Below are 115343 nucleotides of genomic sequence, written 5' to 3' on the forward strand. Positions count from 1 at the left end.
TAGCTCCCGCCACTTCACCCGCTCCGCCTCGAGCGCCTGCTGGTAGCGCGCGTCCGTCTCGCGCGCCCGGGCCTCCGCGGCCGAGGGCTCCGGGGGCGCCGCCAGCTTCGCGGCGAGGTTCAGCGCTGCCAGGTAGCGCCGCTCCTTCTCCGCGCGAGTCCCGGGCGTCGCGTCCAGGAAGGCGCGCTCCGTGCGCGCCACGAGCGCCGCCACATCGTCCACCGGCTCCTCGCGCAGCAGCGCCTCCTCGTCCGGCGTCAGCGGCACCAGCGCCCGGGCCGCGAACCGCGCCAGCCCGGAGTCCTCCGGCCGCGCGCGCGCCACCTCCACCGTCACGCCCCCGCTTCCCCGGGCGAGCTCCACCTGGAGCTTCGGGTCCGGAGCGTCCTTGCGCTCGCCGGAGACAGGCGCCGCCTCGCCCCTAGCAACTGAGGGAGCCACGGGAGGGTCCACGGCTTCCGGACCACTGCGCGTCGGCGTGTCCTCCAGCACCCAGCGGGGCACCAGCAGGGGGACTCCCGCCGCGAGCAGCAGGATGCCCAGCACCGCGCCGCCCACTCCCGACATGTCCACTCGTGCGCGCATGCGTCCCCCGCTCGCTGCACGCAGCTCTAGCGCTATTTCCCTGTCACATCAAACCTCCCGGGGGCAGGTGGGATGCGTCTCGCGTGACACCTCCGTGCCGCGAGTGTCCTCCGCAGCGCCGCGCCCCCTGGCCTCGGGGGTAGTCCCAAGCAACTCGGGTGCGCCGAGCGCCCCGGTGTGAACACTCGCGGTCCTCCGGCCGAGCGGCGACGCGGGCGAGGTGCGGCACTGAGGTGGCTTCGTCACGACCGTACGCTACGGGTGGGCCCTGCGGCGTGGACCCTTCCGTGTCAGGTGTCGCCCTTGAGGGCCTCGTTCGGTGCCACGCGCATGGCGGAGGCCGCAGGGAGCCAGCTCGCCGCCAGGGCCGTGAGTAGCAGCACGGCGGGCGCCCCGATGAAGATGAGCGGGTCATACGTGGAGACGCCGTAGAGCATCGCCGAGAGCGCCCGCGCCACCAGCACGGCGCCCACCAGCCCCACCGCGAGCCCAATGGCGGCGAGCCGCAACCCCTGCCCGACGACCATCCGCAGCAGCCGGGTGGGCGTCGCACCCAGCGCGCTCCGAATCCCCAGCTCGCGGGTGCGCTGGGCCACCCAGAAGGCGAGGATGCCGTAGAGGCCCACCGCCGCCAGCACCATCGCCAGCACCGCGAAGGCGCCGAGGAGCCCACCCACCACGCGCGCCTGGGCGTAGCTGTCCTCCACCACCGTCTCCAGCGGGCGGACCTTGAGCATCCGCAGGTTCGCATCCGTCGCGCGCAATTGCTGGTGCAGCAGGGGCATCAGCTGACCTGCCGGCAGCGTGGACTTCACCGCGAGGCTCAAGCCCTGGCGCAGGTCCTGGGCCAGCGGCACATAGACGTCCCCCGAGGGCACCACCGAGAGCCGCTCCATGGGCACATCCCCGACGACGCCGACGATTTCGTGGCCCTCCGGAGCACCCTCCCCCACGTCCAGTTGGAGGCGAACGCCCAGCGCGCTCCGCCCCGGCAGGTAGCGACGGACGAAGGCCTCGGTGACGACGACCACGCGAGGGCTGCTGGCCGTGTCCCTCGCCTCCGGATAGCGCCCCTCCTTCAAGGGGATGGCCAGCGCCTGGAAGTAGCCGTCCGTGGCGGGCATGTACCCGGCCTGGGCCGAGGCTCCGGTGGGCACCGGCTCCCCCACGACGTGGAAGCCCGTGGTCTGCCGCCAGACGCTCCCCGAGAAGGGAAGATTGGCCGTGAGGCCCGCCGCCGTCACGCCGGGAATCGCCTCGACACGGGCGAGGAAGTCCTGGACGACGGCGGCCGCGGCCGCCTCTCCCGGGTACTTGTCCAGCGGCAGAAAGAGCTCGGCGACGGTGACGTTCCGCGGCTCGAAGCCGAGCGGCACGCTCTGGAGCCGCCACACCGTGCGCAGCATGAGCCCCGCCCCCACCAGCGGCACCATCGCCAACGACAGCTGGACGATGACGAGCACGGACCGGGTGAGGCCCATCGACGTGGCCCGGGTGCCACGCGTCAGGGGCGCCAGCGCCCCCGTGCCCTCTCCGCGCGAGGCGTGGAGCGCGGGCAGCAGGCCCACCAGCACTGCCGTCGCCAGCGACGTCACCGAGGCAATCACCAGGACGAAGGGCTCGACGCCAGGGCCGGACACCAGCTGCGGCGGGACGAGCGTGGCCATCAAGTCCCGCCCCCACAGCGCGATGAGCACCCCGAGGACGCCACCGAGCAGCGCGCGCACTCCGCTCTCGACGAGCACCAGCCGGACCAGCTGCGCCCGGCTCGCGCCCAGCGCGAGGCGCACCGACATCTCGTGCATGCGCGCACTGCCCCGAGCCAACAACAGATTCGCCAGGTTGGCGCACCCGAGCAGCAACAGCAGCGCCGCCACCGCGCTCACCACCTGGAGCTGCGTGCGCGACTGCTCGACCCAGAGCTGGTGGAGGGGCTCCAGGCTCACGCCGGTGATTTCCACGCCGGGCACCCGCTCGGCGCCCAGCGCAAGCTGGACCAGCTCGGCCCGGGCCTGCTCGGGAGGGATGTCCGGATGGAGCCGCCCGAAGACGCGCAGCGCGCCCTGCTCGGTGTCCGGGTCCATCGCCAGCGGCTTCCAGACCTCCACCTCGGGCTCGAACTGGAAGTCCGCGGGCAGGACGCCGACCACGGTGTGGACCTGGTCATCCAGGACGAGGCTTCGCCCGAGGATGGCGGCGTCTCCCCCGTACCGCCGCTGCCACAGCGAATGCGAGAGCACCGCCTCCCGGTCCCTCCCCGCGACTTCGAGCTCCACGCCCCAGAGCCGGCCCAGCGTGGGCCGCACCCCGAGCATCGGCAGGAGTCCTGCGGAGGCCCGGCCCACCGTCAGCCGGTCATCGGCCTCCGTTCCACTGAGCAGCTGCCGTCCACCCTGGAAGCCCTCAATCACGGAGAAGCTTCGCGCGCCCTCACGCCACGCGTTCCACACGGGAAGCACCACGCGCGCCCTGTCCCGGTGGGGCCCCGCCCCGGCGCCCGGCGTGGTCGTCTGGAAGAGCCGGTGGAGCTGGGACGCCTCCGGGTACGGCAGGGGCCGCCAGAGCACCTGATACACGACGCTGAAGACGGACGTGGTCGCGCCGATGGAGAGCGCCAAGGTTGTCACCACGACGGCGGTGAACACCTTCTCGCGCAGCAACGAGCGGACCGCGATTCGGAGTTCCTGGAGGAGTGCGGCCATTCGGGGGCTAAAGCGAGCGGGCAGGCAGGCCTGGGGTGACCTGGAACAGGCACCCCGTGCGTGAGCAACAAGGATGCCATGGCCGCCCGCGCCCGGATGAAGCCGTCCGTCCCAGCGTCACTGGCGGCGAGCCGCCCTGCACTCCGGGGAGGCCTGCCCGGAAGTGGGAACGGCTGTCCCATTCCCGGGCACGCGCGTCGCGGGGACCTACGCCTGCGGCATCGTGTGTCCCGACGTCGGGGACAGCTCGAGTGGCAGCGGCAGGGTGGCGTCCTCGCCCGAGCGGAGTCCCTCGGCGCCGGGAGCCAGCGGCCGCTCACCGGTGAGCAGCTCGCGCGCCCGGGACACCAGCCACTTCACGCCCTGGAGCGCGTCCCGCACCAGCGCCACCGGCGCCCGGGCGGACAGCAGCGGCGGGCCCTTCAGCGTGCCCTGCGGCGCGTCCTCGGGCATCGCGTTGATGCCCACGCCCAGCTCGTAGACCATCTTCCCGCCGAGCGACGCCGTGTAGAGCGCCAGCCCGCACGCGGACAGGCCCAGCACCGCGGTGGTGAGGGTGGGCTCGCGCTTCAGGCGAAAGCCCGTCACGCCCAGGGCACCCAGCAGGACGAGGGTGTTGCCCACCCCGTGCAGGAAGGTCATGTCGCGGGCGCGCGGCGAGTCCACCCGCACCTCCTGGCTGGCCGCGAGTCCGGCGATTCCCGCGAACACTCCGCTCAGCGTGCCCGCCACCCACACCCGGCGGGCCACCTTCGCCCAGGCCCGGTCCCCCGTCGTCACCGCGATGAGGTCCGCCACCGCCGCCGTGGGCAGCAGCGCCAGCGGCGCGTGGACCACCGAGGGGTGCAGCTCATGCAGCAACATCTCTCTCTTCATCGCCCGCCCTCCTGGCTTCGACGTTGAAGGGTAGGCACCCCACTGAGCCACGGCAGGCACGGCTGCCTGCCTGCCCTCGGAGCTTATGGAACCTGAGGGCAGGCCCACGAACTCGACTGCTCCAGCCTCAGCCCCCGGGGAGCAGGCAGAGAGAAGGCCGTGGCGCTCCAGTGTCCTGAGCCCCTCCCGGCTTCAGGACAGGACTCCGAAGAGAGCGGGCCATGGAAGCTTGGGGTGCTCCAGTGTCCTGAGCCACTTCCGGCTTCAGGATGGGGCTCCGAGTCCAGGCACTGAGCTGGCAGGTAGCCCGATGCGCGATGCCCCCTGCAGCGGGCTCGCCTGAAGCCAGCCTCGGAAGAATGAGGCACGCGATGCGCTCAGCCTCCGTGAACTGCTCCCGCTTCCATGACGAGCCTCGGAGTCGGGAGCACGGCAACGGACAGCGGCAGCTCCCTCGCGGTGAGCACCTCGCAGCCCTGGCTGGTGACGAGAATCGTGTGCTCGAACTGGGCGGAGAGGCTCCCGTCCTCCGTCTCCACGGTCCACCCGTCGGGCATCAGACGGATGCCCGGACGCCCGAGGTTCACCATGGGCTCGATGGTGATGACCATGCCCGAGCGCAGCTTGATGCCCGTGCCGCGCTTGCCGGTGTGGGCGACAATGGGAGGCGCGTGCATCTGGTGACCGATGCCGTGGCCGCCGAACTCCTCCACCACGCTGCAGCCCTCCTTGTGCGCCAGCTCCTCGATGGCCGCGCCGATGTCGCCGAGCTTCGCACCGTGGCGCACCACCGCGATGCCCGCGTCGCGGCACCGGCGCGCCACGTCCACGATATGCCTCGCTTCAGCGGACACCTCGCCAATGAGGAACGTGGCCGAGGTGTCTCCGTGGAAGCCGTCCAGGAACGTCGTCACGTCCACGTTGATGATGTCACCCGGGGCAAGGTGCTCGTCCGGGCGGGGGATGCCGTGGCAGACCACCTGGTTGCGGCTGGTGCAGACCGTGGCGGGGAAGCCGTGGAAGCCCAGCTGGCTCGGCTTGCCGCCCCGGCGCGCCGTGTCCTCGCGCACCCACGCGTCGATGTCCGCCGTCGAGATGCCCGGCGCCAGCCGCGATGCGACATACGCCAGCGTACCCGCCGCTGCCTGGCTCGCTCGGCGCAGGCGCTCTACCTCGGAGCCCTTGAACAGGGGAATCGTCATGGCCGACAAGGTGACGTCCCCGCGTCCTTGGCGTCCAATGCTGTTTCGGCATGACAGGTGGCCCGAGCCGACGTGAAGCAGGCGGCCTGGCGTGTACAGGTGTCCTGAGGCTATCGGTGTCAGGTGGCACGGGTATCAGATGGTCCGGGTGTCAGGATGCACGGGTATCAGGTGGTCCGGGTGTCAGGTGGCACGGGGTGTCAGGTTGCCCGGGTGTCAGGTGGCCCCGCGTGCACCGGCCGCCCGGGTGTCAGGTGGCCCCGCGTGTACCGGCCGCCCGGAGCGAGGTAGCATCCAGACCGTGAGCCTCACGCACATCCAGTCCTTCGTCGCCGTGGCCGAGGAATGCCACGTGGGTCGAGCCGCGCGACGGCTGCACCTGACGCAGCCTCCGCTCAGCCGACACATCCTCGCGCTCGAGGACGAGCTCGGCGCTCCGCTCTTCGAGCGGACCGGGCGCGGCATGCGCCTGCTGCCCGCGGGCGAGGCGTTCCTGATTCACGCACGCCGCATTCTCGCCGAGGTCGACGCTGCGGTGCACACAGTGCGAGGCGTCGCGGGTAGCCGCACCGACGGCTGAGCCAGGACGCTCGCATCGGTGACCAATGCGAGGCGTCGCGGATGGCCGCACCGACGGCTGAGCCAGGACGTTCGCGTCGGTGACCGGGCTCCAGCCCGAGCAGGTCGCTGGAGTCCATGCTTCATGGCGCCCGGAACACGCCTGGGCGCGCGCCGCGTCTGACTCGGCTTTCGCCATTCCTGGCGTTCCAAACCGCCTGGCCCACTCCGCGAGGGGTTGCACGTCGAGGGCCACTGCGAACCGCACGCTCCCAGACGGGATGCGCATGCGCTGGGAACAACCCGGGACGTCGCCCCGTGAAGCGCCCCATGTCAGACCCGCCCGGTAGACAGGTTCGGGTGGAAGGAACGTTCGTTCCGCGGCGCCCCCTCTCCCGAAGGGTAGCGCGAAGCGGAAGGACATCTCGTTCGCGGCAGCCAGTCGTCCGAGGGGCGGGGAGGAGCAGGGGTATGGAGCTGCTGGAGATGTTTCACACGGTGGCCCTGCGCGGCGCAGCGAGGCTGCTGGCGCGGCGGGGGTACGACAACGCGCAGGCCTCGGAGCTGGCCCGGGCCATGCACATGTCGGTGGGGGCGATGTACCGGCGTTACGGCAGCAAGCTGGGGCTGGCCCTCGCGGTGCGCGAGTACACCGAGAAGACGCTCTGCTACCAGGCGGAGGTCTCCTTCATGTTGAGCCACGGCAAGCCGGGCGTGGACTTCGCCCAGGCCTTCCTCGACTTCTGGTGGGAGCTGGCCTGGTGGGCGCTGGCGCAGCCGGACTTCTTCGGCTTCACCTTCCTTCACTGGCACGCGCACGAGTATGGGCCGCACTCGCCGCCGGCTCCCGGGCCTCGGGTGGCCGGGGCGCTCATTCCGCAGCAGTCGTCCGGTGGGACGACGCGGGCGCTCGTGCGCGAGGTGCTGGAGAAAGGCGAGCGGGAGGGCGCGCTGCTACGCGGCTGCGTCCAGCTGGGCGAGGGGCTGGTGTGGGGCACGCTGGTGGAACTGGCTCGCAAGGCGCAGCAGGGCGCGCAGGTGGGTAGAGCCGAGGTGCTCGCGTCGGCACGAGCCCTCTGGCGCGCCCTGGGCCGCTCCGAAGACTCCGGGCCAAGAGGCAATGGCACTCCTCCTCCGAGCACAGACGAGCCTTCGCCCGGGATGCCCGGCAGCCTCGCGGCGGCCTCCGCGCCCACGCTGCTGAGCGCAGCTCTGGCCGACTCAGTTCCGGAGGGCGAAGTGCTCCAAGGATTGCTGCAAGCACCGGTGGCCGACTCAGCTCCGGAAGGAGAAGTGCTCCAGGGCTTGCCGCAAACACCGGTGGCCGACTCATGCCCAGAATCACGCCCGGAGGGCGAAGCACCCCAGGTGCTACATGAGGCGCCGGTGGTCGACCTACGTCCTGCGAGCGAAGCACCCCAGACTGTGTTGATGGTGCCGATAGCCGCCGACCCATTTCCCAGCTTCGAGGCAAGCACGGCACCTCGGCGCATCAGCTTGTCGGGGACGGGCAGGGGAGCTTCAGGCGCCGGGCGTCCACGGACGCGCTTCGCCGTGCGCCGTTCAACATGTGACGGTATCGACACCCGCCGCCCTCTTCTTCGAACGTCATCGAGTGCCCACCTCCCCACGCATCCGATAGAGCGGGCTGAATGCCCGGACCGCGCGCGTCGCAACCTCCGTCGGTCACTCCTCCGCGTCCCACGCCGTGCAGAAGGCTCGGCCCGTGGTCCACCCTGCTGGCGCTGTTGCTATCGACGGGCGCTGAAGCACGGTCCTTGGACGGTGGAGCCGGCGGCTTCGTGCCGGTGTCTCTCACGGAGACACCTTCGGAACGTCCCTCGCGGGACCTGCCACTCCAGGCCAGCACGGGGCCCGACGCGGGCATCCTCCAGGAACCGGGGACCTCCTCCGTAGGGGAACACCTCCGTCCTGCCGAGGACGACCCTCCTCTTGCAGAGGAAGACCGACGTCCCGCCGAGGATGTCCCTCCTCTTGCAGGGGAAGACCGACGTCCTGCCGAGAATGACCCTCCTGTTGCAGAGGAAGAGCGTCCTCCCGCCGGGGAAGACAGTCCTCCCGCCGGAACAGTTGTCACGGGGACCCGGCTGCCGAGACCCGTGCGTGACGTGCCCGCCACCACGATGGTGATACCTCGCGAGGAAATCGAGCGCAGTCCCACGCTCACGCAGGACGCCCTCGTGCGCACCCTGCCCTCCGCCGCCACGTTCCGCCGCACGCCCAGCCTCGTCTCCGACCCCACCGCGCAGGGAATCAACCTCCGCGGCCTGGCGCCCTCGGGTGTCGCGCGCAGCCTTGTCCTCCTGGACGGCATTCCCGTGAACGACCCGTTCGGCGGCTGGGTCTTCTGGCGCTCACTTCCCCGGCTCGGCCTCGGCCGCATCGAGGTCGTTCCCAGCGGCGGCTCGGCGCTCTACGGCAGCGCCGCGCTCGGCGGTGTCGTGCAGCTCATCTCCCGCCCCATCCCCGGCCCCAGCCTCGACGCGGACATCGCCTACGGCAATCTGGACACCGGCCTCTTCGCGGCGCGGGGCGCTGACACCTGGGGCCCCATCCGCGCCGCACTGGAGACGGAGCTGCTCACCAGCGACGGCTATCCCCTCGTCGTCGCCTCGCAACGAGGACCCATCGACACGACCACGCCCAGCAACCACGCCGTCATCAATGGCCGCGTGGAGGCGGATGTCTCGGATTCGCTCCTTCTCTCCGCTCGCGCCAGCCTGTTCCGGGAGAACCAGAACGGCGGTACCCGCTCCACCACCGCTCGCGTGGAGCAGGCTCACTTTGGCGCGGGTGTACGGCTGCGTACGGAAGCGCGCGGCACCTTCTCCCTGGACGTCTTCGGCCGCGTGCAGCGCTTCGAGCAGCAGCGCGCGCGCGTGGCGCCGGGCCGCGCAGGCGAGTCGCGCGCCGCCCTCCAGGACGTACCCGCGGATGACCAGGGCGTCTCAGGGGTCTGGACGGGCCCCACCTGGCCAGGCGGCGGCACCCATGTGCTCACCGCCGGCCTGGATGCGCGCCGCGTGGCGGGCACCTCCGAGGAGCGCCTCTTCCCACCCGAGCCCACGCCGGACTCCACCCTCCTGCGCACGGCCGGCGGCAACCAGCTCTCCGGTGGCCTCTTCCTCCAGGACCTCTACACCGTCTCCCCCGCGCTGGAGCTGTCCGCCGCGCTCCGCCTGGACCTGTGGCGCAACACCCAAGGCGAGCAGACAGTGGAGCGTGCCAGCGGCGACGTGGAGACCACCGCCTTCGACGACCGCACCGAGCAGCAGCTCAGCCCGCGACTGGGCCTGCGACTGCGCCCCCTGGAGTGGCTCACCCTGCGCGCCTCCGGCTACCGCGCCTTCCGCGCTCCCACGCTCAACGAGCTGTACCGCCCGTTCCAGGTGGGCACCATCCTCACCGCCGCCAACGCGGCCCTGCGCGCCGAGCGGCTGTGGGGCGCCGAGGCCGGCCTGGAGGCAGAGTCCTCCCAGGGCCTCACCGCGCGCGTCACCGGCTTCTGGAACGTGCTCGATGACCCCATCACCAACGTCACCCTCGCCGAGCCACTGCCAGACGGCGCAACCCGCCAGCGACAGAACCTGGGCCAGGCGCGCGTGCGCGGCGTCGAGACGAGTCTGGACTGGCGCCTGTCACGCCAGTGGACCGCGCTGCTCGCGTACACCTTCGTGGACCCCACCGTCACCCTCGCGCCGGGACAGCCGGAGCTGGTGGGCAAGCAGCTCGCGCAGGACCCCCGACACCGGGGCACGGCCATCGTCACCTTCGACGAGCCGTCCCTCTTCACCGCCACGGTGCAGCTGCGCGTCACCGGCCCGCAATACGAAGATGACCTCAACGAGCGCGGCATGGGTGGCTATGCCCTGGTGGACGTCGCCGCCAGCCGCCGCCTCTTCTGGAAGGTGGACGTCTTCGCCGCGGTGGAGAACCTCTTCGGCCGCGAGTACCTCGCCGGCCGCGCGGGCGTGGACACCCTGGGCCCGCCATTGACGGCACGCGTGGGGCTGCGGCTTCGCGGAGCCCCCTGACGGTCCCTTCAGCGAAGCGTACGCACCGGACTGCCGCCCGCACGAACCTGCTCCGCCACGCCCTTCAGAGAAGCGTACGCACCGGACTGCTGCCCGCACGAACCTGCTCCGCCGCGCCCTTCAGCGAATCGTACGCACCGGCCGCACCGGGCCGTTGAACCAGCGGCTCAGCTCCACCACGTCATCCACGCGGCGGGCGTCCGGCAGGCTGGACAGGAAGACGCGGCCGTACGCCTTGGTGACGATGCGTCTGTCCAGCATGGCGACGATGCCACGGTCCGACTGCGTGCGGATGAGCCGCCCGAAGCCCTGCCGCAGCGCCAGCGCCGCCTGCGGCAGCTGATACGCGTCGAAGGGCTCCTCTCCCCGCTGCTGGAGCTGGTTGATGCGCGCCGCCACCAGCGGGTCCCCCGGTGACGCGAAGGGCAGCCGGTCGATGATGACCAGGCTCAGCGCGTCGCCGGGCACGTCCACGCCCTCCCAGAAGCTGTGCGCCGCGAACAGCACGCTCGGCGTCTCGCGGAAGGACTCCAGCAGCTGCTGCTTGGGCCGCTCGCCCTGGAGTAGCGCCTGGTACGGCAGCCGCCCCGCCGTCAGCTCGTACGCGCGCACCATGTTGCGCAGCGACGTGAAGAGCACGAAGGCACGCCCTCCCGTCACCTCGCAGAGCTGGAGGATTTCCTCCGCCGCCGCCTCGATGAAGCCCGGAGCCGCCGGGTCCGGCAGGTGCGTGGGCGTGTACAACGCCGCCTGCCTCGGGAAGTCGAACGGGCTGGGCACCGCCAGCGTGCGCACCTGCGTCACCGGCTGCCCGTCCTCGCCGTACAGCCCCATGCGCTTCGCGAAGAAGTCGAAGCGGCTGTCCGCCGCCAGCGTCGCCGACGTGTACACCACCGTGTCCAGCGCGCCGTACATCCTGTCGCGCAGCTCCTTCGCCACGTCGATGGGGCTGGCGCGCAGGAAGAGGCCCTTGCCTCGCTGCTCCGCCCAGTACACGTGGTCCGCGGACTCCGCCTTCGCCAGGAAGCCGAGCTGCTCCTCCAGCTCGTCGGCCCGGCGGGTCAGCGCCGCCAGCTCCGGCTCGCGCTCGCCCACGGTGAAGGCGGACAGCGCGCCCAGCGACTCGCGCACGCCTTCCACCGAGGTGGACAGCTTGCCCATGGTCTCCGACTTGAGCGCCACCGAGGACTCCAGCCCCGTCAGCCCCAGCGCCCGGGGCGCCTGCGCGAAGAGGGCATCCGCGCTGCTGCGCAGCCGCGCCGACAGCGCGCGCAGCATGGCGTGGCGCGAGTCGTCCTCCTTCAGCGCCGCGACGGCGTCCCGCGACAGCTCCTCCAGCCGGTAGTTGGAGACGCTGACTCCGAAGTGGCCGCTGGCCGCGTCCTCCAGCGCGTGCGCCTCGTCGAAGATGACCGCGTCGTACCAGGGCAGCACGCCCTCGGTGCGCTTGCCGGAGCTGCGCAGCGACAGGTCCGCGAAGAAGAGGTGGTGGTTGACCACCAGCAGGTCCGCGCTCTCCGCGCGCTTGCGCATGCGCGTGACGTGGCAGCTTTCGTACAGCGGGCACTTCGTGCCCATGCACGTCTCGGACGTGGTGGACAGCCGGGACCAGGCGCTGAAGGACTCAGGCAGGTCCAGCTCGGCGCGGTCTCCCGTCTCCGTCGCCTCCGCCCACTTCTTCAGCTTCGGCCAGAGGCGCGACTCCTCGCGCGAGGTGAACTGCGGGTCCTTCGAGAAGGCGTCGTAGCGGTGCAGGCAGAGGTAGTTGCCGCGGCCCTTGAGGTACGCCGCCTCGAAGCGCAGCCCCATCTTCTCCCGCAGCAGCGGCAAATCCTTGAAGAAGATCTGGTCCTGCAGCGTCTTGGTCGCCGTGGACACGACGACGCGGCGCCCCGACAGCAGCGCGGGCACCAGGTAGGCGAGCGTCTTGCCCGTGCCCGTCCCCGCCTCGGCCAGCAGGTAGCTGCGCTCGTTGAAGGCCCGCTCCACGGCGCGCGCCATCTGGAGCTGCTCCGGGCGGTGCTCGTACGCGGGCAGCGCCTGCTCGAGCGCCCCACCAGGGCCGAGCAGGCTGTCGACGGAGTAGGACGTGGAGCTGGGGAGCGGCATCGGCACCGGGAGGAGTACGGGAGCGGCCGGACAAGATAGCAGCGAGCGCCGCTTCAGGCGCGTTTCCGTCCACCGCGCGCTCCAGCCCACCGCATGGCCGGCCGCTCCACGGGGAAGCACCCGCTCCCCCTGGCTTCAGAAGCCCTGGGACTCAGGGCCCGGCCAGCAGCGAGCGCAGGTTCTGGAAGAGGAACACCGCCAGCACCACACTCACCAGGAACAGCACCGCCACCCCCAACGTCTTCATCCGCTTCTGGGTGGTGGCGGAAGCGGAGACGGCATCGGACGAGGACGAGGACGAGGACGGCACCACCAGGGTGGCCCGCCGCACCACCTCGTCGCGCCCGCGCTGGGCCATGGCGTCTTCCGGCGCCCGCGCCAGCCACAGCCGGTACAGCCGCCCCAGCATGGCCAGCTCGCCGCGCCCCATGGCCAGCGTCATCAGCCGGTCATGCGCCTCCCAGTCGTCCCAGCGCGCGGCGAGCGCCCGCCAGGCCTCCGCCAGCACCGAGGAGGGGTAGTGCTCGTCCGGGACGAAGTTCACATAGACGAGGCCACACTGCGCGCAGGACTCCGCGCCTTCGCGCCGCACCGCCACGCACTTGGGGCAGTAGCCCGGGGGCGGCTCGAAGAGCGCCTCGCCGGACGGAGCCGTGCCGGGCGTCGCCCCCCGCACCACGCGCAGGGCCGGCGAGCTGGCGCGCTGCGGAAGCGGGAGCTGGGGGGCGGCACTCGCGACCTCTCTTGCGGTCTCCCTCGCGGCCTCCGGCAACGAAGCGCTGGAGGACGGCGCCGCGCCCTCGCGGGAGAGCGCGGCGGAGCCCACCGCGACGGACGCGGACGCGGAGGCGCGGGCGCGGCTCTCCGCGCCGCAGCGGTCGCACTTCACCACGAGCACGCCCGCCTCCACCCGGAACACCTCCAGGGGAACGAGCCGCTCACACGCCTCGCACTGGAACTTCATGTCACCACCTGACGCAAGGGGATGGGCATGGCGCAGCCGATGAGGGCCAGCAGGCACAGCGCGCAGATGACCTTGCGCGAGCGGCTGAGCGGCTCCTGGGGCTCCGTCACCTCGGGGTGCCCGAAGCCCACCAGCTTGCTCGTCACCAGCAGCCACAGGCCCCAGGACGCGGTGACGAAGACGGTGAGGAACAGCAGCACCAGCGCCACCACGCGCCCCACCCACCGCGCGTGGCTCCCCATCAGGGCATACGTCAGGTGCCCGCCGTCGAGCTGCCCCACCGGCATCAGGTTCAGCAGCGTGACGAGCAGCCCGAACCAGCCCGCGATGACCACCGGGTGCACCAGCACGTCCTTGCCCTCCGGAACCGGGCCCAGCGCCAGCCACGTGAGCCCCTGCATCAGCAGGCTGTCACCAAACACCGTCTGCACGCCATGGAAGACCTCCTCCGGCGCGGGCGGCGCATGCGTGATTTTCGCCATCACCCAGGTGAAAACATCCTTCCCATACGCCCACAGCGAGTCGTCCCCGGGGAACGCGGCGGCCAGGCGCGGCGCGTCCACCACCGTGGAGTGGGCCAGCCCCCAGAAGAGGATGGGCATCGCCACCACCAGCCCCGCCAGCGGCCCCGCCGCGCCAATGTCCACCAGGGCGTTGCGGTGCGGAATCCTGTCGCGGATGCGGATGACGGCGCCCAGCGTGCCCACGCCCAGCACCGGCAGGGGGATGAAGTAGGGCAGCGACGTGTCCACCCGGTGCAGCCGCGCCAGCAGGTAGTGCCCCATCTCGTGCGAGCCGAGGATGGCCAGCAACGACAGGCTGAAGGCCAGCGCGCGCAGGGCCGCCTCGGGGGACACCTCGGCCGGCGTGTAGGGCCGCTGGAAGTGGAAATAGAGGAGGTACGAGGTGAAGGTGGTCCCCACCGTCAGCAGCAGCAGCAGCAGATGGACCCAGTACCGGTGAGCGGGACGGGCGACGGGGGCGGTGTCCATGGGAGCGGGCCTCGGGGTTGGCTAGCAAGGGGAGGTGTGCATTGCAACGAGCCCCTGGCAGTCCCAGCAGGGTCCCTCTGTCCCCTACGGACCTTGACACGGAGTTGACATCTGGTACGACCCCGCCCGCTTGAGGTCCCTATCGAACGGCTGGGCGCTCTCCAAGGACGCTCTGCCACCGCACAAGCGTCCTTTAGAGAGGGGAAGACCATGAAGAAGTTCATCCTGTCCGCCGTCGCCGCCAGCAGCCTGGTTGCCTGCACCAGCGTTGAGAGCGCAGTCGTCTCCGGTACCGAGATCGCCTCCAACGGAGAGGCCGTGGCCGTTGTCCAGGCCAACGCCCTGGGCCTGACCGCCATCTTCCACATCATCGACATCGTCCAGAGCGACCTGGACACCGTCATCAACAAGCTCCTCATCGCCGAGGCCAAGGCCATGGGCGCCTCCAAGGTGGAGCTGCTCACCGCCGGCACCACCCCCCGCCACGGCATCTACGCCCTGGCCGGCACCATCATCGGCGTGACGTCCTCCAGCGCCACGGGCGTCGCCGTCAAGTAGTCCACAGTCCAGCCAAGGCTGGTGTGATGCGGAAGGCCCCCTGGCGACAGGCGGGCCTTCTTGCTTTTCAAGACACTTCCTCTCATCTCCTGGCACCTCCCATGCGCGCCCGCCTCCTGCTGCCCTGTGTCCTCCTGGCCCTCGCCGGCTGCCCCCGGAAGGGCGCGGACGCCAACGCCAACCTCGCCTCCGAGGTGAAGACGCGGCTGGCCGAGCGCGAAGCGAAGCTCACCAGCTACCGCATCGCCGGCACGGTGAAGGACGAGGGCCAGGAGGCGCTGTCCTTCACCTTCGACTACCGCGCGCCCCAGCGCATGCGCGGCTCGCTGGGCCCGCCCGCCTCGCGCACCTTCGCGTGGGACGGCACCCACCTCTTCCAGCAGGTGGACGGAGAGAAGTCCTTCAGCACCTTCAAGTCCGAGCTGCCCCCCGCGAAGCTGGTGGGTTTCCTCAACCAGACGTTCAGCCCCTTCACGCCGGAGGGCTTCCGCGCGCCGATGCTCCTGCGCAGCGCCACCGCCCGCCGCGCCACGCACCCGCGCGCCCCGGAGGCCGTGGAGCTGGTCCAGAAGCTGGAGGGCGAGGCCGAGGGTGTGGAGATGGTCTACGTGCTGCGCTGGCCCCGGCTGGACTTCCTGGGGAAGCGCACCCGCGCGCCGGACGGCACCGAGGCCGAGGAGCGCGTGGAGGAGGAGCACTGCCAGGAGTCGCTCGGGCTGTGCGTGCCCAAGCGCCTCACGCGGTGGCTGGGCGGCAGGCAGGTGGGAGAGACGGTGCTGGGCCGCGTGGAGCTGAACGCCACGCTGCCCAATGATGCCTTCACCCTGTCCGCGCCGGAGGGGTACTCGGTGCAGTCGAAGACACTGGTGGAGTCCACGCCCGCCGCGCCGCCCACGGGCGGTTGACCGGCTCCCCCGTCGTCCCCACCTTCGGGGCCGGGGGCAACGGCACTTATGGTGGAGAACGTCATCTTCGACGTGGATGGGACCCTGGTGGACTCGGTGGACGAGCACGCCGAGGCCTGGCGGCGCGCCTTCCTGCACTTCGGTCGGGACATCCCGTTCGCGCACGTGCGCAGTCAGATTGGCAAGGGCGCCGACCAGCTCATTCCCGTCTTCTTCAATGACGAGGAGCTGGAGCGCTTCGGCAAGGATTTGGAGGAGTACCGCGGCCAGCTCTTCGTGAAGGAGTTCCTGCCCAAGGTGCGCTCCTTCCCGCGCGTGCGAGAGCTGTTCCAGCGGCTGCGGGCGAGCGGCATCCGCGCCGCCCTGGCCTCCAGCGCCAAGGAAGACGAGCTGAAGCAGTACGTGAAGCTGTGCGGCATCGACGGCCTGTTCGAGGCGAAGACGAGCAAGGACGACGTGGACAAGAGCAAGCCCCACCCGGACATCTTCGAGGCCGCGCTGGCGCGGCTGGGCAAGCCCGACGTGAGCGCGACGGTGGTGGTGGGCGACACGCCCTATGACGCGCTCGCCGCCAACAAGCTGGGACTACCCACGGTGGGCGTGCTGGCCGGCGGCTTCCCTCCGGACGACCTGCGCGCCGCGGGCTGCCGCACGCTGGTGAAGGACCCGGCGGAGCTGCTCGCGCGCCTCGAGTCCTCGCCGCGCACCTGGCCCTGGAGCGAGGCCAGCGCCGCGCAGACGGCCAAGGACGAGTAGCCACACCCGCGCCCCATCTCCCCGGAGAGGGAGATGGGGAGGGGGATGCGACTCCCTACTTCCGCGTGCTGCTCCGGCTGCTCTTGCGGGCACCGCTCCGGCCGCGCCCGCTGGTGCTCTTGCGGCTGCCGCCGCGCGAGGTGGTGCGCTTGGTGGCGCTCTTGGCGCGGCTGCTGGTGGAGCCGCGCTTCGCGGTGGCCCGGCGCGCCGCGGTGCTCCGCGACGTGGCCTTGCTGCCCGAGCGAGTGGAGCGCTTGGCCTTCCGGGTGGCGTCGGCGCGCGCCTTCCCTCCCTTGGCGCCGGCCTTGCGCGCATTCTTTCGTGCGACGGGGCGGCGGCGCGCGGCCTTGGCCTTGCTGCCCGAGCCGCCCTTCATTCCGCCCCCGGTGAGCTTGTTGACGGTGGCCCAGGCTCGGGCCTCGGCCGTCTTCTCGGAGGTGCCCTTCTTCTCGTAGCCCTCCTCGATGTGCTCGGCCATGCGCTTCTGCTTCGACGTGTACTTCGCCTTGCTTCCACGTGCCATGCGTTGCCCTCCTGGCAATGTCGGCTCCGGCGAGGAGCCAGCGTCACCTGGAAGGTGGGCAGCCACCCGGGAGCGTCAAGCCCCACACGGGCCCTTGCGCGCACACGCCGGAGGCCCCAGGGCCGCGCGCGAAAATGAGTCCCGCAACTTCTCCGCGGAGGCCGGGTTCAGGAGCAGCGAGGCCGGAACACGCAGCACCGACCCACCCTGGAGGAATCCCATGAACCGCACTTCCACCCACCGCCGTCTCCTCGCCGCCGCGCTGTGCTTCACCCTGCCCCTGGGGCTCATCGCCTGTGGCAACGACACCCCGGGCGAAGAGGCGCTCTATGTCGGCGAGGCCGCCGCCTTCCTCGCCTCCTCCGAGGAGGGGGGCGACATCGGCGGGGACGCGGTGGCCGACGCGGATGGCACCACGCTGCAGTCCATGGCGACGGAGGAGGTGGACGCCATCACCCAGGAGCCCACGGACACGGGCGGCCTGTGCGACTTCAGCGCCCGCCGGCAGGCGGTGCTGGCGAAGTACGACGATGACGGGGACGGCACGCTGGGCAACGCCGAGCTGCGTGAGCTGAAGGCGGACCTGGGCGAGCGCCGCGAGGCCATCCGCCCGCGCCTGGCGCAGCTGGGCGAGCGCGCGCGCCACTGGGCCTTCTGGCGGGTGCGCTGGGCCTTCGACGAGGACGGCAGCGGCACGCTGTCCGCCGAGGAGCGCACCGCGCTGGTGGATGCCATGGAGGCTCGCTGCGAGCGGCTGCGCTCGGAGCGGCTGGAGAAGTTCGACGCCAATGACGACGGCAAGCTGGACGAGACCGAGCGCCAGGCGGCCCGCGAGGCGGTGCGCGCGAAGTGGCGGGCGAAGCGCCAGGAGGTGCTGGCCACGTACGACACCAACACCAACGGCGTGCTGGACGACGGGGAGCGCGTGGCGCTGCGCCAGGCCCGCGTGGCCGCCGCCCAGGAGCGCCGCGAGACGCTGATGGCCACGTACGACACCAACAGCGACGGCACGCTGAGCACCGAGGAGGCCCTGCCGCTCCGGAAGGAAATCCAGCGCCGCATCATCGAGGGCCGTGACGCGGAGGAGTGACGCACCGGAGGTCGCCTCACGCCTCCTGACGCTCCGGCCGACTCCACGCGGCCGGACGCGGGGACGGGTTGGCCCGTGTGGATTCCCCCTCGTGCCCTGTCCCCGCCCCCCAGGTCGCCCTCCCGGCGGCCTGGGGGTTTCCCTTTCGTACACTTCCGCTTCGCCCTCCACCCACCGGGCCCGCTGGCCTGCCTGCCCCGGCGTGCACACCTTGGAGGACGACACGGAAAGAGAGGTCACCCTGGAACCCGCTCTCATCGAGCCCCCCCGTCACCGGACCCTGGACGACGGACCGGCGGTGTTGGTGGTCAACACCGGCTCGCGCTCGGGGCGGGAGGCCTTCGACACGGCCCGCGCCGCACTCACCTCCCGGGGTGTCCCGGTGGTGGAGTGCCACGCCCTGTCCCGCACGGAGCGCCTCCAGCACGTGCTGGAGCGGATGACGCAGCTGGGCGCGCGCCGCATCCTCGTGGGCGGTGGCGACGGCACGCTGAGCTGTGTGGTGGGCCAGCTCCTGGGCCGGGACGTGACGCTGGGCGTGCTGCCGCTCGGCACGGGCAACGACTTCGCCCGCTCGCTGGGAATACCTCAGGACATCGAGGCCGCGTGCGACATCATCGCCCAGGGCTACACCGCGCGGGTGGACGTGGGGCTCGCCAACGGGCGGCCCTTCCTCAACGCGGCCAGCCTGGGCCTGGCCACCGGCATCGCGAAGCGGCTGACGAAGCGCCTCAAGCAGCGCGCGGGGAAGCTGGCCTACCCGGTGGCCGCCGCCGCGGAGATGAAGGACCTGAAGCCCTTCCACGTGCGCATCCAGGCGGATGACCAGGAGCTGGAGCTGGACGCGCTGCAGCTCGTCGTGGGCAATGGCCGCTACCACGGCGCGGGCAACGTGGTGTCTCCCGATGCGCAACTGGATGACAGACGCCTCCACGTGTACGCCATCGCCGCCCCCTCCGCGAGCAATGGCCGCGAGGGCACCGGCCTGGGCCAGCTCCAGGACCTGGCCACGCTGGCGCGCGTGGCGATGTCGCTGCGCTCCGGTGAGCACGAGGACCACCCGGCCGTCTCGTCGCTGCGCGCGGCCCGCCTCTACGTGGAGGCAGACCCGGTGCAGGAGGTGAACGCGGACGGAGAGCTCGTCGGCCGCACGCCCATGCGCTTCGAGGTGGCCCCGGCGGCCCTGCGCGTCTACGCGCCCGCGCCCTCCTGAATTTCGATTCAGCTCATGTCTGGCCTACGCTGGGGGAGTCCGCGGCGGCCTCCCCCTCCGCCGCGGGGAGGCCGAGCCCGTGCGACAGCGTTCCCGACTCCCCATCCTCATCGCGGCCTGTCTCGCCGTGGCGGCCGTGCTGCTCCTGTGGTTCCGCATGCCCGCGCCGGGAAGGCTGACGGCTCCGGGCCCGGAAGCCCCTGTCGCCCTCACGCCCGCCGCCGCCGAGCCCGCGCCCCGTGCCAGCGCGCCGCCCACGCCGTCGCTGGAGACGGCCGCCACGCCGGAGGATGGGGCCTTCGTCGTGCGCGTGGTGGATGGCGCGGGCCCTGTCGCGGGCGCGCGCGTGCGGGCGTACCTGCGCGTGGAAGGGGACGGCACCGGGGCCACGCCCTGGCGCCGCGCGGGCGAGGGCACCACGGCCGCGGACGGCACGCTGCGGCTACCAGCCGGCCCGGGGGACTACCTGCTGTCCGCGCACGCGGAGGGCCATGGCCCTGCCCGGCGTCAGGCCACGCGCCCCCTCGGTGAGGCGGAGACGGCGGTGGAGTTGTCGCTGCCCAGCGGTGTCTCGCTGGAGGGCCGCACCGTTGCGGAGGGCCGGGGTGGAGAGCCGGTGCCGCTGGCGGAGGTGACGCTGCGGCCGTACCCGGGACTGGCCCGGGCGGGCATGGAGCCCGTGGGCCTGCCGGAAGAGTCCCCGGCGGTGACGAGCGACGCGCGGGGCCGCTTCACCTTCTCCGGCCTCGCGCCGGGCCGCTACGAGCTGACGGCCGAGGCGCCGGGCTTCAGCCGCCGCACGCTGCGCCTGCTCCAGGTGCCTCACGCCGGTGAGCTGGTGGTGGGGCTGTGGGGCGCGGGCACGCTGGAGGGCTTCGTGGTGGACGCGAAGGGCCAGCCCGCCGCGGGCGCGGAGGTGACGGCGGCGGGCGGACTCGTCCCGGTGCGCGTCACCACCAGCGACAGCGGCGCCTTCGCGCTGGAGGTCGGCGCCGGTACCTGGGTGGTGTCGGCGCGGCTCGGAGAGGCCGTGGGCCGCGTGCCCGGCGTGCTCTCCGTGGCGGCGGGCGAGACGCTGCGCGGCCTCACCGTGACGCTGGGAGGCGCCAGCGGGCTGGAGGGCACCGTGTCGACGACGGACGGCGCCCCGGTGCGCGGCGCGGTGCTGGTGGCCCGGCCTTCCGGCGGCACGGGCGAGCTGGCGCGGACCGCCTCCGTGGGAGAGGGCGTGTGGCGGATGGACGTGCCGCCCGGTGAGTACGACGTGGCCGTGCGGGCGCCCGGAATGACGGGCCTGCTGCGCGAGGCCGTGGTGGTGAGCCCGGGCCAATACACTCCGCTGGACGTGCGGCTGGAGCCGGCGACGGCGGTGGTGGAGGGCCTCGTGGTGGACGGCGAGGGACGGCCCGTGGAGGGAGCCCAGGTGCGCGCGGGGCTCCGGTCCGGAGAAGGCGTGACACGCACCGCGCTCACCGATGCGCAGGGCGCGTACCGGCTGGAGGGGCTCGAGGCGGGGCTGACCTCCCTCCAGGCCCGGCGGGACGGGGCCGTCCGGTGGACGCTGCGGATGGAGACCCTGAAGCCCGCCAGCACCACGCAGGTGGACTTCACGCTGCCGGACTCCGGCGCTGTGTGGGGACAGGTGACGCGCGAGTCGGGCGCGCCCCTCACCGAGCCGGTGCTGGTGCACGCGCTGCCCCGGGGCGCGGGCTCGGGCGCGGGCTCGGCGGAGACGGATGCCCAGGGGCGCTTCCAGCTGGAGCTGCCCGCGGGCGTGTACCAGCTCGTCGCGCTGGCGCACGCGGCGGCCGTCTACGTCCACGTGGAGAATGACCCGGCGGTGACGGTGCCTCCGGGTGGCACCGTGCAGCAGGACCTCACGCTGAAGGAGGACGGAGCCCTGGCGGGTACCGTGCTGGAGCCCTCGGGAGCGCCCAGCCCGCTGGCCGCCGTGGCCGCCGTCCAGGGTGGCGACTTCCCCATGACGGTGCGGGTGCGCGCGGACGAGACAGGCCAGTTCACCCTGCCCCACCGCCCCCCGGGCGCCGCGCCCCTGGAGCTGGTTGCCTACAACGGCGGTCGCACGGGCCGGCTGCCGGGTGCGAGCGAGGGCCAGGGCCCCTTGAGCGTGCGCCTCCAGCCCGCGGCCACCCTGCGCGGCCGGGTGGTGGCGGGCAGCGGCACGGCGCCCACCGGCTTCACCCTGGAGCTGCGCGAGCCGGACGGCGAGGAGCTGCCCTGGGCCCAGGCGTGGCCCACCACGCGGCGCTTCCCGGGTGACACCTTCGCGATGCCGGACGCGCCCGGCCAGCCGGTGAAGGTGACGGTGCGCACCGACGACGGCCGCACGGGCGAGGCCCAGGTGACGCTCTCACCGGGCGGCTCCGCGGAGGTGGAGGTGCCCCTCACCGGCGGCGCGGCCTCCATCTCCGGGCGCGCGGTGTGGAGCCGGGGCGCCGGGCCCGCCGGGGGCGTGGCGGTGTTCCTGGACCGCGCGGTGTCGGCACAGCCCGACGCGCGCACCGGACCGGACGGCCGCTTCCGCCTGGACGACGTGCGCCCCGGCCCGCACACCGTGCGGCTGCTGCCACCGGAGGGCCGCGTGGAGACGCGCACGGTGAAGGTGGTGGAGGCCCAGGCCAGCGAGCTGGGCGACGTGACGGTGTCCCCGCGCCGCGCGGCGCCGGGCACCCTGGGCGCGGGCTTCAGCGAGGACCGGGGCCACGTCACCTTCGCCTGGCTGACGCCGGACGGGCCCGCGGCGCGCGCGGGCGTGATTCTCGGAGACCGGCTGCTCGCGGTGGACGGGCAGGTGGTGCGGGGCAGGACGGAGGCCGAGTCCCGCGCGCACGGGGCCCCCGGTACTCCGGTGCGGCTGCAAGTGCGGCGCGCGGGCGGCGAGCAGGAGGTGCTCGTCACCCGCGCCGAGTAGCCGCGCGCTACACCTTCTCCAGCACGCGCGACAGCACCTGCGCGGTGAAGTTCACCAGCGGAATCACGCGCCGGTAGTCCATGCGCGTGGGGCCGATGACGCCCACCGTGCCCAGCACCTGCTCCTGGTTTCCGTACGGGCTGGCGATGACGGAGACGTCTCCGGCGGCGGAGAAGTCGCTCTCCGCGCCGATGAAAATCTGCATCTCGTTGGCGCGCTGCACGCGGTCCAGCAGCGACAGCAGCTTGTTCTTCTCGTCCAGCGCCTTGAAGAGCGCGCGCATGCGCTCCACGTCCGCGAACTCGGGCGCCTCCAGGAACGAGCCCGTGCCCTGGATGAGCACCCGCTCCGTGGTGGGCAGGTCCGTGGCCGCCGCGCCCAGCTTCAGCGCCTTGGCCGTCAGCGCGTTGTAGAGCGCCTGCTCCTGGTCCATCTCCGCGCGGATGCGCTCACGCGCCTCCTCCAGCGGCACCTCGCACAGCAGCTCCGACAGGTAGTTGCTCGCCTTGAGCAGCTCGTCCGAGGTGATGGGGAACTCGACGGTAATCGCCTTGTTGTGCACCTGGCCGCTCTGCCCGACCAGGATGGCGAGCACCCGGTCCTCGCGCAGGCGGACGAACTCGATGCGCCGGAACACCGCCGAGTCCGGCCGCGGCGTCACCACCACGCCCGCATGCCGCGTCAGCGAGTGGAGGATGCGGCTGGCCTCGCCCAGCACCTCTTCCAGGTTGGCCTCCTGGATGAGGCCCGCGTGGATGAGCTCCCTGTCCCTTGGCGTGGGGTCCTTCAGCTTGACGAGCGTGTCCACGTAGAACCGGTACCCCTGGTCCGTGGGGACGCGCCCGGCCGAGGTGTGTGGCTTCTCCAGGAAGCCAAGCTCCTCCAGGTCGGCCAGCACGTTGCGCATGGTGGCCGAGGAGACCTCGAACCCGGGGCGGCGGGCGAGCTGTTGACTGCCTACCGGTCCGCCCGTGGTGATGTACTCCTGCACCACCGCGCGGAGGACTTCCTTCTCTCGCTCTCCCAGCTCTTCAGACGGCATCCCTGCTCACACTCCGGAGCCGGTGGCCCGGCACGACATCCACCGAGGCTCCACCGGAAGTTTAAGAAAGCGGGGCCGCTGCTTCAATCCGCGTTTCCCTTGTCCGTACGTCCAGCTGGCGCCGCCATTCCCGAGAGGGGACAGCGGAAAGGCAGGCAGGCGCCACCGTGCTCGGGAGCATGCCCAGCCCCACTGTACCGCATCGCGAGCGAGCCGACTGTAGGGTACGGGAATGCGCACATGGCCGGGCCCTGGCGTGGACGCTAGAAGCGGCGGCATCGTGTCCGCCTCTTCGCCCGCGCAGTCCCTGCCCCAGCTCCCTTCGACTCCCTCCGTCGCGCCCACCGGCGACCTCGGCGCGCCGGGCGCACAGCGGGGCTGGCTCATTGTCAGCCTGGTGTCGCTGTATCTCATTTGGGGCTCCACCTATCTGGCCACCCGCTGGGGGTTGCAGGGGGGCCTGCCGCCCTTCCTGATGTCGGGGACGCGCTTCACGCTGGCCGGCGCCGTGCTGTTCGCCGTGCTGTGGTTGCGCGGCGCGCCGGTGCCCTCCGTTCGCCAGTGGGCGTCCAGCGCGGTGGTGGGCCTGTTGCTGCTGGGCATCGGCAACGGCGGCCTCGTCTACGCGCAGCAGTGGGTGCCGTCCGGAGTGGCGGCGCTGGTGGTGGGCAGCCTGCCCATGTGGACGGCGCTCTTCGGCGGTCTCTTCGGCCAGTGGCCGGGGCGCATGGAGCGCTGGGGGCTGGCGGTGGGCTTTGGCGGCATCGTCCTGCTCAACCTGGGCGGCAACCTGGGCGGGCAGTGGCTGCCCACGCTGGCGATGCTGGTGGCGCCGATGAGCTGGGCGTTCGGCTCCATGTGGAGCAAGCGCCTGCCCATGCCGCAGGGGTTGATGTCCGCCGCGGCACAGATGCTGTGCGCCGGCGTGTTGATGACGGCCTTCGGCATGCTGATGCTGGGCGAGCACCTGCCGACGGTGATGCCGGGCCCGCGCGCCCTCTTCGCCTACTTCTACCTGGTCATCTTCGGCTCGGTGGTGGGCTACAGCGCCTATGGCTACCTGCTGCGCAATGCGCGCCCGGCGCTGGCCACCAGCTACGCGTATGTGAATCCGGTGGTGGCGGTGTTCCTCGGCGGCGTGCTCGCCGGTGAGACGATGGGGCCCACGGCCTGGATTGCCATGGGCGCCATCCTCGGCGCGGTGGCGCTGCTGACGCGCAAGCGGTGAAGACAGGACGGCGCGCGGATGGCGACATGCCATTGATGCAACTTCGGTGGGTGTTGCTCGCCAGCCTGTTGCTGGCCGCGTGCGGTCCCTCGCGCACCTCGCGGCAAGGCGAGCCGCGCCACTATGCGCAAGCGATGGACTCGGCGACGAGCGCATGCCTGCGCAACCCCGCCTGCTACACGGCCACGGGCGAGGACGCCATCCTCCCGTGGCTGTCACGCGCGGCGAGCGCGGTGCGCACCACCGCGGCGATGATGCGGTTGCTGGAGGCGGCGGATATCGAGCGTGTCGAAGGCATCCTCTCGGAGTGCGCCTCGGAAGCTAACGGACACGTCAACGAACAGCGCTACGGGAAGGGCGGGTGGCCCACCCCCGAGCAATGCAAGGAGGCGGTGACGTCTCCCTGGGGGCAGAAGGAGACGCGGGCGGAAGAACTGGGCCGGTTGAAACACGAGGTGGCGCTGGAGTGCGCGCGGCAGAAGCTGAAAGACGCGTTCGCGGGCAACTACAGCATCGAGCCGCGTTACTTCCGCGACCCCGGGAAGGGCCTGCGCCTGATATCGCCAACCCAGGTGGCCGAATGGCTACAGGACGGGCTCTTCCACCTGCTGGCAGGGACGTTGGTGCCGGACGTCGTCATTCATTCGACGAACGAGCCGCTCAAGGTGCAGGCCGTCTATGACTTCAAATTCCCGTGCCCGCTCGACAACGAGCCATCCTGGCGGCGCAACCCATCCGGACCGCCCTTCTACGCAAAGCACCAGGGCCTCATCTACCATGAGGCACTCGGAGGCATGAAGCCGGCAATGGTTGCGCCGGGCCACGGAATCAAACGGCAATGAGCGTTCCCACTCCGAAGGTCCGCATCTACGAGACCTACAGGCCATGTCCGCCAGAACGCCCGGAGGCCCGACGGTATCTGGTCGTGCGGGACAGCCTGAACATCACCTTCTACATGCGGCGGCCCCACAGCGAGGTGAGGCATGCCGTCGCGCACGCATTGGAGGTCTACCTCCAGGCCGTCGGGCAGCAGAAGCTGACCTGTTACGCAACGCGTTCCGGCGACTGGCAGGACCTCGATGACGCCGGCTGGGCGTTCATCCGGGAGTACCTGCTTCAGCCAGAGGGCGCGAACATCCTCCTGAGAGAACACGCAACGGTGGTACCCGGACATGCGTTTGTCCATCTGGGTGTGGGCGCGGACACGCCCAGCGACGGGTTGTTCCCTGACGAGGCCTCCGCCGTCTCCTTCTGGCTGCCGACCGAGTACCTGGAGGAACGCGGTCCCGGTTGGTTGAGGGAACTGGCCCTGGAGCTGGGCGCCAGGCTTCCCTTCAACTCCGGCCATGCCGGCTTGTTCCTCCAGTCATCCTTCGACCCCATGACGCACGCGGAGGTCCGCGCGGCCTGCCTCGCCTACCCGGGGCTGGACCTCCTGAATGTGGACGAGGTGGCCAGCAACATCGGCACCCGGGTCAAGGGAGCGCACTGGCTGACCTTCCTCGGCCAGCCGGTGCTGGGGGAGTTGGGCGGTGCGACGGGCCTTCGCTCCCGCCTGCACTCACCCGACACCACCCTGCAGGACCTGGGTGCGGACCGGGTCGTGGTGACCCTCGGACAGTGGCCAGAGGCCGGGGACCAGGAACCGGAGCGCACCCTGGCCCCGCACCGCGAGTTGGCGCGCGTGCTGGAGCCGTGGCTCTACCGCGAACGCACCCCTTGGACTGGCTTCACCGAGGACGACATGCGCCGCTGGGAACGGCGCCTCCTCGATTAGCCTTCCTGCCGCCCTGCGGAACAGGACGCTGCGCAGGTGCTGCTGACGCGCAAGCGGTGATGTGCCGCGGCGGCGGGGGCTTCAGGGGAAATAGGGCCGGAATGATTTTTTTAAACGCGCGCCGGCCCTCGGGGTTCTCCGTGCAGCACGACCCAAGGGCCGGCTGTCGGGTCCCCCGGAGAACCCCATGAAGACCGCCCACGCCGTGGCTGCCTCGCTGTTGGCCACGCTCACCCTGTCCACGCTCGCCCAGGCCGAGGAACGCGTGCCCGCGGGGCCGCCCGGCTCCGTGCTCAACACGCCGTCCCATGCCCACCGGCTCGATGTGGGCGGCAGCTTCGGCTTCAACAATGCCGGGGGAGTGGGCTTCTTCACCGGCTTCGGCGTGGCGGCCGACGTGCGACTGGTGGACTTCCTGTCCCTGGGCGCGGGCGTGGGCGGAGGACTGTGGGGCCCCCGTTTCACCGCACACTCCCGCGTGTACCCGCTGGGTGTCTCGCGCTCCTTCTTCCTGCAGGGCGCGCTGGCGTACAACCTCGGACACGATAGCTATTTCGATGAGGACTCCAGGGACGAGGTGCGCATCAGCCGCGCGGGTGCCACCACCGCGAATGCCTCGCTGGGCTACCGCATGGACCTCGGCTCGCGCGGCTGGCTCGCCTTCGAGGCGGGCTGGGCCTTCCGCTTGCGCCCCGCGGAGTACCGCGCCACCGGAAGGCGCGAGCTGACCGACGCCGAGGAGCAGGCGCTGCGCTTCTCCCGGCCGGGCGGCATCCTCCTGGGCATCTCCGGCGGCTTCTCCGTTCTCTAGGAGGCTCCGAGAGGAAGCTCCAGTAGACTGCCCCGAGCGCCGCACCATGACGGACTCCGCCAACGACGCGCCCAAGGTCCTTCCCTTTCCAGGGGACGCTCGGCGTGGGCTCGAGGTGCGCACCGACGAGGAGCTGATGCTCCTGTCCGGCGCGGGCTCCGCGGAGGCCTTCGAGCAGCTCGTGCGCCGGCACCACCCCCGTCTGGCGCGCTTCTGCGGCAAGTCCGTGGGCAGCGCGGCCGAGGGCGACGAACTGGCTCAGGAGACGCTGGTGCGGGTGTGGGAGACGCGCCGCGACTACCAGCCCCGCGCGCCCTTCGTCGTCTTCATGCTCACCGTCGCGCGCAACCTGTGCCGCAACCGCGCGCGAGACTCGGGCCGGCGCGGACGCTGGCAAGCGGAGGCACACGACGTGGCCCGGAGAGAAGCCGTGTCCTCGCCGGCCGCCGCGAGCGCGGTGGACCAACTGCTGGAACGAGAGCAGCAGCGGCGCGTGCGCGAGGCGATGCTGGAGCTGCCCGACAAGTTCCGCGAGGTGCTGTTGCTACGGTTCGACCAGGAGCTCGACTACGCGGAGATTTCCCGCATCGTCGGGCGCAACGAGGCCACGGTCCGCTCGCGCGTGTTCCATGGCCTGAAGAAGCTCCGCGCCAGGGTGCCAGGAGGTGTTTCGTGACGTCGCCATGCCCCGAGCCGTCGGTATGGCCGCGACTCGTCGACCGGCAGCTCTCCGAGGACGACGCGCGGACCCTGCGTGCCCATGCCCGGGACTGCGCGCGCTGCCAGGCCGAGCTGGGAGGGACGGAGGCGCTCGTCGCGCGCATCGCCGCGCCGCTGGAGCCCGCCGCGCCTCCTGACGAAGCCGTGGCGCGGGTGCTGCGCCGGGTGCGCGCGGGTCCTCCCGAGCGGCGGGTACGTCCCATCCGCTTCCGGCCCTGGATGGGCGGGGCCGCCGCGGCGCTCGCCGCCGGTCTCGCGCTGTTCGTCCTGCGGCCCACGCCCACGCCCCTTCCCGGCGAGACGACGTGGACGGCACGCGGCGCCGGGCCGGTGGAGGCGACGTTGGCTCGGAGCGTGGGCATCACCTTCCACACGCCGGGCTCGGGCGCCGCGCCGCTGGCCTCCGGCGCGGTGGTGCCGGCGGAGTCGGGCTTCGGGGTGCGCTATCGCAACCTGGACACACAAGCACCGGTGTACCTGCTGGCTTTCGCGCAGGACGCGAGGGGTGAGGTGCACTGGCTCTACCCGGCCCACCTGCGCGAGGATGCGAACGAGCCGTCGGTGAGGCTGGAGCCGTCGGCGGAGGCTCGGGCGATGGAGGAAGTCGTGGTGCTGGAGGAGCCGGCGTCCGGGCCGCTGCGGCTCGTGTCCGTCGTCACCCGCGCGCCGCTGGGAGTCCAGGACATCGAGTCACTCCCACCGGAGGCGCGCACTCCCGAAGCGCTGCGACGGCGATGGCCGGAGGCGACGGTGGAGACAGTCTCCATCGTCCTGGCAAGGACAGGGGCGGGGCCTTGAAGTCTCCGCTGCCACTCCTCATCGCACTCACGCTGTCGGCCACCGCCGCGGCAGAGGCTCCAGCCTCTCCGCCTGCTGTGTTCGCGCTGGTGGTGTCCAACAACCGCGGCTTCGCACCCGGCCGGTCGGTGCTCCAGTACGCGGACGACGATGGGGCGAAGTACCACGACGTCTTCTCCATGCTCGCGGAGCCCGGGGGTGTGGTGCTCCTCACGGAGCTGGACGCAGATACCCGGCGGCTCTTCCCGGCGCTCGTGCCGGTGGCGCGCCCGCCCACCTCGGGGAACGTGGCGGAGGCGGCCCGGTCGCTCGCCGAGCGCATCGCCGAGGCGAAGCGCTCCGGGCGCGAGGTGGACTTCTACTTCGTCTTCGCCGGCCACGGGGACGTGGACCAGGGGCGCGGCTTCCTGGAGCTGGCGGACCGGCCCTTCGACGCGGACGACCTTCAGGCGCTGCTGCGTCAGGTGGACGCCACGCGCGCGCACGTCATCCTGGACAGCTGCAACTCCTTCTTCGTGGTGAGCCCGCGCAAGGCGGGTGGGCGGCGCTACGCCACCCCCGCGGACATGACGCAGCACCTGGCGCGGCGGCTGCCCGCGGTGGGCGTGCTGCTGTCCACCAGCGCCGAGGCCGAGGTGTACGAGTGGTCCGAGCTGCAGTCCGGCGTGTTCAGCCACGTGGTGCGCGCGGGGTTGATGGGCGCCGCCGACGCGGACGCGGACGGGCGCGTCACCTACGCGGAGCTGGAGGCCTTCGCGAGCGTCGCCGCCCAGGAGATTCCCAACCCGCTGTTCCGGCCCCGCATCTTCGCGCTCGGCCCGGGGCGCAGCGCCCAGGCTCCGCTGGTGGACCTGCGGGCGGTGCGCTCGGCGGTGACGCTGACGGTGGACGCTCCGCCCGCGGTGCGCCTCACGCTGCGAGATTCACAGGGCCTGCGGTGGGTGGACCTCCACAAGGAGGCCGGGGTGCCGCTGGCGCTGCGGCTGCCGCCCGGGGTGGCGCGCGGCCTGGAGGTGGAGCGCCCCGACGGGGCCGACGGCGTGCGCTGGTCTCTGGGAGAGGTGCCGCCCGGTGCCGCGGTCGAGCTGGCGAGCTTCACTCCCGCGTCCGCGCCGCCGGCCTCGCGCGGCGTGCAGGACCAGCTCCGCCAGCTCTTCGCGACGCCCTTCGGTCCCCAGGCGCTGGCCGCCTTCGAGCAGGCCCGGAGCGCCAGTCCTCCGCCCATGTACGGAATCTCCCTGGCGGACCGTGAGCGCATGCGGCAGCTGGTGGAGACCTTCAGCGCGGTGGAGTTGGACAAGCGTCGCACACAGAGCATCCTCTTCGGCGCGTCGCTGGCGTCGACGGTGGGCTCCGGCGCCGTCCTCATCGGGCAGGGGGACTTGCAATCGCAGGCGGAGGGCATCGCCACGCTGGGCGTGGGGCTCATCTTCAGCGGCGTGGACTTCCTTCAGCAGGTGCGGCGCGAGGACCCGCAGGCCCTGCTGGAGGAGTTCCGCGCGTCGAACGCGGACCCCTCGGTGGACCCGGGCCACACCATTGCCCGCGTGGACTACCGGCTCAACCGCTTCCTCGCACAGGAGCGGAAGGTCCGCCGCCAGCTCGCGACGATAGGCTGGCTCTGCATGGGGTCGGCCGTGATGATCCTCGGCCTGGCGGAGGTGGACCGCTTCACGGGAGTCAACCGCAGGGAGGTGGTGGAGACCGAGATTGCCGCGCTCCTGATGGCGGTGAGCGGCACGTCCTACCTGCTGCGCGCCGAGTACACGGAGAGCGCCACCGAGCACCTGGTGCGGCAGTGGAACACGGACCCGGACATGCGGCGCCTGCCGCGCGTCGCCGTGGTGCCGTCCTCCGGGGGCGCGGTGCTCACCGTGGGCGGCGCCTTCTGAGGACGGGTGGGTGCAGGGCGAAGTCCACCAGCAGCCGGGGTTCGCCCAAGCCGGGAGGCCCCAAACATGAACATGTGCGCGCGCCGACGGCATCCTACCTGCTGCCAGCAGGCGCGCAGTTCAAGACGAAGCACCTACTCGGGCTCTTCCTTCCAGTCTTCATCCGTCTTCAACTCTTCAGGAAGAGGCGCGACCATGAACAGCAACCTCCCTTGCGCTTGAACGACCATGAAGCCTTTTCCAGCGATCCTCACACGCTCGGAATCCCGGGCCTTCCCGCTGACAAGCCACTGGTCCGCCTCCTCTCGCGTCGCGAAATCATGAGAGACCTCGACCGTGAAGGACGTATCGGAAAACTTCTTGTAATACTTGGCGAAGTCGTCCTCCTGCGCACTGTCTTGGATATAGAGCAATGCGGCCTGGGCAAGCTTGAGCGCCTCCCGTTCCTTCGAGCCCTCCGCTTGATTTTCGATGAAAGGGTTCAGAGCGAGGAGCATGCCTTCCAAATCGAGACCTGGCGTCTGTGCCATATCGTCACCTGATATCCGCCACTCGCTCACAGTGGGGCAAGAACCAGCGCACCACCCGCTGCGATGGCAACGACGTAGGGAGCGGCAATCACGCCCGCGACGATGACGATGGTACCAACCGCCACCTCGGTCTTGTGCTCCCTGAGCCATTCGAGCGCAGCATTCATGGTGGGAAAGTGAAGCTCCTTCTTCTGCGAATCCTGCCGCTCCAGTTCCTCCTGCTCCTGGATGCACCTCATGAACTCTTCGCGGCACGTCTTGGTACAGTGCTCATGGTGCATGCCGGAGCCCTTCTTGATGCTTGAAATGCTTGGTTTACGATTCCAGCATGCCTTGAAGCACTGCTTTTGCAGTTCGTTGCAGTAAGCTTCCGCCCCAGACCCACCAGTTCCGCTCCCGACGTCAGAGCCGACTCCGCTCGCGTCCTCGGAAATGACGTAGACTTTTCGCTCTGGCTGCTGCGTATGGGCGCATCCGGGGCTGGCCGTCGCCACGACCACCAGCAGCGCCGCCAAGCTTATTGGACGTACTGGGAGCATTGCCCACCTCGAAGGGCCACTATGACTGTTCTCGGTGTAAGCCGCCAAGACGGCGGCAGGAGCCTGTACAGCGGTGCTCCCCAGAATCCCTGGGGAGATCTTCGCGGGGCCTATGTTCCCTCCGCTCCGCTCACTGCCCCCGTAGCCCCCGAGCACACCGCACCGCGACGACACACCCCACCTGCCCCTGTTCTCTGAAGCGCCCGCGCGCCCGGAGGCAGGAGTATTTTGGGGTCTTGACGTCACCAACATGAAGATGGGCGCATGACCACTTGAGTCCCGCGCCAGCCTGAGCCCCAGGGTTCAGCCTCTCCGCGCCTTGTCAGATTCTTCTGGTATTCCTGGCTTCAGTCTCATGGGACCGAGCCCAGAACCGGAGGACGTGGATGAGAGCGCGCGGGGTCATCTGGCTGGTGCTGGCGCTTGCCGTCGCGGGCTGCTCGACCACGAGGGTCGTGCGACTGGACATAGGGAACGGACCTCCCATCGTCCACACGCCTTTCGAGGAGGAAGGTACCGGGCCCGTCGAGTTGGACGACGATGAGTTCGAGGAGGCCATGGTGGCGCTCGCCCGGGACGTGCGTCCCTTCGCCAACCCATTGCGAGAGGCCCGCCAGCTCTTCGGAGTCCCCGAAAGAGGCGGGGTGTACCTGTACCAGCACCGCAGCCCTCGGCTCGTCCCCCAGGAAGAAGAGAAGCACCCGGACGGCCCGCGCCTGCTGGAGGCGTACTCGGATGACGAACTGACGCGCGCCTATGGCCGCTGGTGCGAGCGTAAGAAGCAACCCGGCGACTGCCTGCGCCTGCTGGCCGAAGGCCCGCTGCTGGCCAGCGACGGCAAGTACTCGCTGGCCATGGCCATCGCCATGGACTCGGTCTGGGAGGAGACGGCCAAAGCGCTGGAGGACATGGCGGACCCGCAGGCACTTTTGGCGACGGTGACGGCCTCCGTCAGCATGTACCTGCTCCTCTGGTCGCTGCCCGAGCCGGTGAGCAAGGGCCTGGCTGCTCTGCTGACGGCCACCGCCATCGCCTACCTGGGCGTGGACACGGTGTGGCGCCTGCTGGATGGGTGGATATCCCTGGTTCGCAAGGTGGACCAGGCCATCACCTTCGAGCAGCTCAGCGAGGCGGGCGAGGCATACGGCGAAGTCCTCGGCGAGAACGCGGCGCGCGTTCTCATCATGCTGGCCACAGCTGCCATCGGGAACACAGCCGGCCTGGCTGCGAAAGCGTCGCGGCTGCCAGGCTCGGCGCAGGCAGCGCTCGCCGTGGAGACACAAGCGGGCTACCAGTACATGGCCGTCGGAAGCGTGCAGTCCGTGACGATGGCCGCCGAGGGCTTCACCATCGCGCTGGCCCCCAATGCGGTCGCCATGGCGAACCGGGGAATGCGCGGCGGCCGGACCCGGGACCATCACCTCGCAACGGACAAGAACAGTATCTCCACCGCTCGCGGCGGGCCCTGGACGCCGCGGTTCAGGAGGCTCTTCAAGAAGGCCGGGATGGAGCTGAAGGACCCCGAGAACATCGTGCCGGTCGAGGGCCACAACGGTCCCCATCCACAGCGGTACCACGAACTGGTCCACGAAAGATTGAACGGTGCGACGGAGACCTGTCGCAGGGTGGAGGAGTGCCGCGCGGCCCTGACAAGAGCGCTTCAACAACTGGCCAGGGAGGTCGTCACGAAAGGAACGGAGCTCAACAGGCTCGTGACGCGCGGCAAGTAACGGTTAGAACCGCATCATGCCGAGTCGCTTCTTCAGGATTGCCGAGAACGTCCAGGCCGGTAACTGGTACCTGGGGGACCCCGAGGACCCACGGGGCCAGGAAGTAGAAGACCCTTGGATGTTCAGGGCAGGGCGGCCCATCCAGGTCGAAGGCCCTCTGAGCGTCCCCATCGACGAACCGGGCAGGGCGCTGGACTTCTCCCTGGCAGGCGTGGGGCTTGCGCCCATCGTCCACGTCAAGGTGGCCACCCTCTTCGTGGAGCTGGCCCCAGACGACGTGCAGACCCTTCCTGTGGGCATCAAAGGCCACTCGGACCAGTACCTCATCCTGGTGGCCACGAAGCTCATCCGCTGCATCGACGAGAAGGCTTCCAAGGTGCAGTTCTGGAAGCCGGAAGACGGGCTGCCCGGGAAGGTAGGTCAGTACTACGCGGTGGATGACTTGCGCATCGACCCCAGCAAGGTGGGCGATGCCAAGGTGTTCCGCACGGAAGGCTGGACCATGGCCCTCATTGTCTCCGAAGACATCAAGCGGGCCCTGGAGCGTGTGAAGGCCACCGGCGTGAAGTTCACGCCGGTGTAGCTCCTTCCGAAACGGCCCCTGCACGCGGTGGTGCTCGGCCTGGCGGAGGTGGACCGCTTCACTGGGACGACTGAAGGAAGGTGGTGGAAATCGAGATCGCCGTGCTCCTGATGACGGTGAGCGGCACGTCCTCCCTACTGCGCGCCGGGTACACGGAGAGCGCCACCGAGCACCTGATGCAGCAGTGGAACACGGCCCCGGACATGCGGCGCCTGCCGCGCGTCAGACCTCTTCGAACCGTCCACCCTGAATGCCGGCTCGCTCCAGAGCGCCCTTGAGATTCCCGTCGACAATGATGGGAGGGGGCCAGCCCCAGAGCCGGAACACGCGGGCGTCGCCGACCTTTGACTTGTCGATACGCAGGCCAATCACGGAGCGGTACTCCCCGACCCGATCTGGCCGCCCGTCTTCCCGCGTGTAGAGCTGAACCTCCGCGCTCTTCTGGTCGTCAATGCACCGGACCGTCCGTGTCACGTTCACCAGGAAGTAGGTCTCAGCCTGTCCCTGGACCTCTACCGGGAACAGCTGCACATCGCTGAGGGCCAGCTCACGGAAGATGGATGCGACCCGTGCGTTGACGACGGGCGTTTGACCCACTCCCGCGGTGTCGAAGCCCAGGGGATTGCCAGGGCGGTCCAGCGGAACGAGCAACCGCTCGCGCAGCTCGACGGGCCGGCCGTAGCTGAACTCCCAGGCGTCCTCGAGTTCCTCTCCAGTGAGGCGGGTGGGCTCTCCCAGGTACCAGCGCCCCGGCACATCCACATCGATAGCGAGGCGAAAAAACCTTCGTTCCATGGAGTCACGCCCCGGGATCCTTCGTGCTCAGCCTGCTCCAATTAGCCCTGAGGGTCACCAGCCCCTGACCCCACCGGACAAGCCCGCTCGCGTCCGACGACCACGATGCCCAGGCCGGGCTCATCCCTGACGCCCCCTCCCAGCCCGCCAGCGTCAACCCCAGGCGGGCCAGCAGCACCAGGGCACCGGCCACCGACGCGCGGAAGCACTTCGAGATACCGCTTCCATTTTTTCGTGCATTACCTGACCCTCACGAACGTCAGAGTGAGCGCGTATTACTGGAACGCACCAGCCAGGGGCCCTCCGATTTCTGCTGCAAGGCCATTGCATGTAGGCAACTGGAGGCGCTCCGGACGCCCGCGCGGGGCACTTCCACGTGTGGCACGCGTCCCACCTGGACGCGGGCCGCGTCCCATGCGAACGCTGACTCTGATGCCCCCGTGCCCGGCCCGCTGGGATGCCCCTGGATACAACCCGGCACGCGGACTGCAACGCTCCTCCCCGTCGCGGCCTCCCGACCGACTTCCCTCCTCGAGGTACCTCCCCAATGCCGCTCCCCCGCTCCGGCCCCTGGCGCCTCCGAGGACGCCCCCAGCTCTACGAGGTGACGCTCGGCGGCCGGCCGGCCGATGACGCCGCCCCGCAGGTGCCCTCGGAGTTCCTGTGCTGGCACCTGGAGCACTGGCTGACGTGTGCGCGGGGCACCCTCCTGGAGATGTACACGGCGCTCGGCGGCGCTTCGCCCTGGGGGCTCACGTCCCTGGAGCGGGCCCGGCATGATCGGCTCCTCCGGGAGCGGCTGACGCGCGCCTTCGAGCTCGGGGAGCTGGTGGCCTTCCGTGTCTCGGAGACCGTGGGCGCGTGGACCTGGCAGGAGCCCGAGCCCCTGCGGCCGGAGCCTCCCGCGCCCCGCCCCGTGCTCGTGCCGGAGGAGGAGCTGTTCCCCAACCCCGCGCTTCAGGCCCAGGCGCTCAAGCGCGCGGCCCAGGAGGGCGTGCCGTTCTGCGAGGAGTGCGAGCGGCGCAAGCGCCAGCGTGAGGCGGCATGAGCAGCGCCCACCTCGCTGCCCTGCTGCGCGTGTTCGAGCGCGAGGCCGCGCGCGCGCCCGGCACCCAGCTCTACGCCATCCTGGACGGAGCGCGAGACTCGCGCGTCCACCGGCGGGTGCTGGACGGGCGCTTCGCGCACAGCTGCCTCTACGCGGGGAAGCTGCCGCTGGAGCTCCTCGAGGTGGCCCCCTACCTCGTCCGGCTGGAGCCCGAGCACCCGCTGGCCATGAGCCTGCTGAGCGAGGCGTGGGGAAACAGCTGGGGCATCTTCCTGCGCGCCCCCCCGGGCCTGGAGCCGCTGCGGCGCCACTTCCGCCGCTTCCTCAAGGTCCGTGACGAGCGGGGCAAGTCGCTGGTCTTCCGCTACTACGACCCGCGCGTGCTGCGCGCCTACCTGCCCACCTGCACCCCCGAGGAGCTGGACTTCCTCTTCGGCACCGTCCACCAGTTCTACGCCGAGTCGGAGGGCGCCGACGCGCTGCTCGCGTACTCCCGCGAGGGCGGGCCGCTCACACGCAGGACACTGGCGCTCGCGGACGCGGCCGCATGATGCGGATTCGCCGCGAGCAGCTGGACGTGCTCGCGCTGACGCGCCGGGAGGCATTCATCGACCGGCTGGTGGCGCAGCTGCGCAAGCACTGGAGCGAGGAGTGCGAGGCGCTGGAGGACGCCGCGCTCCGTGAGCGCGTCGGGGACGCCATCGACCGGGCCGCGAAGTACGAGCTCCGCGCCGAGGTGGACATGGCCCGCTACGTGAATGTCACCCTGGCGCTGGGGCCCGCGTTCGACGAGGACCCGCGCTACCCGTGGGCCCGGGCCATCCTCGAGGAGGAGGCCTTCACCCCGGGCAAGAAGGTGGAGCGCCTCTGCGCCCTGACGACGGAAGCGCTCGCGAAGCAGGAGGCCTAGGTGCCACCCCCCGAGAAAACGACAGGCTCGAGCACCGAGAAGTTCCAGGCGATGGACCAGGAGTCCCGCGAGGAGTTCACCGACGTGGACGCCGAGAGCCCCACGCTCCCCTGCGAGAAGGACGACGTCTGGGTCCGCATCGCCTTCAAGGACGACTTCGGCGAGCCCTATGCGGACGTGGCCTTCGTCCTGGAGGTGAAGGGCCAGCAGTGGAAGGGGCGGACGACCTCCGCCGGAGTCGTGGAGCACGTGGTCCCCGCCGACGCCACCGAGGGGGTGCTGAAGCTCTGGTTCGACGGTGAGGAGGAGGGGGACGAGCCCTTCACGTACACGCTGGCGCTGGGACAGATGGACCCGGTCGCCCTCGAGACGGGACAGCGGAGCCGGCTGGAGAACCTGGGCCTCTTCGGCCTGGATGCGGACGGGCCCGCGTCTGGCACCTTCGAGGATGCGCTCTACACCTTCCAGGAGTGGGCCGGGCTGGAGGAGACCGGGAAGCTGGACGGCGCGACCGAGCGGAAGCTCAAGCTGCTCTACAGCCCGCTCGGCAAGGAACCACTTCCCCCGCCCGCCGAAGAGGACGTCGGCGTGGGCGGGACGGAATAGGGAGGACTCCGCTTGGGAATCAGCAAGTCACATCGGATCCGGAAGAAGAGCCCCCGGCTCAACATGGAGCGGCTCCACCGGAAGTATGCCAACGGGTGGCAGCCCGCGGCCCGGCCCTTCGTCACCTCGCACAAGGGCGTCAGAATCAAGGTCTACGCGGTTCCGGCCAAGAAGAAGGCGCTGGGGGACGTCATCATCGTTCCCCGCATCCATCCCTACTTCGGCTTCATCGACCACATCGACGAGGATCGCCTGTCCAACGGAGAGCGGTGGTACACCCTCTACTTCGACTGCATGGCGGCCCCCTGGTTCATCCAGAACGCGGGGCAGATGGCGCAGCCGGGCTTCCCCTTCGACCAGATTGCCATCGCCGCGAAGTCCTGCATCATCGAGGTGTCCCTGGAGCGGGCGCAGATTGCGTCGCTCAACCAGCGCCTCGTCGCGGAGCAGGGCCCGAAGCCCCTCCAGCAGCTCCAGGTCGGCTCCTGGTGGCTGCTGGGGGAGACCTCGACGCCCGTGCCCAACAGCGTCGTGGCGACCAAGTACCTGCCCAATATCTTCAGCACGGACCCCACCACCATCCTCAACTCGGGCCACGAAGTCGCAACGCGGCTCACCCTGCTGCGGATTCCGACCCCCCAACAGCTTCAGGCCCTGGTCGCGGTCTCCCACCCCGGGGACCTGGCCCAACGCTACCCGGGGCGCTAGCCCCTCTCGTCTTCCTGGAGCCCGGCTCATGGCACATCAAGAGGTCAACACCGCCGCCTTCAACCTCCATGTCGCCACCTGGATTGCCGGAGGAGGAAACAACGCGGCGGGCTTCAGCATGACGCCCAGCTTCGTGGGCGTGATCGACATCGGCCAGGGCTCCGCGAATGCCGTCTTCAACGCCAGCGGACAGGTCATCCTGTATTACGACCTGGGCGGGGGCGCGGGCCCCAACCGGTTCACCTTCCCCGAGAATGGTCACCCCCAGCTCGGCCCCCAGTACTGCAACCATGCCCGGCCCCGGTTCCTGCTCTCCCACTGGGACTGGGACCACTGGCGCGGCGCCATTCCCTCCATCGGCACCAAAGCGCCTGCCCAGATTGCCCTCGCCGCCAATCCCCTCAGCACGGCCATCACCGCCAACACCACCTGGGCCGCCAAGTCGCAGGGCATGGGCCAGATCCACAAAGCCATCCGGAGAAAGATCTACAACCTCACCGACTTCTACGAGCGCACGACCCTGGGCGGCGGAGCGGCCGTCAACGTGGGGGACTTCACCATCATCCTGTGCGACAACAACCTGAACAACGGGGACGTCGACAACCAGACGGGCTTCGCCCTGCGCATCGAGGACCCCGTCAACGCGGGCCAGTACATCCTGATGTCCGGGGACGCGCACTACCCCAACATCCCGGCGCACGGCTGTGACCAGAATCTGGTGGGCCTCGTCGCCTCCCACCACGGCGCGGAGGAGGTCCAGAACCACATCCCGCGTCCGCTCGGAGGGGCCGGGCCCATCGTCCACTCCTTCGGCACGGGCAACAAGTATGGCCACCCCCGGGATGACGGCGTCACGCCGTATACGAACCGCGGGTACGTGGATGCCCAGGCCATGCAGACCTCCGGACGTGACGGCGCGAGCCCGAACTTCGGCCCGCGCGGCAACGTGGCGCTCAAGTTCGCGAGCACCCCGGCCGGCCCCGGGCTCGCCGCCGGAGGTGGAGGAAATCAGCTCAGCGACGCCGCCATCGCGGTGCTGGCCTCCGCCACCACGGCCGCCCATGTCGCCTCGCAGGGCGGCAACCTGACGAGCGTGCAGCTGGGCCACATCGCCGCCGCCGCCGCCTACGAAGCCGTGCGGCTGTCCGTCCAGCCCCAGGCGGCGAACATCGTCGCGCGCATCGCCGCGGCCCCCGCCGGCATGCCCGCCCAGACGCACCTCCAGGTGCGGGCGCCGAACCTGGGAGGCGCGCCCTGCAACGAGCTGGTGGACAGCCTGGCCCAGGCCCATGCCGCGAGCACGGCGGTGCAGACCGCGGCCTGCCAGGCCTGGCTGGACCCGGTGGGTGCCCTCATCGCCGAAGCCCACAGCCAGGTGGCCATCAACGTCACCACCGTGGTCAATGGCGTGGCCACGTGGCCCATCATCGGCACCCGCTCCGCTCGGGCCACGAAGCGGGCCTATGACATCACCCAGCATCCGGGCACCACCGCCGCGCTCACCGCCACCCTGGGGGGTTCCGCGAACGCCGCCAATGTGGTGGCCGCCTTCCCCGCGGCGCCTCCCACCCAGGCGGCCGTTGGCAGGGCCGCGTCCGAGGCCGCCTTCGAGGCCGCGGGCACGACCATGGGCTACTCCGCAACCAACGGAGAGGCGCCTCCCGAGTTGGCCCGGTCGGTCTACACCTACGTGAATTGGCTGGGCCTGGCCAACGTGACGCCGCTGGTGTCGGCCATGCTCGCCGCCGCCGCCGCGATGATGCCGCACGTCCCCGTCCAGCCCGAGGCGCCCATCGCCGCGGCGCTCACCGCCGGGCAGCAGAACGCCCTGCGGGACTCCGCCAGGGCCGCGGTGGCCGCTACGTACGCGGGGGTGACGCTGGTGGGGAATCACCACGGTCAGGTGGCCCGGGCCGCGGTGGCCGCCGCACGGGCCGCCATCGGCGCCGCGAAGGGGCTGCCCCAGCCCGGCTGCCACCGGCATCCCCGGCAGTGCGGCGCCAACATGTGCAGCCTGACGCTGCACTATGGCGTGTAGCGCCCTCGCGCACTGACCGGGGCCGTCCGAAAGAGGTGATTGGGTTGCATCTGCGAATCGCTGTATTGAGCGCGTTGTGGGTCCTCACCTTCGCCGCCGGCTGCGCACGCAGCCAGGCGGGCCGGGGCAACAGCGGCGAGGCCATGGCCTCCGCCACCGGCTGTGCGGCCCCGGGGGCCCTGTGCTGGGACTTCGAGGAGGGCACGCTGCCGGCCGGCTGGACGCCGTATCGCGACGAGTTCAGCGGCGAGCTGCGCGTGGACGACTCGCGGGCGCGCCGGGGCCGGTATGCGCTGCATGCCCGGCAGCTGGTTGGCGGCAAGGAGGGCTCGCAGGGCGGGCCCAAGAAGACAGTGCGCTTCGAGCTGCCCGCCGACTTCGGGCCCGTGCTGTGGGGCCGCGTCTGGGTCTACACGACGCCCGCGCGGCCCATGTCCCACGCGGGCCTCTTCAACGCGCGCTATCCGCGGCCCGGGAGCAGTGAGCGCGCGTTCGACACGCTCGACTGGTACGAGGTCGCCACGTATCAGCAGAAGTACATGGCCATCTGGCACCCGCCCGAGCCGCCCGGCTTCCCGGAGTGGGTGCAGGTGTCCGGCACACCGCTGGTGCTCGATGCATGGACGTGCCTGGAGTGGCTCTTCGATGGAGCCAATGGCGACTCGCCGCAGGCGGCCGACCCGCGCGTGTGGCTCGATGGCGTCGAGCTCGAATGGCCCGAGCGCTTCGTCTTCTCCGACCCGCCCACCGCGACACGGCCGGTGCAGGAGAAGGCCACCCACTTCACGGTGGTGGAGGCCGGCGTCTTCCTCTACCAGGGCCTCTCGGTGCCCACCGACTGGTGGATGGATGACCTGGCCATCGGCAGGCAGCGCATCGGCTGCGAGCCGAACTGAGCAGCGCGCGCTCCGGACGCGGAGCCCGGCGTGACTACGCGTCCTGCCGCCCCGCCCGCCGGGGCAGGCGCAAGGAGAACCGCGTCCCTTCCTCCACCGTGGACCGCACGGCAATCGTGCCCTCGTGGGCGTGGACGATGCGGTCCACGATGTAGAGCCCGAGTCCCAGGCCTCGGCTCGTCACCTGGCCGACTCCCGCTCCCCGCTTCATCGGCTGGAAGAGGATGGGCAGCACCTCCGGGCGGATGGGCTCGCCCGCGTTGTGCACGTCCAGCACCACGAAGCCGTCCTCCGCCCGCAGCTCCACCCGCACCGGGTGCGTCTCCGAGCCATAGCGCAGCGCATTGCTCAGGAGATTCGTGACGACCTGCGCCAGCCGGTCCGTGTCCCACTCGCCCGCGCCGCTCCCTCGCGTCTCCACGTCGATGCGCCGCCCCGGGTTGGCGAGCCGCACCTCCTCCACCACCGCCCGCACCAGCTCGTTCAGGTCCGCGGGCCTGCGCTGCACCGGAATGCCCCCGCCAAGCCGCGCCTGCGTGAAGTCGAGCAGGTCTCGAATCATCCGGTCCGCGCGCCCGGTGGCGTTGCGGATGCGGTCGATGCCCCGCCTCGCCGCCTCATCCAGGTCCGTGCGGCGCAGCAGCATCGACGTGGAGAAGCCGATGGCGTTGAGCGGGTTGCGCAAGTCGTGGCTGACGATGCCGATGAGCTTCTCCTCCAGGTCCGCCCGCCGCTGCAGCTCCTCCTCGCGCCGCTGCAGCCGCGCGTCCAGGCGCTTGCGCTCGGTGACGTCCAGCACCGTGCCGATGAAGCGCACCGCCTGCCCCCGCTCGTCGAAGAAGGCCTGTCCATGCGCCGACACCCAGCGCTCCACGCCATCCTTCAGCCCCACGGTGCGGTACTCGGCGTTGAACATCCCGCCGTCCTCCCCCGCGAGCGCCCGCTGGACGGTGGCCGCCGTGGACTCCCGGTCCTCCGGGTGGAGCCCGGTGAGGAACGTGTCCCACGTCACCTCCGCGTCCGGCGGCAGCCCGAAGAGCGCCTTGCAGCGCTCGTCCCAGCGCAGCTCCTCCGACACCGGGTCCAAATCCCACGTGCCCAGGCGGGCCGCCATCAGCGCCAGCCGCAGCCGGTCCTCGCTCGCGCTCAGCGCGCTGTAGAGCTTGACGTTCTCGATGGCCACGCTCGCCAGCTGCGCCAGCTGCACGAGGATGGCCTCGTCCTCCTCGGTGAACTCCCCTTCGTTCTTGTCGGAGAGCTGGATGAGCCCCAGCATCCCCCCGTCCCGTCCGATGAGCGGCGCCGCCAGCCAGCCCCGCGGCGTCGGCTGGCCACTCGCGGGCTCGCGCAGCGCCCTCCAGTACGGGTGCGCCTCCAGCTCCGCCTGCGTCAGACGCACCGGCCGCCGGGTCTTCGCCACGCGGACGTAGAGGTCAGCAGCCTCCCGCGAGGGCGCCGAGCCCCGCCACGCGGCGTACTTGTCGGAGAACGAGACGGCGCCGGAGGGCCGCGCTCCGCTCCCCACCATCGACGTGACGGCCTGGTGCGCGCCGATGAGCACCCGCGCCTGCTCGGTGATGACCCGCAGCACCGCGTCCAGGGTGCTGGTGCCGCTGATGGTCACCGACGCGGCCGCCAGTCCCCGGAGCTGCTCGGCGCGCTGGCTCTCGCGCCGGAGCAGCCGCGCGCGCGCCTCCTCCGCCTGCTTGCGCACGCTGCTGTCCTGCATCGCCCCGACGATGCGCGAGGCCCGGCCCGCCCCATCCCGGGAGATGACTGCATGGTCGGTGACGTGCACGTAGTGTCCGTCCCGGTGGAGGACTCGGTACTCGCCGCGCCACCGGTCCATTCCCCGTTCGATGGCCACCTGGAGGCTGCGCATCACCCGCTCCCGGTCATCCGGGTGGAGGCGCGCGCGCCACCAATAGATGTCGGGCGGCATCTCCTCGGTTGGGAAGCCGAAGAGCGCCTGCACCCCCTCGCTCCACCCGGCGACGTCGGTGCGCAAATCCCAGTCCCAGATGGCGTCGGTGATGGCGCGGCTGGCCAGCCGGTACCGCTCCTCGGAGGCGCCCAGGCGCGCGTGGGCCTCCTGGAGCTGCCCGAAGAGGAACGCCCGGTCCAGGATGCCGGAGAGGTACTCCACCAGCGTCTCCAGGTAGCGCTTGGCCTGGGGCTGGAAGGGCCGGGCGCGGGCGACGCCGATGGAGATGACGCCCAGCAGCTCGCCATGGGGCCACAGCCGCAGCCCCATGAGCGTGAGCAGCCGGCCGCCGCACAGCCCCTCGTGCAGCGGGGCCATCGTCTCGGACGTGCCCGCCAGCACCAGCGGCTCCTCGGAGCGGGCCACCTGCGCCAGGAACGAGTCCTCCTCCAGGGAGACCACTCCCTCCGGCCCGGAGGCCGCCTCGCACCGGCCCGAGGCCGCCACGCGCCGCAGCGTCCCCGGTGCGCCGAGGAGGAACAGCTCCGCCCCGTCCGCCCCCAGGGCCTCCTGGATGAGCCGCACCATGGGCAGCAGGTGGGCCTCCAGCGGCTCATCGCGCCGCAGCGCCTTGGGCGCCATCGCCTCCAGCCGCCGCACGGTGCGCTTCTCGCGCTGGCGGTCCTCCACGGAGTAGCCCGTGAAGACGGCCACCGCGTTGTCCATCGCCTGGTCCAGCTCGCCGAAGAGCAGCTGCGAGTCCTCGGGGGTCGGCTGCTCCTCCCGGGGCAGCGCCTCCCAGAGCTGGGCGATGAGCCGGCCCAGGAGGACGTACTCGCTCGTCACCTCGTCCTGGTTGTAGCCAAGCCGCAGGCGGGACTCGACGTGCAGCTCCTCCCGCCGCCGCTTCGCGGGCGCCAGCGCTCCCCGGTGTCCCTGACGGGAGATGGCGGCGAGGGTGTCGAGGTACTCCGGGAGCGTGTCGATGACCTGGGCGGGCTTCAGCCCCCGGGCACTCTCCAGCTTGCCGGCCTCCTCCAGGAAGCGCCGCACGAGCAGCTCATGGTGGCTTGCGATGAGGTCGGCGATGCTCGGCATGGAAGGACGAGGACACCCGCACGTGGCAGCGGGCCCGCATGATTGGGTCTGCGCCTCCTCACGGGAGCGGCAACGCGCGGCGAATCCTCCGGGATGTCGGTGTGCCAACAGGCCCGGGGCGCCGATGCGCGCGGTGGCGACACCCCGAGCCGTGACTTCCGGCAGAAGTTACAGGGGTCCACTTCAGGCGCTCCGGAATTCCTACAGTCGGCGGCCGTGAGGCTCGGTCCAAACGTCTGATTCCTGGCAGCTTCGCGGTGGTGCGGAGGTTGCTTTGGGGGCGTCCCGGCATGGAATCCCCCACCCCTTCATCCCACTCCGCCTACGCGGTCGAGGTCGCTCCGTCCGCGTGGCGGCAGCTCGGCCATCTCTCCCATCAGGACTATGGGCTCCTGCAGCAGCGGCTGACGGCGCTGGCGGCGCTCGCCTCGGAAGGCCGGCTGCCGGACCCGCGCTTCATCGAGGCGGCGGGCGTGGACACGGCCCTGTCCCTCACCGTGGGCGACTTCGTCCTCCTCTACCAGGTGGACCCGGTGCGCTCCGCCATCCGACTGACGGAGGTCACCCTCCGGCTCGTCACCCTCCCGCCCCCGGCGCTTCCCCGGTAGCGCGAGCCGGCATCCCAGGCCCCGGAGACGCCCTCGTCCGGGGTGGGCACATCCGCCGGTTCGCACCCTGCAAATATTGCCATTCCCCCTCTGACGTCCGTCGCTGGAAGAAGGCCCGTGCTTGAAGCGCCCCCCGCGAGTGGCCGGGGCGCCAGGGAGCGGGTCACAGGTGACGGACTTCCACGCTCGTACGAATCCCCGCCCCCCATGCACCGCATCGTTCCCAAGGCCTCGGGCCCCTACCGCGTCGTCTTCACGCCCCAGACGTGGAAGCAGATCGGCTTGATGCCCACCGCGCTCTTCGACGCGTTCCAGGGTGCCGTGGACAACCTGGCGTCCTCCCCGGGGAAGGTGCCTCCCTCGCCGCTCGCCGTGGACGGACTGGTGGTGACGTACGAGCGGGATGACGCGGCGCGGGTCATCACCCTGGTGGACATCACCCGGGCGCCCACCGGGTCCCCATGAGCATGGGCCGGCGGAGAAGCGGGGCGTGGCGCGTCGCCACGGCCTGGGAGACGCGCGCCGCGTGGTCGGCGCTGCCCGCGGGAGACCGCGCCCTCCTGGACTCACTGCTGAGAGGCGTCGCCGCGACGTTGGGGCTCCGCCAGTGGGTCAGCGAGGAGGAGGCGGAGGAGACCTTCGCGCTGAAGGCCGTGGGCTACCACGTGGACTACCGGCTGGAGCCCGCCAGCCAGACGCTGTGGGTGACGGCCGTGCACCCGCTGCGCGCCGGAGGCAAGCCCCCGGCGAACTAGCGCGCGCCACCCTCAGTTCGCGGTGCGCGTGCCGGACGACGGGTGCACGGCGGCGGTCTGCGGCTCCGTCTCGCGGGGCAGCCACACATGGAAGGAGGAGCCCTCGCCGGGCACGCCCGCGGACTCCACCCAGATGCGGCCGCCGTGCTGCTCGACGATGCCCTGGCTGATGGTGAGCCCCAGGCCCAGGCCGCCGTACTTGCTGCCATGCGCGCGGCCGAAGCGCTCGAAGATGAGCCCCTGCTTCTCCTTGGGGATGCCCACGCCGCGGTCCCCCACGCACAGGTGCACGCCCTCGCCCTCGTTGGTGAGCCGCACCAGCACCGGCCCGCCCTCGGGCGAGTAGCGCATGGCGTTGGACAGGAGGTTGGTGAGCACCTGGTCCAGGCGCCCCCTATCCCACGTGCCCTCCAGCCCGTCGGGCGTCTCCACGTTCAGCTCATGGCCCTGCGACAGCACCGCCATGCGGTCCCGCGTCTCGTGCACCAGCTGGCTCAAGTCGAAGCGCTCCAGCTCCAGTGAGAGGCGCCCCGCCTGCAGCCGGCTGATGTCGAGCAGGTCCTCCACCAGCTTGGCCATCCGGTCGATTTGCCGGTTGATGATTTTCAGTGACTTGCCCGGCCCGGCCTCCGTCTCGTTGCCCAGCTTGAGCAGCGCGAGGTGGGCGTGGCCCTTGGCCGCCGCCAGCGGGGTGCGCAGCTCGTGGCTGGCCGCGGCGAGGAAGGCGTCCTTGGCCTCGCTGGCCAGCCGCAGCGCCGTCTCCGCGCGCTGCCGCTCGGTGATGTCGCGCGCCACGGAGATGAAGCGGCCCGGCCCCGAGTCGGCGGCCACGAACTGGAGCACCACCTCCACCGGCACCTCGGAGCCGTCCCGGCGGCGGTGGGTGGTGGAGTACGTCTGGCTGGGCAGGGTGCCGCTGAGCAGCGGGGCCAGCAGCTTGCGGAAGCCCTCCTCGTCGAAGGCGCCCTCCACCTCCAGCACCGACAGCCCCACCAGCTCGTCCACGCTGCCGGCCAGCTGCTTGGCCGCGCCCGCGTTGGCGTAGGTGAGCGTCAGCGAGTCGGGAGAGAACATGAGGACGCAGTCCAGCGTGGCGTCCAGCGTCGTCTTGAAGCGCCCCAGCGCCTCTTCCGCCCGGCGCTTGTCGTCGATGTCGGTGGCGACGGCAATCCAGCCGACGAGCTGCCCGGACTCGTCGCGCTCGGGCACCGCGCGCGCCAGGTGCCAGCGGTACACACCGTCGAAGCGGCGCAGGCGGAACTCGCGCTCCACGCGCTGCCCCAGGCGGATGGCCTGCTCCCACACGCCGCGCATGGCTTCGCGGTCCGTGGGGTGGACGAACTCCAGGAAGGTGGTGAGCGACAGCGGCTCGTCCTCCTGGATGCCGGTGTAGTCGCGCCCTGCGCGGTTGGCGTAGGTGAAGGAGCCGTCCGGCCGCGCCGCCCACATCACCTCGGGCAGCGACTCGGTGAGCCGGCGGTAGCGCAGCTCGCTCTGCCGCTCCAGTGCTTCGCGGTCTCGCTGACGGAGGAGCGCCGCCTGCCGCTGGATTTCCTGCTCCTTGAGGAACAGGTCCACGAAGACGCTGACCTTGGAGCGGAGGATTTCGGGGTCGAACGGCTTGAGCAGGTAGTCCACCGCGCCGTGCGCGTAGCCCTTGAAGACATGGGCGGCGTCGCGGCTGAGCGCGGTGAGGAAGATGATGGGGATGGTGCGGGTGCGCTCGCGCTGCTTGATGATGGTGGCCGTCTGGAAGCCATCCAGCCCGGGCATCTGCACGTCCATCAGGATGACGGCGAAGTCCCGCTTGAGCAGGAACTTGAGCGCTTCCTCACCGCTGGTGGCCTTCACCAGCTCCTGCCCCAGGGGCTCGAGGATGGCCTCGAGTGCCAGCAGGTTGGACGGGTGGTCGTCCACCATCAGGATGCTCGCCTTGGGGCGGGCGGCCCGTGCCTCCTGGCTGCGTTCGGCGGGGATGTGTTCGCTAGGCGTCATGGAGATGGGATGAAGGGGTGCCCCGTCCGCTGCTTCTACAGGTGGATGAAGCCACGCGCAGCCCCCGCCGGAGCGAAGTCCGGCGGAGACGTGCGCTAGCCATCACTCAGGCTGTCAGGCGCTCACCCAGAGACGGATGAGCTCCAGCAGCTTGTCGGTGTCCACCGGCTTGGGCAGGTAGTCGCTCGCCCCGGCGGCCATGCACTTCTCGCGGTCATCCTTCAGCGCCTTCGCGGTGACGGCGATGATGGGGAGGCTGGCGTACTTGAGGTCCTTGCGAATCGCACGCATGGTCTCATAGCCGTCCATCTCCGGCATCATCACGTCCATGAGGACGATGTCCACGTCGCGGTGCTGCTCCAGCATCTCGATGGCGGCGCGCCCGTTCTCCGCGAAGACCACCTGCATGCCGTGGTTCTCCAGCACGCTGGTGAGGGCGAAGATGTTGCGCATGTCGTCATCGACGACGAGCACCTTCTTGGAGGCCAGCTCCGAGTCCTTCTCGTTGCGCTGGGCCAGGGCGGCCCGGGCGCGGGGCGGGAGGTTCTGGTCCAGCCGGTGGAGGAAGAGCGCGGTGTCGCTCAGGAGGAGCTCCGGACTCTTCGAGCCGCTCTTGAGGATGACGCTGCCGGTGTAGCGCCGCAGCCGGGCCTCGTCCTTCGAGGTGAGCTCCTTGCCGGTGTAGACGACGATGGGCAAATCCCGGAAGCGCTGCTGCGTCTTGACCTCCTCCACCAGCTTGATGCCGTCCGTGTCGGGCAGCAGCAGGTCGATGACGAGGCAGTCGTACTCGTGCTCCTCCAGCTTCTGCAGCACCTCCTCGCCAGTGGCCACGGCCGTCACCGCCACGTCGCCGCCGTCGGCCAGCAGCTTCACCAGGCTGTCGCGCTGGGTGTCGTCGTCCTCCACCAGCAGGAGCCTGCGCTCCTTGCGCTCCAGGAAGCTGGAGAGCTGGTTGAAGACGCGCTCCAGGCCTTCCTTGCTGACGGGCTTGGTGAGGTAGCCGAAGGCGCCCTGCGAGTTGCCCTGGTGCTTGTCCATGACGCTGATGACGTGCACCGGGATGTGCCGCGTGCGCGGGTTGCGCTTGAGGCGGTCCAGCACGCTCCAGCCGTCCACCACGGGCAGCTGGATGTCCAACGTAATCGCGTGCGGCTGGTACTCGTTGGCCATGGACAGGCCGGTGTCACCGCGGGTGGCCACCAGCGCCTTGAAGCCCTTCTCCCGCGCCATCTGCACCATGATGCGGGCGAACTTCACGTCGTCCTCGATGACGAGCAGGACGCGGTCTCCCTCGCGGATGTGCTCCCGGTCATCCTCCACCGCGACGGGCGCGAGCGTGGACTCCACCTGCGGCGGCAGCGCCGCGTCGAGCACATGGCTGCTCTCCGCCACGGTGGGCGGGAGGTGGACCGGGGCGGGGACGGAGGCCTGGAAGTCCGGGGACGGGGGCGGGCGGGGCAGCGGCTCGTTGGGGCCGGACAGCGGCGGCAGGCCCTCGTCCTCGGGCCCGACGTACTCGGGCGGCAGGTACAGCGTGAAGGTGCTGCCCTTCTTGGGCTCGCTCTGCACGTGGATTTCGCCGCCCAGCAGCTTGGCGATTTCGCGGCTGATGGACAGGCCCAGGCCGGTGCCACCGTACTTGCGCGCGGTGGAGCCGTCCGCCTGCTGGAAGGCCTCGAAGATGAGGCGCTGCTTGTCCTTGGCGATGCCGATGCCCGTGTCCGTCACCGAGAAGGCGATGACGTGCCGCGAGCGCTTGAGCACCTCGTGGTCCAGCCGCGTCGCCTTGTCCGCCACCGACACCTTCATCTTGACGCTGCCCTCGTCGGTGAACTTGAAGGCGTTGGACAGGAGGTTCTTCAGCACCTGCTGCAGGCGCTGCGGGTCCGTGCGGACGTGCCGCGGCGAGCCCGGCGCCACCTCCACCGTGAAGGCCAGCCCCTTCTGGTCCGCCACCGGGCGGAAGCTGCGGTCGATGAACTGGTTGAGCTCCGACAGGACGATGTCCCGCGGCTCCACCTGCATCTTCCCCGCCTCCACCTTGGAGAGGTCCAGAATCTCGTTGATGAGGCTGAGCAGGTCTCCGCCGGACGCGTAGATGGTGTTGGCGTACTCGACCTGCTTGTTGCTGAGGTTGCCGTCCTTGTTGTCCGACAGCAGCTTGGCGAGGATGAGCAGCGAGTTGAGCGGCGTGCGCAGCTCGTGGCTCATGTTGGCCAGGAACTCGCTCTTGTACTTGGAGATGACGGTGAGCTGCTCCGCCTTCTCCTCCAGGCTGACGCGGGCGCGCTCCACCTCGTTGTTCTTCTCCTCGACGCGGCGGTTCTGCTCCTCGAGCAGCTTCGCCTTCTCCTCCAGCTCGATGTTGGAGCGCTTGAGGGCGTCCTGCTGCTGCGTGAGCTCCTTGGACTGGCTCTGCAGCTCCTGCGTGAGGCCCTGCGACTGGAGCAGCAGCTGCTCCGTGCGCATGTTGGCGATGATCATGTTCAGCACGACGCCAATGCTCTCGGTGAGCTGGTCCAGGAAAATCTGGTGGATGGCGCTGAACGGGTGGAAGGACGCCAGCTCGATGACGGCCTTGACCTCGCCCTCGAAGAGGACGGGCAGGACGATGATGTTGAGCGGCGCGGACTCACCCAGGCCCGAGGAGATGGTGATGTAGTCCGAGGGCACCCGGGTGAGCAGAATCGTCTTCCGCTCCAGGGCAGCCTGGCCGACAAGGCCCTCGCCCATGCGGAACCGGTTGGCGATGTGCTTGCGCTCCCGGTACGCGTAGGTGCTGGTGAGCTTGAGCAGCGGCGTGCCGGCCTCGCCGTCCACGAGGAAGAAGGCGCCGTGGTGGGCGGAGACCAGCGGCGTCAGCTCGCTCATGATGAGGCGGCTGACGGCGTCCAGGCTCTTCTGGCCCTGCATCATGCCGGAGAACTTCGCCAGGTTCGTCTTGAGCCAGTCCTGCTCCTGGTTCTTCTGCGTCGTCTCCCGCAGGTTGACGATCATCTGGTTGATGTTGTCCTTCAGCGCGGCGACTTCGCCCTCCGCGACGACGGTGATGCTGCGAGTCAAATCGCCCTTCGTCACCGCGGTGGCGACGTCGGAGATGGCGCGCAGCTGGCTCGTCAGGGTACCGGCGAGCTGGTTCACGTTGTCGGTCAGCTGCCGCCACGTGCCGCGCGCACCGGGCACGCGGGCCTGGCCGCCCAGCTTTCCTTCGATACCCACTTCGCGGGCCACCGTGGACACCTGCTCGGCGAAGGTGCCCAGCGTGTCCGTCATGTTGTTGATGGTGTCCGCGAGCGCGGCCACCTCGCCCTTCGCGTCGACGATGAGCTTCTGCGTCAAATCGCCATTGGCGACGGCCGTCACCACGCGGACGATGCCGCGCACCTGGGTGGTGAGGTTGGACGCCATGAAGTTCACGTTGTCCGTGAGGTCCTTCCACGTGCCGGCGACGCCGGGCACACGGGCCTGACCGCCGAGCTTCCCTTCCACACCCACTTCACGGGCCACCGTGGACACCTGCTCGGCGAACGTGCCGAGCGTGTCGGTCATGTTGTTGATGGTCTCCGCGAGCGCGGCCACCTCGCCCTTGGCTTCCACCACCAGCTTCTGCTTCAGGTCGCCGTTGGCGACGGCCGTCACGACCTTGACGATGCCGCGCACCTGGGTGGTGAGGTTGCGGGCCATGAAGTTCACGTTGTCCGTCAGGTCCTTCCAGACGCCGGACACGCCGCGCACTTCCGCCTGCCCTCCCAGCTTTCCTTCCGTACCGACTTCGCGTGCGACGCGCGTCACTTCGGAGGCGAAGCTGTTGAGCTGGTCCACCATGATGTTGATGGTGTCCTTCAGCTCCAGGATTTCGCCCTTCGCGTCGACCGTAATCTTCTTGGACAGGTCGCCATTCGCGACGGCCGTCGTCACCAGCGCGATGTTTCGCACCTGCGCGGTGAGGTTGGAGGCCATGCTGTTCACGTTGTCCGTGAGGTCCTTCCACGTGCCGGCGACACCCGGCACCGCGGCTTGCCCTCCCAGCTTGCCGTCCGTACCCACTTCCTTCGCGACGCGCGTCACCTCGGCGGCGAAGGCGCGGAGCTGGTCCACCATCGTGTTGATGGTGCTCTTCAGCTCCAGGATTTCGCCGCGCGCCTCGACGGAGATCTTCTGCGACAGGTCGCCGTTGGCAACGGCCGTCGTCACCTTCGCGATGTTTCGCACCTGGTCGGTGAGGTTGCCGGCGAGGACATTCACGTTGTCCGTGAGGTCCTTCCACACGCCCGCGACTCCGGGCACCGCGGCCTGACCGCCCAGCTTGCCTTCCGTGCCGACTTCCTTGGCGACGCGAGTCACCTCGGAGGCGAACGCGCGGAGCTGGTCCACCATCGTGTTGATGGTGTTCTTCAGCTCGAGCACCTCGCCCTTCACGGAGACGGTGATTTTCTGCGAGAGGTCGCCGTTCGCGACGGCCGTCGTCACCTTCGCGATGTTTCGCACCTGGTCGGTGAGGTTGCCGGCGAGGACATTCACGTTGTCCGTGAGGTCCTTCCACACGCCGGACACGCCCTTCACGTCGGCCTGACCGCCCAGCTTGCCTTCGGTACCGACTTCCTTGGCGACGCGAGTCACCTCGGCGGCGAAGGCGCGGAGCTGGTCCACCATCGTGTTGATGGTGCTCTTCAGCTCCAGCACCTCGCCCTTCGCATCAACCGTAATCTTCTTGGACAGGTCCCCATTCGCGACGGCCGTGGTGACTTCGGCGATGTTTCGCACCTGCGCGGTGAGGTTGTTCGCGAGCAGGTTCACGTTGTTCGTGAGATCCTTCCACGTGCCCGCGACGCCCGGCACCTCGGCCTGGGCGCCCAGCTTGCCCTCGACACCCACCGTGCGGGCGACGTCCGTCACCTGCTGGGCGAAGATGGACAGCGTCTGCGTCATCGCGTTGATGGTGTCCGCGAGGGCGGCAATCTCGCCCTTCGCATCCATCATCAGCTTCTGGGTGAGGTCGCCGTTCGCAACCGCCGTCACCACGCGGACGATGCCGCGCACCTGGCTGGTGAGGTTGGACGCCATGAAGTTCACGTTGTCCGTGAGGTCCTTCCAGACGCCGGACACGCCCTTCACGTCGGCCTGACCGCCGAGCTTCCCTTCCGTACCGACTTCCTTGGCGACGCGAGTCACTTCGGAGGCGAACGCGCGGAGCTGGTCCACCATCGTGTTGATGGTGCTCTTCAGCTCCAGCACCTCGCCCTTCGCATCAACCGTAATCTTGCGCGACAGGTCACCCCGGGCGACGGCCGTCGTCACCTCGGCGATGTTACGGACCTGGTCGGTGAGGTTGTTCGCGAGCAGGTTCACGTTGTTCGTGAGGTCCTTCCACGTGCCGGCCACTCCGGGCACCACCGCCTGGGCGCCCAGCTTCCCTTCCACGCCCACCGTGCGGGCGACGTCCGTGACCTGCTGGGCGAAGATGGACAGCGTCTGCGTCATCGCGTTGATGGTGTCGGCCAGCTCGGCCACCTCGCCCTTGGCCTCCATCTTCAGGCGCTGGGTGAGGTCGCCGTTGGCTACCGCCGTCACCACCTTGGCGATGCCTCGCACCTGGGTGGTGAGGTTGACGGCCATCACGTTCACATTGTCCGTGAGGTCCTTCCACGTGCCGGACACGCCGCGCACCTCGGCCTGACCGCCCAGCTTGCCGTGGGTACCGACCTCGCGAGCAACGCGCGTGACTTCCGAGGCGAACGAGTTCAGCTGGTCCACCATCGTGTTGATGGTGTTCTTCAGCTCCAGAATCTCGCCGCGAGCGTCGACGGTAATCTTCTTGGACAGGTCACCATTGGCCACCGAGGTCGTCACCAGCGCGATGTTTCGCACCTGCGTGGTGAGGTTGGAGGCCATGTAGTTCACGTTGTCCGTGAGGTCCTTCCAGACGCCGGCAACGCCCTTCACGTCGGCCTGGCCGCCCAGCTTGCCGTCGGTGCCCACCTCGCGAGCGACGCGAGTCACCTCGGAGGCGAAGGCGCGGAGCTGGTCCACCATCGTGTTGATGGTGTCCTTCAGCTCGAGCACCTCGCCCTTCACGTCCACCGTAATCTTCTTGGACAGGTCGCCCTTGGCGACGGCCGTCGTCACCTCGGCGATGTTGCGGACCTGGGCCGTGAGGTTGTTGGCCATCAGGTTCACATTGTCGGTGAGGTCCTTCCACGTGCCGGCGGCGCCGGGCACCTGGGCCTGGGCGCCCAGCTTGCCCTCGACCCCCACCGTGCGGGCGACGCTGGTCACCTGCTGCGCGAACACGTTGAGCGTGTCCGTCATGTTGTTGAGCGTCGCGCCCAGCGCGGCAATCTCACCCTGCGACGGCACCATCAGCTTCTGGGTGAGGTCCCCGTTGGCGACGGCCGTCACCACCTTGACGATGCCGCGCACCTGGGTGGTGAGGTTGGACGCCATGAAGTTCACGTTGTCCGTGAGGTCCTTCCACGTGCCGGACACACCGGGCACCGCGGCCTGACCACCCAGCTTCCCCTCGGTGCCCACCTCGCGGGCCACGCGCGTCACTTCCGAGGCGAAGCCGTTGAGCTGGTCCACCATCGTGTTGATGGTGCTCTTCAGCTCGAAGACCTCGCCGCGCGCGTCGACCGTAATCTTCTTGGACAGGTCGCCGTTGGCCACCGCGGTGGACACCTCGGCGATGTTACGCACCTGGGCCGTGAGGTTGTTGGCCATCAGGTTCACGTTGTCCGTGAGGTCCTTCCACACGCCGGACACGCCCTTCACGTCGGCCTGACCGCCCAGCTTGCCGTCGCTGCCCACTTCCTTGGCGACGCGTGTCACTTCGGCGGCGAACGAGTTGAGCTGATCCACCATCGCGTTCACGGTGGTGCCGATGCGGAGGAACTCGCCCTTCACCGGCTGGCCGTCGATTTCGAGGGCCATCTTCTGGGTGAGGTCGCCTTCGGCCACCGCCACCAGCACGCGCGCGACTTCCGTGGTGGGCTGCACCAGGTCGCCGATGAGGGCGTTGATGGAGTTGACGCCGGTGGCCCAGTCGCCGCGGACGTCGCCCAGCGAGACGCGCTCGCCCATGCGGCCCTCGCGGCCGACGACGCGCTCCACGCGGACAATCTCGTGCGTCATCGCGGAGTTGAGCGTCACCACCGCGTTGAAGGCGCGGGCAATCTCCTCCATCACCGCGTCGGTGGAGCCACCGGGCAGGCGCACGGAGAAGTCACCGCCCTGCACCGCCCGGAGCGCGGCGAGCAGCGGCTGCATCGGGTGGCCGTTGCGTACCCGGGTGCCGGCCCCCGGCGTCCGGGAACCTCCGCCGCGGCTGCCGCTGATGACCGGCTCCTCGGACTTCGACTCGGCGGCGCGGGTGCGCGCACGCTCGGTTCGCAGCCGGTTGGCCGCGACGTTCTCTCGCTCGGAGCCGGCGCTGGTGGGCTCCTCGGAGCGGGAAGACCCGTTGTTGGGAGTCTTCCGCGAGGCGCGCTTACGGCCGTTGGCGTTGGTGTTGGGGAGCTTGGTGTCGTCCACGCTTAGAAACCTCTGATCGGGATGAACGCTGCAGCGGTGCTCTGAGCGGCGCCCGGCGGGGCGAATCTCCAGGGAGTTCGCGGGCTTGTCGATTCCAAGCCAGGGCCGCCGAGGCCTGTCCGTCCAGTACTGAACCGTGTGGGCCACGCGCCCGGACGCCCCGTGAAACACACGGGAGACCGGAGCCTTCTACCAACATCTCAGGGGGCCGGAGCCGTGCACGGAAAACCGTCGCAGCCCTGCACATAGAGGGCACGGCCGAAGAGCCGGCGTGCAGGCGTCGCGGGGGCGCCCGGCGCCGGAGCGTGGGTGCCGGCGCGCAGGTCCAGCGTGAAGGCCGGTGCTCCGGTGGGCGCGCAGCCGATCAGCATCCGCTGCGGCTCATCGAGCCACCACAGGCCCTCCACGGGGCATGGAGGCTCGGAGGCCAGGGGAGCGAGCGTGCGGGCGTCGTAGACCTGGAGTGCTCCCTCCACGAGCACGGCGGCCAGGGCGCCGGTGGCTCCCACGGAGAGCCGGGCGCCGGCCCCGGGCACCGTCGCCTGGCCGAGCACCCCGCCCTCGGACGCCACGGAGACGAGCTGCCCGGCCTCATCCAGCGCGAGCACCCCGCCCGCATGCCCGGCGAGCGACACGGGAGCGAAGTCTCCCACGGGCGCCAGGGCGCCCCGCTCCTCGCGAAGCAGGCGGCCGCCAGCGGAGACCCAGAGCCGGTTGTCGCCGCTGAAGGTGACGGCGAGCGTCCCCGTCACGTCCAGGCGCTTGGAGGCTCCGCTCCTGTCACACACCGCCACGGCACGGGGGCCATACACGGCGGCCCGCGACGCGTCCGGGGACACGGCCCAGCCGAGCCGGGGCGCGGGCAGCGCGCGGGAGAGACAGTCGTTGAGGGCACCGAAGTGCGGGTCCGCGGTGGGCGAGGAGATGAGGTACGGCAGGCTGGTGGTGGAGACGTAGACGAGGAGCCCGAGCGCGGCGGCGATGGCGATGGTGAGCGGCCAGGGACGGGCGCTGAGGGCGCGCACGGCCCTCGCGGAGGCGCGGCTCCCCTTCCTCCCCCCGGTCACCGGGCTCTCCCGTCCACTCACACGGCGGCTCCTGTCGCGGGCCCGTGCTGCGTACCGCCGGGGACACTCCCGGGCAGTGGATGCAGGACAGCACAGAACGGGCGCGAAGGCTTTCGACGTGAGCCCGTGGCTGGCTGGTTGCTCTCCGTTTCGTGATGAAACGATGAAGAACGCGGCCCTCCCGCAGGCGACATGCTCGCGGCCAGCGGAGGGGTTGAGCATGCGCTCGAGGAGGTTGTTCCAGACCTTGGAGGTCCTGGCGGTGTTCCTGACGCTCACTGCGTTTGGCGCCGAGGCGCACGGGGTCATCCTTGGAACGGTGCGGGACGTCGAGAGTCAGTCGCCCCTCCCCGACGTCGTCATCACGGCGACCTCTCCCTCGCTCCCGGGCGAGGCGACGGTGGTGACGGATGCGCGGGGGAACTACCACATCCCCGAGCTGCCACCGGGGCGCTACACCCTCCGGTTCGAGAAGGAGCATTACAAGCCCTACGCGCGGTCCGACATCCCGCTTCGGGCGAAGCGCATGGTGCGCGTCACGGTGGGTCTCCTCCGTGAAAACGAAGTGGGGGAGATCATCATCATGTGTGGCCCGGGCCCGGCGTCAGTCGACACGAGCAGCACGGCGACGAGCTGGCGGCCCTACTTCCTGGACAACGTCCAGTACCTCGCGGTGAACCGGCCCCCGGGAAGGGACGGCGCGGTGCGCGCTTCCGAGAGCCTCTCCGAGTTCATCCCGCAGGTGGTGGTCGACGTGGACGGCAGCGCCATCAACGGCGCCAGCGCCTTCGAGAACGAGTACCTGCTGGATGGCCTCTCCACCCGTGATGCCGCGTCCGGGCTCAATGCCCTCCCGCTCACCACCGAGTTCCTCCAGGACGTGAGCATCCTCACGGCGGGCTTCCCGGCGAAGAACGGCCGTGCCACCGGCGGCGTCTTCGAGACAACGGCGAAGTCGGGCAGCAATGAGCTTCACGGCTCCGTCTTCGCCCACTGGGTACCGGGCGTACTGGAGGGGGAGACCGCGTCCACGCCGGGCCGGGGTGCGCTCAAGAACCTGGGCGACTTCGGCGCCACCCTGGGAGGGCCCCTCGTGAAGGACCGCCTCTGGTTCTTCGCGGGGGTGGCTCCGACACTTGGACGGAGAGAGCACACCCATACCCCACGGACCTTCTTCGTCGATGAGCGCGGCGTCCAGGCGATGGCGAAGCTGACGTACCTGCCCGACAGGGACCACAACGTCTCGCTGGCGGTCATCACCGCGCCCACCCACGAGCGCGTGGCCAGCCCGGCGCCGGAGCCGTGGGAGCGCGACACCAACACGGTGCTGACGAGTCTTCAGTATCGCGGCGCACTCCTGGACAGGTACCTGCTGGTGGAAGCCAACGCGGGCTGGCTGCACCAGGGCAGCTCACTCCTGTCCGAGAGGGATGGCGCCGCCAGTGCGGGCGCCCTGCCCCTCCGCGAGCTGGATGGCTATCAGGCCAACGCCAGGAGCTACTACCTGTGGCGAGGACCTGGGGTCCATGTGCTCCAGGCGGGTGTGGACACGGGGCACTTCGTCCACGCGCGGACGCGGGCAGTGGCGGGGGAGGCCCCGGGCCGCCCCACCCTGCTGGAGTCGAGGACGACCAGCACGCTCCTGGGGGCCTTCGTCCAGGACAGCTGGATGTTCTGGCACAGGTTCACGCTGAACGCGGGCCTCCGCTACGACGTGCAGCGCCTGGACGCCGGAGCGGGTGCGACGCCTCTCATCGCCATGCCCCAGCTCTCGCCGCGAGTGGGGCTGGTGGTCGACCTCTGGAGGAACGGCCAGGCGAAGGTGTTCGCCCACCATGCGACACACCGGGGCGTGGTCCCGCTCGGGCTGCTGGACGGGCCTGTCGGGACGACACCCGAGGCTGTGGCGGTGGACCCGGGCCTCGCGCCAGCGTCCACACGTGAGCTCGTCGCGGGCTTCGAGATGGAGGTGCTGTCGGAGGCGCTCGTAAGCGTCGCCTATACCCACCGCGACCTCGACACCGCTCCCGCGCTCGTGCGTGTGGCAGGAGTGGGCGGGGTGGTGCTTGGCAATCCCGGACGGGGCCTCGCTTCGAACCTTCCAGCGGCGAAGCGCACCCATGACGCGGTGACCGTGGGAGTGAGGCACGGCTTCACGGACGGCTGGTTGGCCGAGGTCAGCTACACACTGTCGCGGCTGTCCGGCAACCACGCGGGCCCGTTTCTCGCTTCGACGGGACAGGATGGGTACGGCCTTCCGGTGTCTCCCCTTCCGGTCGTCGAAGCGGGCGGAACGCGGCGGCCCCTCGCGGACAGGCCCCATGTCCTCCGCATCTTCGGCGCCCGGGAGCTCAACCTCTCCTCCCAGGTGTCGACCAGCCTGGGCCTGTCGTACTTCGGCATGTCCGGCATGCCGCTCGAAGGCGCGCCGGGACGCACGCCCTGGGTACACACCTTCGACGCCCGCTTCGCCGTCTCCTACCGGGTCACCCGCAGGGAGGTGATGTCCTTCCAGCTGGAGGCCTTCAACCTCCTCGACTCGCAGGTGATGACCCACGGGGCACAGGAAACTCCGGATGAGGGTGCTCTCCCCGTGCCCGCGCGGTACCAGGCACCGCGTGAGGTTCGCCTCGGCGTGCGGTACGTGTTCTGACTCGACTTTCGCCTTTTTGGACAACTCCTTCGGGTCGAGCCCGCCAGGTGTCGCGGGTGATGGCACGTTGCTCCCCGGGGAAGCCTTGCCCGCGCCTCGGGAGCCGGAAGGCGTGCCAGTGTCTCGGGGGCTGCTGGACTCTTCGTCTGGAGAGAGCGTTCCCTCGCCTTGGTGGCCGGGCTCTTCGCCTGAAGGCGTGCCGGTGCCTCGCGGCCCGGAGGGCCCGGAGGGCTCGGAGGGCGCCAGGGCACGCCAGAGGGCGCGCGCCGGGGCGAGCACTTCGGCTTCGCCCACCTTCTCGCCCTGCTGTGCCGCGCGCGCCAGTTCCAGCAGCGCGCCCCACACCAGCCCCTCGCCCAGCTGGGCACAGCCGGAGGCCAGCGCCCCCTCATGCTCGCCCTTCTCCAGCACCTGGCGCACCAGCGCCCGCGTCGCCCCACCGTACGACTGCTGCGGGATGAGCGCCCCGGCCACTCGTGGCGCGGGAGCAGGGGGCGAGTGCGGCCCATACGCCTGCGCATGCCAGTGCAGGAAAGTGAAGTTGAAGAGGCCCGGCTGCCTCAGCGCCCAGCAGGCCAGCTCCCACCAGAAGGTGAGGAAGGCCTGGGCGAAGTCCACCCCCGGCCTGCCGTGCTTCAACAGGAAGGCCACCTCCACGTGGTAGCTCAGCTCCTTCTCGGTGAAGTCGCGCACCGCCAGAGCCAGGCCCAGCTTGCTGCCGTAGCGTCGGTACAACGAGCCCACCGACATCCGCATGGCCTCGGCCAGCCCCGCGGCCTGCACGTTGTCGTAGCCCCGCCGCGCCAACAGCGCCGCCGCGTCGCGCATGGACTCGGCGTGCATCATCTCCAGGAAATCCATCCCCTCCCCCTTCCCGCCCCTCGGGCGACTGGCTGCCGCGAACGAGACGTCCTTCCGCTTCGCCCCTCCTCGGGGGAGGAGCCTCCGCGGAACGAACGTTCCTTCCAGCAGCACCTGTCTACCGGGTGGGTCCGACATAGGTGCTTCGCGGGGCAACGCCCCGGGTTGTGCGCCCACCACCGTGGGGTGCTTGACGGGGCAACGTCTCGCGTCGTGGGCCTTTGCGGCCTCTTCAGTCCGCCAGGGGGCGAGGGCTCCGGTGCATCACCACCGCCGACTGGGGACAGGCGCCCCGCAGCTCGGCGGAGGCGTGCAGTCCCTGGGGCAGCGCGTCGCGGGTGGTGCGTATGAACCCGAGGCGCGGGAAGTAGTCCTCCGCTGTCGTCGTCAGGAGATACAGGGACGGCGCGCCCCGCTTCGTGGCGAGCTCCACCAGGGCCTCCGTGAGCCGCCGGCCCAGGCCCAACCCGCGCGACGTGGGGGACACCACCACCGAGCGCAGCAGCGCCGCGTCGCCGTAGACCTCCAGTCCTCCAGCCGCCGCCACCTGTCCATCCACCTCCGCGACGAGGAAGTCGCCGAAGTGCGCCTCCACTCCGTCGAGCGGCAGCGACGCGGCACCCAGCAGCCGCAGTACGGTGGGAAGGTCCGCGGGAGTCGCGGCGCGCACGGCGACACTCCGTCCCTGGCGGCTCCAGCCCTGGCGCTCCACGAACCGGGCGATGCGCGAGGCCACGTCGTCTCGAATCCTGCGCACGTGCTCCACCGGCTTGCCCTTGGGGTCCTCGAGCGGCCAGTCATCGCGCTTCAGTCCGGGCACATGCGGGCACGCCTCACCGCAGCCCATGGTGATGAGCCACTGCGCACCCTGGCTCAGCTCATCCGTGAGGCGCTGGGGCTTCGCTCCCGAGAGGTCGACGCCCACCTCCGCCATCGCCGTGAGCACCTCGGGGTGGACGCGCTCTCCGGGCTGCGTGCCGGCGGACACCGCGCGGGCCTTCGCCGGGTCGGCCAGCGTGTTGAAGAAGGCCGCCGCCATCTGCGAGCGGCCGGCGTTGTGCACACAGGCGAAGATGACCGTGTTCATCGTGAGACCTCCGGTTCGCAGTCAAGCATGGGGACACGGGTGAAAGGGTTCACGGGTTCGCCTCTCCCGGCCCGGACGCGGGCATCTTGCCCTCGAAGCGGCGGGGCAGGACGGCCTCTCCGGACGCGGGGAACAGCCGGCGCTTGAGCCCCAGCGAGAGGTACACCAGGGCGATGAGCGCGGGCACCTCGATGAGCGGGCCCACCACACCGGCCAGCGCCTCTCCCGAGGCCATGCCGAAGACGCCCACCGCCACCGCGATGGCCAGCTCGAAGTTGTTGCCCGCCGCCGTGAAGGAGAGGGACGTCGTCTCCTCGTAGCTGAAGCCCAGCCGGCGCGAGAGGAAGAACGCGCTGGTGAACATGATGAGGAAGTACACGAGCAGCGGCAGGGAGATGCGCACCACGTCCAGCGGCAGGCGCGTGAGCTTCTCCCCCTGCATGGCGAACATGAGGACGATGGTGTAGAGCAGCCCGAGCAGCGCCGTGGGCCCCAGGCGCGGCAGGAAGCGCTGCTCGTACCACGGCTCTCCCTTGAGCCGGGTGAGGACGACGCGGGTCAGCGCGCCCGCCACCAGCGGCACGCCCAGGAAGATGAGCACGCTCTTCGCGATGCTCCCCATGGGCACGTCGAAGGCCGTGGCGTCCGCGCCGAGCCAGCCGGGAATCCCGGTGAGGAAGAGCCAACCCAGCACCGAGTAGAAGAGAATCTGGAAGACGGAGTTGAGGGCCACCAGCACGGCGGCCACCTCGTTGCTGCCACACGCGAGCATGTTCCAGATGAGGACCATGGCGATGCAGCGCGCCAGTCCGATGAGGATGAGGCCATTGCGGTAGTGCGGCAGGTCCGGCAGGAAGAGCCACGCCAGCCCGAACATCAGCAACGGCCCCACCACCCAGTTGAGCACCAGTGACGTGGTGAAGAGCTTGCCCCGCGCGCGCAGCCGGCCCAGCTCGCCGTAGCGCACCTTGGCCAGCACCGGGTACATCATCCACAGCAGACCGATGGCGATGGGCAGCGACACTGTGTCCAGCTTCACCGTATCCAACCGCGCGCCCAGGTCCGGGAAGGCCCGGCCCAGGCCGATGCCCAGGGCCATGGCGGCGAAAATCCAGACTGGCAACAGCCTGTCGAGGACGGAGAGCTTCTTGACGATGCTCTCGGGAGGGGCGGCGGCGTTCATGGCGGGAAGACTCCTTCGCTACGTGCAGGCGTTGGGGCCGCGAGACTTGAGCAGGCGCTTCACGTCGTCGCGGAGCACGTCCCGCTTGGAGAAGGCCGCGACGAGCGCCTTGAGCTGCGCCCTGCACACCTCGTCCAGCTGGGGAGCGAGCTGGTAGTAGACCCAGCTTCCGTCACGCCGGGCCTCGACGATGCCCGCGTTCTTCAGCACCGCGAGCTGCCGGGAGGTGTTCGACTGCGTCAGCCGGAGCGCGGACTCGAAGTGGCAGACGCACAGCTCGCCGTGACTGAGCAACGCGACGATGCGCAGGCGGGTCTCATCCCCCAGCGCCTTGAAGAGGCGTGAGGCGGAGCGGACATCCAGGGAGGCGATGGCGGGGGGCATGCGGATATCAGGATATTGGAATGTCGTGGTTCGGCAAGTACCGGAGTGTCACGACCGGGTGACATGAGGGACACGGGTGCCGGGCCGCATGCACGGGTGACGGGAGGCCGGGCTGTCCGGGTGCACTGGCCTGAAGGCTGCACCCGGGCCCTGGCCATGGGATGGAAACGGGTCCTCCGGTGGCTGGTGTGGCTGCTGTGCCTCGGCTGTGTCGTGTTGCTGGCCGCATCGGAGTGCTTCTATCGGGCCACACTCTCGCGCGTGCCCGGGAGGCCTCGTCCCGTGGAGGGGGTCTCGCCGCCTCCTCTGTACAGCCGCATGCGGTGGACGCTGCTCGAAGGCACGACGACACGGGAGGTGGCGCCCGTCTGGCTGGGGACCTTCGTCCAGGTATGGGCGAGCCTGGGCCTGCTCCGGCGGCATGATTCGGAGGTACCGAGCGAGGGATTCCGGCTCGCCTGCAATGTCGTGAGACAGTGGAGCCACCAGGAAGGCGGCCCGCGCCTGAAGGCCCTCGAGCGGCTCGCCGTGGACATCTGGCTCACGCGAAACTGGAGCGCCGAGGAGCTGCTCGCGTTCGACGCGGAGCACACGTACCTGGGCTCCGGACTCATCGGGATGCGGACAGGGGCCGAGGTGTTGCTCGGACGCGATTGGGCGCAAGTGGATACGGCGGGCATGGCCTTGCTCCTGGCCGTGAATGACGTTCCAGTCGGGAGGAAGGACCCTTGGTGTTTTCCAGACCGGATTCGCACGAGGCGTGATGGCATCTTGAGACGACTGGAGGACGCGGGAGGTCTCACTCCAGAAGAGGCGGAGATAGCGCTCGCGGCTCCGCTGAAGCTGGCGACGCGACCCGCGGACTGGCCCCCCTGCCCTGCTCGAGATGGTCGAGCTTCCGAGGCGGGAGGGCCGGCACGATGAGTCCTGGCGCCCGCTGTCCGGCCAGCTTTTCGCAACCCTGAAGCTGATGCCATGACGCTCCGAGGGCCCGCCTGCCGCGTTAGGGTTTCGGGGTGTGACGCCCGCTTTGGAGCCCTGGCATGCGGCCGTGCTTTCGCATGGCCCTGTCGCTCCGCGCTTGTCGCCTCGGCCCTGGACCTCACCTTTGCGTGGGAAGGGAAAGGAACCGACCATGCGACGCGCGCTTACCACTGCTGCCCTGGCCTTCAGCTTCTTGCTCTCCTCTGTCGGGCTCGCCCAGTCAGCAGGCGGCGGCTCAGGCGGAGGCGCGGCCGCGGAAGGCACAGCGGGCGGAGGTACGGGCGCCGCGCAGGGAGGTGGAGGCACTGGCGGCGCGGGGACCGCGGGCGCTGGAGGTACTGGAGCCTCCCAGAATCCGGGCACCTTCGGCCCGGGGACGCTGGCACCAGGGCCGCAGGGCACCACGGGGACCACTGGTGGCTCCACCACGGGGACCGACGGGACGACCGGCACGGGTACGACGGATGGAACTGGTACTGGTGGCAGCGGGCAGACCGGAACCACTTCGGGCACGGGTGGGACTGCAGGCTCCAGCGGAGCCAGCACGAACACCGGCGCCACCCCAGGCACGGACACGGGGACTGGCTCGACCGGAGCGGGCACGGGGACAGGTGGCACGGGTGGCTCGGGCACGACGGGCACCGGGACCACGGGCTCGGATGTGAGCGGCACTGGCACCGGGGGCATGGGCACGACGGGTACTGACGTCGGTACTGGTGGCTCCGGCACGACCGACTCGGATGTGAGCGGTACGACGGGCACCGGCACGGGTGGCTCGGGCACGACCGACTCGGATGTGAGCGGCACGCCAGGCACCGGTACGACGGGCACCGGCACGGGCGGCTCGGGCACGACGGGCACGGGCACTGAAGGCGGCACCAGCGGCGCCGGCACCGGCGGCAGCGGGGGCACGACCGGGGGTGGCTCAACGGGCGGAGCCACGGGTGGCGGCGGCACGGGCGGTGGTGGAGCGGGCGGCGGTGGAAGCGCGAGCGCAGCGAGCACGGGTGCGGCGGCCGGCATGGCCTCTCAACCGGCCAACCTGGAGCAAGAGGTGACCCAGCTCCGCGCCCAGGTCCAGCAGCTCCAGCAAGAGGTGACCGCGCTGCGCCGCTCCGGCGCCACAGCGGACACGGGCACGGGTGGCTCGGGCACGGGCGGCTCGGCGCCAGCGGCGGACCCCAACGAGACAGTGGTGGCGAGCGTCCAGATGCAAGGCCAGGTGGCCGCCACCTCCAAGGACCGGATTCAGGTCCGTGACGCGGAGACCGGCGACCTCTACACCCTGCGCGTGGGAGACAAGACCCGCGCCACCCTGGGTGGCAAGCGCATCTCCGTGCAGAGCATCCCCGCGGGCACTGCCGTCCGAGCGGCGTTCAACTACATCGCCGACGGCGACAGCTACGCGACCCGCATCCAGGTGTACCCACGGCCTCGATGATGTGAAGCGCCCCACGCGCATCGCGCTCCGGGCCGCCGGGAGGAAAGCTGCCCCCTCCTCGCGGCCCGGAGTCTTTTCTTCAGGTGCACGCCGCCGGAGTCATCCGTTCCCGCGCTCACGGACGAAGCGCTCGATGCGCTCGATGGCCTGCTCCATCTTCAGCCGCGCGGAGCTGTTCGCCGAGTGCACCCGCATTCGCGGCGGCACGAAGCCCCGCGTCGCCACGGCCTCCTCCACCCAGAGCAGGACGTCATAGCCGGTGCCGTGCTCGTCATCGCCGAGGTCGTGGTCCAGGCTCAGCTCGGCCACCTGCCCGCCTTCGAGCAGGGAGATGGCCTCCTCGGGCCACCGCACCGGCACCCAGCCCTCGGGCGTGGGGCGCTCGTCATCCAGGTAGACCTTCATCGTATCCACTCCAAGGTGGGCCATCGCCCTGCCGATGTATCTGAAGAGCCTCGGGTCCACACCATGCTTCGCGGCCCCCTCTGCCGGCTGCTGGTGCATGGCTCGCAGCCACAGGTCCATGCCCGGGTCTCCGCCGGTGAAGACGCTCACCAGCTCCATCCAGCGCTCGGCCAGGGAGCGCACCGCTTCGTGCACGGGGTCGGTGCCCCGGTCCATCTCCGCCCGGACTCGCGCGATGACCTGGGGCCACTCGGCCAGGACCTCGTGGAGGGACGCGTCGTCCGGCGCCTCGCGGCCCGGCTCACACGGTGTCCGCGAGGAGGAGTCGTGCTTCTCGAACATGGTAGCCACCTCATCCCGCCATGCCAGTCCGGCGGAACGAGCTGGCTACAGCCTCACGTTGCGTGAGGCTCCAGCGGGAAGCAGCGACTCAGCGCTCTTCGTTCTCCGACGCCGCGCCACCCGCGAGCTGCCGCAGCTTCGCGGCGAAGGGGCTCTCCTTCTCCGTCCCCGCGGGGCTTCCCGCCAGCCGCTGCCGTCGGTTGAGGGCGAGCGGCCCTTCGGGCGGTCCCTCGACGGCCTCCTTCTCGTAGCGGTCCTGTCCACCCAGCGCACGACCCACGGGGCGGGCGGAGCTGACGCGTCGGTTCGTATCCACGGGCATGAAGGCACCTCCAGGGGCAGCGAGCCCCTTTCTACTCCAGCCCCGCCCCGCTCGCAGCCCCCCGGGGCTCCCCAGTCGGAACAGCCGGAGGCAGCCCCCACACACCTTCAGGGTCCTCCAGCGCCGCGCCGATGTGGCGCAGCACCCTGGCGGCCAGGTCCACGTCGATGACGCGCGCGTCCCACGTGCAGGTGAGCGCCAGCTGCCGGCCCGGCACCAGCACTCCGTTCTCCACCACGGGCACGCGCCGCACCGCGCCCGGAGCCAGCAGCAGCGGCACTCGCGTGTACGGCACCATGGCCACGTAGCCACGCTCCAGGCCCAGCGAGCCCAGGCTCGTCACCGCCACCGAGCCGAAGGGGTCTCTCGGCATGCCCACCCACCGCAGGTCCACGTTCAGCGTGTACCAGACGAAGGACAGCAGCCGCAGCGCCAGGCCCATCAGCAGCCCGGGGATGCGGTACGAGCGGCGCTTGCCTCGCTCGATGACGGCGTCCCTGCGCGCGCGCACGTCGGCGATGCGGGACTCCATGTCCTCGACGAAGTCGCCCAGCGACAGCGTGTCCGCGCGGTGCACCGTGGCCGTGGTCAGGTCCGCGCGGCCCGCCTCCGCCGGCTGCACCACCAGCACGCAGACGCCCACGTCCCTGCGCAGTGAAGGCCGGTTCCACCGCAGCAGCACGTTGGCCTCGGGGTGCACGCGCAGCGCATCCGCGGCCGCCTTGGCCACCAGGTGCGTCACCGTGAGGCGCCGCCCCGTGCGCGCGCGGTACGCGTCGAGATACGCGAGCGCCCGCTCCATGCGAATCTCCAGCGCCGCGTACGCGCTGGGGTCCCTCGGTGAGCGCCACGTGCCCAGCGCGAGCTTGCGGAAGGCGCCGGGAGGCGGTGCTGGCTTCAGGTCGAGGTCCACGCGTGACGCCCGGCTTCGCACGGAGCGGACGCCCACCGCAACCCCGGGCGGCCACGTGCCCCCTGCGCCGCGCGCACCGTCCTGTTAGACAGGGGCCGAGCTTCCCCTTCCCGAGGCACCCGACATGACGCCGTTCGCCCTGGCCCTGTCTCTCGCCCTCCATGCCGCGCCGGCCACCAAGGCCGCGACTCCTCCTGCCCGTCCCGCCGCCGACAAGAAAATGTCCTCCACCCAGAAGCCCGCCGCCGCTGAAGACATCGTCGCGTCCACCCGTACCTGGCAGGAGGAGCGCCTCAAGAGCCTCGAGTCCGACGACGGCTGGCTCACCCTGGTGGGCCTGTTCTGGCTCAAGGAAGGCGCGCAGACCGCCGGCTCCGCGCCCGAGAGCGACCTCGACTTCCCGCCGGGCACGCCCGCGAAGCTGGGCACCTTCACGCGCAAGGGAAACACCGCCAGCCTCCAGCCCGCGCCCGGCGTCGCCTTCACGCGCGACGGCAAGCCCTTCACCGGGGGCGAGGTGAAGTCCGACGAGAGCGACGCGCCGGACGTGCTGAAGCTCGGCAGCCTCAGCCTCCAGGTCATCCTCCGGGGCGACAAGCTGGGCGTGCGCGTGAAGGACACGGAGGCGCCCGCGCGCCAGCAGTTCCACGGCATCCCCACGTACCCGGCGAGCGCCGCGTGGCGCGTCGACGCGCGCTTCGAGCCCTCGGAGACGCCGCGCACCATCCAGGTGCCGAACGTGCTGGGCACGGAGGAGGAGATGAAGGTGCCGGGCACGCTCGTCTTCACCGTGAATGGCAAGGAGTACCGACTGACGCCCGTGGAGGGCGGCAAGCAGCTCTTCATCATCTTCGCGGACGAGACGAACCGCGACGCCACCTACGGCGCGGGCCGCTTCCTCTACGCGGACCTGCCGAAGGACGGGCGCGTGGTGCTGGACTTCAACCGCGCCTACAACCCGCCCTGCGCCTTCACCCGCTTCGCCACCTGCCCCCTGCCCCCGCGCGGCAACCGGCTCGCCCTGCGCGTGGAGGCCGGCGAGAAGCGCTCCGGCGACCACTGAAGGGCCGTGGACGCGGTGCGGCATATATAATGATGCGGGCTCCCGGCCGGGTGGCCTGGAATCCATTCATCCGGAACCCTCTCTGAGAGAATTTTCCTAGGGATACCAGCCGTTTGGTTCCTAGAATCCATTCAGCAATCGATTCAGGAATCCATTCATGGCCTCCGTGGAGCAGCTCCTCTCCGTGCTGGGCCGACAGGGCCCGATGCAGGCCGCCGAGCTGGCCATCCAGCTCGGCGTGTCGCAGCCGACGCTGTCGCGGCTCATCACCGCCGCGGGCGAGCACGTCTGCCGGATGGGGCGTGGCCGCGCGACGCGGTACGCACGCACTCGCGCCCTGCCCGAGCTGGGGGGCCGGCTGCCAGTCCACCGCGTGGATGAAGCCGGACGCGTGCGTCCCTACGGCGTGCTCCACCTGCTCGCGGGCGGAGGCCACTGGCTCGAACGCGAAGAGGGTGAAGGCGAGCACTTCGAGGGACTGCCTCCCTTCGCGGCGGACATGAGTCCGCAGGGCTACGTCGGCCGGAGCTTCTCGGCGCGTTACCCGGAACTCGACCTCCCCGCGCGAATCACCGACTGGAATGATGACCACTGCCTCGTCGCACTGGCCCGGCGTGGAGAGGACTGCGTCGGGGACCTCATCCTGGGCGAGGAGTCACTGAATCGGTTCCTCGCGGAGGAGCCACGGCCCGTCCACCGCGACAGCTACCCCGAGCTGGTCCGTGCCTCCCTGGCGGGACAGCCCGGCTCCTCCGCCGGGGGCGAGCAGCCCAAGTTCATGACGTATGCGGAAGGGCGCCACGTCCTGGTGAAGTTCGCGGGAGGCGACGACGGCGCCGCCGCGCGAAGGTGGAAGGACCTGCTGACCTGCGAGCACCTCGCGCTCCAGGCGGTGCAGGCCGCGGGGATTCCCGCCGCCTCCACGCGCACGCTGGAACTGGGGAGCCATCGGTTCCTGGAGGTCGAGCGCTTCGACCGCGTGGGTGTGCGCGGGAGGAAGGCCCTGCTGTCACTGGGTGCCATCGACGACGAGTACTTCGGTCACCGCGACACGTGGACTCGCGCGGCACGGCGCATGCTCGAAGCCCGGCTCATCTCCGAGGAGGATGCGCGGCGGATTCGCTGGCTCGACACCTTCGGGCAGCTCACCGGCAACACCGACAGACACTTCGGCAACCTCTCCTTCTTCGTGGAGGGCCCGAAGCAATTCCGGCTCGCGCCCGTCTACGACATGCTGCCGATGCTGTTCGCGCCCGTGGATACGAATGTCATCGAGCGCCCCTTCGTGCCGCGCCCGCCGACCGCGGATACGCTCGATGTCTGGCCCGATGCCGCACGCCACGCGGCGCAGTACTGGGCCCAGCTGGAGCACGAGCCCACGCTCAGCGACGAGCTTCGTGAGCACTGCGCGCTGTACCAGTCAGTAGTCTCGACACTCGCGCAAGCTGCATTGGTTTGAGCCGAGGCCCGGCAACATGCGCCGCTTCCCGAGCAGCGCATGAAACACAGGGCCTGGCTCCAGGGCCGTGGAGCAGCGAACGCCAGCGTGCACCCGCGCACGGTGCCGCGACTCACTCCCCCAGCCGGAGGATGAACGCGTCGTAGCCGCCCTCCGGGCTCACCGTCCCGGCGCCGAAGTCCGTGGGCCCGCCGAAGGCGCCGACGATGACGCCCTCGCCCTCGCGAGTGACAGAGACGTCGAGCACCAGCGCCGCCGACGACGGGACACCGCGCACCCACCGCCACGCCCCGTCGATGCGGTCCAGCTTCGCCACGAAGACGTTGTCGATGGAGCCCGGCGCTCCCGGCAGCACCCTGCCACCCACCGTCTCGCCACTCGCGTAGTGCCCCGTGACGAGCACTCCGTCCTCCTGGTCCATCGCCACGCCGAGGCTGGCCCGCGCGAAGTTCCGCGCCCAGCGCTCGTCGCCCGCGAGCGTGTACGCCACCAGGAAGGCCTCCGCATCCACCTCCCCCGGCGCGTCCGACGCGCGATACGTCCTCCCGTTAAAGGTGAACGAGCCGAGGAAGCTCCCCGTCATCACCACGCGGTTGCCATGCACCGCGATGCCAGAGCAGTCCCCGTCCGCCAGCGCGCGCGTCCACAGCACCGCGCCACCCGCCGAGGCGAGCCGCCGCAGCCTCGGCTGCGTCCCCGTGCTCGGCTCCTCCGGTGACTCACTCAGCGCCGTGCCGCAGAAGTACGCATCTCCCAATTCATCCAGCGCGACGCCTCCACCCTGGGTGTCCTCCCCTTCCACATGGAGCCACCGCAGCGTCCCATCCGCTCCGAACTTCGCCAGGAAGGCCCGCTGCCCCACCGCGGTCAGCACGCGCCCACCGAAGTCCAGGCTCCCGTCGTAGAGCGAGCCGGACACGAACACGTCGCCCGCGCGGTCCGTCACCAGCCCGTTCGCCAGGAAGGCACCGTCTCCCTCCAGCGTCTTCCACCAGACGAGCCTTCCTTCACGGTCCAGCTTCACGAGGAAGGCGCCCTCCACCTTCACCGGCGCCAGACCCGCGCCCTCGTGCAGCACCACGCCCGCCTCGCTCCAGCCGGCGAGCAGCACGTTGCGCTCCCGGTCCGTACCCAGCGCGTTCACCGCCAGCAGGCCCCCCGCCCGCCCCTCGAACACGCGAGTCCACAGCAGCCGCCCGTCCGGCGAGTGCTTCGCGACGACGACTCCCGGCACCTCGGGGTCTCCCGAGCCGAGCGGCCCCGTGCCCAGGTCGGCGGCGCCGGTGAAGAGCACCGTGGTGAGGACATTGCCATCCCGGTCCTGCGTGACGGCCGAGCCCAACTGCAACCCCTCGCCCCGACCGTACCGCCGCCATGACACCGGGCCTCCGGAAGTCTCGGCCTGGCGAATCGTCCCCAGCGACTCTTCTTCCTCCGCGGGCGGCGCGTCCTCCTCCAGCGTCCCTCCACACCCGGCCAGTCCCACCACCGCCAGCGCCCACCACGCCTTCGCCCGCATCCTGCTACCTCCCCACCCGCACGAGACGACAATGCCGGCGACCCGGAGAGCCGGGTGCCGGCAGTGCGAATGGGTGTCCATGGCCCGGCTCGCCTGCCCCCCGTTCACCAGGGCAGGGCCAAGGTCCGCCAACAACAGACGGGAGCGGAGCGCCTCACGCTCTCAAGCCGGAAGAGGCGCTCCATCCTTCAGTGCGCGGAGCGCCTCACGCCCTCAAGCCGGAAGAGGCGCTCCGTCCGTCAGTGCACCGTGGGCGGCTGCTCCGACGCGGCCTCGGGGACAAGCGGCGACTCCAGGCGCGGGGCAACGCCCCGGGACACCTGGCGTAGCAGCGCCTCACTGAACACGGGCAGGTCCCCCGGGTTGCGGGAGGTGATGAGGTTGCCGTCCTCCACCACCTCGCGGTCCACCCAGCGCGCGCCCGCGTTGAGCAGGTCCGTCTTGATGGAGGGCCACGAGGTGACGGTGCGCCCGTCCGCGACATCCGCCTCCACCAGCAGCGAGCCCGCATGGCAGATGGCGGCGATGGGCTTGTCCGCGCGGTAGAAGTCGCGCACGAAGCCCACCATGCCGATGTCCGTGCGCAGGTGGTCAGGCGAGTAGCCGCCCGGAATCACCAGCGCGTCGAAGTCCTTCGCGGAGACCTCCTTCACGGCCTTCTCGGCCTTGACGGTCTCCTTGCCCTTCTTGCCCTTCAGCTGCTTGCCGGCCTCGACGCCGATGATGACCGCCTCGTGCCCCGCCTTCTTGACGGTGTCGTAGGGCACGCGGAACTCCGAGTCCTCGAAGTCATTGGCCACGATGAACGCGATGCGCGCCATGAGTCTCCTCCTGAAAATGGGATGGGTGTGTCCGGGTCCTTCCGTTCGGCAAAGGTGCCCACGGCTTTCGCGAGGACCAACGCGGGAGCGGGCGGGCCGGCCTCGGGAGGGTCGCCCGGCTGCCCGCCCCTCGGGCCTCCGGGCCACGGCGCGAGGCTCCACGCCGCCCGTCATCCCCACGACGCAGGCGCCAACCGACGCTGGCGTGCCGTCGCCGGGACGACATTAATTCACCCCATGCGCGCCCCTCCCCTGCTGCTCTCCGCCCTCGTGGTGCTCGCCGTCTCCGCCTCCGCCTGCCGCAAGAGCCAGGCGCAGGGCACCGCCTCTCCGCAAGACTGCGTCCTGGTGGAGGACGGCTGGGGCCCTGACGGCACCGTGCCCTTCGACGTGGAGGTCGTCGCGGAGGGGCTGGAGGTCCCCTGGGGCATCGCCTGGCTGCCCGGCGGCGACGCGCTCGTCACCGAGCGTCCCGGCCGGGTGCGCCTGCTCCGGGGTGGCGCCGTGCTCCCCACGCCGGTGGCCACCCTCCGAACGACGCGCACCGCCGAGGGCGGCCTGCTCGGCATCGCCGCGCACCCGGACTTCGCCACCAACCGCCAGTTCTACGTGTACGTCACCACCGACGCGAGCGGCCGCGATGAGAACCGGGTGGAGCGGTGGACGCTGTCCCAGGACGGCACCACGGCCACCTTCGACCGCGTCATCTTCGGCGGCATCTCCTCGGCCACGTACCACGACGGTGGGCGGCTCCGCTTCGGCCCGGATGGGATGCTCTACGTGGGCACGGGCGACTCGAGAGACCCGGACCGCTCGCAGGACGTGAATGACCCCGCCGGCAAGCTGCTGCGCCTGACGCCGGAGGGGCAGGTGCCCCAGGACAATCCCTTCCCCAACTCGCCCGCGTACCTCACCGGCATCCGCAACCTCCAGGGCTGGGACTGGAAGGACGCCACCACCCTCTACATCACCGACCACGGCCCCAGCGGCGAGACGATGCGCCGGGGCCATGACGAGGTGAGCCTCGCCCGCCGAGGGGACAACCTGGGCTGGCCCGGCATCTACGCGTGCGAGACGCGCCAGGGCCAGGTGACTCCGTCCCTCACCTTCGAGGACGCCCTGCCTCCGGGCGGGGCCGCGCTCTACACCGGCACCGCCATCTCCGAGTGGAGGGGCTCGCTGCTCATCGGCACGCTGGGCTCTCGCCACCTGCACCGCGTGGAGTTCGCCCAGGACAACCCCGCCCGGGTGGCCCGACACGAGGTGTACCTGCGCGACACCCACGGCCGCCTGCGCGAGGTCCTCATGGGTCCGGACGGCCACCTCTACGTCACCACCAGCAACTGTGACGGGCGCGGGGACTGCGGCCCGGGCAAGGACCGCATCCTCCGCCTGAAGCGCTGAAGGTTTCCGACAGGACGAGAGTCGTCGGCCGCCTCAACACGCCCCGTGCGCGGCGGCGCCGGTTCTGGAAGACTCCGGGCCGTGCACCTCGAGATGCCTCTGGTCATCGGGTTGATGGTGGCGGCCATCGTCCTGGCCATCGCGGCCAAGCGCGCCCGCCTGCCCTACAACGTCGCCCTGGTGGTGGGAGGCCTCGTCATCTCCATCGGCCACCTGCTGCCGGGCGTTCCGCCGCTCAACCCGGAGTTGGTGTTCCTCGTCTGTCTGCCCGCGCTCCTGTTCGAGGGCGGCATCACCGCGGACCTGTCCGGCATCCGCGCCAACGCGGTGCCCATCCTCCTGCTGTCCACGCTGGGCATGGTGCTCGTCATTGGCGCCACGGGCACCGCGCTGCACTTCACCGTGGACCTGCCGGTGTGGCCGGCGCTGCTGCTGGGCGCGCTGCTGTCCGTCACCGACACCGTCTCCATCCTCTACGCGTTCCGCCGCGCCCCGGTGCCCCCGCGCCTGTCCGGCGTCATCCAGGGGGAGAGCCTCTTCAATGACGGCACCGCGCTGGTGGCCTACGCGGCCATCGCCAGCGTGGTGGCGGGGGCGGCGGCTCCGTCCCTGGCCACCATGAGCGCGCGGGTGCTGCTGGCCTCGGTGGGCGGCGGCGTGGTGGGGCTGGCGCTCGGGCTGCTGGGCGGCTTCGTCATTCGCCGAATCGAAGACCCGCTGGCCGAAATCATGGTGACGACGGCGGTGGCGCTCGCCTCGTTCGTGGTGGCGGAGCAGCTCCACCTGTCCGGCGCCATCTCCGCCGTCGTCGCCGGCCTGGCCGTGGGCGACACCCTGCGGCGCGAGGTGGCCCCGCAGAGCCAGGTGGCCATCCACACCTTCTGGGAGTACGCCACCTTCGGGGTGAACACCTTCCTCTTCCTGGCGGTGGGGCTCACCACGAAGCCGGAAACGCTGAGCGGCTACCTGCCGGAGACGCTGCTGGCGGTGGCCTCCGTCTTCGCCGGGCGCGCGGTGGGCGTCTACATTCCCTTCCTGCTGCTGCGCTGGCTGCGCCCCACCGAGTCCATGCCGTTTCGCTGGCAGCACGTGTTCGTCCTGGGCAACATCAAGGGCGCGCTGTCCATCGGCCTGGCGCTGGGCCTTCCGGCGGCCACGCCCGGGCGGGAGAAGCTGGTGGCCATCGCCTTCGGCGTCACGCTGGTGTCGCTGGTGGGCCAGGGGCTGATGCTCACCCAGGTGCTGAAGTGGCTGGGCCTCTTCCAACAGGACGCGGTGGCGCTGACCATGGCCGAGCAGCGCGGGCGCCTCATCGCCAGTCGCGCGGCGCACCAGGAGCTGGAGGTGCTGCACGAGCAGGGGCTGCTGCCCCGCGCCGCGTATGACCACCTGCGCAGCGAGTACCAGGTCAACATCGCCCGCGCCGAGCGCGAGCTGCGGCGCCTCAACGAGCAGCACCTGACGCAGGGCGCGAGGGACCTCATCTCCATGCGCCGGCGGCTCATCGACGCGGAGCGCACGGCGCTGCAGGGCGCGCGGCGCAACGGCCTCATCCCCGAGGCCACGGCGGAGCACATGCTGGCGCAGCTGGATGCGCGGACGCTGTCCTTGGAGAAGGTGCTGCACGGCGAAGCGGGAGACGCGGGCCACGGGAGGAAGGCGTCGTGAAAATCGTCATCGCGGGTGGAGGCCGGGTGGGCAGCGTGCTGGCGGCGCGGCTGGTGGCCGAGCAGCACACCGTCACGGTCATCGAGCGGGACGCCGCCCTCTGCAACCGCATCTTCGAGGAGGTGGGCGCGGTGACGGTGTGCGGCGACGCCACCAACCCCCGGGTGCTGGAGGCGGCGGGCATCGTCTCGGCGGACGTGGCGGCGGGGGTGCTGGCGCGCGACTCGGAGAACCTGGCCTTCGCCATGCTGGTGCGCAGCACGTCCGGGGCGCGCGTCATGGTGCGCATGCTGGACACGAGCTACCGCGAGGCGTACCGGCTGGCGGGCGTGAAGGAGCTGGTGGCGGAGGCGGAGGTGGTGGTGGCGAAGATGACCACGGCCATCGACTTCCCCCAGGTGGCCGGCACGCTGCCGCTGGGAGACGGGGACACGCTGCTGTTCGAGCTGGCGCTCCCGATGCGCGCCCGGGTGGCGGGACAGACGGTGGCGCAGGTGCGCGGCACGGCGGGCTTCCCGCGCGAGTGTGTCTTCATCGGCGTGGTGGACCCGCAGGGCCGCGCGACGCTGCCGGAGGGAAGCACCCTGCTGCACGCGGGGCACACCGTCATCATGGTGTCGCGGCGCTCGCAGCTCTCGGCCGCGGTGGACTTCCTGAGCGCCGAGCCCCCGGCGAGAGTGGGAACGGGCACCGTGCTGGCGGCCACGCTGCGCAAGGTGGACTTCCTGACGCCGCTGAGTGACGACGAGCTGGAGGCGGTGGCGCGCGGCGCCGAGCACATCCAGCGCCCGGCGGGCACGGAGCTGTTCCGGCAGGGCGAGGCGGGCGAGACGTTCTACGTGGTGCTGTCGGGCGAGGTGCAGCTGAAGGACGCGGCGGCGCAGGTGGTGGCCACCGTGAAGCCGGGAGGCTTCTTCGGCGAGCTGGCGCTGCTGACGGGCGAGCCGCGCACGGCCACGGCGGTGACGACCACCGCGTGCGAGCTGGCCGCGGTGGGCCGCGAGGACTTCCGCGGCGTCGTCATGGCGAACCCGTCCGTGGCCCTGGAGATGAGCCGCATCCTGGGTGAGCGCCTGTCCCGGGCGCAGGGTGGGAAGCCGCAGCAGAAGCGCCGGGGCCTGTTCGGGCGGTAGTCGCGGGAGGGCTTCGCGGAGCCCGCTTCAATGCCGATACTCCTGCTGCTCCGGCCCCTCCTTCGGCGGTGGAGGCAGCAGGGCCGGCGGTGGCGGCACGGGCGGCATGGCGCCGTGCGGGTGGTCGCGGCGCAGGGTCTCCAGCAGCCGCGCCACCGCCTCCTCCGACAGGTCCGAGGACTTCAGCACGCGGGCCACCGCCTCCAGCGCCGTCTCCAGCTCCCCTGCGAGCACCTCGCTGGCGCCCCGGTCCCGCAGGTCGGCGATGTCTCCCAGCCGCTGCACCCGCACCAGGATGGGCACGTGCGCGTGCAGCCGCCGCGCCGCCGACACCGCCCGCGCCGCTCCCAGCGGGTCATCCAGCAGCAGCACCAGCGCCCTGGCCCGGTGGATGCCCGCCCGCTCCAGAATCTCCGCGCTGGTGATGTCGCCGTAGTACAGCGACTCGCCCCGCCGCCGCGCCTCGGACACCACCTCCGGGTCCAGGTCGATGCACACGTGCGGCAGGCGGCTCTCGCGCAGCGCTCGCGTCACCAGTCGCCCCGCCGTGCCCAGCCCGCCGACGATGTAGTGGTCCGTCAGCGCAGCGCTGTGCGTCCCCTCCAGGTGGTGCGGCCCATGCGCGCCGATGAGCGCCTCCAGCCGCTTGAGGTGCGCCGCCCCCGCCGCCAGCCTCGGCCCGAAGTGCAGCACCACCGGCGTCACCAGCATGGTCAGCACGCTCATGGTGATGAACACGCGCTGCTCCCCGGCGCTCAGCAGCCCCGCCTGCGCCCCCGCGTGCGCCAGCACGAAGGAGAACTCGCCAATCTGCGCGAGCCCCAGTCCGGCCAGCACCGCCACCCACGGCGGGAAGTGCATCACCATGGCGCTCACCGCGCCCACCAGCGCCTTCAGCACCACCACGCCCACCACCAGCGCCGCCACCAGCAACGGCCGCTCCATCAGCACCCGCACGTCCAGCAGCATGCCCATGGAGATGAAGAAGAAGCTGGCGAGCGTCTCTCGCAGCGGCAGCACGTCCGCCAGCGCCTGGTGCCCATAGTCCCCGTCCGCCAGGGCGATGCCCGCCAGGAACGCGCCCAGCGCCAGCGACAGCCCCGCCAGTGACGACAGCCAGGCGATGCCCACGCAGATGCCCAGCACCGCCAGGATGAACACCTCGCGCCGCCGCGTGGCCGCCACGTCCTTCAGGAAGCGGGGCACCACCGTGCGCCCCAGCAGCACCGTCGCCAGCACCAGCAACACGGCCTTCACCAGCACCGCCAGGATGGCCCCCACCCCGCCCTGGTGTCCGGCCAGCAGCGGAATGGCCAGCATCATCGGCACCACGCACAGGTCCTGGAAGATGAGCGCGCCGATGATGAGCCGGCCGTGGGGCGCGTCCACCTCGTGCCGCTCCGTGAGCGCCCGAAGGACGATGGCCGTGCTCGACAGCGCGACGAGGAAGCCGAAGAAGACACCCCGAGCCGCCGGGACGCCCAACACCAGCGCGCCGACCAGCACCCCCAGCGTCGTCAGCCCCACCTGGAGGCCGCCTCCCAGCAGCAGCACCCGCCACAGCCGCCGCAGCCTCGCCAGTGAGAACTCCAGGCCGATGCTGAACAGCAGCAGCACCACGCCAATCTCCGCGAGCACGGTGATGCGGGCCGCGTCGTGCACCAGCCCGAGTCCTCCGGGGCCGATGAGCGCGCCCGCCGCGAGGAGCCCGGCGATGGTCGGCAGTCGCAGGTGGCTCAGCGCGAGCACCACCACCACGGCGACGCCGAGCACCACCCCCAGCTCCTGGAGGACCGCCGGGACTTCCATGGCGGAGGGCCCTCCCACGCCCCGGACACGGGGGACGCGCGTGCGTCACGAACCGCGTGGCGAGGCTCCCCCCTTCATGGGGTAACACCCCAAACAGGGAGCACCCAGCCCGCCTCCAGCGTCCCTCGGCTCGGGCGCCGGGTCGGCCGGGGGGAGCGTGCCCTTCCCACGGCACCTCACGCCAGGACCCAGGCTCTGTGCGCCGCCATGCACGTGTGAGCCAGCCTGCCCCGACAGCACCTCATGCCAGGACCCAGGCGCTGTGCGCCGCCATGCATGTGTGAGCCAGCCTGCCCCGACAGCACCTCATGCCAGGACCCAGGCGCTGTGCGCCGCCATGCATGTGTGAGCAAGCCCACCGCGACAACCACCTCACGCCACTGGCTGGCCGACCGCGCTGCTCAGCCGCCAAGCTGCCGCAGCAGCCGCTCCGCCTGTTCCCGCACGGTGCCGCTGCCGTGGGTGAACGCCTGCTTCGCGTGGCGGACGCACGCCGCCTTGTCCGAGGGGAACCACGCCACCGCCATGTTGAGGTGCGTGCCCGCGTCCTCCGGGTGCGCTTCCAGCACGCGCGCCAGCACGGGCCGGGCGCGCTCGTGCGCCTCGTCCTGCAACAGCAGCATCGCCAGGTCGTTGGTGGGCCCCGGGTCCGTGGGCACCATCGCCACGGCCTCCTCCAGCCGCTTCCGTGCGAGCCCACGCTCCTGCAGCGCGAGATGCACCTGGGCCAGCGCCTGCAGCGCCTGCCAGCTCCGGGGGGACAGCCGCACCATCTCCTCGAACAACGCCTGCGCCTCCCGGAACGCCCCGGCGCTCATCACCGCGAGCCCGTGCAGGTACAGGTAGTTGACGTTGGCGGGCACCAGCTGCCGCAGCTCCATCGCGATGCGCTTCGCCGCCTCGGGGTTGCCCGCCGTCAGGTACAGCTTGAAGAGGTCCTCCAGCACCGAGCGCTGCATGCCGCCCTGCGCCTTCTCCAGCGCCAGGGTGGCCGCCTGGATGGCCAGCCCCAGTGCGCCCTGCGCGGCGTGCGCGCGCGACAGCATCAGCAGCGGCATGGGCTCCTGCGGCGCGCCCTCCGACGCCTGGTGGAAGTGCACCGTCGCCCCCCCCGCGTCCCCCTGCTGGAGGCAGATGCGGCCCAGCTCGAAGTGCACGTGCGCGCTGCCGGGAGCCACCTGGAGCGCGGACTCGTACGCCGCCCGCGCGCCGGCCAGGTCTCCACGGTCCAACAGCAGCCCGCCCAGGTTGAAGCGCTCGAAGTAGCCGGCGGTGGGCGCCGAGGCCAGCGCCTTGAGGGACTCCAGCGCCTCGGCGTCGCCGGCCTGGGCGCGCAGCATGGCCAGGTGCGCCTGCGCCTCCGCGTGGTCCGGCTTCACCTTCAGCAGCCGCAGGGTGGCTGCCTCCGCCTCGCCCGCCGCGCCGGTGCTCAGGTGCGTACGCACGAGGCCGAGGAGACAGTCCACGTCATCCGGGTCGAGGGAGAGCCCCATCTGGAAGCTCCTCACCGCCTCCTGGGGCCGCCCCACCTGCAGGTACTGCCCGCCTTCCCGTGCGTGCGTCGATGCCATGCGCCGGGGTTTACCACGGGGTGCCGGGTCCCGGCAGTTCACGGGCCCGGCTGCCCGCCCGGCCAGCCAGCCCCCGTCCTCGGGCCAGGGAGCCTCCCCGGACCCGCACCGCCGGGCCTCTCCGAGCCCGGACCTCCGGTGCTACCGCCGCAGGGCCGTCGCGGCGATGCCCGGCACCTTCAGCCAGGACGGCCCCAGCTCGAACTCCACCAGTCGCCGGGCCAGCTCGCGCACGCCGCGGTGTCCCGGCACCCAGGGCGGCGCGGGCAGGTTGGTCAGCGGCGCGCGGATGACGGCCTTCTCGATGTCCTCGAACATGAAGGTGTTGTGGACCCAGCCGAGGCCGCTCTGGATGTCCTGCGCCGACGAGGACGGGTGGCCGCCCCACGGCAGGGACACCACCGCGTAGCCGGCGGCGGGCCAGGTGTTGATGGCCACGGTGCCGTAGCGCAGCTCGCGGATGGCGCGCTCCACCGCCGCGTTGACGGCCGGGTCCTTGAGGGACTTCGGGTGGACGATGAGCGTGGCGTTGAGGGTGCCCCACACCTTCTCGTTGAGGAAGGGCACCACCTTCTCCAGGAAGGCCACCGGGTCATCCGAGCCGGGCAGGCCCGTCTCCGACAGCACCGTGCACCAGGGCTCCTGACGGAAGACGCGGTCCTCGGCCTGGGCCGGGTCCACGTCCGGAATCAGCGCGTAGGGCAATTCCCCGGCGCTCGCGTTGCCCACCAGCCGCAGGTGCGCGCGGCCGTCCGTGAATTGCTTCCACCGCTGCTCGGCGCCCGGGTAGTACGCGCGGCGCACGGCCGCCTTGCCCAGGCCGGCGTGCACTCCGTCCACCACCTGCGAGCGGCGCGCCCAGTCCTTCGGCTGCACCAGCAGCTTGGCCGAGTTGCAGTTGAAGGACGCGTTGTTCGCCACCATGCCGGCGATGTTGTCCGACTGGTAGCGCAGCTCGCCCTCCGAGTACGGCCCGGGCACCACCACCACGGGGGAGATGTTGCCCAGCTCGCTGGAGAAGGGCTTCTTCATCAGCGGCTCGTTGCGGGAGCGGCGCGCTTCCGACTCCGGACCCGGCGGGCCCCACACCAGCGCGTCATGCGTCCTGTCGCTGCCGGTGACGTGCACCTCGTCCACCGCCGGGTGGTTCACCAGCGCCGAGCCCTCCTCGGAGCCGCCGTACACCACCCCGAAGACGTTGAGCTTCGCCAGCGGAGCGAAGGCCTGCTCCAGGAACGGCCCGAGGTAGGCGTTCACCGGGTTCATCTTGAGCACGCACGCGGTGCCCTCGACGAAGAGCTTGTAGAGGCAGTCCGCGGGCGGAATCGAGTTGACGTTGCCGCCCCCCAGCACCGCGCAGACCTTGCCGCCGTGGGGCTTGCGGTAGAAGGACGCCTGGTGCTCGCGGAGGTTGGCCGCGGTGACGCCGGGGAGGAAGTAGACCTCGCCCACGTTGCGCGGAAGGAGCATTCCTTCCAGCGCGTCTCGCGGGAAGATGCGCGCCGCCAGCCGGCCATCCTCCAGCGTGCGCAGCTGGGAGGCGGGGATGTGGGGGACGCCGTGGCGCTGGATGTCCTTCAGCGAGTCCACCAGCAGGCGCATGTTGCGCAGCACCACCAGCGGACCGCCCAGCCACTCCTCGCCGGCCAGGGGGCTCTCCGGGTCGATGCCCTTGGCCTCGCACGCCGCGCGGACGCTCGGCTCGGCGACGGCGGCGAAGGCGCGGCGCAGCTCCTCCAGCAGGGAGATGCGCTCACGAAGCCCCAACTTCACCCAGGCACGGGAGCCCTCCTTCACACGCTGCACCACCGAGTCGAGCGTGTTGCTGGAAGTGGCCTGTGGAGCGGCGGCGAGGCTCATGCGGGACCTCCGGAGACAGGGACTCCCTAAGTTAGAGGAGTGATGCCCCCGGCGTCACGGGCTCCGCGCGCGGAGCGTCATCAGGTGGGCAGCGGCTGCCCGAGGCCCTTGCGGAGCGCCTCGTCGATGAGCCCCCGCACCTTCTTCTCCGCCTCGCGGGAGCGAGCCTCCTGCTGCTCACCGAGCTTCTCCTGCTCTTCGCCGAGCTTCTCCTGCTGCTCGCCGAGCTTCTCCTGCTCACGGCCGAGGGCCTCCTGCTGCTCGTTCAGCGCCTCCTGCTGCTTCTCCAGGGCCGCCATCTCCTGCTCCAGGGCCTGCTCCTGCTTCTTCAGCTCCGCCTCACGGCGCTCGCGCTCGGCGTCGGGGAGGGCATCGGCGCGCCGCTCCTCCAGGTGGATGCCGGCCTGCTTGTGCGCCAGCTCGGCCTGCTTCAGGCCCAGCGCGGACTGCTTGAGCCCGAGCTCGCCCTGCTTGTGTCCCAGCTCTCCCTGCTGCCGCCCGAGCTCGCCCTGCTTCCCACCCAGGTCTCCCTGCGCCTTGCCCAGGTCCCGAGTGGGCTGGAGCGCCGTGCGCACGGCGTTCAGCGTGGACGCGTCGCGGATGATGAACGCATTTCCCTTTTGGCGCACGTACAGCAGCTCCTGGCCGGGCTTCTTGAACATGCCCGCCAGGTTCAGGTCCACCGTGCTGCCGTTCATCATCGCCATGTTGTCCGCCAGCAGCACGTAGCTGCTGTCGTCGTCGTCCTCATCCATGTCCCGAGGGGGCGCGGGGGGCTTCGGAGGCACGGCCGCCATCGAAGGCATGGCAGGGACGGCGAGCGCGCCCACCATGGCCAGACGCGGGATGGGAGGAATCGGCGGCACCGGGCCCACGTGCGGAATGGGGGGCACCGGCGGCACGGCGGGCGTCATGGCCACGCGCGGGGTGACGGGCGTCACGGCCACGCGAGGGGTGACGGGCGTCATAGCCACACGCGGGGTGACGGGCGTCACAGCCACGCTCGGAGTGGCGGGCGTCACGGCCACCTTCGGCGAGGCCTTGGCTCCCGACGCCGCGGGCGCCGACGCAACGTCTTCACCAGATGCGGCCTTCGTCGACGGCGCCGCGGCCTTCGCGGGAGAGGCAGCGGAGCCCTGCGCGGCAGACTTCGCCTGCGACGCCTCCGCAGGCGCGGCGGCGGGAGTCCCGGCCTTCGCGGCGGACTCCTGGGCGACGACCTGGAAGGGCACCAGGGCCGCGAGGCCCAGGGCAGAGAGCGCCACCTTCAGCAAGCGCCGGGAACGGGCGGGAACGGCATCGACGTGCTCCAACATGCTCAACCTCCTGTGCAATGCATGAACGTGGGCGGATGCGCCATGCGCGGCGGCGGTACCGGCGCCGCGGGCGACTCCGAAGGCAAGCAGCAGCTCGCCGTAGTCAGCGGGCTCCGCGCCGGTGAGCCGGAGGGCCTCTGCGTCACAGGCCTCCTCGCGAGCCAGCGCGTACTCACGCGCGGCCCGTCGCGCGAGGGGATGAAAGAAGAGGAGCGCCTCCGCCAGCGCCGGCACCCAGCCGAGCCACAGGTCTCCCCGCCGCAGGTGCGCCAGCTCGTGCGCCAGCGCCATGCGCAGCGCCTCGACGGGAAGCCGCCGCACCGCCTTCGCCGGCAGCACCACCACCGGGTCCACCAGCCCCGTGGCGAGCGGGCTCACCACCGACTCCGACACCAGCAACCTCGGCACCCGCCACAGCTTCGCGGCGGAGGACAGCGCGCGCACCTCCGACTCCAGCACCGGGTGCGCCAGGGGACGCGCGCTCTGGCGCAGGCGCCGCATGCTGGCCCAGCCCTTCACGTGACTCCGCAGGTGCCACAGCACTCCTGCCAGCCACGCCGCCAGCAGCGCCCACGCCAGCCCCCGGCTCCAGGGCACGGACCACAGCGTGGAGGAGAGCGCAGGTGCGCCAGCGCTGGTGACGGAGAGGCCCGAGAACTCCACACGGTCGCCCGTCATGTCACCGACGACGGGAAGCTCCGTCCTACGGGGTGACGGTCGCGCGACTCCTTCATGACCAGGCCCTTCCGGCTGCACCGCCTCGCGGGACACACCGACCTGTCGCTCCGGGCTCCGCTCGGGACTCACGACGTCCACCCGGACGCCCTGTCTCGTGTCGGGAAGCTCATTCCGCGCACGAGGCTCATCGCGCACAGTCTCCGGCGCGCCCTGCCCGCTCCGGGCCGTGGCCTCCACGGTGGACGCAAGCCCTTCCACACTCGAGGCCACCGACGCGGGCAGCACGGGCAGCGGCACGGCGGGCAGCCAGCCCAGGGACACCACGAACTTCAGCGCCACCAGCCACCACAGTCCGGCGCGCAGCGAGGCTGGCATCCTCGGCCAGGTCCTCGTCAGCGCCCACACCAGCGCGGCGCACAGCGCGCCCTGCCACGAGGCCCGCCACAGCCCCGCGGGCCACGTCGACGCCCACCCACCCACGTCAGACAGCCAGCCCGTATCCATGGGTCAATCCTTCCGCTTCTTCGAGCGAAGCCGCGCCACGACGTCCTGGAGCTGCGCCAGCTCCTCGTCAGTGACGTCATCCGCCTCGGACAGGTATGCGGCGAACGGCGACAGCGAGCCGGACAGCGTCCGCTCCACGAAGTCTCCCACCACGTCCCGCAGCAGCTCCGACGCCGGCACCGGCGAGGCGTACTGGAACACGCCCTCCACCTTGCGCCGCGTCAGGTAGCCCTTCAGCCGCAGCCGCTCCATCACCGTCAGGATGGTGGAGCGCGCCAGCCCCTGCGGCTCGCCGAAGCGCTCTGCCACCTCGCCCACGGTGGCCGGGCCGTGCTCGGCCACGTACCGCAGCACCGTCAGCTCCTGCTCTCCCACCGGCTTCTTCATGCACCACCCTGTGACGACAACTGTAGTCACGAAGCAAGGTACGCGTGACTACAGCCGTAGTCAAGTCGAGCGCGGGGGCGACTTTGGTAGGGGGCGGGGAGCGTTCGCCCACCCGCAAAGCGGCGGCTTCAGCCCGGCTGGCAGCGGAAGCGCACGTCGCTGGTGCCCGCGCGCACCTGCTCCAGGCGGACGCGGACCTGGGGGGCTACGGGCGAGCGCGGGAATGATTTCAGGAAGCGCTCCAGCCCGGCCTCCACCGACTCGCGGTCACCGCAGGCACAGGTGCTCCGGGCGACCACGTCCTCCAGGGCAGCCACCTCGAGGTCCACCACCCGGGAGTACGCGCGCGGGTACGTGGCCCAGAAGCGCGTCCAGTTCCGGTAGAGGGGCTCCAGCTCCGGGTGGTCGAACACGTAGCAGCCGGAGGGCACCGCATACACCCGCAGCGCGCCATCACGGTAGAAGGTGCGGCCCAGCAGCGAGAAGAACTCCTGGTCCACCTCGGTGCCTCGCCGCTTCGCCAGCTCCAGGAAGAAGCGCGGCTCCGGCGACCAGCGGAGCGCCTCCTCTTCGCTGACGACGAAGCCCCGCAGCTGCGGCGCGTGTGGCACGCGCCAGCCCGCGCCAGCCTCTTGCCGGGTGGCGGACGCCTCCAGCGCACGAGCCGCGACGAGCCCCGCCTCGAAGACGCGCTCCAGCGACACACCCGGGCCGTGCTCGAAGCGCTCCAGCGAGCGCTGGTAGTCCTTCCTCGGGTCCTCCGCGTCCGCGCCCCACGCCGCGCCGGACAGGCATAGGAGCACCGCGCCCACGAGCCGTGCCGTGCCGCGCGCCCTCATCACCCGCCCCCTTCCCGGGGGCACCGCTCAGCGCTGGAAGTCCACGCCCACGCCGACGCCCGCGGTGACGCCCCGCACCAGCTGCCCATCCGGCTGCGGGAAGTGCACCGTCCCGCCGGAGCCCCAGGCATAGAAGTGGTTGAAGACACGCTGGCGCACCTCCAGGCCCAACGAGTAACGCGGCCGGTCGCCCAGTGCCGTCAGCACCGCGCGAGCGAGGGCCCGCGTGCGGGCGCCTGGAAGCTCGAAGCCCACGGACACGTCCGCGTCGGTGCGGCCGAAGCCGAAGTACTGAGCGGCCAGGCTGCCGAGCAGCATCAGCTCGTCCGGACCGCCCTGCGCCACGCTCAGCTCCAGGTAGCCGGAGAAGCCCGAGGTCAGCACCTCCTCGGCCAGGGGCACCTCCGACAGGCCCACGCCGGAGAAGCGCCCCAGCTCGTAGTCGGGGCCGAACATGCCGAAGCGGAAGCGGCCTCCCTGCTTGCGCCCTTGCAGGGTGACGCTGAGCTGCGTGCCGCTCGACGTCTGCCCTTCCATCGCCAGGCCCAGCAGTCCGCCGAAGTCCGGCGTGTACCCTTCCGTGAATCGCGCGCCGCCGCCGAGCAGCGCCCACGTGCGCAGGCGCTCACCCTTGTAGAGCGCCACGTCGCCGCCCACGGAGGCCAGCGTCATCGTCGGCGCCTCCCCGCCCGCCTTCCCCGCGTCGTGCGCGGCGGACAGGCGCAGCAGGTAGCGGTCGAAGCGCCTCGCCTCCTCGCTGGCCAGGCGGCCGATGTCCAGCAGCGCCTCGGCCGCGAAGATGCGCGCGGCGAGCACGTCGCTGGCCAGCACCTCGGCGCGCACCGCGCCCTTGACGAAGGTCAGCGTGCCGCCCGCCGGGTGGTAGTCCGGCGACAGCACGTTGCTGTAGCGATTCACCAGGTAGCCGCGCCCCAGCGTCTCGTCGACGAAGGGCTCCACGCGCAGGAACACCGGCCGGCCCTCCTGGCCGATGCGCAGCATGCGCACCACCTGGCCGGCGTCGCTCAGCTCGTCCCAGTCCTCGCGGCGCAGGTAGCCGCCGTAGTCGTTCTCCTTCTGCTTCGGCTCCTCGTCCAGCACCCGCAGGCGCAGGTTGGCGCCCAGGCGCAGCACGAAGGTCTCCCCCTTCGTCAGCCCCAGCGACGGGTACACCCGCGCGAACAGGTCCTGCCCACCGCCCGGAGTGCCCGAGGGGAAGCTCAACGCTCCCACCTCCAACTGGGCGCTGAAGCCGAAGCCCTCCCCGCCGGTGCGGGCACCGGGCGGAGCGGGCTCATCCAGCCGTGCGGTGGTGACGGACGAGGCCCCCCCGGAGGAGGAGGGCTCTTCATTTGGCTCCTCCTGCACGGTGGAGCTCTGGGTGGTAACGAGGGCGAGCAGGACGAAGAAGGGGGCTCCAGTCATCGTCCCCCAACTCTACCCGGCCGCGCCGTCGTGCGAAGCAAGCAGCCCGTGCAACGTGTGGGTGACACTGCGTTGCGTCGGTACACGGGTACCCGCCAGGCCCGGAAGCCCTGGCGGTTGAGCCGTGGCGGGCCGCCCGTCAGCGGCTGCCGTCGACCTCTTCCGTGGCGCTGTCGGGCTCGCTCTCCCCGCTCACGCCGCCGCCCAGGTCATTGCCCTCTCCGGAGCCGCCCGTCCCGGCCTCCCGGTTCGTGTCGTTGGGCTCGCCGTCCAGGTTCGGCTCCTCCTGCACGTCCCACTTCTCGCCATCCGGCGTCGTCACCGTGGTGTCGGTGCCGCTGCCTCCCGTGGCCTCGCCGTCATAGACGGTGGGCGCGCCCTCGCGGTCCCTCCGCTCGTTGTCCACCACGTCCGCGGCCTCACCCGGGCTCTCCTCGGCTTCGTTCCGCGACTCCGCCTGCTCGCGCGCCGCATCCTCGGAGGCTCTCGACATGCCCGAGCCACCCGTCGCACTGTCATCCGTGCGCGTGTTCGCGGACTGGCTCGAACAGCCCCAGAGGGTGAGCGCGGCCAATGCAGCCATCAGTGGAAGCTTCATGAGGGGCGTCTCCTTGAAGGAAGAAGGTTGTGCTTCCGACAAGGTGGGCGCCCGCACTTCAGGGACAACCCGGCGGGCGTGCCCGTGCTCCCGGGCCCGTCCCAAGGCAGGCGGCCGACCAGCCCCTCGCCGCCCCTCCGCTCCCCGGAGGCGCCGCGCGAAGCCGGCCCGCTTCAGCCCCCCGTGGACCGGCCGTCTTCCTCGCTGTTGGCCGGGCAGATGGCGCGATGCGGCCGCTCCGTCCCCGTGCCCACCAGCCACCGCGACAGCAGGCGGATGCCGGAGGCGAAGAGGCCGTCCTCCGCGCGGTGCAGCGCCTCGAAGAGGGACTCATCGAGCACCGAGTCCTCCGGGTCGATGATGAGCTCCTCCGGCTCCAGCGACTTGAGCAGCGGGCTCTGGTCGAACACCGTCTCCAGCGGGTGCGGGCGCAGGCGGTGGAGGCCCGCGGCCGCCAGTCCGTCCAGCCAGTCCACCAGCCTGCCGTCGGCCCGCGCCAGCACGCGCACGGACTCCACGCCTTCCAGGCCCGCGTGCTCCGCCATCAGCGACACGCGGATGCGGCGGATGGCGCGCGACACCGCGTCGCCGTCCTCCTCCGCCTCCCAGCTCAGGTTCAGCTCCGAGTCCAGGCCCAGGCTGCGGTTGGTGGTATTGGCCGAGCCCAGCGTGAGGAACCGGTCATCCACCACCATCACCTTCGAGTGGATGTACGTGTAGACGTCCTCGCCGCTCTCGGAGTCTCGCCCCGCGGAGCAGTACACGCCGAAGTCATGTCCATGCTCGCGCGCCACGCGCTCCAGCGAGCGCAGCAGGCGCACCTGGGCGATGCCCATGGCCAATTGCTCACGCAGCGCCTCGGGTTGCTGCGGCAGCACCAGCATGACCTGGAGCCGGCCACGCCCCGGCGCGCGCAGGCGCTTCACCATCGCCTGGTAGATGGCGCGCGAGGAGAAGTACTGGTTCTCGATGTAGATGAAGCGCTCGGCCGAGTCGATGGCGTCCAGGAACAGCGCGCGCACCTCCTGCACCGCTTCCTGCGGAGGCAGCAGCGTCTTGCCGAAAGTCCGGCTGAGCGCCACGGGCCCCGGGGGCGCCGGAATGCTCGCGGTGAAGTCCACGTCGTCGCGCGCCACCTTCGGCAGCTTCAGCTCGCCGCCGCCCGAGTGCGCCCAGCGCGCCTCGAACAGCTCCGCCAGCTTGTCCACCACCGGTCCGGTGAGCACGGACTGCACGTCATGGTAGGGGCCGTGCGGGTCCCTCCCGCTGTCACAGCGCACCGACGAGCGCGCCGCGTGGTCCCGGTCGTCGTAGCGGCAATCACAGACATCCATGCCGCCGGTGAAGGCCACCGCGCCGTCGATGACCACCAGCTTCTGGTGGTGTGCCCCGTACAGGGGGCTGGACGCGTCGAAGCGGAAGCGCACGCGCTCGTTCGTCGTCCAGTTGAAGATGAGGTGCTGCATCCACTCGCGCTCCATGGCGAGCAGCAGGCTGAAGTCCCAGGCCAGCACGTAGACGTGCAGCTCCGGGTTGGCGCGACACAGCTCGTCCAGCATGGGCAGCAGCTTCACTTCGCCGCGCGCCTCGCCCAGGTCGTCGCCCCGCAGCAGCGCCACGTCACTGTCGAACTGCCAGCCCGTAATCGCGATGTAGCTCCTGGCCTTCTGCGCGGCCCGGTACAGCTCCCGATAGTAGGCGCGTGCATCCACCAGCACGCCAGCGTTGCTCGCCTCCTCCACCGTCCAGCAATTCCGTCCGGGAATGATGACGCGTCTCACCCGTGTGTCCCCTTGCCCCGGCCACCCGACGCCCCAGGCGCCACGGGGTGGCGCGCATTCCCTGCACTGCGTGTCAGCCGACGAAGACGATGTGCTTGCCGGTGGCGACAGTCATGTCCTTCGAGGACACCACCTGGGCCACCTTCTTGACCTCGCCGCCCACCGTGTCGAACGCGGCCGCGATGAGGTCGCCCAGCGTCACCTGCACCTGACGAGCGCTCCGGCCGGCACCCTTCACCGCACGCGCCGTCGTCACCTTCATCTGCCGGGCCTTACGACGGATGACCTGCCCACGCTGAGTCGTCTTCGCCATGATTTCAGCTCCAAGGTTGAGGGTGTCTGCTCGTCCTGCGATCTGCCCGCCGCCGCCGCCCTGCACGCAGCACCCTCAGAGCAATGGCCGTGCCGGGGAATAAACCCTCGCAATCACGAGGCCCGGCCGCTTGCCTCCCCCCTGTCTGGGGCGGAAGAACTGACTTTTTTTCAGTCCCCACCCGGAAAGCCCGGCGGAACGTCCGCGAGCACGTCGGAATCCGCACGACACCCGGCCCATGAGGCCCACACGAGCGCCCACCAGCTCCCGGCATGACGCGCCCCCACGACGCCCGCGCACTGCCAGAACCGCATGCCCGGACTGCGGAACCCGCATGCACGGAGGCCGGCACCCTGCTGTGTCCGGACTTCCGGCACCGCGCGCATGCGCCGCCTGCACGTGAGGTGTGGCCGGACTTCCGCGCACGCCCGACTGGCCGCTACCGGACAGCCACATCCCGGAATGGGGCATTTTGCCTCGGCGGGGCACAAAGCCTCTCGCCCAGGGCGGGCGGTAGCCCCGGCCCCAGCCCGAGCCCGAGCGGCCATCGCGCAGCTGCGCTTGCCGGTCAGTCATCGAGTTGGAGTTGTCATGCCGCTGCTCATGCTGGGCGGTGGCATGTGGACACCGCGGGCCTCAGCAGGAAAACCATGATCAAGCTGAATAAGCTTTGATACCGTCCCAAGTAGAGCTCCAGGCATTTTGCCGACGCTTCTTTCTGGGATGAGGGTGCACTCATGAGTCAAGTCCGAGCCCTGTTGTTGACGGGTCTGTCCATTGCGGCAATCGGCGCCTGCGGTGGCGAGACGGGGGACGAGTTCCCGGTGTCGGAGCGCGCCCCGGGCGTCGCGGCCGAAGAGGTGGCGGAGACGGGAGTGCGGCGGCAGGGGCTCATCCAGAACCCGGCGCTGTACGACACCATCGTCAACCCGCCGGCGCTGGTGCTTCCGACGCCGAGCCAGACGTCGAGCAGCACCTCGACGGACGAGGTGAAGGACTCGACGGTCAACATCTGTACCTACACGAGCGTGTCGGAGACGCGCCACTTCGACAAGCTGGTGTCGTTCGACCCGAACGCGGACACGCTGTGGCCGGGCTCGCTGGTGCAGGCGGAGTCGCTGAAGCTGGGGCTGCTGTCGCCCATCGGTGGAAAGCGGGCGCCGGGCCGCATCACCCTGACGAACGCGCGCATCGACGGCTCGACGAGCCCGTTCATCTACAGCAGGGACCTGACGACGCCCAACTTGGCGAGCACGCAGGACGGCATCCACTCCATCCTGACGGCGAACACCATCAACTTCGCGGCGAAGGTCGCCTACACGATGCACCAGGCGTACTCACTCAACGAGGGCGCGCTCAAGGCGGGCTTCTCGGCGCAGTTCGCGGGCGCCTCGCTCGCCTCCACCTTCGGAAACACCTGGACGACGAGCAAGACGACGTTCCTGGTGGACTTCACGCAGTCCTACTACACGGTCTCCTTCGAGACGCCGAATGACCCGACGGCGGTCTTCGACCCGACGGTGACGGCCTCCGAGTTGGCGACATACATCTCCGCGGGCAACCCTCCCGGCTACGTGGCCTCGGTGTCGTACGGGCGCCGGCTGCTGGTGAAGTTCGAGTCGGCGGAGTCCAGCTCCACGCTGTCCGCCACGCTCGACGCGGCCTTCTCGAAGGGCGGCGCGGGTGGCTCCATCACCCTGGACGCCAACCAGCAGAAGACGCTGCGCGAGTCGAAGATGACGGTGCTGGCGCTGGGCGGTCCCGCGGGCAGCGCGGTGCAGGTCATCGGCTCGGGCCTGGACAAGGTGACGGCGCTGCAGAACTACTTCCAGTCGGGCGCCAACTTCTCGCCGAGCTCCCCGGGCGTGCCGCTCTCCTACACGGTGCGCTACCTGAAGAACTTCCAGCCGATGGTGGTGGCCTCCGCGACCAACTACACGGTGCCCTCGTGCGTGGGCAAGACGAACTCCATCACTGTCACGCTCGGCAGCCTTCAGATCTACGCGGACGGAGAGACCATCGGCAAGGGGGAGATCTGCTACGACATCTTCGTGCACACCGACACGGGCAGCACGCTGCTGGCGTCGGGCCGGGACGTGAAGCGCGGCAGCGGTGACAGCATCACCCTGGGCCAGCAGAAGTACCTCACCCTGCTCCAGCAGGATGGCAAGGCCTTCGACGTCGAGGCGAAGGTCTGGGAGTCCTCCAAGCACGCGGACTCCAAGGGCACGCACTCCTTCGTCCTCTTCTCGAAGAGCTGGAGCCCGGCGGGGAGCCGGGAGACGGTGGGCGAGTACAAGAACCTGAAGGTCGGCCTGCGCTACACCATCACCGTGAACTGAGCCTCGCGTCGCGAGCACCGGGGAGAGGGAGCCCGCTCCCTCTCCCTCACTGTGCCGTGCGGGTGAGCTGGAAGTCCGCTTTCGCCCACGCCTTCTGGAACTGCTGCCGCACCTGGGCCGCCTCGGCGTCGCGGCCCTGGCCGTCGAGTGACTGGCCGAGGCCGAAGAGGGCCCAGCCGTTGCCGGGGTTACGGCGCAGGTCCTCGCGGTAGACGGCCTCCGCCTCCTTCCACCGCCTGGCGTTCAGCAGCGCCGCGCCCTGGAAGTGGCGCACGGGGTAGAACCAGTCGTTGGGCTCGGAGTAGGCCAGCCGGTCGGCGGCACGCACCGCGGCGTCCCAGCGGGCGAGCGCGTCGGGGCGGCCCTGCCGCTCGGCGATGGAGGCCTCGAGCACCTTGGCGGCCACGCCCAGCACGTCCCTCGCGGAGTTGTTGCCGGCCGTGAGCTCCGGCGGCACCCCGGCGGCGAGCTTCGTCAGCTCGGCATGCTCCGCGCGTGCCTCGTCGAACCGGCCCTTGGCCGCGAGCGCGAGCCCGTGCGCATGCAGCCACAGCCCCAGGAGCACGGGGTACTTCGCGTCCGGCCGGGGCTCGGCGAGCAGGTCGTCATAGCGCCCGAAGCGCACCATCGCGAGCAGGGGCTCGGAGACGAAGAAGTCCATCCCCGGCATCATCTCCAGCATCTCCGGGCCGAAGACGCTCGCTGACTCGCGCGCCGCCCGCAGCGTCTCCTCGCTTCGGCCCTCCATGGAGGCGGAGAAGGCGAGGAAGCCCCAGTTGTGGGCAAGGTACATGGGGTAGTAGCCGATGGGCTTCACCCGCCGCAGGTAGGCCTCGTCCGCGGCGACGGCGCGCCGGTTGCTCTCCGAGGCCTCCGCGTACATGCCGACGCGCTGGTAGATGTGCGCCGGCATGTGCTGGACGTGCCCGGCCCCTGGCATCAAACCCGCGAGCCGGCGCGCCGAGGGCAGCGCGCGCTCGGGCCGGTTGGAGGCCTCCACCGCGTGGATGTAGTAGTGGTTCGCGCCCGGGTGCTCCGGCGCCCGCGTGAGCACCACCTCCAGCCGGGAGACGATTTCCTCCGTGCCGGGCGCCGGCTCGCCCTCCAGCGACCAGAGCTTCCAGGGGTTGAGGTTCATGAGGGACTCGGCGAAGAGCACCTGGACGTCGTCGTCCGCCGGGAAGCGCCGGGCCACGTCGCGCATGGCGGAGGCATAGGCCTCGTTGAAGGGCTTCATCGCCGGGGGCGGGCGTGGCTTCGGCCCCCCGTAGCGCGAGGCCAGCGCGCCGATGAGCGCCTGCTCCACCGGAGTGGCCCTGGAGGCGAGCGCTCGTGCCCGCTGCAAGCTCTCCCAGGCGACCGCGGCCCGGTCGGGAAGCATGGGCACGTTGTAGTTGGGCCCCACCACCAGGGCCACGCCCCAGAAGCACATCGCGCACGAGGGGTCTAACTGGGCAGCCCGGGCGAACGAGCGCGCGGCCTCGTCGTGGTTGAAGCCGTAGGCGAGGCGCAGGCCCTGGTCAAAGAAGGCCTGGGCCTCCTTGGACGTCGTCGTCACCGGGCGGTGGTGGCTGCCGAGGTTGTCGAAGAGGACCGCGCCCTCGGCGAGCGAGGTCAGCGTCATGCCCTCGGGCGGCGTATGGGGAGCCTCGTGCGTAGGGGCCGCGGGCGCCTCCTGGGACTGGGCGTTCGAGCCCTGCGCCAGCAGCAGCGACAGGGCGATGGCAGGGAGCAGGAGAGCACGCATGAGCACCTCGGACGCGCGGCTGGCTCAAGGACTCGAGGAGGCGGGCTCCTCCACTCCGCGCACACGGGACACGCTGGGCATGGGTTTGTCCGAGGCAACGCTCCGCGTGCTCACGGCTCGACCTCCCGGCACCCCGGCTGCCCGGCCCCGTCGAGGGCAGTGCCACCGCGATGAGCTACGACTTGAGGCGCCGGGCCACCGAAGGACTCGTGAGCTCCCTGAGCGCATCCTTCCCCACCCACCGCGCCGCAGCCTGCTCTGAGTCCGCCAGGCGCCGGGCCACCGCCACGGCGGCGGCATTGAGCGCGCGATTGCGCTTACCGACTGCACGCAGCGCCATGTTCACGGCCTTCTTGACGAAGTGCCGTTCATCATCGGCCTCGCGTTCAATCAGCGCGAGGCCACGGAGGAAGGCCTCGTCGTCGGCGTGCCGGTCATGCACGGTGAGGCTCCACAGCAGCGCAAAGGCCGTGCGCTTCTCGAACTCGTTGCGCCTGCTGCTCCACTGCGTGACCTTCGCCCACCGATGTGGCGTACGGTCGAACAGGTTGAAGCACATCGCGTCGCAGATGGCCCAGTTGTCGAAGTCCTTGCACCAGCGGTCCATCTGCGCGGCGGTGACGCGTGCCGGGTCACCGACGAACGAGGTCAGCATGCGCGCCTCGTACCAGCCGGTCTCCCAGAGCGCCAAGGCGAGCTCCTGGTTGGGCCCGAGCTTCTTGCCGAGCGCCTTCAAGTCCCTCATCGCCACGCCGAACGCCTTGTCCGAAGGGATGGCGAAACCGGCCATGCCGTCGAGCGTGGCCTGGGTGGCGTGGCTCTTCAGCCACTTGAGTACCGACTGGACTTCATCCTCGAGCGCGGGGGTCGTCTTCACGGGGAGTCGACCTTAGCGCCCCTGCCTCCGCGCCACCGCGAGCAGCGGCTCCAGGGAAAGCCCTCGACGTGCGCGCTCCACCGACACCGCACGCACCAGCACAGCTTCACTGCACGCGAGCGACTGACACTGAATCCGCGACGCGTGCAGCACGGGCCGCGCCCACATGCCCACCCGTACCTCCAGAGTGACAGACACAGGCACTCCAAATACTGCCCGCGCGGGTCACACTCACGCCTGCGGGATATCCCTTAGGCATATCACCGTAAAATTACAGACAACCCAGGCAATTTGAAAAGATTGGAAAAAGACGATTCAATGTCTGGCACTCACTCGAGGACGCACACGTATGGAATTGAAGACTCCTGCTGCTGCTGTCACGACTCCGGCGCTCCAGCCCTCGGCCTTCCAGGGCGTCGAAGTCATCGGGCAGTCCATCCTGGCCATCGTCAATGGAATGGAGCTGGCGCAGTCGCGGGCCCTGAGAATCCTGGCGGAGAACGGCATCTCTCCCTTGAAGCCGGACGCGTGGTACCCCATGCCGTCGCTGCTGAAGTCCTTCCAGCTCGTCTTCGAGAAGATTGGGCCGAGCACGGTGAGAACGATTGGGCGGAAGATTCCCGACAGCGCGCACTTCCCTCCCGACATCGACACCCTGGAGAAGGGGCTGCGCGCCATCGACATGGCCTACCGCATGAACCACCGCGGCAAGGGAGCCATCGGCGGCTACCGCTTCGAGTCCGTGGACAAGCGCAACGGGCGCATGGTGTGTGACAATCCCTATCCATGTGATTTGGACCTGGGCCTCCTCGAAGCAATCGGAGACAGATTCCGCCCCAAGGATTCCTTGTGGGTGCGTATTGAACATGACCCCAAGAGTTGTCGGCGCCGGGGAGACGGTGCCTGCACGTACTCCGTCAATTGGTAGCGCACGCCGCACGCCCTGACGCCCGCTCTGCTCCCCGCGGCGGGCGAATGCTGTGAATCCTCCGCCTGGCCGGGGCGGAGCCCCACACCGTGAGGAACCACCATGAAGGCCGTGCTCCAACACATCGCCGGATGCGAGGCGCGGTTCGCCTCACACCCGTTCTTCTCCGACTTGAGGATGGACCGCCCGCTGGAACAGGTGATGGCCTTCGCGCCCCGCCTGACCTTCTGGGTGATGAGCTTCCAGGACGTGCTGCGCCTCAACGCGCACTTCATCCAGGACGCGCACCTCAAGGAGCTCGCCACGCGGCACCACTCGGAGGAGAGCGGGCATGACCAGTGGTTCGAGGAGGACATCGCCGCGCTCACCGGGGGCTCGCTGAGCATCGGGGAGATGTACGGCAAGGTCCACATGAGGACGCGTGATGCGTCCTACGCCATCATCAGCGAGGTGTACCGGCAGATGGATGACCGGCTGCGCATCGTCCTGCTGTGGGCGCTGGAGTCCACCAGCCACGTCTTCTTCGGCCGCACCGCCGTCCTCACCGCGGCGCAGGGCGCCGACGAGCGCCTGAAGTACTTCTCCGACCACCACATGAAGGCGGAGGCGCAGCACGCCATGTTCGAGGAGCAGCTGGCCGAGGAGCTGGGCTCCATGGAGCTGGCCCCCGAGGTCCGCGCCGAGGCGCTGGCCATGGTGGACCGCCTCTACGGCGCCTTCGACGCCATGTTCGACGGGCTGCGCATCCACCTGGAGCGCGAGCGCGCCGATGAGCCCGTGGCCGCGCACCAGGCCTCACAGGCGGTGGCGGTGGAGGCCGTGGACGTGGACCTGGAAGACGAAAACGAGGCCCCCGGGGCGCGGGACGTCACCGTCCACCGCGCCGCCTGAGGGCCCCGTCGGGTACCGGGTACCGGGTACCGCGACTACTTCGCCGGCGGGGACAGCACGAGGATGAGCTCCCCGCCCACGTACTTGCCGGCCTTCTGGTAGACGGCGCCCTGCCGGCCCAGCTCCAAGTCCAGCGTGGGCTGGCGCGGAATGGCCACGCGCACGGTGGCGATGCCGTCCTTCATGCTCAGCAGCTGCAGCGATGCGTTGCTGCCGCTGGGCAGCTTCAGCTCCGTGGGCTTCGCCGCCGTCACCTCGAGCACCTGGAGCGACAGGCGCTTGAAGGACGTGAAGTTGAAGTTCTGCTTCTGGAACTGCTCCTTCATCTTCGCCAGCTCGGGGGGCTCCACCTCGGAGCCCTTCTTCGAGGCGAGCACCACCTCCGCCTGCACCTGGACCTTCTCATCCTGCGCCCGGGCCGCCACCGGCAGCACCAACCCGAGTCCCAGTACGGCCAGCGTCAGCGACACAGCGTGTCTTCTCACAGGGGACCTCCCGACGGCCGTGGGGCGTCCGTCGCCGGGCGGGAGGGCCGAGGGCCCCCCTTGCCGTCCGGAGACATGCCGCCACCAATCTCCTCCTCCAGCTCCTCATCGTCCTGCCCGGAGGACGAGGTGTCACCCGGCTCCTCGTCCACCAGCCAGATGATGGTACCCCCGTTGTCGGTCTCCATCACCACCGGCGCCACGCGGGCGTTCTGGTAGGGCTGGATGGCCTTCACCGTCATGCGCTCGGCCGCGTAGCCCACCGGCGCCCTGTCGCTCAGCAGGAGCGGCAGGCCCACCAGCACCAGCACGGCGGCGGTGGCCAGCGACGAGAGCATCGCCGTGCGCTGGTAGAGGAACATCTCCGACAGCGCCAGCTTCATCCGCTCCAGCAGGGGCGGCTTCTCCGGCGTCACCCGGGCCATGACCTTCTGGGTGAAGTCCTTGAAGTCCACGTCGTCCACGGCCATGTCCAGGCCCACCCGGAGCAGGCCCGACTCGGCGCGCAGGTCCGCCGCGCGGCCCGTGCAGTCGCGGCAGGCGGACAGGTGACGCTCGACGTTGACGCGCTCCGCGGGCGTCACCTCCCCGTCGACGTAGGGGGAGAGCATCGGTACGAAACGCTCACACGCGGGATTTCCGGCCATGACCTTCACCCTGCTTCCTGGTGGGGGATGCGCGAATTGGGACGGAGCGTGCCCTCAGATATTCGAGGCCCGCTCACTCGTTCCCCACTCCGCTCTTCGCCTCGTCCAACTCCAGGTATTCACTCAGGATTTTCTGAACCTTGGCCCGGGCATGGAAGAGGCGGCTCATCACCGTGCCTTTCGGGATATCCAAGGTCCGGGCCAGGTCCTCGTAGGACATGCCCTCGATCTCCCGCAGCAGGAGGATGGCGCGGTGCTTCTCCGGCACGGTGGCCAGGGCCTCCTGGATTTTCTCCGCCAATTCGCGGCGCAGGGCGCTCTTCTGGGGGTTGGTGCCCAGCCGGCTGCCGAGCGCGCCAATGCGGGCCTCGGACAGGTCCATCGCCTGGTTCTCGTCGAACTCGACGACCTCACCGCCTCCGCCGCGCTTGCGAATCACGTCAATGCAGATGTTGACGGTGATGCGGTAGAGCCAGGTGTAGAAGGACGAGTCGCCCTTGAAGTGGTCCAGGTACTTGTAGACCTTGACGAACGCCTCCTGGGAGACGTCCATGGACTCTTCCTTGTCCTTCAGCATGCCCAGGGCAACGGCGTACACCTTGCGCTGGTAACGCTCGACGAGGAGCTTGAATGCGCGTTGGTCGCCGCTCCGGACGCGCTTGACGAGTGTAAGGTCGTCGGTTGCCAATGGGTGCGGCAACGTACCACAAGCCGGCGCCCGCCATAGAGATTCGCGCGGGCGGGGGGTCCGCTGGTGGGCGACCCTAGAGGCTCACGAGCGCGGCCACCATGAGGGCGATGGCGGCCAGGGCCAGCACCGCCCCGAAGGCCGCCCGGTCCCAGTTGGCGTCGGCCACGGCGCCGTCCTCTTCGTTGGAGCGGAAACGATGGAGGACGTTCCAGAGCATCATCGGCCCCAGGCGGCGGTTCCTCGCCCGCTTCCGGAGCGCCTCCTCCGGGTCCTCCTCCTCTTCATGGGCCTCGCGGGACTCCAGGGCCACGGGGACGGCCGTGCCGCGAAGCGCCTCGGAGCTCCGGGCGCCAGCCTGGAGGGACAGCGCCTGGTCGGCCGGTCGGTCCACCGACGAAGCGTCCTGCCTCGCGGCGGCCTCCGAGTGGCGGACCTCGGGGGGTGGCTCCAGGCGGACGCTGGCGGCGCGCTCGCGGGCCTCGTCGGGGCCCCGGGCGTTCAGCACCCACATGCCCCGGTCCACGCCGTCCTTCGCGGTGTTCGCATCGCGCAGGCCGGCGAAGCCCTGGCCCTCCAGCGCCTCCTTGAAGGCGGCCTTCGCCTCCTCTTGAGGGGGCTTGCCCGCGGCGGCCTCGGCATAGGCGGCGAAGAAGGCCCACAGGCGGGTGGCGCGCTCGGAGCCGGAGAGCTGGGACGGCTTGAGGTGCGCGGAGAGCAGGGCCGCGTCGTTGCCGAAGCGGTGGGCGAGGTCCTCCTGCCCGGCCACCTCCTCCAGGCCCGGCGGCACCAATTCCTCCACGGACTTCACCGGGGGGCGCTCATCACCCGCCAGGGGCGGACGGCCCGGCGGCGGCGCCTGCTGGGTGCGGAAGTTGTCGTCCCGGCCCGGGCGGGCCCCGCCGTCGAGCACCTGGGGGATGCCCCCCTTGGGGAAGCCGGAGCGCTCCGTGCCGCCAACGAGCGTCGGGAGGAGGCGGGCGAGCGCGGAGGGGATTCGGAAGGAGGACATGGAGATGCCTCACCAGCCGGCGGAGAAGAGGGGAGGAGTGGCGTCCGGCCCCGGCGCTTCCGAGCCTAACGCAGGCGGAAGCGCCGCGCCGTTACGGGGTATTTCGGCGCCGGTGCTGTCGCCTCCAGGTCCCATCTCCCGGATTGTCGGGCGGAACGAGTCCGGGGTTGCGGCGGGGGGCTACTCGCCCTCGCGCTCGACTTCGATGGGCGTCGTCATTCCGTTCGAATCCAGACGGACGCGGTAGACGGCGTTCTGCCCGTCCCCGTCGAAGTCGCCGCGCGCGAGGCAGGACACCTCGGGCTCGCCCACGGGGCTCTCCTGCACCACCACCTCATACTGGAAGCGGACCTCCTCGCCCGGCTCGAAGCCGATGTGCACGAAGGGCTCCTCCTTGGGGAAGGGCACCGGCACGCCGCCTTTCGGCACTTCCTTCGGAGTGGGGCCCGCGGCGGGGTACGTGCCGTGCTCGTCCCGGTAGCTCTGCACCGCGTCACACAGGGCGAGCACGTTGACGCGCGCCTCCGTGTCGGTGGGCGGCTCGGGCTTGAAGAGGCCGCCGCCCCGGTTGTCGGGGGTCAGCCCCTCGCCCAGCGAGCGCATGCCCCGGTAGTAGAGCCAGCCCCAGACCGCGAGGACGAGCACGGCCAGGCCAGCGCCGATGAGGAGGAGCTTCTTCCGCGAGCCCCCACGTGAAGTCCCCGGCGAGTTCGAAGTGGACATGCGCGCTCAGCCTCCCTGGCCTGCCCAGTCACGCGGGTGGCGGAGCACCTCCACCAGCCGCGCCTCCCAGGAGCCGGGCTCGGGGTGGTGGTCATAGCGCCAGCGGGCCTGGGGCGGCAGGGACATGAGGATGGACTCGGTGCGCCCGCGCGTCTCCAGGCCGAAGACGGTGCCCCGGTCATAGACGAGGTTGAACTCCACGTAGCGCCCGCGCCGCACCTCCTGCCAGAAGCGCTGCGCGTCCGTGAAGGGCGTGTCCTTGCGGCGCTCGGCGATGGGCAGGTAGGCGTCGAGGAAGGCCCGGCCGCAGTCCTGGACGAAGGCGAACTCGCGCTCCAGCTCCCCGCCCATGTTCTCGAAGAAGATGCCGCCCACGCCGCGCGTCTCCTCGCGGTGGCGCAGGTGGAAGTACCTGTCACACGCGGCCTTGAAGCGCGGGTAGTACGCCGCGTCGTGCCTGTCACACGCGGCCTGGTGCGTGCGGTGGAAGTGCGCCGCGTCCTCCTCATAGAGGTAGTACGGCGTCAGGTCCGCGCCGCCGCCGAACCACGCCTTCCCGCCCTGGTGGATGAAGCGGTAGTTGGCGTGCACGGTGGGCACGTGCGGGTTGCGCGGGTGGAGCACCAGGGAGACGCCGCCCGCCCAGAAGTGGCGGCCCTCGCCCTGGAGCTTCTGGGCGAACTGCTCCTCCAACTCGCCGAACACCACGGACGTGTTGACGCCGGCCTTCTCCAGCACGGCGCCGTCCTCCAGCACGCGGCTGCGCCCGCCGCCCCCGCCGGGACGGGTCCACGCGTCCTCGCGAAAGCGCGCCGTGCCGTCCAGCCGCTCCAGCGCGCCGCAGATTTCGTCCTGCAGCGTCTGGGTGAAGGCGGCCATCCGCTGCTTGAGGCTCTCCACGTCCACCGTCGTCATGCGCCCTCCGGGGGCCGGCCGCTCAGAAGCCCGTCAGCACGAAGAGGTCGGCCTGCCCGTTGATGGCGTACACCATCTTCTTGCCGTCCGGGGAGACATCCAGACTCTTCGCGGCGAACTCGTCGTGCACCGGGCCCGTCACTCCGCGGGCGCTTCGAAGTCCACGGGAGGTACGGCAGGTGCCATCTGACCCGCGGCGTCGAAGGCCTCGATTCGGGCGCGGTAGCTGCGCCCGTCCTCCATGGCGAAGGTGCCGCTGCACGCCTCGTGGCCGATGAAGGCGGTGTTGTTGTGGACGGGCACCACGTAGTGCTGGGCGCTGGGGCCGGGCCGGCGCGACTCCAGCTTCACCACGAGGTAGGCGGGGCTCTCCTCGCGCAGCGACAGGTTGAGCCGGACGAAGCGGGCGGTGCCCTGGGCGCTGCGGCGCAGGAAGCCCTCGGAGACGGCGGGCCGCTTGAGCCAGCGCGGGGCGTGGCCGTCAGCGCCCTTGCCGGTGCGCCACTCGGGCAGCACGGTGCTGGGGCCGTTGAGCACCATGACGTTGGGCAGCGCCTCGTCCACCCGCAGCGTGTACCGGGTGTCCGGCTGCAGCTTCCCGTCCACCTTGAGGACGACGGTGACGCGGCCCAGGCTGCTCTCCCAGCCGCGCAGTGCCTTCACCTCCACCACGTGCTTGTCGGCCACCAGCCGCAGCTTCTTTCCCACCAGCGCGGCCACCTGCGGGCGCGCGGTGCCCACGCCCTCCAGCAGGAAGCGCGTGTTGGTGGGGACGACGGCGCCCGGCGTGGGGAACAGCTGCACGCCGTCCCCCAGGCACTGGGCGGAAGCAGAGGAGGCGCACAGCAGCACGAGCAACGGCACGAGGATTCGGAGCACGATACCCCCGAGTCTGCGCCGGGCCGGGCCGCGAGGCCAGCGCCTGCCCGTCGGATATCCGCCGCGACGGGGACTCAGCCCGCGGAACCCGGGGCCGGAGCGGAAGCGCGGTCTCCAGGAGGGGGGCGCTCGGCGGACAGCACGGCCAGCTCCTGGGCCAGCCGCTGGAGCTGCCGGCGCTGCTCGGCCACCTGGAGGCTGAGGCGGAAGAGCATCCACACGAGCCCGCCACACACCACGAAGAAGAGCGCGGAGGGGGCGTAGTAGATGCCCATCGCCGCGGCGAGAGTATCGATGGCGTTACGCCAGAGCGCCAGCCCCGCCGTCAGCAGGGACACCAGCAGCCAGCTGAAGGTGTGGTGCTCCGACGTGCGCCGACGCCGCGCCGACAGGAGGACGGCCACGGCGAAGGCGGCGGAGAAGACCAGGACGATGATGCTGGACCGGCTCATGCTCACACCGCCCGGAAGCGCTCCATGAAGAGGGCGAAGGACACCTTGGCCATGTAGAAGGTCGACCGCCACGGCGTGAGCGAGCTCACCCCCGCGCGGCGCGAGCGCATCTTCACGGGCACCTCCACGATGGGGAAGCGCTGCCGCGACGCCATCAGCACGCTCTCCGGCTCCGGATAGTCGTGCGGGAAGTGGGTGGAGAAGTAGCGGATGGCCCGGGGGCCGAAGCCGCGGAAGCCCGACGTGGGGTCCGTGATTCGCTGCCGGCACAGGGACGACAGCAGGCGGGAGATGAGCCCGCTGCCGAAGCGGCGCAGCCACGTGGAGCGGAAGCTCTCCACCCCGGCGAAGCGGCTGCCCACCACCAGCTCCGCGCCTCCCTCCAGGGCCTTCAGCAGCGCGGGCACGCTGTGCGGGTCATGCTGGCCGTCGCCGTCCATGCGCACCACGCGGGAGTACCCGTGGCGCAGCGCGTACAGCAGCCCGGTGGCCTCGGCCGCCGCGACGCCCAGGTTGATGGGGTGGCGCACCACCCGCGCGCCGCCCTCCCTGGCCCGCTCCGACGTCTCGTCGCGCGAGCCGTCATCCACCACCGCCACGTCCACGTCCGGCAGCTCCCGCCGGAGCTCGGTGACGACGTCGGCGATGCAGGCCTCCTCGTTGTAGGCCAGTAGGACGATGAGCGTTCCCGCACCCATGGCCCCCTTCTCGCCGGAAAATCCCCACCGGGCAACAAGGGGGCGGTCTTCCTGCCTTGTGCGTGCGGATGCGACACGGCTTGGCGGGCCCCCGGACATGGGATAGGAGCCGCGCTTCGTGTCGGACTCCTCTGCCCCACAGCCCTCCCCTCCTCTCGCGGTGCCTCCACGTGGGCTCGGGCCGCTGTGTCTCCTGCTGCTCCTGTGGCTGTTGCCCGGAGCCCTGGCGAGCGTGCTCCGGGCCGCCCTGGGGCTGCCGCTGTGGGTGGGCGCCGGAGCCGGTGTCGCGGTGGCCGGCTTCGTCACCTGGAAGGTGCTGGCGGACCTGCGCCCCTGGCCGACGCATGCGCCGCTCGCCGTCCTCCAGGCGCTCTACGTCGCCGTGGCGCTGGGGGTGACGTGGCGGATGCTGGGCATCCCCGCCATGCAGGGGCTGGTCAGCACCGGGGGTGGCGACGCCGGCAACCACGCCGCGCTGCGGGCGGACTTCGTCACCCGCGTGCCCGGCACCTACCAGGGCTTCACCACCTTCCACACGGTGACGTATGGGCTGGAGCGGCTCTTCGGCCTGGATGCCTTCACCAGCTTCCGCGCCGGCTTCTACCTCGTGCCCGCCGTGCTCGCGCTGGCGCTCGTCGCGGGCCTGGAAGTCATGGCCGGGCGGCTGTGGCGCTCGGGGCTGGCGCTGGTGGCGGCGCAGGTGACGCTGCTGGTGGCCACCGCCGTGGGGTGGCCCCTGCTGCTGCTGCGGCTGCTGCACTACCACCAGGCCGACGGCTTCTACGCGCACCTCTTCGGACTGGTGCCGCTGGTGCTGGCGTGGCTCGCCTACGGGCTCCCGCGGACGGCCTGGGTGCGGTGCGCCGCGCTCGCGGTGTTCACCGTGTTCTACCGGTACACGTACGGGCTGAACCTGGGGGACTTCCTCTTCACCGGAGGCGTGCTCGTCCTGCTGGAGGGCCCCCGCCTCGCGCCGGGACTGCGCCGCTGGGCGTGGCCGGTGGGCTTCGCGCTCCTCGCCGCCGCCGGGTACGCGTACTGGCGACTCCTGCCCCTGGCCCACATCAGCGGCGGCTTCGTGCCGCACGGCTACGAGCGCGCGCTGCGGGTGCAGTGCTGGACGGTGGTGGGACTGCTCGTCGTGCGCTTCATGCCGCCGCGAGGCGAGGGCGTCGAGCGGCGGCTGCTCGACTTCGCCCTGCTCTTCGCGGGCGTCAACGCGGCCGTGCAATTGGCCTACCTCGGGGCGAAGCTGCCCATCGACTACTACTTCCTCAAGTACGGGCTGCACGCGGTGGTGCTGCTGCTGGGCGCCGTCAGCCTCGTCGCCAGCAGCCGCGTGGGCGGCGCGCTGCTCCGTGCGGAGTCGCCGCGCGCCCGGGTGTGGAGCGTGGGGCTGGCGGTGCTCCTCACCGTCATGCTCGTGGAGGTGACGCGCGGGTGGGGCCGGGCCTTCAAGGCCTACGACGCGAGCTACGAGGAGCGCGTGCGCGGCCAGCCGCCCTTCCAGCTCCTGGAGCCGCTGGAGGACCGGGGCGCCACCGCCCTCGTCCGCGCCGTGCTGCGCGACGGGGGCAAGCGCTTCGGCGGCCTGCTGAGCCCGTCCTGGCCCCGGGTGAACTTCTCCAACGTCGCGCTGGGCTGGGTGCCGGACGACTGGCAGGCCCGCAACGGCCACTGGACGCTGTTCGAGACGGGCGGAGTGCGCGAGGGCCCGGACACCTGCGTCTTCTGGGAGGCCTCCGAGGCGGACTGGCCGGGCTACCAGCGAATCACCTCCGACGGCTTCCCTGGCCTGGAGGCCCGCGTCCGGAAGCTCCACGCCATGCCCGACAAGGTGTGCCGGGAATACGCCGCGCCGTGGGTGACGGGCGGCCTGCGGACCCTCTGCTACCGCTGCGACTGAGGAGGCACGTCCCTCCCTGCGATATGCGTCGTGCGTCCGTGCGTTTTCCGGGTGTCCGGCAACGCGTCCCCAGGGCCGCCGGAACCCTTGCTGCTCAGGGCCAGGGAAACGAGGTGGGTGTCATGAAGCGTCTCGCACTGCTGGCGGCGTTTGGATTGCTGTTGGGGACCACGGGCTGCGCCTTCACCCCGGACCCCCAGAAGGACCTGCTGGAGGGGACCAGCAGCCACGCCATCTACAAGCTGCCCCCGGAGACGCTGCTGACGATGGCGCGCGGGCTGCTCGTCGAGCAGGGGTATGAGCTGCTCCCCACCTCGGACCCCCTCTACGTGAAGACCACGTGGAGGATTGCCGGCAACGTGGACATCGGCGCGAGCTGGTCTCGCGTCATGGTCCAGGCGATACGCCTGGACGACGGCCGCACCGTGGTGCGCGCGTACCGCATGAACTACACCACCAACGGCCGGGCCGCCTCGCACCCGGGCAGCTTCGCGGGCCAGAAGGAGAGCAAGGACGCGGGCTCCGCGGGCGGCGGTTCCGCGGGCGGTACCACGGGCGGGGGCCAGGTGGGGCGGTACGTCATGGGCGAGCCCATGTCCCCGACGAAGCCCACCGTCTACCGCGCCAACGACTTCGAGTGGGCCCTGCTGGGCCGGGTGGACCCGAAGCTCGCCACCCACCTCCAGAGCCGGGTCAACGCGTACCTCGCCGAGGGCAAGCACCCTGCCATGACAGAAGAGCCCGCCGGGGACCTGCCGGCAGCGCCCACCGAGGGACACCTGTAGGACGTGCTCCGGAGGGGCGGCGCGTCAGTGCACGCCGCCGTCGTCCTCGCGCGTGACGATGGGGCCGAACTTCGCCTCGTAGCGGTTGATGTTGTCCTGCATGGCCGCCACCAGGCGCTTCATGTGCTTGGGGTTGGTGATGATGCGCGAGCGGACCCGGGCCTTGGGCTGCTGGGGCTGGACGTAGATGAAGTCCAGGGTGAACTCCGTGTCGGAGTGGTTCACCAGGGCCATGTTCACGTACTGACCATTGGCCACGTCCTCGTCTATCTGTATCTGCAACTGCATGTCCGGGGGCTTCGGAGTGTCAGCCATGAGGCAGACGGCATAGCGCCTGCGACTTCGCGTGGCCAGCGTCACGGTGTGAGCGCAACTGCTGAGGCCATGGACCCGCGGAAGACAGCGCCCTTCGACCTGGGCCAGGGCGAGGACGCGTGCCTGCTGCTGCACGGCTTCACCGGCAGCCCCTGGGACGTGCGCCCGCTGGGAGAGGCCCTGGCCGCGCGCGGCATGCGGGTGGTGGCCCCCCGGCTACCGGGGCACGGCACCACGCCCCAGGCGCTGCTGCACGTCACCTGGAGGGACTGGCAGGCGGCGGCGGACAGCGCGCTGGCCGGGCTGCACGGGCACCGGAGCATCTTCGTGGCGGGGCTGTCCATGGGGGCGCTGCTGGCCCTGGGGCTCGCGGCCCGGCACCCGGAGACGGTGCGGGCGCTGGCGCTGGTGGCCCCGGCGGTGCGCTTCCGGGGGCCGCGCATGTTCCTCATCCGGCAGCTCGCCCGTACACCGGTGCTGGAGTGGGCGAGACCCTGGGCGGAGAAGACGGGCACGGACATCTCGGACCCGGAGGCGCTGGCCGAGGCGCCAATTCTGCCGGCCTTCCCGGTGGCGCGGCTGCGGGACTTGTGCACCCTGCAGAACCTGGCGGTGCGGGATGTGGCGCAGGTGCGCTGCCCCACGCTGGTGGCGGTGGCGGAGCAGGACCACGTGGTGGACCCGGAGGGCGGGCGGTGGCTCGCCCGGCGGCTCACGGCGGCCCCCTCGGTGCGCTTCCTCTCCCTGCGAGACGGCTTCCACGTCATCCCCCGGGACACGGCGGGCCCGCTGCTGGCGGCCGAGGTGGGCAGCTTCCTGGAGCAGTGGCGGGGCGCCGGGACGACGTGGGACGCGCGGCACGCTGGAGCCTGAAGCGCGCCTGAAGGGTGCCTGAAGAGAGGCTGGGCGGAGCACGGGCGGGCGCAAAACGCGGCGGCACGGCGGGCATCCGTGTATCAGAGACGCGCCCATGCCCCCGTCCGACACCCCGCCCCTGGTCGAGCTGCGCGACGTCACGAAGGCCTACGCCGAAGGCGACACCGTGAGGGAGGTGCTCTCCGGCGTCCGCCTCTCCCTGTATCGGGGCGAGTTCGTGGTGCTGCTGGGCCGCAGCGGCTCCGGAAAATCCACGCTGCTCAACCTCATCAGCGGCATTGATGTGCCCAGCCAGGGTGAGGTGCGCGTGGATGGCAAGGACCTGGGCAACCTGAGCGAGCGCGAGCGCACGCTGCTGAGGCGCGAGCGCATCGGCTTCATCTTCCAGGCCTTCAACCTCCTGCCCACGCTGACGGTGGAGGAGAACGTGCGGCTGCCCCTGGAGCTCAACGGGAAGGACGCCGCGGAGTCGGGAGCAAAGGCGAGGGCGCTGCTGGAGCGGGTGGGACTGGGCACGCGCGCGAGCAGCTTCCCGGACCGGCTGTCCGGCGGCGAGCAGCAGCGCGTGGCGGTGGCGCGGGCGCTGGCGCACTCCCCGCCGCTGCTGCTGGCGGACGAGCCCACCGGCAACCTGGACGAGGCGACGGGGCGGCAGGTGCTCGACCTGCTGGAGGGACTCACGCGGCAGGGCAACGCGTGCGCGCTCATCGTCACCCACGAGCCGGGCATGGTGGCCCGCGCGGACCGCGTGCTGTCGATGGAGGGTGGACGGCTCGTGGAGCGCGAGCCGGCGCGAAGGGAGACGCGATGAAGGGGCTGCTGGTCCGCTCCAGCCTGCGCCACCTGGGCGGCCACCCGTGGCTGACGGCGCTGTCGCTGCTGGGCATCGCGCTGGGCGTGGCGGTGGTGGTGTCGATTGATTTGGCGAGCGACAGCGCGCTGCGAGCCTTCGAGCGCTCCACGGACGCGGTGGCCGGCCGCGCCACGCATCAGCTGGTGGGTGGCTCCTCGGGCGTGGACGAGCACGTGTACCGCGACTTGCGCCTGCGCAAGGACGCGCCGGTGTCCGCGCCGGTGGTGGAGGGCCACGTGCAGGCGGGGGTGGGCGACCGGCGCACGCTGACGGTGCTGGGAGTGGACCCGTTCGCGGAGGCCCCGTTCCGCGACTACGCGAAGGGCGAGGCGGTGGGCGACGTGGGCGCGCTGCTCACCGAGCCGGGCACGGTGCTGCTGAGCGGCCGGGCCGCGCGGGCGCTGGGCATCCCCGCCGGAGGCGAGCTGCCGGTGCGGGTGGAGGGCGTGAACAAGCGGCTGCGGGTGTCGGCGCTGCTGGAGCCCGCGGACGAGGACACCGCGCGGGCGCTGGAGGCGCTGGTGCTCACGGACCTGTCCACCGCTCAGGAGGTGCTGGGGCAACTGGGACGGCTGACGCGCGTGGACCTGCGGATGCGGGACGAGGCGCAGGCGACGCGGCTGGCGGCGACGCTGCCCACGGGCACGGAGTTGGTGCGCGCCTCCGCACGGGCGGGCACGGTGGAGCAGATGACGCGGGCCTTCCGCACCAACCTCACCGCGCTGTCGCTGCTGGCGCTCGTGGTGGGGATGTTCCTCATCTACAACACGATGACGTTCTCCGTGGTGCAGCGGCGCGGGCTGCTGGGGCGGCTGCGCGCGGTGGGCATCACCCGCGGCGAGCTCTTCGCGCTGGTGCTGGGCGAGGCGGCGGTGCTGGGCGCAGTGGGCACGGTGGCGGGCGTGCTGCTAGGCGTGCTGCTGGCTCGCGGGCTGGTGGGGCTCGTCACGCAGACCTTCAACGACTTGTACTTCGTGGTGAGCGTGCGTGGGCTGGCATTGGAGCCCCTCACGCTGGCCAAGGGGCTGGTGCTGGGGCTGGGCGCCACGCTGCTGGCGGCGCTGGTGCCGGCGTGGGAGGCGGCGCGCTCTCCGCCGGTGACGACGATGCGGCGCTCCACCATGGAGGACGTGTCGCGCAGCCGCGCGCCGAAGCTGGCGGTGCTGGGGTTGTTGGTACTGGCCGGAGGCACGGCGCTGCTGACGTGGCCCACGCAGGCACTGCTGCCGGCGTACGGGGGCCTCTTCTCCGTGCTGCTGGGCTCGGCGCTGCTGGTGCCGTGGGTGACGGAGCGGCTGTCGTCGGTGGCGGCGGTGCCGCTGGGCGCGGCCTTCGGCATGCTGGGGCGCATGGCGGCGCGCAGTGTCCGCACCAGCCTCAGTCGCACGGCGGTGGCGCTGGCGGCGCTGATGGTGGCGGTGGCCACCACGGTGGGCGTGGGCCTCATGGTGTCCAGCTTCCGGGGCACGGTGATGTCCTGGCTCGACACGTCGCTCCAGGCGGACGTGTTCATCTCCCCGCCTTCGCTGGTGGCGCGGCGCGGGACGGCCACGCTGATGCCGGGACTGGCCGAGCACCTGCGCTCCACGCCCGGCGCCGCCGCGAGCAGCACCATCCGCGTGACGACGACGCGCGCGGACGGCGTACCCACCGACCTGGTGGCCATCGACTTCTCCCGGACGACAGCGCGGCCCTACCGCTTCAAGCAGGGGGACGCGGCCGCGATATGGCGGGAGCTGGAGGCGTCACCAGACACCCTCCTCGTCTCCGAGCCCTTCAGCTTCCACCGCAAAGTGGGCGTGGGCGGGACGGTGCGACTGGCCACGGACCAGGGGCCGCGCGACTTCCGCGTGGTGGGCGTGTACTTCGACTACGGCTCGGACGTGGGGACGATGCTGATGCCGCGCTCCACCTACGAGCGCTGGTACGAAGACCGGGGGGTGAGCGGCGTCGCGCTGTATGCTGCGCCGGGGCAGGACGTGGACGCGCTGGTGGCCTCGGTGCGCGAGCGGGCCGGGGGCTCGCAGGCTCTGCTGGTGCGCGCGAACCGCTCGCTGCGGCAGGCGTCCATGGAGGTGTTCGACCGCACCTTCACGATTACGCAGGTGCTCCGGCTGCTGGCCATCGGCGTGGCCTTCGTGGGCGTGCTGAGCGCACTGATGTCGCTGCAGCTGGAGCGGGCCCGGGAGCTGGCGGTGCTGCGCGCGACGGGGCTGACACCGGGACAGCTCTGGGGACTCGTGTCGCTGCAGACGGGCCTGCTGGGCCTGCTGGCGGGGCTGTTCTCCGTGCCGCTGGGCGTAGCGCTGGCGTACGTGCTGGTGCACGTCATCAACCAGCGCTCGTTCGGGTGGACGCTGCAGCTCGCGGTGACACCGGAGACGCTGTGGCAGGCGATGCTGTTGGCGCTGGTGGCGTCGGCGCTGGCCGGGCTGTACCCGGCCTGGAAGATGGCGCGCGCCAACCCCGCGCTCGCGCTGCGGGAGGAGTGAGGCCATGAGCGGCGGACGAGGGCTCGTCATCGGAACGGCGGTGGTGCTGGTGGCGCTGGCGGTGGCCGTCGCCGTCGTCACGCGGGAGTCGGCGCCCCCGGCCCTGCCACAGGGAGGAACGCTCACGGTGAGCGGGGCGCTCGGAGGGGCGGACACGAGTGCGGTGGGCTATGCGCGCGCGGTGGAGCCCCGGCCCTTCCAGTTCCCCGAGGACCACGGCCCGCACCCGGAGTTCCGCACGGAGTGGTGGTACTGGACGGGGAATCTGGAGACGGAGGACGGACGCGCCTTCGGCTACCAGTTCACCCTGTTCCGCAGCGCGCTGGCCCCCGCCGCGCCACAGCGCGAGTCCGCGTGGGGCGCGCGCGACGTGTACCTGGGGCACTTCACGGTGACGGACGTGGGGGGCGGGGAGTTCCACCCGGCGGAGCGCTTCAGCCGTGCGGCGGTGGGGCTCGCGGGGGCGAGCGGGAAGCCCTTCAAGGTGTGGCTGGAGGACTGGGAGGCCGCGAGCGTTGGCGAGGCCACGTGGCCGGTGCGGCTGCGCGCGGAGACGGACGCGGTGGCGCTGGAGCTGCTGCTGGAGCCGGGCAAGCCGCCGGTGCTCCAGGGTGACAAGGGCCTGAGCCAGAAGGGGCCGGAGCGGGGCAATGCGTCCTACTACTACTCGATGACGCGGATGCCCTCGCGGGGCACGGTGCGGGTGGACGGGCAGACGTACACGGTGAAGGGCGAGAGCTGGATGGACCGCGAGTGGAGCACCAGTGCGCTCGGCGCGGACCAGGTGGGCTGGGACTGGTTCTCGCTGCAGCTCTCCGACGGAAGCGAGCTGATGTACTACCAGCTCCGCCGCAAGGACGGCTCGGCGGACCCGTTCAGCGCGGGCACGTGGGTGCCTCCGCCCGGCGCGGCGTCGAGCGAGCCGGTGCGCGTGTCACGCGAGGACGTGCGGCTCGAGGTGCTGGACACGTGGAAGAGTCCACGCAGCACGGGGGTGTACCCGTCGCGCTGGCGGCTGCGTGTGGAGAAGTTGGGGTTGGACCTCACGGTGACACCGAAGATGGCGGACCAGGAGCTGCCGGTGAGCGTGCTGTACTGGGAGGGCACGGTGGGGCTGGAGGGCACGCGCGAGGGCAAGCCGCTCACGGGCCGTGGGTACGTGGAGCTGACGGGGTACGCGGACATTCAGGGACCGCGGCGTCCCGAGACACGCGCGCGCGGGACGCCCGAAGCCGAGGCCGCCGCGAGCAGCCCGGTGAAGTGACGGAAGCACCAGGCGGAGTCTCCCGCGCACTCGACTCCCAGCTCACGGCCCGAGTCCTGGGTGACTCCTGACTGCGGCGTGAAGCGGGCCCCACCGCGGTGTGAAGCGACGCGAAGGAAATCCGTGGAACTCGTTCAGGGTGGGTGCCCCTTGGAGTGAGGAGTCAACCCATGCGTCGTTTCCTCGCGGTGGCGTGTGTCCTGCTGGTGCCGGTGCTGAGCCTGGCCGCGCCGGAGAGCCGGACCAACTACAACGCCAGCCCCGACAACTCGCGGACCTACGTCGGCTTCACTCCAGACCGGCCTGTCCTGCAGCTCTTCATGAACCACGTGGACCGCGCGGACGATGTCTGGCTGCGCTTCGCCGGCCCCGTGTATGCGGACAAGCGAGACGACTGGCTGCGCATCCGCGTCCTCGATGGCTGCCTCAACGAGGTCTTCTCGCGGACCTACCCGCTCGCCCTCACGCTGAGCAGCTTCCAGCAGGACTGGTTCAACTTCGCGCTCGGCGTGCCGCTCCAGCACGGGCGCTACTACTACCTGGAGCTGACTTCCCGGTACGGCGGCTGGGGCGGTAGCGCGCAGCTCGTCGTGAACAACTCCCGCTACGAGCACGGCCGGATGTTCACCGCCGGCTCGCTTCAGTCGCTCGCCTTCCCTGAAAAGAAGGACGACGTGATGTTCCTGCTGGGCGGCACGGTGGAGGCGACGAAGCCGTGGTACCCGTCTCCGACGACGAACGTCCTCTGCCCCGCCCGCTGCAAGGTGGTGGGCACGGAGAAGACGGCCTGGAACCCGCGCAACTACTTCAACGTCATCGTCCAGGAGACGGGGACCGCCGGGCCGACGGGCTCCTTCTGGGCGGACTTCCAGGCGGACCCGTCGCTCACCGCGCTCAAGGAGAACGTCCGCCGCGTCCTCGAGGACCCGAGCGGTCCGCCAGCACCCGGGGGCCGGGCGACGGCGCCGCTCGACCAGACGGTGCCGTACGATGCGTACTACGGACAGATGAACTTCTACGTCGCGGTGGAGGACCCGGCGACGGACCCGCGCGCGGCCAAGGGCTTCCTGTACTGCGCGAACATCGACGCGCAGATTTCCGTCAAGACGGGCTCATACGGCTCCTACGGCGCCACGAACTTCGGAGGCGAGCTGCCGCGTCCGTCCTCCGGCGCGTGGGACTACGACTTCTCCCGCGGCATCCTCCAGCACGAGCTGCTGGGCCACGGCATTGGCCAGCTCACGGAGGAGTACACCCTGCCCTGGGATGCGGGGGCGACGCTGGTGTCGGCCCTGTCGCCCAACACGGATGCGCCCGGCTGCCCGTCGTGGTGTGGCTCGTCGCTGACGGTGACCCATCTCATCACCCTGATGGCGGGAGACCCGAACGCGGCCTGCTGGACCTATAGCGCGGCGACGTGCCAGGCCCACGAGGCGAGTGGGAGCAGCCCGCAGTGCCTCTGGCTGGGAGGGCTGAGCGACCCGGGCCTGGCGTACTACGGCGGGCGCACGTGCATTCCCGCGTCGGTGACGAAGTACAACATCGGCCTGAGCTGCACGGGCAACACGGGGTGCTACCTCGGCCACACCAACGGCGGGCGCACCTCCGTCAACGTGGCGCAGCCGGGCGGAGACATCATGGGCGCGCAGGGGCGCAACGCGTCAGCGGCGTACGGCTTCACCACGGCCATGGAGAGCCACATCCGGGACGTCATGGACTGCCTCTTCCCGCTGACCTGCCACCAGTACCCGGAGTCCCGCTGCCTGGCGTTCCAGTCGAAGTGGAGCTCCGGCGCCGGTCGGACGGTGTTCGCCACCCGGGCCAACGCCTGCGAGAGCGGCTACTACCGCAGGCGGTGAGCTGGAGCCGGGCGACGCGCTACCGCAGACGCGAGCAGGCCCGCTGGCTGCCCGCGTCGCAGGCCTTGCGGTACACCTCCGCCGCCGAGGCCGCGCTCGGCTCCAGGCCAAACCGTCCCTCCTCATGCGCCGTGCCGAGCATGAAGCAGGAATCCTTCATCCCGGCATCGCACGTCTTTCGCAGCAGGCCGAGCGTCTGCTGGGGAGAGGCCCCGGGCAGCTCCCCACTCATCAACTCCGCGAGCATGGGCTCGCAAACACCCGGCGCCTGCGTGCAGTGCGCCTCCAGCAGTGCCTGCCCCGCGCCGGGGGCACGAACGATACGCGCACCGCCGAGCAACACGCCGGCCAGCGTCAGACACGGCTCCGCGCGCCCAGGGCCACAGGCCTTCTCGAGCGCCGCCTTCGCATGCGCCCAGTCGGGCGACGTGGACGCCGCGGGCTTGCGCATCACCTTCAACGAGGAGAGGTAGCCGTCGGCCAGCTCGGCGCACGCTTTGGGCTCCCCCTTGTCACAGGCGGCGCGCGCCGCCTGGATGTCCATCAGCGAGGGGAAGAGATAGCCCTCGGCGCCCGCCTTCACCGCCCGCTCCTGATACGCCACGGTGCGCTGGAGCTCCGGCTCGAAGCCCCACTCATCCGACTCGAACAGCTCCGCCAGTCGCACGCACGCGGGGGCCGTCCCCCGCTGGCAGTAACGCTCCAGGAGGGCCACCCCCCGCTCCCGGTCGGCCGCGCTCGCTGGCGGCTTGAGCTGGAAGTCGGCGAGCCGCTGGCACTCGGCGGGCTTGTTCGCCGCGCACCCGGCCTGGAGCGCCGAGTACTGCTTCTCCTGAGCACACGACTCCACGTCGCCGAGTTTGCACGCGCGTGCGGCGGTCTGGATGACCAGGGCGAGTGAGCGGTCCTGCCCGCGTCCCCCGACGAACGTCCGGACCATCGCCGTGCACCCCTCGACCTCCCCCAGCTCACACGCACGCTGGTACGCCTTGCTCACCGCCGCCCAGTCGTCCGCCTTCAGCGGCTCGTCGCCCGCGTCGAGAAGCCGTCCCAGTTCGAGGCACCCGCGCGAAGCGCCCTCCTCGCACGACTGGGACTGAGCGCGGAACTCCTGGATGGAACTGGAGCATTGCCCGGGCTGGAGCTCGCAGTGCCGTGCGTAGGACTCCAGCCCCTTCATCCGGTGACGCTCGACGCCCCGGGCGTCCCACCAGGCGGTTCCGAGCGTCTCGCACGAGCCGGCGTGCCCCGCCTGGCAGCCACGCTCGAGCAGCTCCACGGCGCGCCCCGGGTCCCCCAGCTGCGCGTCCGCGAGAAGCCAGCTCGCGAGCTGCTCGCACGCATCATTCCGCGCCGGGTGCTCGGAGGCGCAGCCCCGCTCGAGCAACGCGAGGCCGGGCTGCTTCCCGTCCGCTCCGGTGCGGGACGCCGCCTGAAGGCGCTCCCGGGCCGCCTCGATGCACGCCCGTGCGTCCCCCAGCTCGCAGCCTCGGGCCCAGTCCCCGCGTCCCTGCTGGGCCAGCGCGCCGCACGCCTCGGCCACCTTGAGAGAGCACGCCCCCTCGAGCACCTGCGTGCGGCGCTTCATCGCCTCCGCATCCTGCACCTGCACGGCCCCGAGACGCCGGCACGCCGCCGCCTGTCCCTGACGGCAAGGCGCGAGGAAGGCCTCGCCACACGCGGCCTCCTCCCCCGCCGCGCACGCGCGCGCCAGGAGGGACTCGGCCCGCTGCGCGCCATCGGGTGACTCGCGAGAGAGCAGGGCAAGCTCGTAGCACGCGGTGGGCACTCCGAGGCCGCAGGCGCGCTCGAGCAGGGGCGCGGCCTTCGCGCGCTCAGGGGCTGACGCCTCGCGCTCCCGGTACCAGCTCCCGAGCGAGTAGCACGCGGACGCATCCGGACGGGCCGCGGCGCAGGCCTGGTCGAGCAGTGTCACCTGCCGCGCCTCCTCCACGCCTTGATGGGCCATGACGGTGCAGGCCCGCCCCTCGCCCGCGCCGCACGCGCGTCCCAGCAGGGCTTCGCACTCGGCGGGCGCGTCGCACAGCCGCGAGCTGCCGGCGCTGACACAGGCAGGGATGTGCCCTTCCTCGCAGAGGCGGCTCGCGAGCAGGAAGCCGCGCCGGTTGTCCTCCGCGAACTCCTCCCGGGGCTTCAGCATGAGGGTGCTCGCGTGAAGGTGGCAGGCCTCGGTGTCCCCGGCCAGACAGGCGCGGACGACCTGCTGCCCGATGGCGGGCTGCTCCGGGTCGGCACCGCGAACAGCCGCGACGAAGCGAGCGCACGCGGCCGGGTCGGAGCCGTCGCACGGGTTCACGAAGTCGTGGGCGGCACGTCCGGTGGCACAGGCGGGCCCGACCAGGATGAGCAGGAGGGTGAGGAGCAGGCGCATGGAGGTTCCAGGGATGTGGCGAGCGTACGAGCCAGCAGGAGCGCGAACCGGGCGGACTCTACAGAAGGGCCCTGGCCCCGTCAGGGCTCTCCGGCGGCCACCACGGGCCGGTCGCATCTTCCTGGCGCGGAGGCGCACTCCTGCCCATCCTCGGGCTTCCAGCACCGGGCCTCTTCGGAGGCGCTGTCATCGACACACGGGAAGAACGGAGGAGCCGTGCCCAAGCCCCTGGTGGACGTGGACGCTGCGCCCGCGTCCGCCTTCTGCCTCACCGACGAGCTGACGCCCTTCGCCTCCGGCTGGCACACCCACCGCCGGCACCAGCTCCTCTACGCCGCACGGGGTGCGCTGCACCTGGAGGTGGCCCACGCGCAGTGGCTGCTCCCACCGCAGCGCGCAGCCTGGCTCGCGGGAGGCACCCGCCACCGCGTGAGCGCCACCCAGCCCGCGACACTCTGCACGGTGTACCTGGAGCCCTCCCGAGTCCCCGCCGCGCCCGAGGGCGAGTGCCGCGTCTTCGTCCTGCCGCCGCTCGCACGGGAGATGCTCCTCTACTCCACCCGCTGGGGCCCGGAGCGCGCGCCCCGCGACGCGGTGGCGGAGAGCTTCTTCTCCGCGCTCGCCCACCTGCTCACGGAGTGGGCCGCGGAGCCTCGCGAGTGGAAGCTGCCTCGCGCCCGCACCCCGGAGCTGGAGCGCGCCATGACGTACACGCTGGCCCGGCTCACCGGCCCCGTCACGCTCGCGGGCGCGGCGAAGGCGGCGGGGCTCTCCCAGCGCACCCTCGCGCGCCGCTTCGAGGACGAGGCCGGCACCTCCTGGCGCCGCTTCCTGCACGACGCCCGCATGCTCCGCGCCATGGAGCTGCTGGCCGAGGACGGCGCCCGCGTCACCCAGACGGCCTACGCGGTGGGCTTCGAGAGCCTCGCCGCCTTCACCCACG

The 115343-nt window shown here is 70.8% G+C and carries 94 protein-coding genes and 2 pseudogenes (2 of these 96 running past the window's edge); 46 read left to right on the forward strand and 50 right to left on the reverse strand.

The window, feature by feature from the left end:
- From G4D85_RS30140 to map, 4 genes are all read right to left on the reverse strand, one after another.
- Positions 1-585, reverse strand: the 5' portion of a protein-coding gene (locus G4D85_RS30140) for a hypothetical protein (RefSeq protein ID WP_164017489.1). Its footprint begins 72 nt before the window's first position; only the first 585 of its 657 coding nucleotides appear in the window; its start codon is at positions 583-585; its stop codon lies beyond the left edge, outside the window.
- A gap of 290 nt (positions 586-875) precedes the next feature.
- Positions 876-3287 (reverse strand): ABC transporter permease, encoded by a 2412-nt coding sequence (locus G4D85_RS30145; protein WP_164017490.1) that lies wholly within the window; start codon positions 3285-3287, stop codon positions 876-878.
- A 207-nt stretch (positions 3288-3494) separates the two neighbouring features.
- Positions 3495-4163, reverse strand: a complete 669-nt coding sequence (locus G4D85_RS30150; RefSeq protein WP_205525782.1) for a DUF2231 domain-containing protein — start codon at positions 4161-4163, stop codon at positions 3495-3497.
- Positions 4164-4540: 377 nt separating this feature from the next.
- Complete coding sequence (gene map / locus G4D85_RS30155) at positions 4541-5365, reverse strand: type I methionyl aminopeptidase (protein WP_164017492.1); 825 nt, start codon at positions 5363-5365, stop codon at positions 4541-4543.
- A 301-nt stretch (positions 5366-5666) separates the two neighbouring features.
- Between map and G4D85_RS30160 the strand changes: the two genes are divergently transcribed.
- Positions 5667-5945 (forward strand): LysR family transcriptional regulator, encoded by a 279-nt coding sequence (locus tag G4D85_RS30160; RefSeq protein WP_164017493.1) that lies wholly within the window; start codon positions 5667-5669, stop codon positions 5943-5945.
- A gap of 464 nt (positions 5946-6409) precedes the next feature.
- Positions 6410-6553: pseudogene (locus G4D85_RS50840) on the forward strand (helix-turn-helix domain-containing protein); the annotation flags it as partial.
- Positions 6554-6591: 38 nt separating this feature from the next.
- On the opposite strand, the gene G4D85_RS50390 reads toward G4D85_RS50840, so the two are convergent.
- Positions 6592-6720, reverse strand: a complete 129-nt coding sequence (locus tag G4D85_RS50390) for a hypothetical protein (protein WP_275900325.1) — start codon at positions 6718-6720, stop codon at positions 6592-6594.
- Between the two features lie 1323 nt (positions 6721-8043).
- Here G4D85_RS50390 and G4D85_RS30170 point away from each other — a divergent pair.
- Entirely contained in the window at positions 8044-9978 is a 1935-nt protein-coding gene (locus G4D85_RS30170; RefSeq protein WP_275900326.1) for a TonB-dependent receptor, read from the forward strand.
- Between the two features lie 120 nt (positions 9979-10098).
- Here G4D85_RS30170 and G4D85_RS30175 read toward each other — a convergent pair whose 3' ends face one another.
- From G4D85_RS30175 to G4D85_RS30185, 3 genes are all read right to left on the reverse strand, one after another.
- A complete protein-coding gene (locus G4D85_RS30175) occupies positions 10099-12087 on the reverse strand; it encodes a DNA repair helicase YoaA (RefSeq protein ID WP_164017496.1) in 1989 nt (662 codons plus the stop codon).
- 151 nt (positions 12088-12238) lie between these two features.
- A complete protein-coding gene (locus tag G4D85_RS30180; protein ID WP_164017497.1) occupies positions 12239-13051 on the reverse strand; it encodes a hypothetical protein in 813 nt (270 codons plus the stop codon).
- Entirely contained in the window at positions 13048-14043 is a 996-nt protein-coding gene (locus tag G4D85_RS30185) for a site-2 protease family protein (protein ID WP_164017498.1), read from the reverse strand. The genes G4D85_RS30180 and G4D85_RS30185 overlap by 4 nt, the downstream gene beginning before the upstream one ends.
- 210 nt (positions 14044-14253) lie before the next feature.
- Here G4D85_RS30185 and G4D85_RS30190 point away from each other — a divergent pair, with 210 nt between their 5' ends.
- From G4D85_RS30190 to G4D85_RS30200, 3 genes are all read left to right on the forward strand, one after another.
- Positions 14254-14601 carry a hypothetical protein gene (locus G4D85_RS30190; protein ID WP_164017499.1) on the forward strand — a complete coding sequence of 116 codons (348 nt, stop codon included), beginning with the start codon at positions 14254-14256 and terminating at the stop codon, positions 14599-14601.
- 101 nt (positions 14602-14702) lie between these two features.
- Positions 14703-15506: a hypothetical protein gene (locus tag G4D85_RS30195; protein ID WP_164017500.1), complete on the forward strand. Its 804-nt coding sequence runs from the start codon at positions 14703-14705 to the stop codon at positions 15504-15506.
- Positions 15507-15554: 48 nt separating this feature from the next.
- A complete protein-coding gene (locus tag G4D85_RS30200; protein WP_164017501.1) occupies positions 15555-16262 on the forward strand; it encodes an HAD family hydrolase in 708 nt (235 codons plus the stop codon).
- Between the two features lie 55 nt (positions 16263-16317).
- Here G4D85_RS30200 and G4D85_RS30205 read toward each other — a convergent pair whose 3' ends face one another.
- Positions 16318-16785 (reverse strand): transcriptional regulator, encoded by a 468-nt coding sequence (locus G4D85_RS30205; protein ID WP_164017502.1) that lies wholly within the window; start codon positions 16783-16785, stop codon positions 16318-16320.
- A gap of 220 nt (positions 16786-17005) precedes the next feature.
- Between G4D85_RS30205 and G4D85_RS30210 the strand changes: the two genes are divergently transcribed.
- The 3 genes from G4D85_RS30210 (at position 17006) to G4D85_RS30220 (ending at position 22020) form a co-directional block, all read left to right on the forward strand.
- Complete coding sequence (locus tag G4D85_RS30210; protein ID WP_164017503.1) at positions 17006-17875, forward strand: calcium-binding protein; 870 nt, start codon at positions 17006-17008, stop codon at positions 17873-17875.
- A 298-nt stretch (positions 17876-18173) separates the two neighbouring features.
- A complete protein-coding gene (locus G4D85_RS30215; RefSeq protein ID WP_164017693.1) occupies positions 18174-19088 on the forward strand; it encodes a lipid kinase in 915 nt (304 codons plus the stop codon).
- A gap of 79 nt (positions 19089-19167) precedes the next feature.
- Complete coding sequence (locus tag G4D85_RS30220) at positions 19168-22020, forward strand: carboxypeptidase regulatory-like domain-containing protein (RefSeq protein WP_275900327.1); 2853 nt, start codon at positions 19168-19170, stop codon at positions 22018-22020.
- Positions 22021-22027: 7 nt separating this feature from the next.
- On the opposite strand, the gene hrcA is transcribed toward G4D85_RS30220, so the two are convergent.
- On the reverse strand, positions 22028-23062 hold the full coding sequence (gene hrcA, locus G4D85_RS30225; protein WP_164017504.1) for a heat-inducible transcriptional repressor HrcA: 1035 nt from the start codon (positions 23060-23062) through the stop codon (positions 22028-22030).
- Between the two features lie 280 nt (positions 23063-23342).
- Between hrcA and yedA the strand changes: the two genes are divergently transcribed.
- The 7 genes from yedA (at position 23343) to G4D85_RS30260 (ending at position 30288) form a co-directional block, all read left to right on the forward strand.
- Positions 23343-24290, forward strand: coding sequence for a drug/metabolite exporter YedA (gene yedA, locus G4D85_RS30230; RefSeq protein WP_240359577.1), 948 nt, complete (start codon positions 23343-23345; stop codon positions 24288-24290).
- A complete protein-coding gene (locus tag G4D85_RS30235; RefSeq protein ID WP_240359578.1) occupies positions 24287-25132 on the forward strand; it encodes a hypothetical protein in 846 nt (281 codons plus the stop codon). Before yedA ends, G4D85_RS30235 begins: the two co-directional genes overlap by 4 nt.
- The gene (locus G4D85_RS30240) at positions 25129-26067 is read left to right on the forward strand and encodes a type VI immunity family protein (protein WP_164017506.1); all 939 of its coding nucleotides are present in this window, start codon (positions 25129-25131) and stop codon (positions 26065-26067) included. Before G4D85_RS30235 ends, G4D85_RS30240 begins: the two co-directional genes overlap by 4 nt.
- Positions 26068-26254: 187 nt before the next feature.
- Positions 26255-26878 (forward strand): hypothetical protein, encoded by a 624-nt coding sequence (locus G4D85_RS30245; RefSeq protein ID WP_164017507.1) that lies wholly within the window; start codon positions 26255-26257, stop codon positions 26876-26878.
- Positions 26879-26924: 46 nt separating this feature from the next.
- On the forward strand, positions 26925-27554 hold the full coding sequence (locus tag G4D85_RS30250; RefSeq protein ID WP_164017508.1) for an RNA polymerase sigma factor: 630 nt from the start codon (positions 26925-26927) through the stop codon (positions 27552-27554).
- Positions 27551-28396 carry a hypothetical protein gene (locus tag G4D85_RS30255; RefSeq protein ID WP_164017509.1) on the forward strand — a complete coding sequence of 282 codons (846 nt, stop codon included), beginning with the start codon at positions 27551-27553 and terminating at the stop codon, positions 28394-28396. Before G4D85_RS30250 ends, G4D85_RS30255 begins: the two co-directional genes overlap by 4 nt.
- Entirely contained in the window at positions 28393-30288 is a 1896-nt protein-coding gene (locus G4D85_RS30260) for a hypothetical protein (protein WP_164017510.1), read from the forward strand. Before G4D85_RS30255 ends, G4D85_RS30260 begins: the two co-directional genes overlap by 4 nt.
- Positions 30289-30422: 134 nt before the next feature.
- Here the strand turns inward: G4D85_RS30260 and G4D85_RS30265 are convergent, their stop codons facing one another.
- Together G4D85_RS30265 and G4D85_RS30270 are read right to left on the reverse strand one after the other, a co-directional pair.
- On the reverse strand, positions 30423-30818 hold the full coding sequence (locus G4D85_RS30265; RefSeq protein WP_164017511.1) for a hypothetical protein: 396 nt from the start codon (positions 30816-30818) through the stop codon (positions 30423-30425).
- A 26-nt stretch (positions 30819-30844) separates the two neighbouring features.
- Positions 30845-31333, reverse strand: coding sequence for a hypothetical protein (locus tag G4D85_RS30270; protein WP_240359579.1), 489 nt, complete (start codon positions 31331-31333; stop codon positions 30845-30847).
- A 410-nt stretch (positions 31334-31743) separates the two neighbouring features.
- On the opposite strand from G4D85_RS30270, the gene G4D85_RS30275 reads away from it, so the two are divergent.
- Both G4D85_RS30275 and G4D85_RS30280 read left to right on the forward strand, forming a co-directional pair.
- On the forward strand, positions 31744-33087 hold the full coding sequence (locus tag G4D85_RS30275; RefSeq protein ID WP_164017513.1) for an AHH domain-containing protein: 1344 nt from the start codon (positions 31744-31746) through the stop codon (positions 33085-33087).
- Between the two features lie 16 nt (positions 33088-33103).
- A complete protein-coding gene (locus G4D85_RS30280) occupies positions 33104-33670 on the forward strand; it encodes an imm11 family protein (RefSeq protein WP_164017514.1) in 567 nt (188 codons plus the stop codon).
- A 222-nt stretch (positions 33671-33892) separates the two neighbouring features.
- Here the strand turns inward: G4D85_RS30280 and G4D85_RS30285 are convergent, their stop codons facing one another.
- Positions 33893-34465, reverse strand: coding sequence for an imm11 family protein (locus G4D85_RS30285; protein WP_164017515.1), 573 nt, complete (start codon positions 34463-34465; stop codon positions 33893-33895).
- Positions 34466-35012: 547 nt separating this feature from the next.
- Here G4D85_RS30285 and G4D85_RS30290 point away from each other — a divergent pair.
- The 7 genes from G4D85_RS30290 to G4D85_RS30320 are packed head-to-tail and all read left to right on the forward strand — an operon-like array spanning position 35013 to position 40671.
- On the forward strand, positions 35013-35513 hold the full coding sequence (locus G4D85_RS30290) for a hypothetical protein (protein WP_164017516.1): 501 nt from the start codon (positions 35013-35015) through the stop codon (positions 35511-35513).
- Positions 35510-36064: a DUF4123 domain-containing protein gene (locus G4D85_RS30295; protein WP_164017517.1), complete on the forward strand. Its 555-nt coding sequence runs from the start codon at positions 35510-35512 to the stop codon at positions 36062-36064. Before G4D85_RS30290 ends, G4D85_RS30295 begins: the two co-directional genes overlap by 4 nt.
- Positions 36061-36423, forward strand: a complete 363-nt coding sequence (locus G4D85_RS30300; RefSeq protein WP_164017518.1) for a hypothetical protein — start codon at positions 36061-36063, stop codon at positions 36421-36423. Before G4D85_RS30295 ends, G4D85_RS30300 begins: the two co-directional genes overlap by 4 nt.
- Positions 36424-37029 carry a peptidoglycan-binding domain-containing protein gene (locus G4D85_RS30305; protein ID WP_164017519.1) on the forward strand — a complete coding sequence of 202 codons (606 nt, stop codon included), beginning with the start codon at positions 36424-36426 and terminating at the stop codon, positions 37027-37029.
- A 12-nt stretch (positions 37030-37041) separates the two neighbouring features.
- Positions 37042-37737: a hypothetical protein gene (locus G4D85_RS30310; RefSeq protein ID WP_164017520.1), complete on the forward strand. Its 696-nt coding sequence runs from the start codon at positions 37042-37044 to the stop codon at positions 37735-37737.
- Positions 37738-37765: 28 nt separating this feature from the next.
- Positions 37766-39775, forward strand: a complete 2010-nt coding sequence (locus G4D85_RS30315; protein WP_164017521.1) for a ComEC/Rec2 family competence protein — start codon at positions 37766-37768, stop codon at positions 39773-39775.
- A 35-nt stretch (positions 39776-39810) separates the two neighbouring features.
- On the forward strand, positions 39811-40671 hold the full coding sequence (locus G4D85_RS30320) for a hypothetical protein (protein ID WP_420821731.1): 861 nt from the start codon (positions 39811-39813) through the stop codon (positions 40669-40671).
- 34 nt (positions 40672-40705) lie between these two features.
- Here G4D85_RS30320 and G4D85_RS30325 read toward each other — a convergent pair whose 3' ends face one another.
- Positions 40706-43693: a PAS domain-containing protein gene (locus tag G4D85_RS30325; protein ID WP_164017523.1), complete on the reverse strand. Its 2988-nt coding sequence runs from the start codon at positions 43691-43693 to the stop codon at positions 40706-40708.
- Positions 43694-43983: 290 nt separating this feature from the next.
- Here G4D85_RS30325 and G4D85_RS30330 point away from each other — a divergent pair, with 290 nt between their 5' ends.
- The 3 genes from G4D85_RS30330 (at position 43984) to G4D85_RS30340 (ending at position 45056) form a co-directional block, all read left to right on the forward strand.
- Entirely contained in the window at positions 43984-44301 is a 318-nt protein-coding gene (locus G4D85_RS30330; protein WP_164017524.1) for a type II toxin-antitoxin system RelE family toxin, read from the forward strand.
- A 207-nt stretch (positions 44302-44508) separates the two neighbouring features.
- A complete protein-coding gene (locus G4D85_RS30335) occupies positions 44509-44766 on the forward strand; it encodes a type II toxin-antitoxin system RelE family toxin (protein ID WP_164017525.1) in 258 nt (85 codons plus the stop codon).
- A complete protein-coding gene (locus G4D85_RS30340) occupies positions 44763-45056 on the forward strand; it encodes a hypothetical protein (RefSeq protein WP_164017526.1) in 294 nt (97 codons plus the stop codon). Before G4D85_RS30335 ends, G4D85_RS30340 begins: the two co-directional genes overlap by 4 nt.
- A gap of 12 nt (positions 45057-45068) precedes the next feature.
- Here the strand turns inward: G4D85_RS30340 and G4D85_RS30345 are convergent, their stop codons facing one another.
- The 3 genes from G4D85_RS30345 to G4D85_RS30355 form a co-directional block, all read right to left on the reverse strand.
- Positions 45069-47051 (reverse strand): hybrid sensor histidine kinase/response regulator, encoded by a 1983-nt coding sequence (locus G4D85_RS30345; RefSeq protein ID WP_164017527.1) that lies wholly within the window; start codon positions 47049-47051, stop codon positions 45069-45071.
- A 114-nt stretch (positions 47052-47165) separates the two neighbouring features.
- A complete protein-coding gene (locus G4D85_RS30350; RefSeq protein WP_420821732.1) occupies positions 47166-54320 on the reverse strand; it encodes a HAMP domain-containing protein in 7155 nt (2384 codons plus the stop codon).
- A 464-nt stretch (positions 54321-54784) separates the two neighbouring features.
- Positions 54785-55609 carry a hypothetical protein gene (locus G4D85_RS30355; RefSeq protein ID WP_338052918.1) on the reverse strand — a complete coding sequence of 275 codons (825 nt, stop codon included), beginning with the start codon at positions 55607-55609 and terminating at the stop codon, positions 54785-54787.
- A 262-nt stretch (positions 55610-55871) separates the two neighbouring features.
- Between G4D85_RS30355 and G4D85_RS30360 the strand changes: the two genes are divergently transcribed.
- Entirely contained in the window at positions 55872-58304 is a 2433-nt protein-coding gene (locus G4D85_RS30360) for a TonB-dependent receptor (protein WP_164017530.1), read from the forward strand.
- A 702-nt stretch (positions 58305-59006) separates the two neighbouring features.
- Here G4D85_RS30360 and G4D85_RS50845 read toward each other — a convergent pair.
- From G4D85_RS50845 to G4D85_RS30380, 4 genes and pseudogenes are all read right to left on the reverse strand, one after another.
- Positions 59007-59303, reverse strand: a pseudogene (locus tag G4D85_RS50845) (helix-turn-helix domain-containing protein); the annotation flags it as partial.
- A 94-nt stretch (positions 59304-59397) separates the two neighbouring features.
- Positions 59398-60252: an arsenic resistance N-acetyltransferase ArsN2 gene (gene arsN2 / locus G4D85_RS50395; protein ID WP_164017531.1), complete on the reverse strand. Its 855-nt coding sequence runs from the start codon at positions 60250-60252 to the stop codon at positions 59398-59400.
- A 49-nt stretch (positions 60253-60301) separates the two neighbouring features.
- Positions 60302-61435: an ACR3 family arsenite efflux transporter gene (arsB, locus tag G4D85_RS30375; RefSeq protein WP_164017532.1), complete on the reverse strand. Its 1134-nt coding sequence runs from the start codon at positions 61433-61435 to the stop codon at positions 60302-60304.
- Between the two features lie 18 nt (positions 61436-61453).
- On the reverse strand, positions 61454-61819 hold the full coding sequence (locus G4D85_RS30380; protein WP_164017533.1) for an ArsR/SmtB family transcription factor: 366 nt from the start codon (positions 61817-61819) through the stop codon (positions 61454-61456).
- A gap of 1726 nt (positions 61820-63545) precedes the next feature.
- Between G4D85_RS30380 and G4D85_RS49775 the strand changes: the two genes are divergently transcribed.
- On the forward strand, positions 63546-64244 hold the full coding sequence (locus tag G4D85_RS49775) for a hypothetical protein (protein WP_164017535.1): 699 nt from the start codon (positions 63546-63548) through the stop codon (positions 64242-64244).
- Positions 64245-64343: 99 nt separating this feature from the next.
- Here the strand turns inward: G4D85_RS49775 and G4D85_RS30395 are convergent, their stop codons facing one another.
- The 3 genes from G4D85_RS30395 to G4D85_RS30405 all read right to left on the reverse strand — a co-directional run bounded on the left by G4D85_RS30395 (position 64344) and on the right by G4D85_RS30405 (position 66226).
- Positions 64344-64991, reverse strand: a complete 648-nt coding sequence (locus G4D85_RS30395; protein ID WP_164017536.1) for a TipAS antibiotic-recognition domain-containing protein — start codon at positions 64989-64991, stop codon at positions 64344-64346.
- 88 nt (positions 64992-65079) lie between these two features.
- Complete coding sequence (locus G4D85_RS30400) at positions 65080-65313, reverse strand: hypothetical protein (protein ID WP_164017537.1); 234 nt, start codon at positions 65311-65313, stop codon at positions 65080-65082.
- 31 nt (positions 65314-65344) lie between these two features.
- A complete protein-coding gene (locus G4D85_RS30405) occupies positions 65345-66226 on the reverse strand; it encodes a 2-oxo acid dehydrogenase subunit E2 (protein WP_164017538.1) in 882 nt (293 codons plus the stop codon).
- A gap of 124 nt (positions 66227-66350) precedes the next feature.
- Between G4D85_RS30405 and G4D85_RS30410 the strand changes: the two genes are divergently transcribed.
- Together G4D85_RS30410 and yjjJ are read left to right on the forward strand one after the other, a co-directional pair.
- Positions 66351-67289: a DUF1684 domain-containing protein gene (locus G4D85_RS30410; protein ID WP_164017539.1), complete on the forward strand. Its 939-nt coding sequence runs from the start codon at positions 66351-66353 to the stop codon at positions 67287-67289.
- A gap of 157 nt (positions 67290-67446) precedes the next feature.
- Positions 67447-68748, forward strand: a complete 1302-nt coding sequence (gene yjjJ / locus G4D85_RS30415) for a type II toxin-antitoxin system HipA family toxin YjjJ (RefSeq protein ID WP_164017540.1) — start codon at positions 67447-67449, stop codon at positions 68746-68748.
- A 112-nt stretch (positions 68749-68860) separates the two neighbouring features.
- On the opposite strand, the gene G4D85_RS30420 is transcribed toward yjjJ, so the two are convergent.
- Positions 68861-70267 carry a hypothetical protein gene (locus G4D85_RS30420; protein ID WP_164017541.1) on the reverse strand — a complete coding sequence of 469 codons (1407 nt, stop codon included), beginning with the start codon at positions 70265-70267 and terminating at the stop codon, positions 68861-68863.
- A 239-nt stretch (positions 70268-70506) separates the two neighbouring features.
- Complete coding sequence (locus G4D85_RS30425; RefSeq protein WP_164017542.1) at positions 70507-71088, reverse strand: type 1 glutamine amidotransferase domain-containing protein; 582 nt, start codon at positions 71086-71088, stop codon at positions 70507-70509.
- A 237-nt stretch (positions 71089-71325) separates the two neighbouring features.
- Here G4D85_RS30425 and G4D85_RS30430 point away from each other — a divergent pair, with 237 nt between their 5' ends.
- From G4D85_RS30430 to G4D85_RS30440, 3 genes are all read left to right on the forward strand, one after another.
- Positions 71326-72492, forward strand: coding sequence for a PQQ-dependent sugar dehydrogenase (locus tag G4D85_RS30430; protein WP_164017543.1), 1167 nt, complete (start codon positions 71326-71328; stop codon positions 72490-72492).
- Between the two features lie 81 nt (positions 72493-72573).
- Positions 72574-74160: a cation:proton antiporter gene (locus tag G4D85_RS30435; protein ID WP_240359580.1), complete on the forward strand. Its 1587-nt coding sequence runs from the start codon at positions 72574-72576 to the stop codon at positions 74158-74160.
- Entirely contained in the window at positions 74157-75293 is a 1137-nt protein-coding gene (locus G4D85_RS30440; RefSeq protein WP_164017544.1) for a cyclic nucleotide-binding domain-containing protein, read from the forward strand. The genes G4D85_RS30435 and G4D85_RS30440 overlap by 4 nt, the downstream gene beginning before the upstream one ends.
- Before the next feature lie 27 nt (positions 75294-75320).
- Here the strand turns inward: G4D85_RS30440 and G4D85_RS30445 are convergent, their stop codons facing one another.
- The 10 genes from G4D85_RS30445 to G4D85_RS30490 all read right to left on the reverse strand — a co-directional run bounded on the left by G4D85_RS30445 (position 75321) and on the right by G4D85_RS30490 (position 88374).
- On the reverse strand, positions 75321-77102 hold the full coding sequence (locus G4D85_RS30445; protein WP_164017545.1) for a cation:proton antiporter: 1782 nt from the start codon (positions 77100-77102) through the stop codon (positions 75321-75323).
- 401 nt (positions 77103-77503) lie between these two features.
- A complete protein-coding gene (locus G4D85_RS30450; RefSeq protein ID WP_164017546.1) occupies positions 77504-78673 on the reverse strand; it encodes a tetratricopeptide repeat protein in 1170 nt (389 codons plus the stop codon).
- Between the two features lie 141 nt (positions 78674-78814).
- The gene (locus G4D85_RS30455) at positions 78815-80533 is read right to left on the reverse strand and encodes an aldehyde dehydrogenase family protein (protein WP_164017547.1); all 1719 of its coding nucleotides are present in this window, start codon (positions 80531-80533) and stop codon (positions 78815-78817) included.
- A gap of 80 nt (positions 80534-80613) precedes the next feature.
- Positions 80614-83031: a M56 family metallopeptidase gene (locus tag G4D85_RS30460; RefSeq protein WP_164017548.1), complete on the reverse strand. Its 2418-nt coding sequence runs from the start codon at positions 83029-83031 to the stop codon at positions 80614-80616.
- Positions 83032-83034: 3 nt separating this feature from the next.
- Entirely contained in the window at positions 83035-83418 is a 384-nt protein-coding gene (locus G4D85_RS30465; protein WP_164017549.1) for a BlaI/MecI/CopY family transcriptional regulator, read from the reverse strand.
- A 128-nt stretch (positions 83419-83546) separates the two neighbouring features.
- A complete protein-coding gene (locus G4D85_RS30470) occupies positions 83547-84257 on the reverse strand; it encodes a hypothetical protein (RefSeq protein WP_164017550.1) in 711 nt (236 codons plus the stop codon).
- Between the two features lie 27 nt (positions 84258-84284).
- Positions 84285-85682, reverse strand: a complete 1398-nt coding sequence (locus G4D85_RS30475; protein ID WP_164017551.1) for a hypothetical protein — start codon at positions 85680-85682, stop codon at positions 84285-84287.
- A gap of 139 nt (positions 85683-85821) precedes the next feature.
- Positions 85822-86280 (reverse strand): hypothetical protein, encoded by a 459-nt coding sequence (locus tag G4D85_RS30480; protein ID WP_164017552.1) that lies wholly within the window; start codon positions 86278-86280, stop codon positions 85822-85824.
- 173 nt (positions 86281-86453) lie between these two features.
- Positions 86454-88061: a phospholipase D-like domain-containing protein gene (locus tag G4D85_RS30485; RefSeq protein ID WP_164017553.1), complete on the reverse strand. Its 1608-nt coding sequence runs from the start codon at positions 88059-88061 to the stop codon at positions 86454-86456.
- A 73-nt stretch (positions 88062-88134) separates the two neighbouring features.
- Positions 88135-88374, reverse strand: a complete 240-nt coding sequence (locus G4D85_RS30490) for a chaperonin (protein ID WP_164017554.1) — start codon at positions 88372-88374, stop codon at positions 88135-88137.
- Positions 88375-89111: 737 nt separating this feature from the next.
- Here G4D85_RS30490 and G4D85_RS30495 point away from each other — a divergent pair.
- A complete protein-coding gene (locus G4D85_RS30495) occupies positions 89112-90716 on the forward strand; it encodes a thiol-activated cytolysin family protein (RefSeq protein WP_164017555.1) in 1605 nt (534 codons plus the stop codon).
- A 46-nt stretch (positions 90717-90762) separates the two neighbouring features.
- Here the strand turns inward: G4D85_RS30495 and G4D85_RS30500 are convergent, their stop codons facing one another.
- From G4D85_RS30500 to G4D85_RS30510, 3 genes are all read right to left on the reverse strand, one after another.
- Complete coding sequence (locus G4D85_RS30500; protein WP_164017556.1) at positions 90763-92463, reverse strand: tetratricopeptide repeat protein; 1701 nt, start codon at positions 92461-92463, stop codon at positions 90763-90765.
- A gap of 175 nt (positions 92464-92638) precedes the next feature.
- A complete protein-coding gene (locus G4D85_RS30505; protein ID WP_164017557.1) occupies positions 92639-93340 on the reverse strand; it encodes a DNA alkylation repair protein in 702 nt (233 codons plus the stop codon).
- A gap of 12 nt (positions 93341-93352) precedes the next feature.
- The gene (locus G4D85_RS30510; protein ID WP_164017558.1) at positions 93353-93538 is read right to left on the reverse strand and encodes a hypothetical protein; all 186 of its coding nucleotides are present in this window, start codon (positions 93536-93538) and stop codon (positions 93353-93355) included.
- Positions 93539-93689: 151 nt separating this feature from the next.
- Between G4D85_RS30510 and G4D85_RS30515 the strand changes: the two genes are divergently transcribed.
- Both G4D85_RS30515 and G4D85_RS30520 read left to right on the forward strand, forming a co-directional pair.
- Positions 93690-94268: a hypothetical protein gene (locus G4D85_RS30515; protein ID WP_164017559.1), complete on the forward strand. Its 579-nt coding sequence runs from the start codon at positions 93690-93692 to the stop codon at positions 94266-94268.
- A gap of 102 nt (positions 94269-94370) precedes the next feature.
- Positions 94371-95159: a hypothetical protein gene (locus G4D85_RS30520; RefSeq protein WP_164017560.1), complete on the forward strand. Its 789-nt coding sequence runs from the start codon at positions 94371-94373 to the stop codon at positions 95157-95159.
- A gap of 35 nt (positions 95160-95194) precedes the next feature.
- Here the strand turns inward: G4D85_RS30520 and G4D85_RS30525 are convergent, their stop codons facing one another.
- The 9 genes from G4D85_RS30525 to G4D85_RS30565 form a co-directional block, all read right to left on the reverse strand.
- A complete protein-coding gene (locus tag G4D85_RS30525) occupies positions 95195-95644 on the reverse strand; it encodes a hypothetical protein (protein ID WP_164017561.1) in 450 nt (149 codons plus the stop codon).
- Positions 95641-96291 (reverse strand): anti-sigma factor family protein, encoded by a 651-nt coding sequence (locus G4D85_RS30530; protein WP_164017562.1) that lies wholly within the window; start codon positions 96289-96291, stop codon positions 95641-95643. The genes G4D85_RS30525 and G4D85_RS30530 overlap by 4 nt, the downstream gene beginning before the upstream one ends.
- Before the next feature lie 73 nt (positions 96292-96364).
- Positions 96365-96979 (reverse strand): RNA polymerase sigma factor, encoded by a 615-nt coding sequence (locus G4D85_RS30535; protein WP_164017563.1) that lies wholly within the window; start codon positions 96977-96979, stop codon positions 96365-96367.
- 76 nt (positions 96980-97055) lie between these two features.
- On the reverse strand, positions 97056-97991 hold the full coding sequence (locus G4D85_RS30540; protein WP_205525783.1) for an Immediate early protein ICP0: 936 nt from the start codon (positions 97989-97991) through the stop codon (positions 97056-97058).
- A gap of 180 nt (positions 97992-98171) precedes the next feature.
- Complete coding sequence (locus tag G4D85_RS30545) at positions 98172-98714, reverse strand: hypothetical protein (RefSeq protein WP_164017564.1); 543 nt, start codon at positions 98712-98714, stop codon at positions 98172-98174.
- A gap of 6 nt (positions 98715-98720) precedes the next feature.
- Positions 98721-99629, reverse strand: coding sequence for an oxygen-dependent coproporphyrinogen oxidase (hemF, locus tag G4D85_RS30550; RefSeq protein WP_164017565.1), 909 nt, complete (start codon positions 99627-99629; stop codon positions 98721-98723).
- Positions 99630-99767: 138 nt separating this feature from the next.
- Complete coding sequence (locus G4D85_RS30555) at positions 99768-100511, reverse strand: hypothetical protein (RefSeq protein WP_164017698.1); 744 nt, start codon at positions 100509-100511, stop codon at positions 99768-99770.
- Between the two features lie 71 nt (positions 100512-100582).
- Positions 100583-100960 carry a DUF2304 domain-containing protein gene (locus G4D85_RS30560; RefSeq protein ID WP_164017566.1) on the reverse strand — a complete coding sequence of 126 codons (378 nt, stop codon included), beginning with the start codon at positions 100958-100960 and terminating at the stop codon, positions 100583-100585.
- 2 nt (positions 100961-100962) lie between these two features.
- Positions 100963-101658, reverse strand: coding sequence for a glycosyltransferase family 2 protein (locus tag G4D85_RS30565; RefSeq protein ID WP_164017567.1), 696 nt, complete (start codon positions 101656-101658; stop codon positions 100963-100965).
- A 118-nt stretch (positions 101659-101776) separates the two neighbouring features.
- Here G4D85_RS30565 and G4D85_RS30570 point away from each other — a divergent pair, with 118 nt between their 5' ends.
- Both G4D85_RS30570 and G4D85_RS30575 read left to right on the forward strand, forming a co-directional pair.
- Complete coding sequence (locus G4D85_RS30570) at positions 101777-103564, forward strand: hypothetical protein (protein WP_164017568.1); 1788 nt, start codon at positions 101777-101779, stop codon at positions 103562-103564.
- 122 nt (positions 103565-103686) lie between these two features.
- The gene (locus G4D85_RS30575) at positions 103687-104349 is read left to right on the forward strand and encodes a hypothetical protein (protein WP_164017569.1); all 663 of its coding nucleotides are present in this window, start codon (positions 103687-103689) and stop codon (positions 104347-104349) included.
- Between the two features lie 24 nt (positions 104350-104373).
- Here the strand turns inward: G4D85_RS30575 and G4D85_RS30580 are convergent, their stop codons facing one another.
- A complete protein-coding gene (locus G4D85_RS30580; protein ID WP_164017570.1) occupies positions 104374-104664 on the reverse strand; it encodes a DUF3467 domain-containing protein in 291 nt (96 codons plus the stop codon).
- A gap of 69 nt (positions 104665-104733) precedes the next feature.
- On the opposite strand from G4D85_RS30580, the gene G4D85_RS30585 reads away from it, so the two are divergent.
- From G4D85_RS30585 to G4D85_RS30605, 5 genes are all read left to right on the forward strand, one after another.
- Positions 104734-105537, forward strand: a complete 804-nt coding sequence (locus tag G4D85_RS30585; protein ID WP_164017699.1) for an alpha/beta hydrolase — start codon at positions 104734-104736, stop codon at positions 105535-105537.
- 97 nt (positions 105538-105634) lie between these two features.
- Complete coding sequence (locus tag G4D85_RS30590; protein WP_164017571.1) at positions 105635-106351, forward strand: ABC transporter ATP-binding protein; 717 nt, start codon at positions 105635-105637, stop codon at positions 106349-106351.
- Positions 106348-108885 carry an ABC transporter permease gene (locus G4D85_RS30595; RefSeq protein ID WP_164017572.1) on the forward strand — a complete coding sequence of 846 codons (2538 nt, stop codon included), beginning with the start codon at positions 106348-106350 and terminating at the stop codon, positions 108883-108885. The genes G4D85_RS30590 and G4D85_RS30595 overlap by 4 nt, the downstream gene beginning before the upstream one ends.
- Positions 108886-108889: 4 nt before the next feature.
- On the forward strand, positions 108890-110149 hold the full coding sequence (locus G4D85_RS30600; protein WP_164017573.1) for a lipocalin-like domain-containing protein: 1260 nt from the start codon (positions 108890-108892) through the stop codon (positions 110147-110149).
- Between the two features lie 170 nt (positions 110150-110319).
- Positions 110320-112008 (forward strand): hypothetical protein, encoded by a 1689-nt coding sequence (locus G4D85_RS30605; RefSeq protein WP_164017574.1) that lies wholly within the window; start codon positions 110320-110322, stop codon positions 112006-112008.
- A 19-nt stretch (positions 112009-112027) separates the two neighbouring features.
- Here the strand turns inward: G4D85_RS30605 and G4D85_RS30610 are convergent, their stop codons facing one another.
- Positions 112028-114400 carry a sel1 repeat family protein gene (locus tag G4D85_RS30610; RefSeq protein WP_164017575.1) on the reverse strand — a complete coding sequence of 791 codons (2373 nt, stop codon included), beginning with the start codon at positions 114398-114400 and terminating at the stop codon, positions 112028-112030.
- 216 nt (positions 114401-114616) lie between these two features.
- On the opposite strand from G4D85_RS30610, the gene G4D85_RS30615 reads away from it, so the two are divergent.
- Positions 114617-115343: the 5' portion of an AraC family transcriptional regulator gene (locus G4D85_RS30615; RefSeq protein ID WP_164017576.1), read on the forward strand. The gene runs 119 nt beyond the window's last position; 727 of the gene's 846 nt are visible here — the first part of the coding sequence; the start codon lies at positions 114617-114619; its stop codon lies off the right edge, out of view.

Source organism: Pyxidicoccus trucidator (assembly GCF_010894435.1).
GTDB lineage: Bacteria > Myxococcota > Myxococcia > Myxococcales > Myxococcaceae > Myxococcus > Myxococcus trucidator.

Bases quoted from the DNA above. Each gene is read 5' to 3' on its own strand.
- G4D85_RS30145 (WP_164017490.1), bottom strand. From the start codon at position 3,287: ATGGCCGCACTCCTCCAGGAACTCCGAATCGCGGTCCGCTCGTTGCTG.
- G4D85_RS30150 (WP_205525782.1), bottom strand. From the start codon at position 4,163: ATGAAGAGAGAGATGTTGCTGCATGAGCTGCACCCCTCGGTGGTCCAC.
- map (WP_164017492.1), bottom strand. From the start codon at position 5,365: ATGACGATTCCCCTGTTCAAGGGCTCCGAGGTAGAGCGCCTGCGCCGA.
- G4D85_RS30175 (WP_164017496.1), bottom strand. From the start codon at position 12,087: ATGCCGCTCCCCAGCTCCACGTCCTACTCCGTCGACAGCCTGCTCGGC.
- G4D85_RS30180 (WP_164017497.1), bottom strand. From the start codon at position 13,051: ATGAAGTTCCAGTGCGAGGCGTGTGAGCGGCTCGTTCCCCTGGAGGTG.
- G4D85_RS30185 (WP_164017498.1), bottom strand. From the start codon at position 14,043: ATGGACACCGCCCCCGTCGCCCGTCCCGCTCACCGGTACTGGGTCCAT.
- G4D85_RS30190 (WP_164017499.1), top strand. From the start codon at position 14,254: ATGAAGAAGTTCATCCTGTCCGCCGTCGCCGCCAGCAGCCTGGTTGCC.
- G4D85_RS30195 (WP_164017500.1), top strand. From the start codon at position 14,703: ATGCGCGCCCGCCTCCTGCTGCCCTGTGTCCTCCTGGCCCTCGCCGGC.
- G4D85_RS30200 (WP_164017501.1), top strand. From the start codon at position 15,555: ATGGTGGAGAACGTCATCTTCGACGTGGATGGGACCCTGGTGGACTCG.
- G4D85_RS30205 (WP_164017502.1), bottom strand. From the start codon at position 16,785: ATGGCACGTGGAAGCAAGGCGAAGTACACGTCGAAGCAGAAGCGCATG.
- G4D85_RS30210 (WP_164017503.1), top strand. From the start codon at position 17,006: ATGAACCGCACTTCCACCCACCGCCGTCTCCTCGCCGCCGCGCTGTGC.
- hrcA (WP_164017504.1), bottom strand. From the start codon at position 23,062: ATGCCGTCTGAAGAGCTGGGAGAGCGAGAGAAGGAAGTCCTCCGCGCG.
- G4D85_RS30240 (WP_164017506.1), top strand. From the start codon at position 25,129: ATGAGCGTTCCCACTCCGAAGGTCCGCATCTACGAGACCTACAGGCCA.
- G4D85_RS30245 (WP_164017507.1), top strand. From the start codon at position 26,255: ATGAAGACCGCCCACGCCGTGGCTGCCTCGCTGTTGGCCACGCTCACC.
- G4D85_RS30250 (WP_164017508.1), top strand. From the start codon at position 26,925: ATGACGGACTCCGCCAACGACGCGCCCAAGGTCCTTCCCTTTCCAGGG.
- G4D85_RS30265 (WP_164017511.1), bottom strand. From the start codon at position 30,818: ATGGCACAGACGCCAGGTCTCGATTTGGAAGGCATGCTCCTCGCTCTG.
- G4D85_RS30275 (WP_164017513.1), top strand. From the start codon at position 31,744: ATGAGAGCGCGCGGGGTCATCTGGCTGGTGCTGGCGCTTGCCGTCGCG.
- G4D85_RS30280 (WP_164017514.1), top strand. From the start codon at position 33,104: ATGCCGAGTCGCTTCTTCAGGATTGCCGAGAACGTCCAGGCCGGTAAC.
- G4D85_RS30285 (WP_164017515.1), bottom strand. From the start codon at position 34,465: ATGGAACGAAGGTTTTTTCGCCTCGCTATCGATGTGGATGTGCCGGGG.
- G4D85_RS30290 (WP_164017516.1), top strand. From the start codon at position 35,013: ATGCCGCTCCCCCGCTCCGGCCCCTGGCGCCTCCGAGGACGCCCCCAG.
- G4D85_RS30295 (WP_164017517.1), top strand. From the start codon at position 35,510: ATGAGCAGCGCCCACCTCGCTGCCCTGCTGCGCGTGTTCGAGCGCGAG.
- G4D85_RS30300 (WP_164017518.1), top strand. From the start codon at position 36,061: ATGATGCGGATTCGCCGCGAGCAGCTGGACGTGCTCGCGCTGACGCGC.
- G4D85_RS30315 (WP_164017521.1), top strand. From the start codon at position 37,766: ATGGCACATCAAGAGGTCAACACCGCCGCCTTCAACCTCCATGTCGCC.
- G4D85_RS30325 (WP_164017523.1), bottom strand. From the start codon at position 43,693: ATGCCGAGCATCGCCGACCTCATCGCAAGCCACCATGAGCTGCTCGTG.
- G4D85_RS30330 (WP_164017524.1), top strand. From the start codon at position 43,984: ATGGAATCCCCCACCCCTTCATCCCACTCCGCCTACGCGGTCGAGGTC.
- G4D85_RS30335 (WP_164017525.1), top strand. From the start codon at position 44,509: ATGCACCGCATCGTTCCCAAGGCCTCGGGCCCCTACCGCGTCGTCTTC.
- G4D85_RS30340 (WP_164017526.1), top strand. From the start codon at position 44,763: ATGAGCATGGGCCGGCGGAGAAGCGGGGCGTGGCGCGTCGCCACGGCC.
- G4D85_RS30345 (WP_164017527.1), bottom strand. From the start codon at position 47,051: ATGACGCCTAGCGAACACATCCCCGCCGAACGCAGCCAGGAGGCACGG.
- G4D85_RS30350 (WP_420821732.1), bottom strand. From the start codon at position 54,320: ATGCAGCCGCTGCTCGCCGCGCTCCGGGCGGTGCAGGGCGGTGACTTC.
- G4D85_RS30360 (WP_164017530.1), top strand. From the start codon at position 55,872: ATGCGCTCGAGGAGGTTGTTCCAGACCTTGGAGGTCCTGGCGGTGTTC.
- arsN2 (WP_164017531.1), bottom strand. From the start codon at position 60,252: ATGAACACGGTCATCTTCGCCTGTGTGCACAACGCCGGCCGCTCGCAG.
- arsB (WP_164017532.1), bottom strand. From the start codon at position 61,435: ATGAACGCCGCCGCCCCTCCCGAGAGCATCGTCAAGAAGCTCTCCGTC.
- G4D85_RS30380 (WP_164017533.1), bottom strand. From the start codon at position 61,819: ATGCCCCCCGCCATCGCCTCCCTGGATGTCCGCTCCGCCTCACGCCTC.
- G4D85_RS30395 (WP_164017536.1), bottom strand. From the start codon at position 64,991: ATGTTCGAGAAGCACGACTCCTCCTCGCGGACACCGTGTGAGCCGGGC.
- G4D85_RS30400 (WP_164017537.1), bottom strand. From the start codon at position 65,313: ATGCCCGTGGATACGAACCGACGCGTCAGCTCCGCCCGCCCCGTGGGT.
- G4D85_RS30410 (WP_164017539.1), top strand. From the start codon at position 66,351: ATGACGCCGTTCGCCCTGGCCCTGTCTCTCGCCCTCCATGCCGCGCCG.
- yjjJ (WP_164017540.1), top strand. From the start codon at position 67,447: ATGGCCTCCGTGGAGCAGCTCCTCTCCGTGCTGGGCCGACAGGGCCCG.
- G4D85_RS30420 (WP_164017541.1), bottom strand. From the start codon at position 70,267: ATGCGGGCGAAGGCGTGGTGGGCGCTGGCGGTGGTGGGACTGGCCGGG.
- G4D85_RS30425 (WP_164017542.1), bottom strand. From the start codon at position 71,088: ATGGCGCGCATCGCGTTCATCGTGGCCAATGACTTCGAGGACTCGGAG.
- G4D85_RS30430 (WP_164017543.1), top strand. From the start codon at position 71,326: ATGCGCGCCCCTCCCCTGCTGCTCTCCGCCCTCGTGGTGCTCGCCGTC.
- G4D85_RS30445 (WP_164017545.1), bottom strand. From the start codon at position 77,102: ATGGAAGTCCCGGCGGTCCTCCAGGAGCTGGGGGTGGTGCTCGGCGTC.
- G4D85_RS30450 (WP_164017546.1), bottom strand. From the start codon at position 78,673: ATGGCATCGACGCACGCACGGGAAGGCGGGCAGTACCTGCAGGTGGGG.
- G4D85_RS30455 (WP_164017547.1), bottom strand. From the start codon at position 80,533: ATGAGCCTCGCCGCCGCTCCACAGGCCACTTCCAGCAACACGCTCGAC.
- G4D85_RS30460 (WP_164017548.1), bottom strand. From the start codon at position 83,031: ATGGATACGGGCTGGCTGTCTGACGTGGGTGGGTGGGCGTCGACGTGG.
- G4D85_RS30465 (WP_164017549.1), bottom strand. From the start codon at position 83,418: ATGAAGAAGCCGGTGGGAGAGCAGGAGCTGACGGTGCTGCGGTACGTG.
- G4D85_RS30470 (WP_164017550.1), bottom strand. From the start codon at position 84,257: ATGAGGGCGCGCGGCACGGCACGGCTCGTGGGCGCGGTGCTCCTATGC.
- G4D85_RS30475 (WP_164017551.1), bottom strand. From the start codon at position 85,682: ATGACTGGAGCCCCCTTCTTCGTCCTGCTCGCCCTCGTTACCACCCAG.
- G4D85_RS30480 (WP_164017552.1), bottom strand. From the start codon at position 86,280: ATGAAGCTTCCACTGATGGCTGCATTGGCCGCGCTCACCCTCTGGGGC.
- G4D85_RS30490 (WP_164017554.1), bottom strand. From the start codon at position 88,374: ATGGCGAAGACGACTCAGCGTGGGCAGGTCATCCGTCGTAAGGCCCGG.
- G4D85_RS30495 (WP_164017555.1), top strand. From the start codon at position 89,112: ATGAGTCAAGTCCGAGCCCTGTTGTTGACGGGTCTGTCCATTGCGGCA.
- G4D85_RS30500 (WP_164017556.1), bottom strand. From the start codon at position 92,463: ATGCGTGCTCTCCTGCTCCCTGCCATCGCCCTGTCGCTGCTGCTGGCG.
- G4D85_RS30515 (WP_164017559.1), top strand. From the start codon at position 93,690: ATGGAATTGAAGACTCCTGCTGCTGCTGTCACGACTCCGGCGCTCCAG.
- G4D85_RS30520 (WP_164017560.1), top strand. From the start codon at position 94,371: ATGAAGGCCGTGCTCCAACACATCGCCGGATGCGAGGCGCGGTTCGCC.
- G4D85_RS30530 (WP_164017562.1), bottom strand. From the start codon at position 96,291: ATGGCCGGAAATCCCGCGTGTGAGCGTTTCGTACCGATGCTCTCCCCC.
- G4D85_RS30540 (WP_205525783.1), bottom strand. From the start codon at position 97,991: ATGTCCTCCTTCCGAATCCCCTCCGCGCTCGCCCGCCTCCTCCCGACG.
- G4D85_RS30545 (WP_164017564.1), bottom strand. From the start codon at position 98,714: ATGTCCACTTCGAACTCGCCGGGGACTTCACGTGGGGGCTCGCGGAAG.
- hemF (WP_164017565.1), bottom strand. From the start codon at position 99,629: ATGACGACGGTGGACGTGGAGAGCCTCAAGCAGCGGATGGCCGCCTTC.
- G4D85_RS30560 (WP_164017566.1), bottom strand. From the start codon at position 100,960: ATGAGCCGGTCCAGCATCATCGTCCTGGTCTTCTCCGCCGCCTTCGCC.
- G4D85_RS30565 (WP_164017567.1), bottom strand. From the start codon at position 101,658: ATGGGTGCGGGAACGCTCATCGTCCTACTGGCCTACAACGAGGAGGCC.
- G4D85_RS30575 (WP_164017569.1), top strand. From the start codon at position 103,687: ATGAAGCGTCTCGCACTGCTGGCGGCGTTTGGATTGCTGTTGGGGACC.
- G4D85_RS30580 (WP_164017570.1), bottom strand. From the start codon at position 104,664: ATGGCTGACACTCCGAAGCCCCCGGACATGCAGTTGCAGATACAGATA.
- G4D85_RS30585 (WP_164017699.1), top strand. From the start codon at position 104,734: ATGGACCCGCGGAAGACAGCGCCCTTCGACCTGGGCCAGGGCGAGGAC.
- G4D85_RS30590 (WP_164017571.1), top strand. From the start codon at position 105,635: ATGCCCCCGTCCGACACCCCGCCCCTGGTCGAGCTGCGCGACGTCACG.
- G4D85_RS30595 (WP_164017572.1), top strand. From the start codon at position 106,348: ATGAAGGGGCTGCTGGTCCGCTCCAGCCTGCGCCACCTGGGCGGCCAC.
- G4D85_RS30600 (WP_164017573.1), top strand. From the start codon at position 108,890: ATGAGCGGCGGACGAGGGCTCGTCATCGGAACGGCGGTGGTGCTGGTG.
- G4D85_RS30605 (WP_164017574.1), top strand. From the start codon at position 110,320: ATGCGTCGTTTCCTCGCGGTGGCGTGTGTCCTGCTGGTGCCGGTGCTG.
- G4D85_RS30610 (WP_164017575.1), bottom strand. From the start codon at position 114,400: ATGCGCCTGCTCCTCACCCTCCTGCTCATCCTGGTCGGGCCCGCCTGT.